Source organism: Vibrio diazotrophicus (genome assembly GCF_038452265.1).
GTDB lineage: Bacteria > Pseudomonadota > Gammaproteobacteria > Enterobacterales > Vibrionaceae > Vibrio > Vibrio diazotrophicus.
The window spans coordinates 1-115343 of record NZ_CP151842.1; the positions used below are offsets into that span (position 1 = coordinate 1).

At 45.3% G+C, this 115343-nt stretch carries 94 protein-coding genes, 9 tRNA genes and 3 rRNA genes (1 of these 106 running past the window's edge); 60 read left to right on the plus strand and 46 right to left on the minus strand.

Translation table 11 applies throughout. The features are described 5' to 3' along the window. From dnaA to gyrB, 4 genes are read left to right on the plus strand one after another with little or no spacing between them, the layout of a single operon-like run. Window positions 1–1404: a chromosomal replication initiator protein DnaA gene (gene dnaA, locus AAGA51_RS00005; protein ID WP_042489512.1), complete on the plus strand. Its 1404-nt coding sequence runs from the start codon at window positions 1–3 to the stop codon at window positions 1402–1404. A 60-nt stretch (window positions 1405–1464) separates the two neighbouring features. After that, window positions 1465–2565, plus strand: a complete 1101-nt coding sequence (gene dnaN / locus AAGA51_RS00010; protein WP_042489509.1) for a DNA polymerase III subunit beta — start codon at window positions 1465–1467, stop codon at window positions 2563–2565. A gap of 20 nt (window positions 2566–2585) precedes the next feature. Further along, a complete protein-coding gene (recF, locus tag AAGA51_RS00015; RefSeq protein ID WP_042489506.1) occupies window positions 2586–3665 on the plus strand; it encodes a DNA replication/repair protein RecF in 1080 nt (359 codons plus the stop codon). Between the two features lie 19 nt (window positions 3666–3684). Continuing rightward, complete coding sequence (gene gyrB, locus AAGA51_RS00020; RefSeq protein WP_042489503.1) at window positions 3685–6102, plus strand: DNA topoisomerase (ATP-hydrolyzing) subunit B; 2418 nt, start codon at window positions 3685–3687, stop codon at window positions 6100–6102. Window positions 6103–6190: 88 nt separating this feature from the next. Here gyrB and AAGA51_RS00025 read toward each other — a convergent pair whose 3' ends face one another. Beyond that, window positions 6191–7768, minus strand: coding sequence for an AMP-binding protein (locus tag AAGA51_RS00025; RefSeq protein WP_042489500.1), 1578 nt, complete (start codon window positions 7766–7768; stop codon window positions 6191–6193). 470 nt (window positions 7769–8238) lie between these two features. Here AAGA51_RS00025 and AAGA51_RS00030 point away from each other — a divergent pair, with 470 nt between their 5' ends. Next, window positions 8239–8673 carry an Hsp20 family protein gene (locus AAGA51_RS00030; RefSeq protein ID WP_042489497.1) on the plus strand — a complete coding sequence of 145 codons (435 nt, stop codon included), beginning with the start codon at window positions 8239–8241 and terminating at the stop codon, window positions 8671–8673. Between the two features lie 40 nt (window positions 8674–8713). Here AAGA51_RS00030 and AAGA51_RS00035 read toward each other — a convergent pair whose 3' ends face one another. The 3 genes from AAGA51_RS00035 to glyQ form a co-directional block, all read right to left on the minus strand. Next, window positions 8714–9964, minus strand: a complete 1251-nt coding sequence (locus tag AAGA51_RS00035) for a valine--pyruvate transaminase (protein WP_042489494.1) — start codon at window positions 9962–9964, stop codon at window positions 8714–8716. Between the two features lie 208 nt (window positions 9965–10172). Continuing rightward, window positions 10173–12239, minus strand: a complete 2067-nt coding sequence (gene glyS / locus AAGA51_RS00040; protein WP_042489491.1) for a glycine--tRNA ligase subunit beta — start codon at window positions 12237–12239, stop codon at window positions 10173–10175. 1 nt (window position 12240) lies between these two features. Then, on the minus strand, window positions 12241–13158 hold the full coding sequence (gene glyQ / locus AAGA51_RS00045; protein ID WP_042489583.1) for a glycine--tRNA ligase subunit alpha: 918 nt from the start codon (window positions 13156–13158) through the stop codon (window positions 12241–12243). 432 nt (window positions 13159–13590) lie between these two features. On the opposite strand from glyQ, the gene AAGA51_RS00050 reads away from it, so the two are divergent. Both AAGA51_RS00050 and AAGA51_RS00055 read left to right on the plus strand, forming a co-directional pair. Further along, a complete protein-coding gene (locus AAGA51_RS00050; protein WP_042489488.1) occupies window positions 13591–14145 on the plus strand; it encodes a TMEM165/GDT1 family protein in 555 nt (184 codons plus the stop codon). A 138-nt stretch (window positions 14146–14283) separates the two neighbouring features. Then, entirely contained in the window at window positions 14284–14544 is a 261-nt protein-coding gene (locus AAGA51_RS00055) for a hypothetical protein (protein ID WP_042489486.1), read from the plus strand. 76 nt (window positions 14545–14620) lie between these two features. On the opposite strand, the gene tusA is transcribed toward AAGA51_RS00055, so the two are convergent. After that, window positions 14621–14884 (minus strand): sulfurtransferase TusA, encoded by a 264-nt coding sequence (gene tusA, locus AAGA51_RS00060; protein ID WP_042489484.1) that lies wholly within the window; start codon window positions 14882–14884, stop codon window positions 14621–14623. A gap of 134 nt (window positions 14885–15018) precedes the next feature. Here tusA and AAGA51_RS00065 point away from each other — a divergent pair, with 134 nt between their 5' ends. Both AAGA51_RS00065 and AAGA51_RS00070 read left to right on the plus strand, forming a co-directional pair. Then, complete coding sequence (locus AAGA51_RS00065) at window positions 15019–15204, plus strand: hypothetical protein (protein WP_042489480.1); 186 nt, start codon at window positions 15019–15021, stop codon at window positions 15202–15204. Window positions 15205–15330: 126 nt separating this feature from the next. Beyond that, window positions 15331–16272, plus strand: a complete 942-nt coding sequence (locus AAGA51_RS00070) for a LysR family transcriptional regulator (RefSeq protein WP_042489476.1) — start codon at window positions 15331–15333, stop codon at window positions 16270–16272. 36 nt (window positions 16273–16308) lie between these two features. Here AAGA51_RS00070 and AAGA51_RS00075 read toward each other — a convergent pair whose 3' ends face one another. Continuing rightward, window positions 16309–17289, minus strand: a complete 981-nt coding sequence (locus tag AAGA51_RS00075; RefSeq protein WP_042489474.1) for an MDR family oxidoreductase — start codon at window positions 17287–17289, stop codon at window positions 16309–16311. Between the two features lie 523 nt (window positions 17290–17812). On the opposite strand from AAGA51_RS00075, the gene katG reads away from it, so the two are divergent. After that, entirely contained in the window at window positions 17813–19990 is a 2178-nt protein-coding gene (gene katG, locus AAGA51_RS00080; RefSeq protein WP_042489470.1) for a catalase/peroxidase HPI, read from the plus strand. A gap of 123 nt (window positions 19991–20113) precedes the next feature. Here katG and ilvA read toward each other — a convergent pair whose 3' ends face one another. From ilvA to ilvG, 4 genes are read right to left on the minus strand one after another with little or no spacing between them, the layout of a single operon-like run. Then, on the minus strand, window positions 20114–21646 hold the full coding sequence (ilvA, locus tag AAGA51_RS00085) for a threonine ammonia-lyase, biosynthetic (protein WP_042489467.1): 1533 nt from the start codon (window positions 21644–21646) through the stop codon (window positions 20114–20116). Window positions 21647–21650: 4 nt separating this feature from the next. Next, window positions 21651–23492: a dihydroxy-acid dehydratase gene (gene ilvD, locus AAGA51_RS00090; protein WP_042489464.1), complete on the minus strand. Its 1842-nt coding sequence runs from the start codon at window positions 23490–23492 to the stop codon at window positions 21651–21653. A gap of 55 nt (window positions 23493–23547) precedes the next feature. Then, entirely contained in the window at window positions 23548–23832 is a 285-nt protein-coding gene (gene ilvM, locus AAGA51_RS00095; protein WP_042489461.1) for an acetolactate synthase 2 small subunit, read from the minus strand. 12 nt (window positions 23833–23844) lie between these two features. Continuing rightward, complete coding sequence (ilvG, locus tag AAGA51_RS00100; protein ID WP_042489459.1) at window positions 23845–25491, minus strand: acetolactate synthase 2 catalytic subunit; 1647 nt, start codon at window positions 25489–25491, stop codon at window positions 23845–23847. 490 nt (window positions 25492–25981) lie between these two features. On the opposite strand from ilvG, the gene AAGA51_RS00105 reads away from it, so the two are divergent. Both AAGA51_RS00105 and AAGA51_RS00110 read left to right on the plus strand, forming a co-directional pair. After that, window positions 25982–27508 (plus strand): YifB family Mg chelatase-like AAA ATPase, encoded by a 1527-nt coding sequence (locus AAGA51_RS00105; protein ID WP_042489456.1) that lies wholly within the window; start codon window positions 25982–25984, stop codon window positions 27506–27508. A gap of 140 nt (window positions 27509–27648) precedes the next feature. Next, window positions 27649–28527: an acyltransferase gene (locus AAGA51_RS00110; protein ID WP_081878772.1), complete on the plus strand. Its 879-nt coding sequence runs from the start codon at window positions 27649–27651 to the stop codon at window positions 28525–28527. A 38-nt stretch (window positions 28528–28565) separates the two neighbouring features. Here the strand turns inward: AAGA51_RS00110 and AAGA51_RS00115 are convergent, their stop codons facing one another. From AAGA51_RS00115 to AAGA51_RS00135, 5 genes are all read right to left on the minus strand, one after another. Then, on the minus strand, window positions 28566–29168 hold the full coding sequence (locus AAGA51_RS00115; RefSeq protein ID WP_042489451.1) for a thiol:disulfide interchange protein DsbA/DsbL: 603 nt from the start codon (window positions 29166–29168) through the stop codon (window positions 28566–28568). Between the two features lie 34 nt (window positions 29169–29202). Next, window positions 29203–30189, minus strand: a complete 987-nt coding sequence (locus AAGA51_RS00120) for a serine/threonine protein kinase (RefSeq protein WP_042489448.1) — start codon at window positions 30187–30189, stop codon at window positions 29203–29205. Window positions 30190–30240: 51 nt separating this feature from the next. Then, complete coding sequence (ccoG, locus tag AAGA51_RS00125) at window positions 30241–31665, minus strand: cytochrome c oxidase accessory protein CcoG (RefSeq protein ID WP_042489445.1); 1425 nt, start codon at window positions 31663–31665, stop codon at window positions 30241–30243. Between the two features lie 266 nt (window positions 31666–31931). Continuing rightward, window positions 31932–32201 (minus strand): YihD family protein, encoded by a 270-nt coding sequence (locus AAGA51_RS00130; protein WP_042489442.1) that lies wholly within the window; start codon window positions 32199–32201, stop codon window positions 31932–31934. Between the two features lie 112 nt (window positions 32202–32313). Beyond that, window positions 32314–32481 (minus strand): hypothetical protein, encoded by a 168-nt coding sequence (locus AAGA51_RS00135; RefSeq protein WP_102955528.1) that lies wholly within the window; start codon window positions 32479–32481, stop codon window positions 32314–32316. Between the two features lie 314 nt (window positions 32482–32795). On the opposite strand from AAGA51_RS00135, the gene AAGA51_RS00140 reads away from it, so the two are divergent. Continuing rightward, window positions 32796–33587, plus strand: coding sequence for a sporulation protein (locus AAGA51_RS00140; RefSeq protein ID WP_042489439.1), 792 nt, complete (start codon window positions 32796–32798; stop codon window positions 33585–33587). Window positions 33588–33677: 90 nt separating this feature from the next. Then, entirely contained in the window at window positions 33678–34322 is a 645-nt protein-coding gene (gene trhA / locus AAGA51_RS00145) for a PAQR family membrane homeostasis protein TrhA (RefSeq protein ID WP_042489437.1), read from the plus strand. Here trhA and AAGA51_RS00150 read toward each other — a convergent pair. The 6 genes from AAGA51_RS00150 to def form a co-directional block, all read right to left on the minus strand. Next, the gene (locus AAGA51_RS00150; protein ID WP_042489434.1) at window positions 34319–34870 is read right to left on the minus strand and encodes a DUF3157 family protein; all 552 of its coding nucleotides are present in this window, start codon (window positions 34868–34870) and stop codon (window positions 34319–34321) included. The genes trhA and AAGA51_RS00150 overlap by 4 nt on opposite strands. Before the next feature lie 2 nt (window positions 34871–34872). Further along, window positions 34873–36318, minus strand: coding sequence for a TrkH family potassium uptake protein (locus AAGA51_RS00155; RefSeq protein WP_042489431.1), 1446 nt, complete (start codon window positions 36316–36318; stop codon window positions 34873–34875). A 15-nt stretch (window positions 36319–36333) separates the two neighbouring features. Then, window positions 36334–37710, minus strand: a complete 1377-nt coding sequence (gene trkA / locus AAGA51_RS00160; protein ID WP_042489427.1) for a Trk system potassium transporter TrkA — start codon at window positions 37708–37710, stop codon at window positions 36334–36336. A gap of 62 nt (window positions 37711–37772) precedes the next feature. Continuing rightward, window positions 37773–39053, minus strand: coding sequence for a 16S rRNA (cytosine(967)-C(5))-methyltransferase RsmB (rsmB, locus tag AAGA51_RS00165; RefSeq protein ID WP_042489424.1), 1281 nt, complete (start codon window positions 39051–39053; stop codon window positions 37773–37775). Between the two features lie 121 nt (window positions 39054–39174). Continuing rightward, window positions 39175–40122 (minus strand): methionyl-tRNA formyltransferase, encoded by a 948-nt coding sequence (gene fmt, locus AAGA51_RS00170; protein WP_042489423.1) that lies wholly within the window; start codon window positions 40120–40122, stop codon window positions 39175–39177. 16 nt (window positions 40123–40138) lie between these two features. Next, on the minus strand, window positions 40139–40651 hold the full coding sequence (gene def / locus AAGA51_RS00175) for a peptide deformylase (RefSeq protein ID WP_042489422.1): 513 nt from the start codon (window positions 40649–40651) through the stop codon (window positions 40139–40141). Window positions 40652–40789: 138 nt separating this feature from the next. Here def and AAGA51_RS00180 point away from each other — a divergent pair, with 138 nt between their 5' ends. The 4 genes from AAGA51_RS00180 to AAGA51_RS00195 are packed head-to-tail and all read left to right on the plus strand — an operon-like array spanning window position 40790 to window position 44073. Continuing rightward, window positions 40790–41887 (plus strand): LysM peptidoglycan-binding domain-containing protein, encoded by a 1098-nt coding sequence (locus AAGA51_RS00180; protein WP_042489421.1) that lies wholly within the window; start codon window positions 40790–40792, stop codon window positions 41885–41887. 12 nt (window positions 41888–41899) lie between these two features. Continuing rightward, window positions 41900–43015 carry a DNA-processing protein DprA gene (gene dprA, locus AAGA51_RS00185; protein WP_042489419.1) on the plus strand — a complete coding sequence of 372 codons (1116 nt, stop codon included), beginning with the start codon at window positions 41900–41902 and terminating at the stop codon, window positions 43013–43015. A gap of 2 nt (window positions 43016–43017) precedes the next feature. Further along, entirely contained in the window at window positions 43018–43494 is a 477-nt protein-coding gene (locus AAGA51_RS00190) for a DUF494 family protein (protein ID WP_042489417.1), read from the plus strand. Window positions 43495–43509: 15 nt separating this feature from the next. Then, window positions 43510–44073, plus strand: coding sequence for a DNA topoisomerase family protein (locus AAGA51_RS00195; RefSeq protein ID WP_042489414.1), 564 nt, complete (start codon window positions 43510–43512; stop codon window positions 44071–44073). A gap of 51 nt (window positions 44074–44124) precedes the next feature. Here AAGA51_RS00195 and AAGA51_RS00200 read toward each other — a convergent pair whose 3' ends face one another. Further along, on the minus strand, window positions 44125–45258 hold the full coding sequence (locus AAGA51_RS00200) for a 5-(carboxyamino)imidazole ribonucleotide synthase (protein ID WP_042489411.1): 1134 nt from the start codon (window positions 45256–45258) through the stop codon (window positions 44125–44127). A gap of 3 nt (window positions 45259–45261) precedes the next feature. Then, window positions 45262–45747 (minus strand): 5-(carboxyamino)imidazole ribonucleotide mutase, encoded by a 486-nt coding sequence (gene purE, locus AAGA51_RS00205; RefSeq protein WP_042489409.1) that lies wholly within the window; start codon window positions 45745–45747, stop codon window positions 45262–45264. Between the two features lie 236 nt (window positions 45748–45983). Here purE and AAGA51_RS00210 point away from each other — a divergent pair, with 236 nt between their 5' ends. From AAGA51_RS00210 to AAGA51_RS00225, 4 genes are all read left to right on the plus strand, one after another. Continuing rightward, a complete protein-coding gene (locus AAGA51_RS00210) occupies window positions 45984–46541 on the plus strand; it encodes an L-threonylcarbamoyladenylate synthase (protein WP_042489406.1) in 558 nt (185 codons plus the stop codon). Between the two features lie 35 nt (window positions 46542–46576). Next, on the plus strand, window positions 46577–47491 hold the full coding sequence (gene hemF / locus AAGA51_RS00215) for an oxygen-dependent coproporphyrinogen oxidase (protein WP_042489403.1): 915 nt from the start codon (window positions 46577–46579) through the stop codon (window positions 47489–47491). A 127-nt stretch (window positions 47492–47618) separates the two neighbouring features. Continuing rightward, window positions 47619–48449, plus strand: a complete 831-nt coding sequence (gene aroE, locus AAGA51_RS00220) for a shikimate dehydrogenase (protein WP_042489400.1) — start codon at window positions 47619–47621, stop codon at window positions 48447–48449. Beyond that, entirely contained in the window at window positions 48449–48715 is a 267-nt protein-coding gene (locus tag AAGA51_RS00225) for a DUF1488 domain-containing protein (RefSeq protein ID WP_042489397.1), read from the plus strand. Before aroE ends, AAGA51_RS00225 begins: the two co-directional genes overlap by 1 nt. On the opposite strand, the gene AAGA51_RS00230 is transcribed toward AAGA51_RS00225, so the two are convergent. Continuing rightward, the gene (locus AAGA51_RS00230) at window positions 48716–49267 is read right to left on the minus strand and encodes a gamma carbonic anhydrase family protein (RefSeq protein ID WP_042489394.1); all 552 of its coding nucleotides are present in this window, start codon (window positions 49265–49267) and stop codon (window positions 48716–48718) included. A 565-nt stretch (window positions 49268–49832) separates the two neighbouring features. Between AAGA51_RS00230 and AAGA51_RS00235 the strand changes: the two genes are divergently transcribed. The 8 genes from AAGA51_RS00235 to nagE all read left to right on the plus strand — a co-directional run bounded on the left by AAGA51_RS00235 (window position 49833) and on the right by nagE (window position 57022). Further along, window positions 49833–51375 (plus strand): 16S ribosomal RNA (locus tag AAGA51_RS00235). Between the two features lie 66 nt (window positions 51376–51441). Beyond that, window positions 51442–51517: transfer RNA gene (locus AAGA51_RS00240), tRNA-Glu, on the plus strand. A gap of 1 nt (window position 51518) precedes the next feature. Continuing rightward, window positions 51519–51594: transfer RNA gene (locus AAGA51_RS00245), tRNA-Lys, on the plus strand. 62 nt (window positions 51595–51656) lie between these two features. Beyond that, a tRNA-Val gene (locus AAGA51_RS00250) sits at window positions 51657–51732 on the plus strand. 355 nt (window positions 51733–52087) lie between these two features. Then, window positions 52088–54977: ribosomal RNA gene (locus AAGA51_RS00255) — 23S ribosomal RNA — on the plus strand. A gap of 89 nt (window positions 54978–55066) precedes the next feature. Continuing rightward, a 5S ribosomal RNA gene (gene rrf, locus AAGA51_RS00260) occupies window positions 55067–55182 on the plus strand. The 16S, 23S and 5S rRNA genes sit together here with 4 tRNA genes alongside, the layout of an rRNA operon. A gap of 107 nt (window positions 55183–55289) precedes the next feature. Then, window positions 55290–55380: transfer RNA gene (locus AAGA51_RS00265), tRNA-Ser, on the plus strand. A gap of 154 nt (window positions 55381–55534) precedes the next feature. Beyond that, on the plus strand, window positions 55535–57022 hold the full coding sequence (gene nagE, locus AAGA51_RS00270; protein WP_042489831.1) for an N-acetylglucosamine-specific PTS transporter subunit IIBC: 1488 nt from the start codon (window positions 55535–55537) through the stop codon (window positions 57020–57022). A gap of 55 nt (window positions 57023–57077) precedes the next feature. Here nagE and AAGA51_RS00275 read toward each other — a convergent pair whose 3' ends face one another. After that, on the minus strand, window positions 57078–58364 hold the full coding sequence (locus AAGA51_RS00275; protein ID WP_042489829.1) for a sensor histidine kinase: 1287 nt from the start codon (window positions 58362–58364) through the stop codon (window positions 57078–57080). Next, entirely contained in the window at window positions 58348–59022 is a 675-nt protein-coding gene (locus tag AAGA51_RS00280; RefSeq protein WP_042489826.1) for a response regulator transcription factor, read from the minus strand. The genes AAGA51_RS00275 and AAGA51_RS00280 overlap by 17 nt, the downstream gene beginning before the upstream one ends. Window positions 59023–59343: 321 nt before the next feature. Here AAGA51_RS00280 and AAGA51_RS00285 point away from each other — a divergent pair, with 321 nt between their 5' ends. Next, window positions 59344–59874, plus strand: a complete 531-nt coding sequence (locus AAGA51_RS00285; RefSeq protein WP_156102088.1) for an outer membrane beta-barrel protein — start codon at window positions 59344–59346, stop codon at window positions 59872–59874. Between the two features lie 30 nt (window positions 59875–59904). Here AAGA51_RS00285 and ilvY read toward each other — a convergent pair whose 3' ends face one another. After that, a complete protein-coding gene (gene ilvY, locus AAGA51_RS00290) occupies window positions 59905–60795 on the minus strand; it encodes an HTH-type transcriptional activator IlvY (protein ID WP_042489822.1) in 891 nt (296 codons plus the stop codon). 137 nt (window positions 60796–60932) lie between these two features. Here ilvY and ilvC point away from each other — a divergent pair, with 137 nt between their 5' ends. After that, entirely contained in the window at window positions 60933–62417 is a 1485-nt protein-coding gene (gene ilvC / locus AAGA51_RS00295) for a ketol-acid reductoisomerase (protein WP_042489820.1), read from the plus strand. Between the two features lie 163 nt (window positions 62418–62580). Here the strand turns inward: ilvC and ubiK are convergent, their stop codons facing one another. The 3 genes from ubiK to AAGA51_RS00310 form a co-directional block, all read right to left on the minus strand. After that, the gene (ubiK, locus tag AAGA51_RS00300) at window positions 62581–62832 is read right to left on the minus strand and encodes a ubiquinone biosynthesis accessory factor UbiK (RefSeq protein ID WP_042489818.1); all 252 of its coding nucleotides are present in this window, start codon (window positions 62830–62832) and stop codon (window positions 62581–62583) included. Between the two features lie 117 nt (window positions 62833–62949). Then, window positions 62950–66057 (minus strand): multidrug efflux RND transporter permease subunit, encoded by a 3108-nt coding sequence (locus tag AAGA51_RS00305; protein ID WP_042489816.1) that lies wholly within the window; start codon window positions 66055–66057, stop codon window positions 62950–62952. An 11-nt stretch (window positions 66058–66068) separates the two neighbouring features. Next, entirely contained in the window at window positions 66069–67175 is a 1107-nt protein-coding gene (locus AAGA51_RS00310; RefSeq protein WP_042489814.1) for an efflux RND transporter periplasmic adaptor subunit, read from the minus strand. Between the two features lie 270 nt (window positions 67176–67445). Between AAGA51_RS00310 and rep the strand changes: the two genes are divergently transcribed. Beyond that, window positions 67446–69461 carry a DNA helicase Rep gene (gene rep, locus AAGA51_RS00315; protein WP_042489812.1) on the plus strand — a complete coding sequence of 672 codons (2016 nt, stop codon included), beginning with the start codon at window positions 67446–67448 and terminating at the stop codon, window positions 69459–69461. An 83-nt stretch (window positions 69462–69544) separates the two neighbouring features. Here rep and AAGA51_RS00320 read toward each other — a convergent pair whose 3' ends face one another. After that, complete coding sequence (locus tag AAGA51_RS00320; RefSeq protein ID WP_042489810.1) at window positions 69545–69946, minus strand: c-type cytochrome; 402 nt, start codon at window positions 69944–69946, stop codon at window positions 69545–69547. Window positions 69947–70263: 317 nt separating this feature from the next. Here AAGA51_RS00320 and AAGA51_RS00325 point away from each other — a divergent pair. From AAGA51_RS00325 to AAGA51_RS00370, 10 genes are all read left to right on the plus strand, one after another. Beyond that, window positions 70264–70340: transfer RNA gene (locus AAGA51_RS00325), tRNA-Arg, on the plus strand. Window positions 70341–70383: 43 nt separating this feature from the next. Continuing rightward, window positions 70384–70459 (plus strand) — tRNA-His (locus tag AAGA51_RS00330). A 55-nt stretch (window positions 70460–70514) separates the two neighbouring features. Next, a tRNA-Pro gene (locus AAGA51_RS00335) sits at window positions 70515–70591 on the plus strand. A 9-nt stretch (window positions 70592–70600) separates the two neighbouring features. Then, window positions 70601–70676: transfer RNA gene (locus tag AAGA51_RS00340), tRNA-His, on the plus strand. 54 nt (window positions 70677–70730) lie between these two features. Further along, window positions 70731–70807, plus strand: a tRNA-Pro gene (locus AAGA51_RS00345). 961 nt (window positions 70808–71768) lie between these two features. Then, window positions 71769–73484, plus strand: coding sequence for a dipeptide ABC transporter ATP-binding protein (locus tag AAGA51_RS00350; RefSeq protein ID WP_042489794.1), 1716 nt, complete (start codon window positions 71769–71771; stop codon window positions 73482–73484). Between the two features lie 94 nt (window positions 73485–73578). Next, on the plus strand, window positions 73579–75138 hold the full coding sequence (locus AAGA51_RS00355) for an ABC transporter substrate-binding protein (protein WP_042489793.1): 1560 nt from the start codon (window positions 73579–73581) through the stop codon (window positions 75136–75138). Window positions 75139–75307: 169 nt separating this feature from the next. Further along, window positions 75308–76285 carry an ABC transporter permease gene (locus tag AAGA51_RS00360; protein ID WP_042489791.1) on the plus strand — a complete coding sequence of 326 codons (978 nt, stop codon included), beginning with the start codon at window positions 75308–75310 and terminating at the stop codon, window positions 76283–76285. Window positions 76286–76287: 2 nt separating this feature from the next. Beyond that, window positions 76288–77226 carry an ABC transporter permease gene (locus tag AAGA51_RS00365; protein ID WP_042489789.1) on the plus strand — a complete coding sequence of 313 codons (939 nt, stop codon included), beginning with the start codon at window positions 76288–76290 and terminating at the stop codon, window positions 77224–77226. A gap of 184 nt (window positions 77227–77410) precedes the next feature. Further along, window positions 77411–78355, plus strand: coding sequence for a sporulation protein (locus tag AAGA51_RS00370; protein WP_052404635.1), 945 nt, complete (start codon window positions 77411–77413; stop codon window positions 78353–78355). Window positions 78356–78428: 73 nt separating this feature from the next. On the opposite strand, the gene AAGA51_RS00375 is transcribed toward AAGA51_RS00370, so the two are convergent. From AAGA51_RS00375 to AAGA51_RS00390, 4 genes are all read right to left on the minus strand, one after another. After that, window positions 78429–81554, minus strand: a complete 3126-nt coding sequence (locus AAGA51_RS00375) for an efflux RND transporter permease subunit (RefSeq protein WP_042489787.1) — start codon at window positions 81552–81554, stop codon at window positions 78429–78431. A 3-nt stretch (window positions 81555–81557) separates the two neighbouring features. Further along, window positions 81558–82709 carry an efflux RND transporter periplasmic adaptor subunit gene (locus AAGA51_RS00380; RefSeq protein ID WP_042489803.1) on the minus strand — a complete coding sequence of 384 codons (1152 nt, stop codon included), beginning with the start codon at window positions 82707–82709 and terminating at the stop codon, window positions 81558–81560. A gap of 504 nt (window positions 82710–83213) precedes the next feature. After that, window positions 83214–84569: a glutathione-disulfide reductase gene (gene gorA, locus AAGA51_RS00385; RefSeq protein ID WP_042489785.1), complete on the minus strand. Its 1356-nt coding sequence runs from the start codon at window positions 84567–84569 to the stop codon at window positions 83214–83216. Window positions 84570–84701: 132 nt separating this feature from the next. Beyond that, entirely contained in the window at window positions 84702–85541 is an 840-nt protein-coding gene (locus tag AAGA51_RS00390; protein ID WP_042489783.1) for a 23S rRNA (adenine(2030)-N(6))-methyltransferase RlmJ, read from the minus strand. Between the two features lie 206 nt (window positions 85542–85747). Between AAGA51_RS00390 and prlC the strand changes: the two genes are divergently transcribed. Together prlC and AAGA51_RS00400 are read left to right on the plus strand one after the other, a co-directional pair. Then, window positions 85748–87790, plus strand: a complete 2043-nt coding sequence (gene prlC, locus AAGA51_RS00395; protein WP_042489781.1) for an oligopeptidase A — start codon at window positions 85748–85750, stop codon at window positions 87788–87790. A gap of 102 nt (window positions 87791–87892) precedes the next feature. Beyond that, entirely contained in the window at window positions 87893–88102 is a 210-nt protein-coding gene (locus AAGA51_RS00400; RefSeq protein WP_042489779.1) for a hypothetical protein, read from the plus strand. On the opposite strand, the gene AAGA51_RS00405 is transcribed toward AAGA51_RS00400, so the two are convergent. The 4 genes from AAGA51_RS00405 to AAGA51_RS00420 all read right to left on the minus strand — a co-directional run bounded on the left by AAGA51_RS00405 (window position 88074) and on the right by AAGA51_RS00420 (window position 90518). Continuing rightward, complete coding sequence (locus tag AAGA51_RS00405) at window positions 88074–88538, minus strand: DoxX family protein (RefSeq protein ID WP_042489777.1); 465 nt, start codon at window positions 88536–88538, stop codon at window positions 88074–88076. The two genes, AAGA51_RS00400 and AAGA51_RS00405, sit on opposite strands and share 29 nt — an antisense overlap. 10 nt (window positions 88539–88548) lie before the next feature. Then, a complete protein-coding gene (locus tag AAGA51_RS00410) occupies window positions 88549–89313 on the minus strand; it encodes a DNA-binding domain-containing protein (protein ID WP_042489775.1) in 765 nt (254 codons plus the stop codon). Beyond that, the gene (locus AAGA51_RS00415; protein ID WP_042489774.1) at window positions 89310–90155 is read right to left on the minus strand and encodes a DUF692 domain-containing protein; all 846 of its coding nucleotides are present in this window, start codon (window positions 90153–90155) and stop codon (window positions 89310–89312) included. The genes AAGA51_RS00410 and AAGA51_RS00415 overlap by 4 nt, the downstream gene beginning before the upstream one ends. 102 nt (window positions 90156–90257) lie before the next feature. Beyond that, complete coding sequence (locus tag AAGA51_RS00420; protein ID WP_042489773.1) at window positions 90258–90518, minus strand: DUF2282 domain-containing protein; 261 nt, start codon at window positions 90516–90518, stop codon at window positions 90258–90260. A gap of 310 nt (window positions 90519–90828) precedes the next feature. Between AAGA51_RS00420 and uvrD the strand changes: the two genes are divergently transcribed. Beyond that, on the plus strand, window positions 90829–93003 hold the full coding sequence (gene uvrD / locus AAGA51_RS00425; RefSeq protein ID WP_042489772.1) for a DNA helicase II: 2175 nt from the start codon (window positions 90829–90831) through the stop codon (window positions 93001–93003). 747 nt (window positions 93004–93750) lie between these two features. Here the strand turns inward: uvrD and AAGA51_RS00430 are convergent. The 3 genes from AAGA51_RS00430 to rarD form a co-directional block, all read right to left on the minus strand. Then, window positions 93751–94410, minus strand: coding sequence for a LysE family translocator (locus AAGA51_RS00430; RefSeq protein WP_042489770.1), 660 nt, complete (start codon window positions 94408–94410; stop codon window positions 93751–93753). An 81-nt stretch (window positions 94411–94491) separates the two neighbouring features. Next, window positions 94492–95286: an AraC family transcriptional regulator gene (locus AAGA51_RS00435; RefSeq protein ID WP_042489768.1), complete on the minus strand. Its 795-nt coding sequence runs from the start codon at window positions 95284–95286 to the stop codon at window positions 94492–94494. A 73-nt stretch (window positions 95287–95359) separates the two neighbouring features. Continuing rightward, on the minus strand, window positions 95360–96277 hold the full coding sequence (gene rarD, locus AAGA51_RS00440) for an EamA family transporter RarD (RefSeq protein ID WP_042489766.1): 918 nt from the start codon (window positions 96275–96277) through the stop codon (window positions 95360–95362). A 314-nt stretch (window positions 96278–96591) separates the two neighbouring features. Here rarD and recQ point away from each other — a divergent pair, with 314 nt between their 5' ends. Together recQ and AAGA51_RS00450 are read left to right on the plus strand one after the other, a co-directional pair. After that, complete coding sequence (recQ, locus tag AAGA51_RS00445) at window positions 96592–98427, plus strand: ATP-dependent DNA helicase RecQ (protein WP_042489764.1); 1836 nt, start codon at window positions 96592–96594, stop codon at window positions 98425–98427. Then, window positions 98417–98734, plus strand: a complete 318-nt coding sequence (locus tag AAGA51_RS00450) for a DUF3630 family protein (RefSeq protein ID WP_174435430.1) — start codon at window positions 98417–98419, stop codon at window positions 98732–98734. Before recQ ends, AAGA51_RS00450 begins: the two co-directional genes overlap by 11 nt. 143 nt (window positions 98735–98877) lie before the next feature. Here the strand turns inward: AAGA51_RS00450 and AAGA51_RS00455 are convergent, their stop codons facing one another. After that, window positions 98878–100707, minus strand: a complete 1830-nt coding sequence (locus AAGA51_RS00455) for an ABC transporter ATP-binding protein (protein WP_042489761.1) — start codon at window positions 100705–100707, stop codon at window positions 98878–98880. A 140-nt stretch (window positions 100708–100847) separates the two neighbouring features. Between AAGA51_RS00455 and AAGA51_RS00460 the strand changes: the two genes are divergently transcribed. From AAGA51_RS00460 to fhuB, 4 genes are all read left to right on the plus strand, one after another. After that, window positions 100848–102944, plus strand: coding sequence for a TonB-dependent siderophore receptor (locus AAGA51_RS00460; RefSeq protein WP_042489801.1), 2097 nt, complete (start codon window positions 100848–100850; stop codon window positions 102942–102944). A 104-nt stretch (window positions 102945–103048) separates the two neighbouring features. Continuing rightward, entirely contained in the window at window positions 103049–103834 is a 786-nt protein-coding gene (locus AAGA51_RS00465) for an ABC transporter ATP-binding protein (RefSeq protein WP_042489759.1), read from the plus strand. Beyond that, on the plus strand, window positions 103825–104757 hold the full coding sequence (locus AAGA51_RS00470; RefSeq protein WP_042489757.1) for an iron-siderophore ABC transporter substrate-binding protein: 933 nt from the start codon (window positions 103825–103827) through the stop codon (window positions 104755–104757). The genes AAGA51_RS00465 and AAGA51_RS00470 overlap by 10 nt, the downstream gene beginning before the upstream one ends. Further along, window positions 104754–106721 (plus strand): Fe(3+)-hydroxamate ABC transporter permease FhuB, encoded by a 1968-nt coding sequence (gene fhuB, locus AAGA51_RS00475; RefSeq protein ID WP_042489755.1) that lies wholly within the window; start codon window positions 104754–104756, stop codon window positions 106719–106721. The genes AAGA51_RS00470 and fhuB overlap by 4 nt, the downstream gene beginning before the upstream one ends. 27 nt (window positions 106722–106748) lie before the next feature. On the opposite strand, the gene AAGA51_RS00480 is transcribed toward fhuB, so the two are convergent. Beyond that, window positions 106749–107015 (minus strand): DUF1145 domain-containing protein, encoded by a 267-nt coding sequence (locus AAGA51_RS00480; RefSeq protein WP_042489753.1) that lies wholly within the window; start codon window positions 107013–107015, stop codon window positions 106749–106751. Then, a complete protein-coding gene (gene rsmD / locus AAGA51_RS00485; protein WP_042489751.1) occupies window positions 107012–107611 on the minus strand; it encodes a 16S rRNA (guanine(966)-N(2))-methyltransferase RsmD in 600 nt (199 codons plus the stop codon). Before rsmD ends, AAGA51_RS00480 begins: the two co-directional genes overlap by 4 nt. A 297-nt stretch (window positions 107612–107908) precedes the next feature. Here rsmD and ftsY point away from each other — a divergent pair, with 297 nt between their 5' ends. The 6 genes from ftsY (at window position 107909) to glpG (ending at window position 113389) form a co-directional block, all read left to right on the plus strand. Further along, the gene (gene ftsY, locus AAGA51_RS00490) at window positions 107909–109078 is read left to right on the plus strand and encodes a signal recognition particle-docking protein FtsY (protein ID WP_042489749.1); all 1170 of its coding nucleotides are present in this window, start codon (window positions 107909–107911) and stop codon (window positions 109076–109078) included. Between the two features lie 79 nt (window positions 109079–109157). Beyond that, window positions 109158–109832, plus strand: a complete 675-nt coding sequence (ftsE, locus tag AAGA51_RS00495; protein ID WP_042489747.1) for a cell division ATP-binding protein FtsE — start codon at window positions 109158–109160, stop codon at window positions 109830–109832. Beyond that, the gene (gene ftsX, locus AAGA51_RS00500; protein ID WP_042489746.1) at window positions 109822–110790 is read left to right on the plus strand and encodes a permease-like cell division protein FtsX; all 969 of its coding nucleotides are present in this window, start codon (window positions 109822–109824) and stop codon (window positions 110788–110790) included. Before ftsE ends, ftsX begins: the two co-directional genes overlap by 11 nt. A gap of 164 nt (window positions 110791–110954) precedes the next feature. Further along, window positions 110955–111812: an RNA polymerase sigma factor RpoH gene (rpoH, locus tag AAGA51_RS00505; RefSeq protein WP_042489743.1), complete on the plus strand. Its 858-nt coding sequence runs from the start codon at window positions 110955–110957 to the stop codon at window positions 111810–111812. Between the two features lie 396 nt (window positions 111813–112208). Then, window positions 112209–112529 carry a thiosulfate sulfurtransferase GlpE gene (gene glpE, locus AAGA51_RS00510; protein ID WP_042489741.1) on the plus strand — a complete coding sequence of 107 codons (321 nt, stop codon included), beginning with the start codon at window positions 112209–112211 and terminating at the stop codon, window positions 112527–112529. 8 nt (window positions 112530–112537) lie between these two features. Further along, complete coding sequence (glpG, locus tag AAGA51_RS00515; RefSeq protein WP_042489739.1) at window positions 112538–113389, plus strand: rhomboid family intramembrane serine protease GlpG; 852 nt, start codon at window positions 112538–112540, stop codon at window positions 113387–113389. A 26-nt stretch (window positions 113390–113415) separates the two neighbouring features. On the opposite strand, the gene AAGA51_RS00520 is transcribed toward glpG, so the two are convergent. After that, window positions 113416–113820 carry a flagellar basal body-associated protein FliL gene (locus tag AAGA51_RS00520; RefSeq protein ID WP_042489737.1) on the minus strand — a complete coding sequence of 135 codons (405 nt, stop codon included), beginning with the start codon at window positions 113818–113820 and terminating at the stop codon, window positions 113416–113418. Between the two features lie 167 nt (window positions 113821–113987). On the opposite strand from AAGA51_RS00520, the gene AAGA51_RS00525 reads away from it, so the two are divergent. Together AAGA51_RS00525 and ubiA are read left to right on the plus strand one after the other, a co-directional pair. Next, window positions 113988–114518 carry a chorismate lyase gene (locus tag AAGA51_RS00525; protein WP_042489735.1) on the plus strand — a complete coding sequence of 177 codons (531 nt, stop codon included), beginning with the start codon at window positions 113988–113990 and terminating at the stop codon, window positions 114516–114518. 13 nt (window positions 114519–114531) lie between these two features. Continuing rightward, window positions 114532–115343: the 5' portion of a 4-hydroxybenzoate octaprenyltransferase gene (gene ubiA, locus AAGA51_RS00530; protein ID WP_042489733.1), read on the plus strand. It continues 43 nt past the right edge of the window; 812 of the gene's 855 nt are visible here — the first part of the coding sequence; its start codon is at window positions 114532–114534; the stop codon falls past the right edge of the window.

The following is a 115343-nucleotide window of genomic DNA, read 5'->3' on the forward strand; positions in this document are numbered from 1 at the left end:
GTGTCATCTTCGCTTTGGTTGCAATGTTTGCAACAGCTTCAAGAAGAATTACCAGCCGCAGAATTCAGCATGTGGGTTCGTCCGCTACAAGCGGAGCTCAATGATAATACTCTCACTTTGTTTGCCCCTAACCGTTTTGTGCTTGATTGGGTTCGCGATAAGTACATCAACAACATTAACTTATTGTTGAGAGAGTATTGCGGCAACGATGTACCAAGCCTGCGTTTTGAAGTGGGTAGTAAACCTGTAGCGGCTGTGAAGCCAGCGCCAAAGCGCTCTGCTGCAGACGTGGCAGCAGAATCATCTGCGCCAGCTCAACTAGCTCAGCGTCGTCCTGTTCATAAAACATGGGATGATGAATCCGTTGAAGCGGATATTACTTATCGTTCTAACGTCAACCCTAAGCATAAGTTCAATAACTTCGTTGAAGGTAAATCGAACCAGTTAGGTTTGGCTGCTGCTCGTCAGGTGGCGGACAATCCGGGTGCTGCGTATAACCCTTTATTCTTATACGGCGGCACGGGCTTAGGTAAAACCCACCTTTTACACGCTGTGGGTAATGCGATTGTCGATAACAAACCGAATGCTAAAGTGGTTTACATGCACTCTGAGCGTTTCGTTCAGGACATGGTTAAAGCACTGCAAAATAACGCGATTGAAGAATTTAAACGTTACTACCGTAGTGTTGATGCGTTATTGATCGATGATATTCAATTCTTTGCCAATAAAGAGCGCTCTCAAGAAGAGTTCTTCCATACTTTCAACGCTTTGTTGGAAGGTAACCAGCAAATCATCTTAACTTCTGACCGTTATCCTAAAGAGATAAATGGCGTAGAAGATCGCCTTAAATCTCGCTTCGGCTGGGGTTTGACGGTGGCGATTGAACCACCAGAGCTAGAAACTCGCGTGGCGATTTTGATGAAGAAAGCGGAAGATCACCAAATTCATCTGCCAGATGAAGTGGCGTTCTTTATTGCGAAACGTCTGCGTTCAAACGTTCGTGAGTTGGAAGGTGCACTTAACCGTGTTATCGCCAATGCGAACTTTACCGGTCGTCCGATTACCATTGATTTTGTTCGTGAAGCGCTGCGTGACTTATTAGCTCTGCAAGAAAAGCTGGTCACCATTGATAATATTCAAAAGACAGTCGCAGAGTACTACAAAATTAAAATGGCGGATTTACTTTCAAAACGCCGTTCACGTTCTGTTGCGCGTCCTCGTCAATTAGCAATGGCGCTAGCGAAAGAACTCACCAACCACAGCTTACCAGAAATTGGTGATGCTTTTGGTGGTCGCGACCATACCACTGTGCTTCACGCATGTCGTAAAATCGAGCAACTGCGCGAAGAGAGCCACGACATAAAAGAAGACTATTCGAATTTGATTCGCACGCTTTCATCATAATTGCGCTATAGTTTGCGCTGATTTTGCGTCGTTAATCCGTCTATCGTTTAAGAGCACACTATGAAATTTACTATCGAACGTAGCCACTTCATTAAACCTCTACAACAAGTTTCCGGCACTTTAGGTGGCCGAGCGTCACTGCCTATATTAGGTAATTTGCTGATTAAAGTTGAAGACAATCAATTGTCGATGACGGCAACGGATTTAGAAGTTGAACTGATCAGCCGAGTGACGTTGGAAGGGGATTTTGAAGCAGGCAGCATTACCGTTCCGGCGCGTAAATTTCTCGATATTTGCCGAGGTCTTCCTGACTCAGCGGTAATCACTGTGCTGTTAGAAGGTGATCGCATTCAAGTTCGTTCTGGGCGAAGCCGATTCTCATTAGCGACTCTGCCAGCGAACGACTTCCCAAATATCGAAGATTGGCAAAGTGAAGTTGAAATTTCACTCACTCAGGCAGAGCTTCGTGGTTTGATAGAGAAAACGCAATTTTCGATGGCAAACCAAGACGTGCGTTACTACCTAAACGGTATGCTGTTTGAAATTGATGGCAGCACGCTTCGTTCAGTGGCAACTGATGGTCACCGTATGGCGGTTTCTCAAACCGAATTAGGTGCAGATTTTGCTCATAAGCAAATCATCCTACCGCGTAAAGGTGTATTGGAATTAGTGAAGCTGCTGGATGCTCCAGAGCAATCTGTGGTACTGCAAATTGGTAGCTCAAATCTGCGTGCAGATGTGAACAATTTTGTTTTCACTTCTAAGCTGGTTGATGGTCGTTTCCCTGATTATCGACGCGTAATGCCGCAAAGTACCAACAAAGTATTGCTTGCTAACTGTGATGAGTTGCGTCAGTGTTTTTCACGCGCTGCGATTTTATCGAATGAAAAATTCCGTGGTGTGCGAGTGAATCTTGATGAAAACGAAATGCGCATTACAGCAAACAACCCAGAACAGGAAGAAGCGGAAGAGGTGTTAGATGTTACCTTCGAAGGAGACGCCATTGAGATCGGCTTCAACGTAAGCTATATCCTCGATGTGTTGAATACCCTTCGTTGTGATAACGTACGTATCTCTATGTCAGATGCTAATGCCAGTGCGCTGGTGGAAAATGCGGAAGATGACAGCGCGATGTACGTCGTGATGCCAATTCGCCTGTAACCAAGAGTTAACTTCGCGCTATGCCGCTAACCCGTCTGGTTATTCAGCAATTTCGTAATATTAGAGCCTGTGATATTTCATTATCATCAGGCTTTAACTTTCTTATTGGTGTCAACGGAAGTGGCAAAACCAGCGTCTTAGAAGCAATTTATCTGCTTGGGCATGGGCGCTCTTTTAAAAGTTCGCTCACGGGTCGAGTGATTCAAAATGAGTGCTCTGAACTGTTTGTTCACGGGCGTTTTTTGACATCGGATCAATTTGAGTTACCGATTGGTATTAATAAGCAGCGCGACGGTTCAACTGAGGTTAAAATAGGCGGTCAATCTGGGCAAAAATTGGCACAGTTGGCACAAGTTTTACCATTGCAGTTGATTCATCCTGAAGGCTTTGATTTATTAACGGATGGACCGAAACAGCGTCGATCATTTATTGATTGGGGTGTGTTTCATTCTGAACCTGCATTCTATGATGCATGGGGAAGATTTAAGCGTTTAAGTAAACAGCGTAATGCATTACTCAAAACAGCAACCAGCTATCGTGAGCTGAGTTATTGGGATCAAGAATTGGCCTTGTTGGCTGAAAATATTGACCAATGGCGCAGAACTTACGTCGAACAAATGAAAGTTGTCGCAGAAGAGTTATGCCGCACGTTTTTACCCGAGTTTGATATTGCGGTAAAGTACTACCGCGGTTGGGATAAAGAGACCCCATACCAGCAGATATTAGAAAAGAACTTCGAACGCGATCAACAGCTTGGCTACACCTTCAGTGGCCCAAATAAAGCTGATTTGAAGATAAAAGTTAACGGTACTCCGGTGGAAGATGTGCTTTCACGGGGGCAACTGAAATTAATGGTGTGTGCACTACGTGTCGCACAGGGCCAACACTTAACTGAGTTGACCGGGAAGCAATGCATCTACTTAATTGATGATTTTGCTTCCGAACTCGATAGCCAGCGTCGTAAGCGTCTTGCAGACTGCTTGAAGGCGACGCAGGCTCAAGTTTTTGTAAGTTCTATTACACAAAGCCAAGTTGCCGACATGGTCGAGCCAAACAGCAAGATGTTTCATGTGGAACATGGCACAATAGAGCAAGGATAATTTAGTCAGAGAGTAACTCATGTCGAATAATTACGATTCATCGAGTATTAAGGTACTAAAGGGTCTGGACGCAGTACGTAAACGTCCAGGTATGTACATCGGGGACACTGATGATGGCACCGGTCTACACCACATGGTTTTTGAGGTGGTGGATAACTCAATAGATGAAGCGTTAGCAGGTCACTGTAAAGACATCATCGTTACTATTCACGAAGATAACTCAGTATCGGTTAGCGATGACGGCCGTGGTATCCCAACTGAACTGCACGAAGAAGAAAATGTTTCTGCGGCAGAAGTTATCATGACAGTACTGCACGCTGGTGGTAAGTTCGATGATAACTCTTACAAAGTATCAGGTGGTCTGCATGGCGTAGGTGTGTCAGTGGTTAACGCACTATCAGAAAAAGTGCTTCTGACTATTTACCGCGGTGGTCACATCCATACTCAAACCTATCGCCATGGTGTGCCTCAAGCGCCACTAAGCGTTGTTGGTGATACTGAAAAAACAGGTACAACGGTTCGTTTCTGGCCAAGTGCTGACACCTTTACCAATATCGAATTCCATTACGATATTCTTGCTAAACGTCTACGTGAGCTTTCATTCCTAAACTCAGGCGTATCAATCAAACTGATTGATGAGCGTGAAGAAGATAAACAAGACCACTTTATGTATGAAGGTGGTATCCAAGCGTTTGTTACTCACCTTAACCGCAACAAAACTCCGATTCATGAGAAAGTGTTCCACTTTAACTCAGAACGTGAAGACGGTATTAGCGTTGAAGTAGCGATGCAGTGGAACGACGGTTTCCAAGAAGGTATTTACTGCTTTACCAACAACATCCCACAGCGTGATGGTGGTACTCACTTAGCCGGTTTCCGTGCAGCGTTAACTCGTACGTTAAACACCTACATGGATAAAGAAGGCTACAGCAAGAAAGCCAAAACAGCGACATCTGGTGACGATGCGCGTGAAGGTTTGACTGCAGTTGTCTCGGTTAAAGTTCCGGATCCAAAATTCTCAAGCCAAACCAAAGACAAACTGGTTTCTTCTGAAGTGAAATCTGCAGTTGAATCTGCAATGGGCGAGAAACTTAACGAGTTCCTAGCTGAGCATCCTTCTGAAGCAAAAATGGTGTGTAGCAAAATTATCGATGCGGCACGTGCACGTGAAGCAGCGCGTAAAGCTCGTGAGATGACTCGTCGTAAAGGCGCGTTGGACCTTGCTGGTCTTCCAGGTAAACTTGCTGACTGTCAGGAAAAAGATCCTGCACTGTCTGAACTGTACATAGTGGAGGGTGACTCTGCTGGCGGTTCAGCTAAGCAGGGACGTAACCGAAAGAACCAAGCAATTCTTCCGCTGAAAGGTAAGATTCTAAACGTTGAAAAAGCACGTTTTGATAAAATGCTTTCTTCTCAGGAAGTGGCAACACTGATTACTGCATTAGGTTGTGGTATCGGTCGCGATGAATACAACCCAGATAAACTGCGCTACCACAACATCATCATCATGACCGATGCGGACGTCGATGGTTCGCACATTCGTACGCTACTGTTGACCTTCTTCTACCGTCAAATGCCTGAGCTTATTGAGCGTGGCTACATCTACATTGCACAGCCACCGCTTTACAAAGTGAAGAAAGGTAAACAAGAGCAATACATCAAAGATGAAGAAGCTATGGAACAATACCAAGTTTCTCTCGCGTTAGATGGCGCAGCACTGCATGTCAATGCGGATGCTCCGGCATTGGCTGGTGCTCCACTTGAGCAGCTTGTACACCAGTACAATGCTGCGGTTAAGCTAGTTGGTCGTATGAGTCGTCGTTACCCATACGCGATGGTTCAGGAATTCATGTATGTGCCTCGATTGACTGCTGAACAATGCCAAGATCAGGCGGCAGTAGATGCTTGGACGGCAGTTTTAGTTGATCAGCTTAACGCAAAAGAGTCTGGTGCGAGCCAATACAGTTACCAAGTAGAACACAATGCAGAGCAAAATGTTTATGCGCCTAAGATTGTCGTTCGTACTCATGGTGTGACTTACGAATACTTGATCAGTGTAGACCTGCTTAACTCAAGAGAGTACAGCAAGCTGGCTGACGCTTCAGAAGCACTACGTGGCTTGATTGAAGAGGGTGCATTTATCAAACGTGGTGAACGTACTCAACCAGTAGATAGCTTTGCTTCTGCGCTTGATTGGTTAATTAAAGAGTCTCGTCGTGGTCTTTCTTTACAACGATACAAAGGTCTTGGTGAGATGAACCCTGATCAGCTTTGGGAAACCACGATGGACCCAGAAACTCGTCGTATGATGCAAGTAACCATTGAAGATGCGGTTGGTGCTGATGAGCTGTTTACTACGCTAATGGGTGACCAAGTTGAACCTCGTCGTGCGTTTATTGAAAACAACGCACTGAAAGTAGCTAACTTAGACGTGTAGTTAGCTTGGACGTATAGTCTGAGTTATTCGAAATAGTAAAAGGCGCACTTTAAAGTGCGCCTTTTTTATGCTTGCCGTATTACTTTAGCTATTGAGCATTACGTAGCTCTCGACGCAGTACTTTGCCAACCGCTGATTTTGGTAGTTGCTCATGGAAAGTAATTCGTTTTGGTACTTTGTAGTTAGTGAGGTGCTGGCGACAGAAGTGGATGACATCACCCTCGTCTAATGGCTCTAGTGTTGCGACATGAGCATGTACTAACTCGCCAGTGTGTTCGTCATGATCGCCGACAACCGCAGCTTCAAAGATGTGCTGGTGGCTACATAGAATATCTTCTACTTCGTTTGGATAAACATTGAAGCCAGAGACGATAATCATATCTTTCAATCGATCCACAATTTGCACTTGGCCGTCAGTTTTAATCAAGCCGACATCACCCGTTTTAAAGAAGCCATTAATAATCGAGTTGTTGGTTTCATCTGGTCGTTGCCAGTAGCCCGGCATGACCTGTGGCCCTTTCACCACCAATTCTCCAACTTCTCCTTGCGCGAGAGGTTGATTATTGATGTCCCAAACTTGGACTTCGGTTTCAAGTAGTGGAATACCGACACAACCAACTTGTTCTTTACCAAATTCGTTAAGGGTAATCACTGGTGACGTTTCAGATAATCCCCAACCTTCCGTGATGGTGCACCCTGTTGTTTGGTACCAGACATGAAACGCTTTGCTGGTCAGCATAGAACCGCCGGAAACCGTGACTTTCAGGTGACTGAAATCGACAGATGAAATCTCTGGATGCTGGCAGAGCCCCATAAACAGCGTATTGATGCCGGATAAGCCAGAGAAGCGAACGTTTTTCAACGTATTAACGAAACCATCCATATCACGTGGATTAGGGATGAGAATATTTTGAACCCCAACGCTGAACAGGCTGATCATATTCACGGTAAACGCGTAGATGTGATAAAGCGGTAGCGGGCAAACAAAGCTGTCTTCACCTTCAATCATCTTCTGTGTGAGACGAATGTTCATCTGAGCTGCATTGGTCATAAGGTTGCTATGTGTCAGGCAAGCTCCTTTAGATACACCTGTTGTGCCACCCGTGTACTGAATAACGGCAATATCATCTGCAATTGCACTGTTTTCGTCGACGACAGGTAGGTGTTTACCTGCGGATATGGCGCTATTAAAGTCGCTATAAGTGCCGCGATCTTGTTCTTGTTGGGTTAGCAGATCTGGTGCGGCAGTAACGATCACATGCTTGATATTCAGCTCAGATTCTATTGCTTGGTATTTTGGTACTAAGTCTTCCAGAATGATCAGTGCTTTTGCGCCGGAATCACTAAACTGATGTTTCATCTCTCTAGAGGTGTAGAGAGGATTGGTATTCACAATAATCAGCCCTGCCCGCAGTGCGGCATAAGCGGCAATAGGGTACTGAGTTAAGTTCGGTAGCTGAATTGCGATTCGGTCACCCGCTTCTAGTCCGCATTCATGGCGCAACCACTGTGATAAGTAGCGTGATTTTTGCTCAATATCCTCATAAGTCAATGTTTGACCTAAACAATGAAACGCAGGCTTATCGCTATAGCGAGAAAATCCATCTTCAAGTAATTGTGCTAGGTTATTGAATTTATTTGTGTAGTGGTAAGCATCTTTAATCATGTTCTATTCATTCCTTTTATGCATGACGGCAGATACGGTGTAGGAGGTCTATCTTGGTTTAGCACCGTCATCAGGCTTATTAGATATGCAATTGTGGGAGAATGATGACTCAATACTCTTTTAACATTGCATTAACAATAAGCGAGTCTAACTGACCCATTTTTTTTGGCTATAGTCCTGAACGGTATATTGTGCGGATTGGCACTAATTTGTGATAGGCATCCAATACTCTTGATACTTTTATCATTTTTTATGCAATCAGATGCCAGACGAGTTGCCTCTATAAAAAACAAAAATTTTTTTAAGGGAGACTTGAAAGAGTAAAAGGTGGCCTTATATCTATTTACGAAGCAGGAAATGCCGCAGCTGGTGGGTTTCCACTGACTCGTCCAAAAGGAGAGTCCGCTTCATTATTTAGCATCTAATCAATGCATCATTTAAAAATATTGCTTCACAGAAGGATACTTATTATGAGAACTGTAGATTTTACTCCTCTATACCGCAACGCAATTGGTTTTGATCGTCTTCTTAATATGATGGAAGCGAACGCAGCAAAAAATAGCCAAGGCGGTTTTCCTCCATACAACATCGAGCAGCAAGAAGAGAACAAGTTCCGCATTACCATGGCGGTGGCTGGATTTGCTGACGAAGAGCTAGATATCACTCAACAAGAAAACACCTTGATTGTTCGTGGTGAGCGTAAACCAACAGAAGAAAAAAAATACGTTTATCAGGGCATTGCCGAGCGTGATTTCGAGCGTAAGTTCCAATTAGCTGACTACGTAAAAGTGATTGGTGCCAATATGGAGAATGGTTTGCTACACATTGATTTGGAACGTGAAATTCCAGAAGTGATGCAACCACGAAAAATAGCCATTAACGGCAAGCACTTACTAGAGAATTAATATGAAAGAGCCCGCGAAAGCGGGCTTTTTTGTGTCTGTTTTATGCTTCCTGATACGCTTTCTTCACTTCTTCAGCGATCACTGCAATGCCTTTTTGCATCGCTTCATCGTCCTGAACGTAGTTCATGCGCAGACATTGATGCGCATGAGCCCAATCTTCCTTCTGACCAATAAAGAAATACTCACCCGGAACAATCAGAACACCGCGATCTTTCAGGCGTTTGTAGAGCTCCATGGTGGTGATTGGCAGTTCATCAAACCATAGCCAAAGGAAAATAGCGCCTTCAGGTTTATGAATACGGAAACGCTTATCATCGATAGCTTGTTGCAGAAGTTCTACTGCACGCTGTGATTTTTGTTTGTAGAAAGGCTTAATCACCTCTTCACTCAGACGCAATAAGTCATTCTTTTCAATGATGCGGTGTGCCAATGCTGGGCCAATACTGCCCGGCGCTAAGCTGATGATGCCGTTCATATTGCTCAGTGCTTCAGTGACTTGTTCATTAGCAATCACGATACCGCAGCGTACGCCCGGTAGACCGAGTTTTGATAAGCTCATGCAGAGAATGGTGTTTTCATTCCAGAATGGTTCTACATCTTCAAAAATGATGTTTGGAAACGGCACACCATAAGCGTTATCGACCAGTAGCGGGATATTGTTCTCACGAGCCAATTGGTCGAGCTTGTGGATCTCTTCCTCTGTTAACACATTACCCGTTGGGTTGGTTGGACGAGAGGCGCAGATAGCGGCAACAGAATCGTCGACTTTTAGCTGCTCAAAATCGACATGGTATTTGAACAGACCGTTATCCAGTAGCTCGATCTCAGGGTGATATGAAACGAAAATATCTTCGTCGATACCCGCATCACCATAACCAATGTATTCCGGTGCTAGAGGCAATAAAATCTTCTTAAAGCTGCCATCTGGTTGTTTACCCGCAAACAGGTTGAACAGGTAGAAAAAGCCACTTTGGCTGCCGTTGGTTAAACTGATGTTCTTTTCTGTAATGTCCCAGCCATAAGTATCACGCAGCAGTTTTGCCAACGCGCTGATAAACACATCTTTACCTTGAGGACCGTCGTAGTTGGTCATTCCAGCCAGTAAAGAGCCATCGGCCAGCATTTCTTCGGTTGTCAGTCGGAAATAATCGAGCATTTCAGGAATGGCGGCAGGATTACCTCCACCAAGCATGATGGCACCCGGTGTGCGTAAACCATCATTCAAATCGTCCATTAATTGGGTTATTCCAGAATATCGATTAAATTTCTCGCCAAAAGTTGAAAACTGCATTACTGACTACCTGGGGTTGTGTTTATTTGAGTATTGCCGGCGGATAGATTCTCAGCCGTTTAGAATAGTTCCTGAACATACCGTAATGCTTTTGTGAGGCAAAGCACTATTTCTTATGATGTAAAAAAAGCGGCGCAACTCGGAGGAGTCAGGCCGCTTTTTCAAGCTTTAGTGGGATAATCTCAGTGTTTTAAACTGAGTTACTCAATTACTTTTGTAGTAATGAGATATCCGCAATTTGCAGGAACAAGTTACGTAGGTTGTTAAGCAGAGTTAAGCGGTTTTTCTTCAATGCTTCATCATCTGCCATTACCATTACGTTATCAAAGAACGCATCTACTGGCTCGCGTAGTGCAGCAAGTTGGCTCAATGCTTGTTGGTAGTTACCCGTTGCAAATGCAGGCTCTAACGCTTCAGTGAGAACTTCAACGTTTTCAGCTAGAGCTTTCTCTGCATCTTCCTGAAGAAGAGACAGTTCGATCTCTGCTGGCAGTTCGCCTTCGAATTTCGCCAGAATGTTACCCACGCGTTTGTTTGCTGCTGCAAGTGATTCTGCTGCATCCAACTCACGGAAGTGAGAAACCGCTTTAACACGTTGGTCAAAGTCTGCTGGTTTAGTTGGGCGACGAGCCAGTACTGCTTGGATGATGTCTACGCTGAAACCTTCATCTTGGTACCATGCACGGAAACGACCTAGCATAAATTCAATCACATCTTGCTCTACGCTTTCGTTGGTTAAACGATCACCGAACAGTGATTTCGCTTTCGCGACTAAGTCTACTAAATCTAGGTTGTAACCGTATTCAACGATGATACGCAGAACACCCAGTGATGCGCGGCGTAGTGCAAATGGGTCACTGCCTTTTGGTGCTTGACCAATACCGAAGATACCTACGATAGTGTCCAACTTATCCGCCATAGCAACCGCTGCTGATACACCGTTGGTAGGTAGGCTGTCGCCAGCGAAACGAGGCATGTATTGCTCGTTAAGTGCTACTGCAACTTCTTCTGCTTCACCGTCGTGGCGCGCGTAGTGCATGCCCATCACACCTTGAGTATCGGTAAATTCGAATACCATTGATGTCATTAGGTCACACTTTGCTAGCAGGCCAGCACGTTTTGATTTCTCAACATCCGCACCGATTTGCTCAGCAATGTAGCCTGCAAGTTCAGTAATACGGTCTGTTTTGTCTTTGATGGTGCCCAGTTTTTGCTGGAAGATTGCCGTTTCTAGCTGAGGAAGGCGATCAACCAGTTTGCTCTTCAGGTCAGTGTTGAAGAAGAACTCTGCATCAGCAAGACGTGGACGAACCACTTTCTCGTTACCTTCAATAACATGACGAGGCTCTTTAGACTCGATGTTAGATACGAAGATAAAGTTAGGCAGCAGTTTCTTATCTGCGTCATACACTGGGAAGTACTTCTGGTCGCCTTTCATGGTGTAAACCAAGGCTTCTGAAGGTACTTTGAGGAATTTTTCTTCAAACTTAGCAGTAAGCACAACAGGCCATTCAACCAGTGAAGTTACTTCTTCTACTAGGTCATCTTCTAGGTCAGCAACACCGCCAACTTCTTGTGCTGCTTTTTGTGCATCAGCAATGATAGTAGCTTTACGTGCATCGTAATCAGCGATGACTTTGCCGCGCTCTTCCAGAATCGCTGGGTATTGAGATGCAGAATCGATAGTAAATTCTGCTTCACCCATGAAACGGTGACCACGGATAGTACGAGAAGAACTCACACCAAGGATTTCACCTTCGATAAGTTCATCACCGAACAGAATGGTTAGCGTTTTAACTGGGCGGATAAATTGAGTTTCTTTATCACCCCAACGCATTGGTTTCGCGATAGGCAGGTTAGCCAGTGCTTTTGCTGCAAGTTCAACAACAACCGCTTTTGCTTCTTGGCCTTTCACTTCTTGTTTGTAAAGCAGCCATTCACCTTGGTCTGTCTTTAGGCGATCTGCTTGTTCAACAGTGATGCCGTTACCACGAGCCCAGCCTTCAGCAGCTTTGGTTGGTTTGCCATCTGCATCAAAAGCAACCGCAATCGCAGGACCACGTTTTTCAACGACTTTATCCGCTTGGCCTTCAGCAAGGTTAGCGACTTTAAGAGCCAAACGACGTGGCGTTGCAAACCACTTGATGCCTTCATGAGCAAGGTCTGCGGCTTTTAATTCAGCTTCAAAGTTTGCAGCAAATGCTTCCGCTAGCGTGCGAAGTTGCTTTGGTGGTAACTCTTCAGTACCGAGTTCAATTAGAAATTCTTTTGCCATCTTATTTGTCCTCACCCTTTTTACACATAGGGAAGCCCAAAGCTTCACGAGATGCGTAGTACGCTTCTGCAACCGATTTAGTTAGGTTACGAATACGTAGGATGTAACGCTGACGCTCTGTTACTGAGATTGCTTTACGCGCATCCAGTAGGTTGAACGCGTGGCCAGCTTTCAAAATACGTTCGTAAGCTGGTAGCGGGAGAGGCTTTTCAAGCTCAAGCAGGTGTTTACACTCTTTTTCACACTGGTCGAAGAAGGTGAATAGGAAATCCACATCTGCGTGTTCGAAGTTGTAAGTTGATTGCTCAACTTCGTTTTGATGGAAAATGTCACCATAGGTTACTTTGCCTAGTGGGCCATCTGTCCATACCAAGTCATACACAGAATCCACGCCCTGAATGTACATCGCCAGACGTTCGATACCGTAAGTGATTTCGCCTGTAACAGGTTTACACTCTAGACCACCAACTTGTTGGAAGTAAGTAAACTGAGTTACTTCCATACCGTTTAGCCAAACTTCCCAGCCAAGACCCCATGCACCTAGCGTTGGGTTTTCCCAGTTATCTTCCACGAAACGGATATCGTGTACTTGTGGGTCAACACCTAGCACTTTCAGAGAACCTAAGTACAGTTCTTGAATGTTGTCTGGTGACGGTTTAATGATCACCTGGAACTGGTAATAGTGCTGAAGACGGTTAGGGTTTTCACCGTAACGACCATCAGTTGGACGGCGTGAAGGTTGAACGTACGCTGTAGCGATTGGCTCTGGACCAAGAGCTCGTAAGCACGTCATTGGGTGAGACGTACCAGCGCCCACTTCCATATCTAATGGCTGAACAATGGTACAGCCTTGTTGGGCCCAATAATCCTGCAGCGCGAGGATCATACCCTGAAAGGTTTTGATATCGTATTTTTGCATAGTCAGGTTCGCGCGATTCTTCTGTCTGAATTGATAAAAAATAACGATCAAGTATACCCAGTTATTCCCTGACAAAGTAGTGCCAATATTGCTTAATTATTAGCTTAAACTTTCTTTTAGGAGAGTTTTTGTCGTTTATTAGTATTTATTCTTTGATAAGAGAAAAGTTAAATGGAAGCCTATGGCGAATTTGGGGTTGAGATTAATAACGATGCTGTATAGAATTTGGCCTGTCTTTGGGGAGTAGCTTATCGGGCGCTGTGGCAAACAGTACCGATTCGTTCGTCAACATAATTGGTGCAAAATCACCATGGCGTCCGAGACTCGAAGCCCTTCGAGTTTAGCAAGACCTTAGACAAACACCGCGAACTTGGGTAGGGCGTGGGGTTTGTCTATGGTTTATATAATAATCCCTACCCTAATGAGTAGGTCGTGAGCGTTTTAGCTATTTCAATTACAACTGTCGCCTTAGCCGAAATTGGTGACAAAACCCAATTACTATCTCTTCTGTTAGCCAGCCGTTACCGTAAACCGGTACCAATCATTGCTGCTATTTTCCTTGCAACCGTTGTGAACCACGCATTAGCTGCTTGGTTAGGTGTTGTAGTTGCCGATTATTTATCTCCGGAAATCCTTAAATGGGTCGTGGTGGTCAGTTTCTTAGCCATGGCTGGCTGGGTGTTGATTCCAGATAAATTGGATGATGACGAGGAAATCTCGAATCGCGGGCCTTTTATTGCAAGTTTTATCGCGTTCTTTGTCGCTGAAATTGGTGACAAAACTCAGATTGCGACTTCTATTCTTGGTGCTCAGTTCGCAGACGCGTTAACCATGGTGGTGTTGGGTACGACAATTGGTATGCTGCTAGCCAACGTTCCGGTTGTTCTGATTGGCAAATTGTCTGCTGACAAACTTCCTTTAGCTATGATTCGAAAAGTCACCGCACTGCTGTTCTTGGCCTTAGCTGCGGGTACAGCCTTCTTATAAGTAACACCAGTCAGTCTGTCATTTTTGGTTGCAAATATTGTTTAAATAACAATCAATAATGCGCGGACTGACATATTTGTGTCACGCTTGTCATGCTAATGTAATAGGCGATGGTTTTCTAAAAAAGAGGGCTCGTTTATGTTGTCACGATACATGGGGATGAGCGTTAAGAGTCAGGCTTATTTGTTTACGTTTGGCTTTGGTTTAACTTTGCTTGGAATGTCGTTAACGGAAATGTGGCTACCAATGGTTGCTGGTGCAATCATTATGGCGGCTTTAAGCGTTGAGTCTTGGATTCGGGTATCCCACATCATTCCACTGCATAACGAAATTAGAGCGTTACAAAAACAGGTCAACAAACTGCAAGCGGAGTTACGCTCTGTAGAAAATCAAGATTAAGCAAAAGGCTGCCACGACATCCATTTATAAAGATGAATGTGTCATGGCAGCCTTTGTTTGTTTCCATTCTCGCTTTTTATTCCAAACCTTTCTTAATCAGGTACTGGTAAGGCAGCTCGTCTGTTTTTGATGACAATAACTGGTGGTCCATAAAGCGACAGAAACTTGGGATATCCCGAGTGGTTGATGGGTCATCCGCTTTTACCAGCAGCACTTCACCATCCTGCATAGTACGAATTGTCTTTCTGACCATCATTACAGGCTCAGGGCAGCGTAATCCTTCAGCTTCCAATACTTGATTGACACTGATGTTATCGGTGATTTCTGGATTGATACTCATAGCAAACCTAACGGATGTCACATTTAGGGCGTTGATAATACTGTTGGGGAAAAATTATTCAATAAACTCTTGGCAAATGAAACAATTTGGTTTAATTTAATTAACAAGTTGGTAACAAGTGAGCTGGAGGTTGTATGTTAACAGCGTTAGATAGACTGACCATCTATTCGGTTCTGTGTTTTATCTCTTTCTGCTCATTAGTTATTAGGACACCTGCTGAACCATCACTCATGCCACTACTTGGCGTGATTGCTTCAATCAGTGGTATCTGGCTTGAGATGCACCTGTGGCAAGGCTCATCTGAAGAACAGAAACATTAATTGTCATACTATGCTCTACGATATTCCGACACTATCCCCAGTTTTCTTGGGCTTCCCCGCTGAAAGGCGGGATTTTTTTTATTTATTGGTTACACTCAGAGTATCGTTATAAACCAGAGTGTTATTGTGGAATTAGAAGATGTTTATCGTCGGGATTTAAACTTACTTATTGCTTTACGAGTTCTGGTCGAAGAGTGCAGTGTCAGTCGAGCTGCTGAACGCCTCAATTTAAGCCAGTCAGCAATGAGCCGAGTGTTAGGGCGGCTGCGTAGTTTATTGGCTGATCCGCTTTTTACCCGTCAAGGTCAAAGTCTTATCCCGACAGAAAGGGCTTTAGCGATTAACTTAGCGCTAGGTGAACCTTTAGAATCTCTGCGTCAGGTACTTTCCCCTTTGGATTTCAATCCAACCTCCTGCGATCACACCTTCACGATTGCAACTACTGATTACGCAATGCAAACCATTTTGCCATTCGCTCTGCCTCGAATTTATAAAGAAGCGCCGAATGTCGCTTTTGAATTTTTGCCTCTTCAACATGAGCGATTGATGGATCAGCTCACTTATGATGGTGCTGATCTCGCTATTTGCCGACCTATTCGTTCGATTGAACCTTTGCGACACGAGATACTAGGAAGAGTAGGGGTTCTATGTTTGCTATCCAAACAACATCCGTTGGCGAACAGCACGATGAGTTTGCAAGATTATCTGCAGTATCCTCATGCAATGATAGCAATCAGTGATGGCGTGAAGGCGCTGATCGATCAGGCTCTTGAAGGTTGCCCTCCTCGTCATATGGTGTTGCGGGCTTATCATTTAGAAGCCGCACTAGCCATCATTGATATGATGCCTCTGATTATGACGGTGCCGGCGGATTTAGCTTATCTGGTTGCTGAGCGGTATGACTTGGTTGTTAAACCTTTGCCATTTCAGTTCACACCTTTTGACTACTCAATGATTTGGCATCCAAGATGCGAACATTCGCCAGCTCAGGAGTGGCTTAGAAGTATAGTGAAAGAAGAGTGTGGAAAGTTGATCGCTAAGCGTGTGGAAGATATGGGATTGGAATAAAAAGATAAGGCTCAGTGAGCCTTATCTTTCAATCTGTTACAGCTTAATCACGACACGACCAGTTACTTGGCCATTGGTAATGTCTTCAGCGTATTGTGCTGCTTTCTCAAGCGTAATCTCTGTGCACGCTTGTTCGAAGTAACTTGCTGGTAATAGTTCAGCCAATTTTTCCCATGCAGCAACACGTTTTTCAAACGGGCAGCTTACTGAATCCACACCTTGCAGACGAACGTTACGCAGAATAAATGGCATTACAGTGGTTGGAAGATCAAAGCCACCAGCAAGTCCACAAGCGGCAACAGCACTGCTGTAATCCATTTGCGCTAAAACTTTTGCTAATACCTTGCTACCAACCGTATCAACAGCACCAGCCCAAACTTGCTTCTCTAGTGGGCGTGCAGGTTCTTCAAACTCACTGCGGTTGATAATTTGGCTAGCACCTAATTTTTCAAGTAACGGACCGTTAGTTTCAACTCGGCCAGTAACTGCGGCAACTTTGTAGCCTAGTTGTACCAGTAGGGTAACAGCAACAGAGCCAACACCACCGCTTGCACCAGTTACCAAAATGGGTCCATGTTCTGGTTTGATTCCTGCGTCGATGAGAGCTTGAACACACAGCATTGCGGTAAAGCCGGCAGTACCAACCATCATGGCTTGTTTTGCCGAAAAACCTTGAGGAAGAGGTACTAACCAGTCTGCTTTAAGACGAGCTTTTTCTGCCATGCCGCCCCAATGATTCTCACCAACACCCCAACCAGTCAGAACAACAGCATCACCTTCTTTATAGCGAGAGTCTTCAGAGCTGATGACTTTGCCCGCGAGATCAATGCCCGGAACCATAGGGAAATTGCGGATTATTTTTCCTTTACCTGTAATGGCAAGACCGTCTTTGTAGTTCAGAGATGAGTAATCAACAGCAACAAGTACATCACCTTCCGGAAGTTGTGATTCATCAAGCTGTTCAATAGTCGCAATAGTTTGTTTTTCTTCTTGGTTTAGAGTTAAAGCCTGAAACATACAGTTTCTCCACAAAGGTTATCGGGTTATTGAGGACAGTCTAGCGCTGAAAGACTAATGAATTAAATGAAACTTTAGCATTAGATCTATGCATTTTAGTCATAGTCTATGTAAATGTTTTTAAACACAGAGTATAGACCAAGCGTTTTATCCCATGAGACAGCGGCATGTTTTGTTTTTACTTTATGCTGACTAAATTTATTTCCTTTTAAATGGTTTAAATACCATTAACAACTATCCTTTATGTTTGGCGTTAATTTCTTCGTTATTTTAACTTTTTGATTTTTAAGTGTTGGTTTGAAGTTCATGACTGATTTTATTTTTGGAGTTGTTTAATAGATTTCTCTTATTGATTAAATCGGTTTAAAGAATGTGATCATATTTCAGGCTACTCATATACTCATTGTTGAAATAACAAAGAGACATAAAACCTATTTCGAAATAGAGAACAATTAGCGTCTAGATAATAGGTTTTGGGTGTAAGAACGACAGACAGAACTTCGCTTTGAAAGGAGCATGCTCAATGGATAAGAAAGATCACAACTCTGCAGGAAAGTGCCCGGTGATGCATGGCGGCATGACATCAACGGGATCTTCGGTAATGGCTTGGTGGCCGAATGCTCTAAACTTGGACATCCTTCATCAACACGATAAGAAAACCAACCCACTTGGTGAAGACTTTAGTTACCGAGAAGAACTTAAAAAGCTTGATGTAGAAGCTTTGAAAAAAGACCTAACAGCATTAATGACAGATAGCCAAGAATGGTGGCCAGCAGACTGGGGTCACTACGGCGGTTTAATGATTCGTATGGCTTGGCACTCAGCAGGTAGCTACCGTACTGCGGATGGTCGCGGTGGAGCTTCTACCGGTAACCAGCGCTTTGCTCCTCTCAACTCATGGCCAGATAACGCGAACTTAGATAAAGCGCGTCGCCTACTATGGCCAATCAAGAAAAAATACGGCAACAAAATCAGCTGGGCTGACTTGATGATTCTTGCAGGTAATATTGCTTATGAATCAATGGGTCTAAAAACCTTTGGTTTTGCGTTCGGCCGTGAAGATATCTGGCACCCAGAAAAAGACATTTACTGGGGTTCTGAAAAAGAGTGGTTAGCGAAGAGTGGTGGCGAAGGTAGCCGTTACTCCGGTGAACGTGACCTAGAAAACCCTCTAGCAGCCGTAATGATGGGCTTAATTTACGTAAACCCAGAAGGTGTCGACGGAAAACCTGACCCACTAAAAACTGCGGCTGACATGCGTGTGACGTTCGCTCGCATGGCAATGAACGATGAAGAAACCGTAGCGCTAACGGCTGGTGGTCATACTGTGGGTAAAGCTCACGGTAACGGCAAAGCTGAAAACCTAGGTCCAGATCCAGAAGGTGCTGACGTTGAAGAGCAAGGTCTGGGCTGGAACAACCATAAATCACGAGGTATCGGTCGCGATACAGTGACAAGTGGTATCGAAGGCGCATGGACAACTCATCCAACACAGTGGGACAACGGCTTCTTCAAGATGCTACTAGAGCACGAGTGGAAACTGACTAAGAGCCCTGCAGGTGCATGGCAATATGAGCCAGTAGACATCGCTGAACAAGACAAACCAGTAGACGTTGAAGACCCATCAATCCGTTACAACCCAATGATGACGGATGCCGACATGGCACTGAAAGTTGACCCAGAATACCGTAAGATTTCTGAGCGTTTCTACCAAGATCCAGCGTACTTTAACGAAGTGTTTGCGCGTGCTTGGTTCAAACTGACGCACCGCGATTTAGGTCCGAAAGCAAACTATGTTGGTCCAGATGTACCTGCAGAAGATTTGATTTGGCAAGACCCTATTCCAGCAGGCGTAACTGGTTACGATGTTGAAGCGGTTAAAGCGAAAATTGCAGCAACTGACCTAACTGTTTCTGATTTGGTTTCAACAGCATGGGATAGTGCGCGTACTTTCCGTAACTCCGATCTACGTGGTGGTGCAAACGGTGCTCGTATTCGCCTTGCTCCACAAAACGCATGGGAAGGTAACGAGCCAGAGCGTCTAGCTCGAGTGCTTGCTGAATTAACTAAGATTGCACAAGAGTTTGGTATCAGCATTGCAGATACGATTGTTCTTGCAGGTAACGTTGGTATCGAGAAAGCGGTTAAAGCAGCCGGTTACGACTTTAAAGTACCATTTGCAGCGGGTCGTGGTGATGCGACAGCAGAACAAACCGATGCCGAATCATTTGATGTACTTGAGCCTGTCGCAGACGGTTTCCGTAACTGGCAGAAGAAACATTACACAGTGACACCTGAAGAAATGTTGCTAGACCGTGCTCAACTGCTTGGTTTGACAGCGCCAGAAATGACAGTGCTTATTGGTGGTATGCGTGTACTAGGTACTAACCACGGTGGCAGCAAACACGGCGTGTTTACAGACCGCGTAGGTACTTTGAGTAACGATTTCTTCGTTAACCTTACCGACATGGCATTTACTTGGAAACCAACGGGTCGTAACTCTTACGACATCTGTGACCGTAAGACTGACGAAGCTAAGTTCACTGCAACTCGTGCTGACCTAGTGTTTGGTTCAAACTCTGTCTTGCGCTCATACGCGGAAGTGTATGCTCAAGATGACAACCAAGAGAAGTTCGTAAAAGACTTCATCGCCGCTTGGACTAAAGTGATGAACGCAGACCGTTTTGATCTGAACAAGTAAGACTTAGAAATCGAAGTGTCATTAAAGCTCCTGCCATTGGTGGGAGCTTTTCTTTTGCGCCAAAGCCAAAACAAGCAGAAAAAGAAAAGCCATCGACTTTCGATGGCTTTCGTACTGAAGTTGCTATTTCGCTAAGAAGAAACGGTAAGACGGGTTGTCGGTTTCATCTTTACAGCGATAGCCCAGCTCAACCAGATGAGCAGAGAAACGTTCTAAATCAGATTGTTCAAGTTCAAAGCCACACAGTACGCGACCATAGTCAGCACCGTGGTTACGGTAGTTGAACAGACTGATGTTCCAGTGAGTACCGAGGGTACTTAAGAACTTAAGCAGTGCGCCCGGATATTCAGGAAATTCGAAGCTGTATAAACGCTCTTTCAATGGTTTCGATGGTTTACCACCAATCATATAGCGGGTGTGCAGTTTCGCCATTTCATCGTCAGAGAGATCCTGAACTGGATAACCAGAGTTATGCAATTCTTTGATGATGGATTGTAGCTCTTCCTGACCACCTACCAGACGAACACCGACAAAGATGTTTGCTAGTTCGTCATCGCTATAACGGTAGTTGAACTCTGTCACTGCACGGTTGCCAATGATTTGGCAGAACTTAAAGAACGCACCTTTCTGCTCTGGAATGGTGACCGCAAGTAAGCCTTCGCGTTTTTCACCCAATTCACAGCGCTCAGAAACATAACGCAGACCGTGGAAATTGGTGTTCGCACCCGATAGCACGGTTGCCAGCTTTTTATCTTTCAGTTGGTTTTTCTCGGCGAATTTTTTCAATCCAGCCAGAGCTAAAGCGCCTGAAGGCTCGGCAATTGCGCGAGTATCTTCAAAGATGTCTTTTACAGCGGCGCAGATTTCATCACTTGATACCGTGATATGACCGTCCAGATATTGCTGACATAAGCGGAAGGTTTCATCACCGATGCGTTTTACTGCCACACCGTCGGCAAACATGCTGACTTGGTCAAGTACTACAGGTTCACCTGCATCCAGAGCAGCTTTTAAACAGGCTGAATCTTCAGGTTCTACCGCAATGACTTTGATTTCCGGCATCAACTGCTTAACCAGTACCGCAACACCCGCTGCTAAACCGCCGCCGCCAACCGGGACAAAAATGTAATCGAGATGGCCGTTTTGTTGCAGCATCTCCATACCGATAGTGCCTTGACCTGCGATGACCAATGGGTGGTCAAAAGGTGGCACAAAGGTATAACCGTTTTCTACCGACAGACGCTCAGCTTCTGCTTTCGCTTCGTCAAAATTGCTGCCGTGAAGAATGACGTTGCCGCCAAAACCGCGAACCGCTTCAACCTTGATATCCGGTGTGGTGCGAGGCATAACTATGGTGGTTTTGATACCAAGTTTAGTCCCTGACAGCGCCATACCTTGAGCATGGTTGCCCGCAGATGCCGCGATAACCCCAGCGGCTTTTTGCTCTTCGGTCAGGTTCGCCACCATGTTGTAAGCACCACGCAATTTAAACGAGTGCACTGGCTGGCGGTCTTCACGCTTGATCTGCACTTGGTTACCGATACGAGCAGTCAGACGAGGCATATCTTGAAGTGGCGTGACATTTGCCACCTCATAGACAGGAGCGCGAAGGACTTGGCGCAGATAATCTGCGCCAGTTTGTTGGGTTAAGGTCATAAAGCTAGCCCTCTAGCTTAGATTTATCTCGCACCGCACCTTTGTCAGCACTGGTTGCCATGCTGGCATAAGCTTTTAGTGCAAAAGAAACTTCACGTTGACGATCAACCGGCTTCCAACCAAGTTTATCTTGTTCAGCACGGCGCTCAGCCAGCTCCTGCTCTGATACTTGTAGAGAAATAGTACGGTTTGGAATGTCGATTGAGATAGTGTCGCCCGCTTTTACTAGACCAATCGTGCCACCATTCGCTGCTTCAGGAGAAACGTGACCAATAGATAGACCAGAAGTACCGCCAGAGAAGCGACCGTCAGTTAATAGTGCACACTCTTTACCTAGACCCATAGATTTTAGGTATGTGGTTGGGTAAAGCATCTCTTGCATGCCCGGACCACCTTTAGGGCCTTCGTAACGGATAACGACCACATCGCCAGATTTCACTTTACCACCAAGAATGCCTTCAACCGCATCTTCTTGGCTTTCAAATACCACTGCTGGGCCTTCGAACTTGAGGATACTTTCATCCACACCTGCAGTTTTAACGATACAGCCGTCCAACGCGATGTTACCGCTAAGTACAGCTAGGCCACCGTCTTGGCTGAAAGCGTATTGTTTCTCACGGATACAACCTTCTTTACGGTCAACGTCCAGCGTGTCCCAACGGCAGTCTTGCGAGAAGGCTTTAGTTGTACGGATACCCGCAGGGCCTGCGCGGAAAAAGTCTTTTACCGCGTCCGAATTGGTTTGCATCACATCGTATTGGCTAAGCTGCTCTTCCATCGTTAAACCTAGCACCGTGTTGGTTTTAGCATGTAGCAAGCCAGCACGGTTGAGTTCGCCCAAAATACCCATTACGCCACCAGCGCGGTGAACGTCTTCCATGTGGTATTTCTGAGTTGATGGCGCCACTTTACACAGATGCGGAATTAAGCGAGACATGCGGTCGATATCGGTCATATCGAAATCCACGTCGCCTTCTTGAGCCGCAGCAAGCAAGTGAAGAACCGTGTTAGTTGAACCACCCATTGCGATATCTAACGCCATTGCGTTTTCGAACGCATCTTTGTTCGCGATATTGCGTGGCAGAGCGGTTACATCATCTTGCTCGTAGTAACGTTTTGTCAGTTCAACGATACGACGGCCTGCATTGAGGAACAGTTCTTTACGATCAGCATGCGTTGCAAGCATAGAACCGTTACCCGGTTGAGAAAGACCGAGAGCTTCTGTCAGACAGTTCATTGAGTTTGCGGTGAACATACCTGAACAAGAACCACAGGTCGGGCATGCAGAGCGTTCTATTTGCTCACTTTGCGCATCAGAGACTTTAGGGTCAGCACCTTGCATCATGGCATCAACAAGGTCTAGCTTGATGATCTGATCAGAAAGCTTGGTTTTACCGGCTTCCATTGGACCACCAGAAACAAATATCACCGGAATATTCAGGCGCATTGACGCCATTAGCATCCCCGGAGTGATTTTGTCACAGTTGGAGATACACACCATAGCGTCTGCACAGTGTGCATTCACCATGTACTCTACTGAGTCTGCGATAAGTTCACGAGATGGCAATGAGTAAAGCATGCCGCCGTGGCCCATTGCGATACCATCATCAACCGCGATGGTGTTGAATTCTTTTGCGATGCCGCCTGCGGCTTCAATTTCTGCGGCAACTAGCTGACCTAAATCTTTTAGGTGAACGTGACCCGGAACGAACTGAGTGAATGAGTTGACGACAGCGATAATCGGTTTACCGAAATCTTCTTCTTTGACGCCAGTGGCACGCCATAGTGCGCGTGCTCCAGCCATATTGCGTCCATGTGTTGTGGTGGCCGAACGGTATTTAGGCATGTTGTGTTTCCTTACCTTATTTCTTTATAAATTAGTGGCTTTAAGAACTAATGCTTTAAGCGCAAATTTGTTGTTGTAAATTGTTATTTGGCAGCTCGTCGTTTCTGATGTTGGTCACATCAACAGTGCGAACATCCCATAATTTTTCAATCTGGTTGGTCAAAGTTGTGATTGGTCTGTCGCTGTCGACAATAATCTCTACACTTGCAACCTTGCTTTCATGGTTTTGAGTTGCCGCTACTTGTCTAATGATAAAACCGCGGTGGCGAATAACACGCAGAACACGCTCAAGTAGTACTGGTTTATCGTCTGCTTTGATGTCTAACAGATATCTTTGCATGGTGAGCCTCTCTTAAGTGTTCTCTAGCATGTCATTGTTGGATGCGCCCGGTGGTACCAGCGGCCATACGTTTTCTTCTTCATCAATTAAGACATGAAGCAGATAAGCGGTTTTGCTTTCAAGCATCTCTTTTAATGCGGGTTCAACTTCTTCTTTCTTAGTGATGGTTTTGCCCGGAATATCGAAGGCTTTTGCCAGCATGACGAAATCTGGGTTGTCATCTAGGATAGTTTCACTGTGGCGACCATCGAAGAATAGTGATTGCCACTGACGAACCATACCCAAGCGTTGGTTGTTCAACAGAACCATCTTCACCGGAATTTTACGGCGTTTCAGAGTGCCAAGTTCTTGGACGTTCATCATGAACGAACCGTCTCCAGAAACCAGAATCGATTGGTCTTCTGGACGAGCGACAGCTGCACCCATCGCCGCAGGTAAACCAAAGCCCATCGTGCCTAGACCCGCTGACGAGATGAAGTTTTGTGGCATACGAGGTTGGATATGCTGTGCAGCCCACATCTGGTGTTGGCCTACGTCGGTAGAAACAATTGAGCTATCCGGCATCATGTCAGACAGTTGCTTCAATAGCAGTGGGGCATAAATAAGATCACCCGGATGGTCATAGCGCCATTTAAAGCCACTACGTAAGCTTTCACTGTGGTGAACCCAAGGAGCAATGTCGTGGCTCAGTTCTAGCTGAGGCAAGATACTGTTGATGTCACCACGCAGCGCAGCATTTGCTTTACGCAGTTTGTTGAATTCCGCTGCATCAATATCAATGTGAATGACTTTCGCGTGCGGAGCAAAAGTATCCAGCTTGCCGGTCACACGGTCATCAAAACGAGCACCGACAACGATCAACAAATCGCTTTCCTGAACGACTAGGTTAGCGGCTTTGGTACCGTGCATACCCAACATACCAAGGTAATGTGGGTCGTGGCGCTCGATGGTTCCCAAACCTTTCAGTGTGCTCACTGAAGGCATTGGGTTCAAACGTAAGAAGTTGCGCACGCAGTCGGTAGCATGAGCCAGTTGAACACCACCGCCGACATACAAAACAGGACGTTTGCTTTCTGTCATAAGCTGCTGAGCTTTGACTAACTGCTGAGGGTCAACTTGAGGAATCGCTGGTGGGGTAAAACTCGGTAGCGAAGTCACTGGTGCTTGACCAAGTTGCACATCTTTAGCGATATCAACGATAACAGGACCTGGGCGGCCAGTTTTGGCAACTTCAAATGCTTCTGCAAGTGTTGGAGCAAGCTCATTAATATCGGTAACGAGGTAGCTGTGCTTGGTACAAGAGAGAGACATACCTATCACATCCATTTCTTGGAAAGCGTCAGTACCAATGTGAGAGCTGGCGACCTGACCTGTGATAGCAACGAGTGGAACGGAATCTAGAAAGGCATCGGCAAGGCCGGTTACAAGGTTAGTGGCTCCAGGGCCTGATGTTGCCATACATACTGCTACGTCTTGAGTTGCTCTGGCCATACCGATGGCAGCCATTGCAGCACCTTGTTCGTGGCGACACAGTATGTGTTCTACTCCGCCATCATACAAAGCATCATAGATGGGCATGATGGCGCCACCCGGATAACCAAAAACGGTCTTGATACCCTGCTGTTTTAAAGCGGCTACGACTAGTTGCGCTCCCGTCATCGTATGCCTCCGTTATTGCGATTTGAATCGCTGTGATTGTTTGTTGTGTTGTGTTTGCACGTCATGTGCGCTCCCATTCTTCCTGACATATCAGATTAGGTATTAATCAGTATGTGCTTTTTATTCTGTCTAAGTATAAAAGTTGTAAAAAAGCCCCCGGACTTTTCAGTGCGGGGGCTTTTTGAATCTTGGCAATTATTTTACGCCTGCAAGTCCCCGCGCGGTCTTAATAATGACCACGATAATCAGGGTAATCAGAGAGTTAAAGCGGGCGTTCAAATTCATTATTTGCTCTAAAAAATCGTTTTAATAGTATGCGCAATTGTTTGCGTCTCTAGTGGTAACACACATCTCCGTTACATGACAAGCAAAAACTCATTCTTTTTTCACATTCTCGTTTTGAACTGCCACGATATATAACAATTGCTACTAGCCGATTGGAGACTCGATTGGCTGCTGAGTGATTGTTAATCAAAGAATAAGGGAAAAAATGGGACTCGCGATTATTCATAGCCGGGCAAGTGTGGGTGTGGAAGCACCTTCAGTGACAGTGGAAGTTCATATTAGTAACGGCATGCCGGGGTTCACTCTGGTGGGGTTACCTGAAACCACCGTAAAGGAATCAAGAGACAGAGTGCGTAGTGCCATTATCAATTCTCAGTTTGTGTTTCCAGCCAAAAAAATCACGGTCAACTTAGCTCCGGCTGATCTGCCCAAGGAAGGAGGAAGGTTCGATTTGCCTATTGCTCTAGGCATCTTGGCTGCTTCGAACCAAATTTCGCAAACCAGTTTGAATAAACACGAATTTATCGGTGAACTTGCTCTGTCGGGTGAGCTTCGTCGCGTAAAGGGAGTGTTACCAGCGGCGTTAGCGGCGTCGAAAAAGAGTCGTTGTTTGGTTGTTCCGCATTGGAATGGCGATCAGGCAGCTCTCGTAGACAGAAAGCTACATAAATCAGCGCAAACTTTACTGGAAGTGTGTGCAGACCTTTGTGGACACAAAACACTGAGCTTGTTTGAGAGTTCAAATATCGCACCAAGCGTACGCACTCAAAGAGACTTGCAAGATATTATCGGTCAACAACAGGGCAAGCGAGCTTTAGAAATTGCAGCGGCGGGTAACCATAATCTGCTGTTTTTGGGGCCACCCGGAACAGGCAAAACCATGCTGGCTTCGCGCTTGTGTGATTTATTGCCGCCAATGAGCGACGTTGAGGCGATGGAAACCGCCTCTGTCGCTTCTCTCACTCAGCAAGAGATTAATATTCACAACTGGAAGCAAAGGCCGTTTCGTTCGCCTCATCACTCCAGCTCGATGGCGGCGTTAGTGGGCGGAGGTTCTATTCCTCGTCCGGGAGAAATTTCTCTCGCTCACAATGGATTGCTGTTTCTCGACGAGATGCCCGAGTTCGAACGAAAAGTCTTAGACTCACTACGTGAACCTTTGGAATCTGGCGAAATCATTATTTCTCGCGTGCAAGGTAAGACTCGTTTTCCTGCCCGCTTTCAGCTGGTGGGGGCATTAAACCCAAGTCCGACGGGGTATCACGAAGGAGAGCAGGCGAGAGTTAATCCGCAGGTGATTTTGCGTTATTTGAGTCGCCTGTCTGGCCCATTGCTCGACAGGTTTGATATGTCGATAGAGATCCCCGCTTTACCGAAAGGCACGCTGTCTAATGGTGGAGACAGGGGAGAGCCTACGGCGATGGTCAAAGAGCGAGTGCTGCAAGCTCGTGAAATAATGTTAGAGCGAAGCGGAAAAGTGAATGCCTTGCTGCAAAGCCGAGAGATAGAGCAAGTTTGCCCTTTAACTAAGCCGGATGCTGAGTTTCTAGAAAATGCACTGCACCGTTTGGGGTTGTCTGTTCGGGCGTATCATCGCATCATCAAAGTCGCGCGTACGATTGCTGATCTACAGGGCGAGTTGCAGATAAATCGTGCTCATCTTGCGGAAGCATTGGGTTATCGTGCGATGGACAGGTTACTCAAACAACTTACTTCTCAGTCGATTAGCTAACAGAAATGGGTGATTGGTCGATGCGTATTAATAAGTTCTGGCTATGAGTACTCTGACCATTGCTGAACGATATTTTAAAAAACGAACAAACTTGTATAATTGGGCGCTTATTTTTTGTTCATTGAATTGAAGGCTCTGCGTTGTCTTATTTTTTGCTCATTATCAATGCATTATTGGTTATCGTTAATACGGCGATAAGCTCTCTGATCATCTGTGCAATTGCTGTCATTAAAGTTCTGTTGCCAACCCCGAAACTGAAAGCGCGAGCCACTCAGATGGCAGATAAAGCGATGTGGATGTGGGCGACGGTGAATGCGGGATTACTTGCTGTTTCAAATCCTGTGCAGTGGGATATTGAAGGGGGAGAAGACCTAAAGAAAGATGGCTGGTACTTGCTGATCAGCAATCATTTGAGCTGGACGGATATTGTTGTGCTGTGCTCGGTATTTAAGGATCGTATACCTATGCCGAAGTTTTTCTTAAAGCATCAGCTCCTGTATGTGCCTTTTGTTGGAATGGGTTGTTGGGCGCTTGATATGCCTTTTATGCGTCGTTATTCCCGTGAATATTTGCTTCGTCATCCGGAAAAACGTGGTCAGGATTTACAAACCACTCGCCGCTCATGCGAGAAGTTTAAGTTCCATCCGACCACAGTGGTTAACTATGTTGAAGGTACTCGTTTTGATACCCACAAGCAGCAAGCGGTACGTTCTTCTTATCAGCACCTTCTGCCGCCGAAATCCGGTGGTATGGCTTATACCTTAGCGGCGATGGGTGAGCAGTTTGAAAACATTATAGATGTCACTCTGGCGTATCCAGACAATTTAGAAAAGCCATTCCGAGACATGTTGATGGGGCGTATGAAAAGAGTTGTCGTGCGTGTTCGAGTATTGCCTGTTGATGAGAATGTTTCTGGCGATTATTTCAATGACAAGCCATATAAACGTCAGTTTCAGCAGTGGTTGGGGGATGTGTGGCAAGACAAAGATAAGATGTTGGAAGAGATTTATAAATCTTAATCAAAAACAAAAGGGAGCTTGAGCTCCCTTTCTTGTGTTTATTTCTTATTGACTAAGAAGTTCACCAACTCGAAGTATTCATCCAATGTTTTGATGCCTTGAGCCTGAACCAAGTAGTGGTTGTTCACGATTACGGAAGGTACACCGCTTAGACCACTTTCTTGGAACTGTTTGTCAAAACGACGAACCATAGAATCTACCGCAAAGCCGTTAAATGCAGCGTCGAACTTGCCGCCATCAATACCTTCATCAGTAAAGATCTGACGAAGCTCTTGATCGTCTTTTGGTGGCTTACGCAAGTTGTGAATACGATTGAACATGACAGGTATCATTTTATCTTCAACGCCTAGTGCAATCATAGTTGCGTAAGCTTTGCTCATTGATTTACCCATGTTACCGCCCATGAAAGATACGTGATTCTTTTGCAGTTTCACGCCTTCTGGCAGTTTGTCTTTTAGTTGGGCAATGATCGGCTCAAACGAATTACAGTGCGGGCAGTAAAAAGAGAAATACTCTACTACGTTAGGTTTTGAAGAAGGGGTTAGGTCGAGCTCTTTGTAGTGCACTCCTTCCTGAAAGTCTGTTGCGTAAGCCGAAAGGCTGAACATCAGGGTTGCAACTAGTGCAAACAATTTTTTCATTACGGACTCCATTTTTCCTTTTATAGGCAATAAATTAACATTGTGGCATCAGTGAGAGCGCAGGCTCGTCTAATGCTGAGATTTGTTCTTTGAATGACAGCACTTGGCTTTCCCAATATTTAGGATCGTTGAACCAAGGAAAGGCGATTGGGAATGCTGGGTCATCCCAACGTTTTGCCAACCAAGCCATGTAGTGCACCATTCGTAGACCACGAAGTGGCTCAATTAGTTTCAATTCCGAGACGTTAAAATCGCAAAACTCTTGGTAGCCTTCAAGCAAAATATCCAGTTGAACGAGCTTATCTTGTCTTTCACCGTTAAGTAGCATCCACAGATCTTGCACGGCAGGGCCATTACGAGCGTCATCGAGATCGACGAACATAGGACCGTCACGCCATAAAATATTACCGGGATGGCAGTCGCCATGGAGGCGGATGTTTGCATGTTTACTTGACCATTGCTGCTCGATTTTCTTGATCAGATAGTCTAGGTCATTAAAGAATACATTCTCTAAATGCATTGGAATGCACTGAGAGTTTTGTAGCAGCTCTCGAGGCTGGTATAGGTATTCTTCCAAGCTCAAAGTTGGTCTATGTTGGAAAGTTTTCTCAGAACCGATTTTATGAATTCGTCCTAAAAAGCGACCCACCCATTCCAATTGTTCTTCGTTATCGACTTCAAATTGACGACCACCGACACTATTGAAAAGTGCAAAGTCATAGCCTTGATAGTGATGAAGGCTAGCACCGTTGATGACCAGTGGTGGGACTAGCGGGATCTCCGCTTCTGCCAATTCGAGTGCAAATTCATGTTCTTCGCGAATTTGGTCGGCTGTCCAGCGTTCTGGACGATAGAACTTTACGACGAAGCGTCGTTTGTCTTCATCCACAAACTGATACACACGGTTTTCATAGCTGTTAAGAGCAAGAAAGCCTGATTCTGCACGAATACCGATGCTCTCTAGTGCGTACCACATGAGATCGGGAGTTAATGCGTCAAAGTGAAACGTTGCTTGAGTCATTGATTAAAAAGGGCTCATTACTGAGCCCTTTTCCTTTGATAATGATGAAGTCTATAGCTTCTTAATAAAGCGGCTTTCAACTTCTATCGTGAATTGGTTGGTATCGTCGCTGAGTATAAACTGAATTGTCGCAACAGGAGAACTTAAGCTATCCGGTTTGACACCTAAACTCATTGGTAGGTTGACCACTTCGCCCGGTTTCACCTGTACTGTTTGTTTACCATACCAAGTCACATCAGTGAGCCCTGAGACATCAAGTTGATAATCTTGGGTCTGTTGTGTTTTGTTGATGACTTTTAGCGTGTAGGTATTTTCTACTTCACCTGCGCTATTGGTTCTAAATAACTGGTTACGATCGCGAATCACGCTTAGACCAGCAGGGTCGACCGCGGCAATTTGAGCGACAAACAGCCCGCACATAACCAGTAACACTGCACCATAGCCAATCAGTTTTGGACGCATAACTTTGGTGTGTTTACCGGATAGACGATGCTCTGTGGTGTAGCTAATCAAACCTTTCTCATAGCCCATACGTTCCATCGTAGTATCACAAGCATCGATACAGGCACCACAGTTGATACACTCATACTGTAAGCCGTCACGAATATCGATACCAGTAGGGCACACCTGAACACACAAGTCGCAGTCAATACAGTCACCCAAACCTAGTGCTTTAGGATCGGCTTTGCGTGAACGAGGTCCACGTTGTTCACCGCGATCGGTGTTGTAGCCAACAATGAAGGTGTCTTTATCAAACATAGCAGATTGGAAACGAGCGTAAGGACACATGTGAATGCACATGATTGAACGCATCCAACCCGCATTACCATAAGTACAGATGGCAAAGAACAGAACCCAGAACACCGGCCAGAAAGTTGCATTTATAGTGAAAAAGTCGATAACTAGGTCGCGAATAGGCACGAAATAGCCAACAAAAGTGAAACCGGTGATTAACGCAATCGCAAACCAAGCAATATGCTTGAGCGTTTTACGCATCGCCAGTTTAGCCGTCATTTTGCCTTCATCTTGCTTACGACGTTTATTGGCGCTGCCTTCGAGCTTTTCTTCAAACCATATGTACATAAAGGTCCATACGGTTTGTGGGCAGAGGTAGCCACACCATACTCGTCCTAAGAATGTGGTCAGGAAGAACAGTCCGAATGCGGCAATCATAAACAGGAGTGCAAGCAAGGTTAAATCTTGCGGATAAAGTGTGGTGCCGAAAAAGTTGAACTGTTGGTTACCCATATCCAATAGAATAGCTTGGCGATCGCCGTAAGAGATCCAAGGTACCAATCCAAAAAGTAATAATAAGAACCAGCCACCATAGCGACGCAGTTTCTGGTAAGTGCCTTTACTTTCTCGAACGTATATCCCTTTGCTCGGGTTGAATCTGTCTCCTTCCTGACCTTTGTGGGTTTTGGGATTAAAGACTTTGGGAGTCACATCTTTAATGTCTATTTTGTCCTGACTCATGGAATATTCCTTTGGGCTTTTTGGTGCCGTTTCAAAATGACGGCACTCTCTGACATTGCTTTCCCCTTCCGCACTCAGTGAGAAGGATGAGTATTGTTTTAATAAGTGGGCGATTATAACGCCATCAACATTTTTATTTCTTTAAGGCAATCAATCTTTAACAACAAAATGTGTATTTCTGGTCAGTTATCAACACAAACTCGTTGCTAAAAAAACGGTGATAACAAAAAAGAGCGACATGAAAGTCGCTCCGTTCGATGAGTTTCTTAATCTTTGATGACACCACGAGCACGAAGCAGTGCGGTTTTAAAATCATCTTCGTAATCTTTCTTCAATCCGGGAATGACTTCATCTTTAGCGCTGTTACGCATTTTAAGGTGATAAATGAGAACATCGTCAGTGAGTTCTTCCAACTGACCTTTGTAACCCGCTTCGCCTGCTAATTTCACGATGAATTGTAGTAAGTTGCATTCAGAATCTTTTTGCCATTCAGGCTCAAGTAACTCCAGCAATTCTTCAATACGGTGACACTTCATAGCTTTCTCCACATTCTTTTAATGGTTTTAAGCTAAAGGTATCAAATGTAGGAAAAAGTAGAAAAGAAAAAAGCGCATATTGCTATTTATAAGCAATCTGCGCTTTTCTATATTAAGCAGCCTGTTCGACTTTTGTCTCTGGCGATGCAGTCAGTGCATTGGTCTCAACAAGAGTTTTTGCAGGTGCGAGCTTTTTCGCAACCGGCGCAGCAACGAAGCCACTACGACGACGCATTGCACTACGGTTTGTGTGCGAAAACCTGACAGTTGTTGGGCGCATTCATTTACCTAACAGTCAGGCATATCCATTGCCGATGTAATGGACCTAGGCAACTATGAGCTGCTCTTCTGGCACCGAGGTGTTTGAAGGATGGCTCCTTCTGGCAATCGCCAATCCACTTAAATTGTCTAGGAATAACGATATAAATAATATCGAAGTTAGATTAGCACCAAGTTTTCAATTGGTCGATAGTTAACCAGTCAATATGTTAAAAAAAATGAATTGATTGTGTGAGAACTGCAATTGAGTTTTTTTATTCATACGTTTTACTATGGAATGCGCTTTACTATGAATAGCGATAGAAGGAGGTGTGTATGTCGTTTCTCAAGAAAACCCTCGCAAGTTTTGGAATAGGTTCCGCAAAGGTGGATTCCGTTCTTCAACAAGAAGTACTTTATCCTGGCCAATCGGTGAAATTTACCGTCCATGTTTATGGCGGTTCGAGTGCGCAGGATATTGATAATATTGAATTAAAACTTTGCTGCCGCTATGTAGAAGAAGTATTCGAAGACAGTTCCAAACAGCAAGGTTCACGTAAGCGTAAAGAACATCGCACTTACGTTCTAGCGGATTGGTCGCTCCCGTATTCATTTACTATTCAGCCTGGCGAGACGCGCGATTTTGATGTTGAGATGGATGTGCCTTGGAACACCCCGGTGACTATTGGCGATGCCAAAGTTTGGTTGGAGACTGGTCTCGATATTGCGATGGCGCTTGATCCGACCGATAAAGATATTTTGACCGTTCGGCCTGATCCTTTGATGGATGGTATTTTTTCTGAGTTGGAAGAACACGGGTTGCGCTTACGCCAAGTTGAGTGTGAAGCTGCAAAAGGCTTTGCACTGCCATTTGTGCAAGAGTTCGAGTTTGTTCCGACCACTGGGCCTTTTCATGGTCGCTGGCGTGAGTTAGAAATTGTGGCTTACCGCGACAAGGACTCTTTGCAAATGTGGTTTGAAATTGATCGCTACCAAAGAGGGGCGACAGGCATGCTGGCGAGTCTTTTGGGTTTAGGAGAACTAAAACGTCAAATGACGATTACTAGCGGTGAATCACCACAAGCTGCTGGGACAAGAGTTCTTGAATATCTGGATTCTCACTCATAGTCGCTTAACTAAAAATTAACATTTCTAGCTTACAGTTGTAAGCTGAATGTGTCATAATCTGCCTACTGTCCTGTTCTATGTGGGTGTGGTATGTCAGTGAGTGAATACAGTGTGAAAGAAGAAATAGCCAATGCGATTAGTCATGGTATTGGCTTGATATTAGGTATTGTTGGCTTGGTTTTATTGCTGGTAAAAGCGGTAAACCATAGTGCAGATGCCCTGACTATTGCCAGCATGAGCGTATATGGTGGCAGCATGATCGCACTGTTTCTTGCTTCGACACTTTACCACGCCGTTCCTCATCAAAGAGCGAAACATTGGTTAAAAATCTTCGACCACTGTGCCATTTACTTATTGATCGCGGGTAGCTATACCCCTTTCCTGCTCGTTGGCTTACGCACTCCGCTTGCTTTTGGTTTGATGATAGTGATCTGGTCGATTGCTCTGTTGGGTATCGTCATGAAAATCGCTTTTGTGTATCGATTTAAGCGTTTTTCCCTGTTCTCGTATCTCGCAATGGGCTGGTTATCTTTGGTGGTTATTTACCAGCTAGCTTTGAATCTGGATGTGGGCGGTTTAACACTACTGGCGGCGGGTGGTGTGGTTTATTCACTGGGTGTGATTTTCTACGTAGCGAAGCGCATCCCATATAACCACGCGATTTGGCATGGCTTTGTACTAGCGGGCTGCGCTTGCCACTTCTTGGCGATCTATCTGTACGTAAATCCGATTTAGCGGGTTTCTAGGTTTGAAACCGTCGCAATAAGCTGATAGCTCTCTGCTTTCGGCACTTCAATTTCTATCACTTTGCCTTCTGCGGCTGTCTTTGGTCGCAGATAGGTGTCCGCCAGACGTTTTATAGATTGCCAAACCGTCGTTTCTTGCTCTGCAAGCTTTTTCCCCTGGCTGTCCAAAAGCTCTATCTTGAGTTGAACATTGATCACCGATAGCGAACTTTGGTTGGTGATAGCGGTTGGTAAAACGACCTTACCATTTTGGTAACTTGCGGTACCAATAACAATATCCACACCAGAGTCAGACAGTTGCAGGCTTGGTTTGCCGCTTTCAAGTACGAGTGTTGTCCCGCGTTGTGAAGAGATAATGGGCGCAGCTACAGCAAGGGCTGTTGCTTGATGAGTATTTTCAGGCTGAACATATTGCCAAGTAAAATCATCATTGAGCTGAACTTTACGTCCATCCTCTAGTTCGATGACTTGGCTAGCTGCTGCATTAGCAGTGATGGCAATTAAAGCGATTGCCACTGAAGTAGGGATACATTTCATGATTAGCGTCTCCAGAACGCTGGGAAGAATAACACCAGTATCGTCAAAATCTCTAAACGCCCCATCAGCATGCCAAAACTTAACACCCATTTTGCCGCATCCGGCAGTGGGGCAAAGTTACCCGTTGGACCAATGACTGTACCCATTCCCGGTCCGACGTTTGCAACTGCGGTTATCGACCCTGAAATACTGGTCACAGGGTCCAGTCCCATCGCGGATAAACAACCAGCAATTAAAATGATGGTGATAGCAAAGGTAAGACCGAAAGCAACCACGGAGCGGACAATATCTTCATTCACAGGGCGTTGGTTATAACGCTGAACGAAAACGCCATTTGGGTGAATCAGCCTCATCATCTGGTTTTTCAGTAAGGCGAAGCAGATTTGGAAACGGAAGATTTTAATACCACCCGCCGTCGAACCTGAACAGGCTCCCACCATCATAATAAAACCAAATAGCGTGGTTGGAAGTGCGCCCCAAGCCGTGAAGTCATCAAGCCCATACCCTGTGGTGGTGACCACGGAAACAATGTTGAACATGGATACGCGCAGAGCGTCCAGTACTGAGTAGCCATTGTTAAGATTGAGCCATGCCGCAACCACTAGACTTGCAACAATGAACAGCAGGAAGAACCCTTGTACCTGTGCATCCTTCAACAGCACCATAGGGCTACGTTTTCTCAACGTAGCCACAAACAGCAGGAATGGCAGTCCACCAAGGAACATAAACAGAGTAGCAATCCAATGAGCACCATTAGAGAAGTGATTCATTGAGCTGTCAGAAGTTGAGTAACCACCAGTGGACAGCGTGGTGAACGCATGGTTAATGGCATCAAATAAGCCCATTCCAGTCAGCATGTAGCCCATAATGCACAGCAGGGTCAGCACTAAGTAGACCGCAACGATGTTCTTCGCGACCGTTTTGGCTCGCGGGCTGCTTTTATCAGACCAGTCAGAAGACTCCGTTTGGAACAGTTTCATACCACCGACGTTGAGCATTGGTAGTACAGCTACCGCCATTACGATAAAGCCTACACCACCAAGCCATTGCAAAATCGAACGCCATAACAGGATGCTTAGCGCCATATCATCAAGCCCACTCAACACGGTTGAACCTGTGGTCGTTAAGCCAGACATGGTTTCGAAGTAGGCATCGGTAAAGCTGATGTGGTTGATGAAGACAAAAGGCAGTGCAGCGAACGCACTGGCAACCGTCCACACTAAACTGGTGATAAGGAACATGTCTCGCACACTGAGACGAAAATCGGATGTCCGGCCTATGGTCAAACAAATGAAAGCCACAATGTGTGTGATGATGACGGCTTGTGCGAAATCGAGGAATCCGCCTGTACCCGTTATGAATGCGACTATGGTTGGCACATACATAAACAGGGCTAGTTTTGAGAGAACTAACCCAACGACAAACAAAATGGGGCGTAAATTCAGCATAGTGACGCCGGCATCCTATAAGAAGAAAGGACTTGGCTGGAACAACGCTTCGACGTCCGGCACGTATTTCTTGTTCACAAGGAACATTACAACGTGATCATCCTGCTCAATAACCGTACGGTCATGGGCAATTAAAACTTCTTCGCCACGTACAATAGCACCAATGGTAGTACCCGGCGGAAGCTTAATATCACCTACTGCACGGCCAACAACTTTTGAGGTCGTTTCATCACCATGAGCGATGGCTTCAATCGCTTCAGCTGCGCCTCTGCGAAGAGAAGATACGTTAACAATATCTGCACGACGAACGTGAGTAAGAAGGGCTGAGATGGTCGCTTGCTGCGGAGAAATCGCCACATCAATTACACCACCCTGAACCAGATCGACGTATGCGCCACGCTGGATCAGTACCATTACCTTTTTCGCACCAAGGCGTTTTGCCAGCATCGCTGACATGATGTTGGTTTCATCTTCGTTGGTTAAGGCAATGAACACATCAACTTGGTCGATGTTCTCTTCAGTGAGCAGTTCTTGGTCTGCGGCGTCGCCACAGAAAACGATACTGTTCTCCAGCTCTTCGGAAAGTTGTTCCGCGCGGCTGTAGTTACGTTCAATCAGCTTAACGCTATAAGTGTGTTCAAGACGTTTTGCTAGGCTTGAGCCTATGTTGCCGCCACCAACAATCATAATTCGGCGATAAGGTTTTTCTAAACGCTGCAACTCACTCATGACAGAGCGAATATGGTTACTTGCTGCGACGAAGAACACTTCGTCATCCGCTTCAATGATGGTTGTGCCTTGAGGGCGGATTGGTCGACCTTGACGGAAGATAGCTGCAACGCGGGTATCAATGTGAGGCATGTGTTCGCGTAGCGCTGATAGCGCATTACCCACCAGTGGACCACCGTAATAGGCTTTTACCGCTACTAGGCTGACTTTCTCGTCTGCAAAGCTAACCACTTGTAGAGCGCCCGGGTATTGAACCAAGCGTTCGATGTAGCTTGTCACCAGTTCTTCAGGTGCGATTAGGTGATCGACGGGTACCGCGCCTGACTGGAACAACGCTTCTTTTTCAGCAAGATATTGAGGTGAACGAATACGGGCAATTCGGTTCGGGGTGTTAAACAGAGTAAAAGCGACTTGGCAGGCTGCCATATTGGTTTCATCGGTATTGGTTACCGCAACCAGCATATCTGCATCTTGTGCGCCTGCTTCTCTCAGTACGTCAGGGTGACTGGCATGGCCATTCACAACGCGTAAATCATATTTATCTTGCAGTTCTCTGAGGCGGTCACCGTTTTTATCGACAACAGTAATATCGTTGTTTTCGCCCACTAAGTTTTCGGCGAGTGTTCCGCCAACTTGCCCTGCACCAAGAATGATGATTTTCATACCTGTTCTCTTATTCTCTACTAATATCAAAGGCAGCCTGAGGCTGCCTTTGATTCAATAACTTACGCGTTTTTAACCATAACAGCGTAGTAGAAGCCATCCATATCTTGCTCACCAGGAAGGATTTGACGACCTGGTTGCTCTGGATCTGAACCAATCAGTTGCGCGTCAGCTGTACGCGCTAAAAAGTCTTTAACCTGCAGGACGTTTTCCTGAGGGGTAATTGAGCATGTTGCGTAAACTAACGTACCACCAGGCTTCAATTGTTGCCACATTACCTGCAATATTTCACGTTGTAGCTCGGCTAATGCATCAATATCATTCGCGCGGCGTAACCATTTGATGTCCGGATGACGACGAATGACACCTGTCGCAGAACATGGAGCATCGAGCAAAATACGATCAAATTGTCCGCCTTGCCACCAATGTTGCGGATAACGTGCATCACCACAAATAACATCGGCCTTCAGATTTAAACGTTCTAGGTTGTCGTGCACTCGATTCAGTCGTGTCGCATCGCTATCAAGTGCAACCACTTCTGTATCTTCGGTATGTTCCAAAATATGCGCAGTTTTACCACCCGGCGCCGCACAACAGTCTAGAATCAGTTCACCTTCTTTTGGTTGAAGGTAATCAATCGCCAATTGTGCTGCTGCATCTTGTACCGATACCCAGCCTTTTTCAAAGCCCGGAAGTAAAGTGACATCACAAGGTGTAGTCAGTTTGATCGCATCTGCTGCTTCTGGGTGAAGAGTGTATTCAATCTCCGCCTCGTCCAGAAGGATTTGGTATTCATCGCGAGTATGATGCTGGCGGTTCACACGCAACCACATTGGAGCTTTGCTGTTGTTCGCTTCTACGATTGCTTCCCATTGCTCTGGGTAGCTCTCTTGCAGCATTTTAAGAATCCAATTTGGGTGACCATATTTACCCGCGTTGTGACTAACTGCGAATTGGTCCAGCTCTTCTTGGTTGCGCAGATAATTACGCAATACAGCGTTAATGAGTCCACTTAGGTTTTCACCACGCAGAGTTTTTGTTCCTTCCACTGTATCAGCAACCGCTGCGTGAGAAGGAATGCGCATGAAACCTAATTGATAAAGCCCGACCAGAATCAGGTGGTGAAAAACGCGCTTTTTACCCTTGAGAGGGTTCTCCATCAGCTCATTGGCAATAGACTCTAAACGAGGGAGATAACGTAGAGCGCCGTAGCAAATCTCTTGCAATAGTGCATGATCTCTCGGGCGAATGGTTTTTTGAGCTGCTGGAAGAGCGTGAGAAAGTGAATGACCTTTGTCGACCACTTGGAAAAGGACGTTAGCAGCTGCTGCGCGAACATTCATGGTGAAACCCTTAAAATTCAATAGGGACATCTCTGCCCCTGTGATTAATGTACTTTGCCCATCCTGTGTAATATCAGGTCTGGGTTATATCTCCACCCATCGATAAGGTGGTTAAAACTGCTTAGCTCAGTTGTGTGCCAACTTCAAACCAGCTTGCACGTGCATTTAGGATGTCTTGCACAGGCAACGCTTTTTTGCCCGGAACTTGAAGCTGTTCTAGCACCAATACACCCTTACCTGTTGCCACATAAATACCAGTTTTGTCGGCTTGTATTATGGTACCAGCTGGTTGGTTTGAGCTTTGATCCACAACACGGCTTTGCCAAACTTTGATGCTGTTTTCTGCAACCTCAAAGTGACTCATTGGCCATGGATTAAATGCACGAACGCATCGTTCGATGTGTGCTGCATCATCACTCCAGTTGATACGAGCTTCTTCTTTGCTCAGTTTCTTGGCGTAATTGGCAAGCTCATCGTCTTGTTTTTCAGCTTTCGCATTGCCGTTCGCAATATCGACTAAACATTCAACCAACGCTTGTGGGCCTAGATCTGCAAGTTTCTCGTACATGGACGCGCTGGTATCCGTTGCTTCGATTGGCAGCGTAGCAATTTTCAGCATATCGCCTGTATCTAAACCGATGTCCATTTGCATGATGGTTACACCTGTTTCTGCATCACCCGCCCAGATAGAACGCTGAATCGGTGCGGCACCACGCCAGCGTGGCAGGATTGAACCATGCACATTAATACAACCCAGTTTTGGTGTATCTAAAACCGCTTGCGGTAATAGTAGGCCGTAAGCAACCACGACCATTAAATCAGCATTTAGATCAGCCAACTCTTGTTTGGCTTCATCTGATTTAAAGTTCTCAGGTTGATAAACAGGAATATCATGCTCAAGCGCTAGAGTTTTTACTGGGCTGGCAGTCAGTTTTTTACCTCGGCCCGCAGGACGGTCCGGCTGAGTATAAACTGCAATAACTTCGTGCTCCGAAGACAACAACGCCGCCAAGTGACGGGCGGCGAAATCCGGAGTACCTGCAAAGACAATACGTAATGATTGGCTCAAGGTAACCTCTCTATTTTTATTGATTCTTATCGTTGAAGCGTTTGATTTTCTCTAGCTTCTCTTTGATGCGCTTACGTTTTAGCGGTGAAAGATAATCAACAAATAGTTTGCCTTCTAAGTGGTCTAATTCGTGTTGTACACAAATCGCCAGAAGGTCATCTGCTTCAAAAGTATATTCTTCACCATCACGGTTAAGAGCTTTAACGGTGACTTCAGCAGCACGTGGCACAAGAGCACGAGCACCAGGGACAGATAAACAGCCCTCTTCAATACCATCTTCGCCGCGCTTCTCAATAATTTCTGGGTTAATCAATACCATTGGCTGATCACGGCTGTCAGAAATATCAATCACCACGATGCGTTGGTGAATGTCGACTTGCGTCGCAGCTAAACCAATACCTTCTTCGTCGTACATGGTTTCAATCATGTTATCTACGATGGTTTGGATCTCTGGTGTGACTTTTTCAACCGGCTTGGCAACGGTGCGAAGACGGTCATCTGGGAATGTTAATACTTGTAATACAGACATATACACTCGAAATATTGAACTAGGCCGAAACAGGATAAAGCTTGTTGGCTCAATTCTAGACATTTTATGAGTCAAATGACAGCATCCTGCGTGATTTATCAAAATCATTCTCATTCATTTAACGCAGGATATAAGGTCATGACTCGATTGAAAGGTTATTTTCTCCTAGTGTTCATTGCGCTAAATAGCTTTTCTTTAAAGGCTTTCGCCCAACAACCTACCCAATTGACGCTTAAGCAAGGCGCGCCGACGACTTACACAGTCGTGAAAGGAGATACCTTGTGGGATATATCGGCCATGTACTTAAACAACCCTTGGCTGTGGCCGCAGTTGTGGGACATCAACTCTGATATTGAAAACCCACATTTAATTTATCCCGGTGATCAGCTCTATTTAGTCTGGAACAACGGTAAGCCTCAGCTGAAGTTCAAACCTAAAGTCACCCTAAGCCCTAAAGTTCGTAAAGTGAAAAAGCAACCGGTGCCGATTGTGGAACAAGGTTTAGTGATGCCTTATTTGCAGTCTGACCGATTGATAAACAAAGAGGTTTTGGCGACCAGCAGTAAAGTAATAGGGGATAGTGAAGGACATCAGTACATCACCCAACAAGATGTGCTCTATTTTACAGGGCATCATACTCAGGCTCAGTGGGGTGTTTATCGTCCAGCCAGTGAATTTGAGCGAGAGAAGGAAGTATTAGTGGCACTGCGCCTAATCGCGACGGGCGAACTTGTCCGATCCGACGAAACGATTTCAACATTGCGTATTAAAGAGCAATCTCAAGAAGTCGTGCAAAACGATATCGTTTTACCCCTAGTCAATATCGAAAGTTTGAAACTGACCACCACATTTTTTCCCCATCCTGCTCCGGAAAGTGCCAATGCCCGTATATTGGGAGCGCTAGAAGGCAGTCAATATTATGCTCAAGGGCAGGTTGTTGTTTTGAACCAAGGTGGTGAAGATGGCTTAAAACAAGGCTGTATGTTCGAAGTTTATAACACCGGTAGCCATGTTTTTGGTTTGAAAGGTCAGTTTAGCTATGAAAAGAAATGGTTTGATAAAGGGATGCCACTGCCAAGTAAGAAAGTCGGCGAGTTGATGGTCATCCGTCCTTATGACAAATTCAGCTTAGCGTTAATTACCCGCAGTCAAACGGCATTCAATCAAGATGTTATGGCCTTGTCTCCGCTCGCGGCTAATGCCGTTCTACCTCAATCTGCTGATAAAGACGATTAAATAGAGTTAGTCATGAATGAAAGGGATTTATCAGCATGGTTGGCGCTAAGTTTTACGCCAAAATTGAGCAAAAAGTCTGTTAAACAGTTATTGAGCCGAGATTCCCTCTCCAACATTTTTAGCTATTCAGCCAGCCAGTGGCAGTCGGTAGGGTTGGCTTCTGATCAGATTCACTATTTGATGCATGATGCTCAGCGAGAGGTGGAAGAATCTCTCGAGTGGTTAAAGGCACAAGCCGGAAGGCATATCATCACGCCATTGTGTGATTCGTATCCTGCTCTTCTGCAACAAATCTCCTCAAAACCAGATGTTCTGTTTGTTGAAGGACAACTGGAAACATTGAATCAACCACAAATCGCTATTGTTGGTAGTCGTAACGCCAGTATTGATAGTCAGAAGATTGCCCATCAGTTTGCAGGGCAGTTAGTGGAACAAGAGTTGGTGATCACCAGTGGTTTAGCCTTGGGAGTTGATGGCTACGCGCATGATGGCGCTTTGAAAGCTGGTGGCAAAACGATCGCTGTTTTAGGTTCTGGGCTAGCGTCTATCTATCCTTCGAGACATAAAAATCTCGCGGCTCGTATTATAGAAAACGGTGCTTTAGTTTCAGAGTTTCGTCCTAACGCGAAACCTCGCCCAACCCATTTTCCTCGGCGCAACCGAATTATCAGTGGTTTATCTATGGGGGTTCTGGTTGTTGAGGCGGCGGAAAAAAGCGGATCTTTGATTACCGCTCGCTATGCAACAGAACAAAACCGAGAGGTTTTTGTGGTACCGGGATCTATTCTTAATCCCAATTGTGTGGGCAGTAATCGCTTAATTCAGCAGGGCGCATGCTTAGTTCAGAATGTACAACACATTGTTAATGAACTTGAATCTATGCTGGATTTCAATCGCTTACAGCCTCAGCAATGTCAGCATACACTTTTTTTACCCTTAAATAGCGAAGATGAATTGCCATTTCCCGAGCTGTTAGCTAACGTAGGAGAAGAAGCTATACCAGTTGATATTCTTGCAAGCAGGACCCATATACCTGTCCAAGAAGTCATGATGCAGCTCTTAGAGCTTGAGCTTTCAGGGCATGTTGTTGCAGTTTCCGGTGGCTATATTCGTAAGGGGAGGGGCTAGCTATGATGATGGATATTCTGATGTATCTGTTTGAAACTTATATCCATAGCGATGCAGAGTTGCAAGTGGATCAAGACGAGCTTGAAGATGAATTGCTTCGAGCAGGGTTTCACCAAAAAGATATCTACAAAGCCCTAAACTGGTTAGAAGAGCTAGCAGCATTGCAACAAACGGATGCACAGTCAGCGATTTCAACCAGTGCGGCGACATCTATGCGTATTTTTACAGCGCAAGAGATGGAGCGTCTAGACCTAGAATCTCGTGGTTTCATCCTATTTTTAGAGCAAATTAAGGTATTAACACCTGAAACTCGCGAAATGGTGATCGATCGAGTGATGGGGCTAGAGACCAATGAATTAGAGTTGGATGACCTGAAGTGGATCATTCTAATGGTGCTGTTCAATGTTCCCGGGAATGAGAACGCTTATACGCTTATGGAAGAGCTCTTGTACAGCAAAGAGCAAGGTATTCTTCATTAAGCTAATAAACGTATTATGAGCGGTAAAATTGATAGCGAGCTATTTTCAGCTCATGAACATGCGCTGAACGAACCTTGTCCGAAGTGTGGCGGAGCGTTACAGCTTCGCCATGGCAAACACGGCCCGTTTCTCGGCTGTACTCAGTATCCTGATTGCGACTACATAAAACCACTGCACCAGAATGACGGACACATAGTGAAAGAACTTGGTGTGCCATGTCCTGAATGTGGGAGTGAGTTGGTATTGCGCCAAGGGCGTTATGGCATGTTTATCGGCTGTAGTGCTTACCCTAAATGTCACCATATCGAATCTCAAGATAATCCTGCAGATGAAACCAAGCCAAGCAAGCTACATGCTTGTCCTGAGTGCGGTAAAGGGCATCTTGCCGAGCGTAAAACGCGTTTTGGTAAAACGTTTTATGCTTGTGATACTTACCCTAAGTGCAAATTTGCCGTTAACTTACCTCCAGTAGCAGGTAAGTGTGAGAAATGTGGTTTCTCATTACTGGTTGAGAAGAAGCTCGCTAGCGGCACTAAGTATCAATGTGCGGATCGCAAGTGTGGGCATATTCAGGAATAGAACCATAAAAAACGGCGCTTTAAGCGCCGTTTTTGTATCTGGAGTTAAATCTTAAGATTTAAATTGTTTCGCAACTTCCTGAACCGCTGGAAATGCTTCTGCATCTAAAACATCCGCCAGTTCACACAGTTTACGAACCAATTCACCGTGGTAATCAGCCGTCACGTTGATGTGACCCATTTTTCTGCCCGGACGCTTTTCTTTTCCGTACCAGTGAATATGGCAACCTTCCATTGCTAGCAGGCTTTCTGGTAACGAGTCTTCGCCAAGAATATTGATCATCGATGTCTCGCGAACCAGTTTGGTACTGCCTAATGGCATGCCACAAACCGCGCGCAGATGATTTTCAAACTGACAGGTTTCCGCACCTTGTTGTGTCCAGTGACCAGAGTTGTGTACGCGAGGTGCAATTTCGTTAACCAGTAGTTTTCCTTGAACATCAAAGAACTCTAGAGCTAAAACGCCAACGTAATCTAAGCTGTTTGCCACAGCGGTAAACATCTCTTTTGCTTGTTCTTGTAGCTCAGGAGCATCAATAGCGGTTGAAAGGCTAAGGACACCATTCACGTGCACGTTTTCAGCTAATGGATAAACGGCAACTTCGCCATTTTTGCCACGAGCACCAACCAGAGAAACTTCACGGTCAAAAGGAACAAATTCTTCTGCAACAATCGCTTGGTTATTAGAAGAAGCAATACACTCTGCCATTTCTGGCCAAATTTTATCTGCATCTTCCTTGTTCTTCAGACGCCATTGACCTTTGCCGTCATAACCACCTAAAGCACTTTTTAGTACCATAGGAACGCCTACATGCGCGATCGCAGTATCGAAATCTTCACGGTTATTAATAACGGTGTACTTTGCATTACGTACGCCAGCGTTATCTAACAGTGCTTTTTCAAGTCGGCGGTCACCGCCAGCTTTAATGGAGTCAGTGCTTGGCAGGAATTTTCCGCTACGTTCACACACTTCAAGCACATCATGAGGAATATGCTCAAACTCAGCGGTAATGACATCAGCCTTTTCAATCGCTTGCTCTAAACCATGACCAATCACAGCTTGAGTTAAAGGATGAACGACATTCTTGCTGTTAACGTCAAACGCAGAAATTTCAATATTAAGTGGTGCGCCAGCCAATGACATCATACGTGCAAGCTGACCTGAACCTAATACCAATACGTGCATCAATTATTCCTCGGCTGGATTTGGATTTGCCAGTACAGATTCTGTTTGAGCCGTGCGGAAAGCTTCCACTTTTGCCATCACTTCTTCATCAAAAGTACCGATGATTTGAGCCGCTAGAAGCCCAGCATTAGCCGCGCCAGCTTCACCAATTGCAAGCGTACCTACCGCAATGCCTTTTGGCATTTGAACAATAGAGTATAGAGAGTCTAAGCCAGAAAGAGCGCGAGACTGAACCGGTACACCAAGAACCGGCAAGCTAGTGAATGCTGCTGTCATTCCCGGTAGGTGGGCAGCACCGCCAGCACCAGCGATAATCACTTTCAGGCCACGTTCTTTCGCGCTGCTTGCGTAGTCTGCTAGGAGTTGTGGAGTGCGATGAGCTGAAACTACTTTCGTTTCATAAGGAACACCGAATTGCTCTAGCATCTCTGCTGCAAGTTTCATGGTTGGCCAATCCGATTTGGAACCCATGATAATACCGACTTTCATCTCAAACTCCTTCAAGCATATTTATTTTGGTGAGCGAACGCCGCGCATTATACGAGGATTTTTACTTCAAGCAAACGATTGCGTTGTTGTAATCAACAAATGTTGGCGCATAAATTACCCTTCGATGTTGATGGAAGGGTGGTTTGAACTTCCGTTCGTTAAGGTATAGGCGAAGTCACCGATAATTTGTACACTGGGCGCAAATAGAAATAAGTCAGCTCAATTAGGTAGTTTTCGTGAATAATTTTGAACAAGCTTTACATGCATTGCAGTCTGGTGAAGTGATTGCTTACCCGACAGAAGGTGTTTTTGGTGTGGGTTGCGATCCAGACAGCCCTGAAGCCATCGAGAAGTTACTGCAACTAAAGCAAAGATCTGTAGAGAAAGGCTTGATTTTAATTGCAGCCTCATACGAACAACTGCTTCCTTATATAGATGAAAGCCAGTTAACCGCAGAACAATTACAACAAATCAAATCAACCTGGCCCGGTCCTGTCACTTGGGTTGTACCTGCGAGCAGTAAAGTATCCAAATGGGTAAGTGGTCAGTTTGATACCATCGCAGTGCGTGTGACCGATCATCCTCTGGTTCAACAACTGTGTAACGCTTACGGTAAACCGCTAACCTCAACCAGTGCAAACTTAACTGGTCAACCTTCGTGTATGACAACGGAAGAGGTTGAAGAGCAGCTTGGCGACAAACTGGTTGCGATTCTGCGTGGCGCAACTGGCGGGCGTAACAAACCAAGTGAAATTCGCGATGCGAAAACCCTACAAGTATTAAGACAGGGCTAACTCACTCTGCGATGGGAATTCGTAAGGAACAAAAGATGTCGACAATTAATAAAGAAGCAGTAAAGCAGTTTTTGCTGTCACTACAAGATCAAATCTGCCAGCAATTAGAGCATGTTGACGGTGGTGCCAAGTTTGTTGAAGATGCGTGGCATCGAGAGCCGGGCGAAAAGTTGGGCGGCGGTGGCCGCTCTCGTGTGATGCGTGATGGTTTGGTGTTTGAACAAGGTGGCGTGAACTTCTCACATGTTACTGGAAAGCAAATGCCAGCCTCAGCAACGGCGCATCGCCCTGAATTGGCGGGACGTAAGTTTGAAGCCATGGGTGTCTCTTTAGTTATGCACCCTAAAAACCCTTATGTTCCAACATCTCACGCCAACGTGCGCTTCTTTATTGCAGAGAAAGAAGGTGAAGAGCCAATTTGGTGGTTTGGTGGTGGTTTCGACTTAACACCTTTCTATCCTTTTGCTGAAGATTGCCAGCAGTGGCATTCAACCGCGAAAGCGTTATGTGAACCGTTTGGTGATGATGTTTATCAGCAGCATAAAGAATGGTGTGACCACTATTTCTATCTTCCTCACCGAGAAGAAACTCGCGGTGTCGGTGGCCTTTTCTTCGATGATCTGAATCATTGGGAGTTCGATAAGTGCTTTGACTATATCAAAGCGGTCGGTGAAGGTTACTGCCAAGCTTATGTGCCGATTGTTGAACGTCGTAAAGCAACCGAGTATGGCGAGAGAGAACGTCAATTCCAGTTGTATCGTCGTGGTCGCTACGTGGAATTTAACTTAGTCTTCGACCGAGGAACGCTTTTTGGCCTGCAGACTGGTGGTCGTACTGAATCAATACTGATGTCTATGCCGCCACTCGCTCGCTGGGAATATAACTACCAGCCGGAAGCTGGCAGCAGCGAAGCTAAACTGAATGAGTTTTTAGTGCCGCGCGAGTGGTGACAGAAATTGCACTGAGTGATAGGGTCGTTAAGTACTGTTAACTGTCCCCTTCCTACTTGAAGCTGCAACTCCAAGTAGGAAGGGTGTAACAGACTCAGCGACCTTTTTTATTGGTAGAGGCAGGGATATGGCTTTTGTAAAAGATCACTATGCGGTGTTTGGTAATCCTATCGGACACAGCAAATCACCGTTCATTCACACATTGTTTGCGCGTCAAACCAATCAAAGCATGGAATATACCGCTGAGTTAGCGCCAGTTGATGGGTTTGTTGCTGCAGCAAAAGCTTTTTTTGCCAACGGTGGCCGTGGTTGTAATGTTACGGTTCCTTTTAAAGAAGACGCCTACAAGTTTGCAGACCGTTTAACTGAGCGAGCACAACTTGCTGGTGCGGTGAATACGTTGAAGAAACTGGATGACGGTGAGATCTTAGGGGATAACACCGACGGTGAAGGTCTGGTACAAGATCTTATGCAATATCAGGTGCCGCTGAAAGGCGCTAAAATTCTACTGATCGGTGCTGGTGGTGCAGCTAAAGGTGCACTGAAACCATTGATTGATAAAGAGCCTGAAAGTATCACCATTACCAATCGAACGTTTGCTAAAGCGGAGTCATTAGCGAACGCCTTCAGCGGTTTAGGAAAAGTGAATGCTTCAGAGATGAGCCAAATCGAGGGCAGCTTTGATCTTATTATCAATTCAACCTCTGCAAGCTTAGATGGAAAGTTACCGGAAATCTCTCCTTCTATATTCAGTGCCCAGAGTGTGGCCTACGATATGATGTATGGCAAAGGCCTAACCATCTTTAACCAGTGGGCGCTGGATAATGGCTGTGGTCATGTCTATGACGGCTTGGGTATGTTAGTTGGGCAAGCAGCCGAGAGCTTTATGTTATGGCGCGGTTTGCGTCCCGGCACAAAACAAATTCATCGTGAATTAAGAAAAAATTTGGAAGGCTAATGAACCAATCGATTCTTTTCCCTGACATGCAAGAGTGGAACAGTGAACTACAAGTCGTAACGTTTCCTGCTCAGCAATCTGGTGCTTTAATTGAATGTATTGTTACGCTCGATGAGCTTGCGAAGATCTCGGGTGCCACTATTAATAGTGAGCAAGAAGCGTTAGCTGCATTTGAGAGGGTTCGATTTGACCTAGAAGAACTGGCTGAGGAACTGATTGAAGACGAAGCCTTCAATCAGCTTGGGCAAATAGAAGTTGTTAGCTAATCAAAGCACAACATCTTTAACATCGTTCAAATAGTCATTTTTCGTCTGCACGTAGTTATCGGCAGATTTTAGTAGGAAAGCTCGTTCTTTATCAGAAAGAGGACGAGCTTGCTTAACAGGGCTTCCGACATATAAGTAGCCACTCTCAAGGACTTTCCCCGGAGGAACCAAGCTTCCTGCCCCAATCATGACATCACTCTCTATTACAACGCCATCCAGAACAATAGCTCCCATACCAACGAGTACGCGATCGCCAATTGTGCATCCGTGTAGCATAACTTTATGACCGACAGTCACATCATTACCTATAATGAGTGGGTAGCCGTTCGGGTTATCGGCATTTTTGTGAGTGACATGCAATACGCTACCATCTTGGATGTTAGAACGTTCACCAATATGTATGTGGTTAACATCGCCGCGAGCAGAGACTAATGGCCAGATACTGGCGTCGTCTCCTAATTGAATATCGCCCACTATTATAGACGTTGAATCGATATAAACTCGGGAACCGATGTTAGGTACGATACCTTTGTAACTACGAACAGGGCTCATGTGGCCTCCTTTTTCTGGCTGACAATGGCATATTAAAAGCCAATTAGTTGCATTTATAGCCCGTTGCGCGCAAAAAACAGTCAAACAAACAAAAAATAGAAAAAAAGCTAAAAAAGCACTTGCCAATGTGAAGCTGATCTCTATAATGCCCCCTCGCTGACACGGACAAGCTTCGAAAGAAACAAAAGGTGTTCAGCAAGGTTGTTTTGTAAGGCTGAAAGCCTACGAAAATAAACTTAAAAAAGTGTTTGACACGAAAGTTTATATCGCTAAAATGACCGCCTCTTCCGAAGTGACCTAAGTCACTAACGTGTAGGGAGAAAGCTCTTTAACAATTTAAACCTATCAATCTGTGTGGGCACTCGTTGATGAAAATCAAAGTTAAGTCTTTGTTCTTGTAACAAAGCAACTTAGGTTTCAATGAACTGAGTGACCAATCAAGACTTCGGTCTTGGCACAGTCAATTCATTACCATTCTGTTGGAATGGTAATAGCTTTAAAATTACGTCTTACTTTCGAGTAAGAGCAGTTTTGAAGTCAGTATTCGTTGAGCCGACAAAATCTTAAATTGAAGAGTTTGATCATGGCTCAGATTGAACGCTGGCGGCAGGCCTAACACATGCAAGTCGAGCGGCAGCACAGAGAAACTTGTTTCTCGGGTGGCGAGCGGCGGACGGGTGAGTAATGCCTGGGAAATTGCCCTGATGTGGGGGATAACCATTGGAAACGATGGCTAATACCGCATAATAGCTTCGGCTCAAAGAGGGGGACCTTCGGGCCTCTCGCGTCAGGATATGCCCAGGTGGGATTAGCTAGTTGGTGAGGTAATGGCTCACCAAGGCGACGATCCCTAGCTGGTCTGAGAGGATGATCAGCCACACTGGAACTGAGACACGGTCCAGACTCCTACGGGAGGCAGCAGTGGGGAATATTGCACAATGGGCGCAAGCCTGATGCAGCCATGCCGCGTGTGTGAAGAAGGCCTTCGGGTTGTAAAGCACTTTCAGTCGTGAGGAAGGTGGTGTTGTTAATAGCAGCATCATTTGACGTTAGCGACAGAAGAAGCACCGGCTAACTCCGTGCCAGCAGCCGCGGTAATACGGAGGGTGCGAGCGTTAATCGGAATTACTGGGCGTAAAGCGCATGCAGGTGGTTTGTTAAGTCAGATGTGAAAGCCCGGGGCTCAACCTCGGAATAGCATTTGAAACTGGCAAGCTAGAGTACTGTAGAGGGGGGTAGAATTTCAGGTGTAGCGGTGAAATGCGTAGAGATCTGAAGGAATACCGGTGGCGAAGGCGGCCCCCTGGACAGATACTGACACTCAGATGCGAAAGCGTGGGGAGCAAACAGGATTAGATACCCTGGTAGTCCACGCCGTAAACGATGTCTACTTGGAGGTTGTGGCCTTGAGCCGTGGCTTTCGGAGCTAACGCGTTAAGTAGACCGCCTGGGGAGTACGGTCGCAAGATTAAAACTCAAATGAATTGACGGGGGCCCGCACAAGCGGTGGAGCATGTGGTTTAATTCGATGCAACGCGAAGAACCTTACCTACTCTTGACATCTACAGAATCCTGCGGAGACGCGGGAGTGCCTTCGGGAACTGTAAGACAGGTGCTGCATGGCTGTCGTCAGCTCGTGTTGTGAAATGTTGGGTTAAGTCCCGCAACGAGCGCAACCCTTATCCTTGTTTGCCAGCGAGTCATGTCGGGAACTCCAGGGAGACTGCCGGTGATAAACCGGAGGAAGGTGGGGACGACGTCAAGTCATCATGGCCCTTACGAGTAGGGCTACACACGTGCTACAATGGCGCATACAGAGGGCAGCGAACTAGCGATAGTAAGCGAATCCCAAAAAGTGCGTCGTAGTCCGGATTGGAGTCTGCAACTCGACTCCATGAAGTCGGAATCGCTAGTAATCGTGAATCAGAATGTCACGGTGAATACGTTCCCGGGCCTTGTACACACCGCCCGTCACACCATGGGAGTGGGCTGCAAAAGAAGCAGGTAGTTTAACCTTCGGGAGGACGCTTGCCACTTTGTGGTTCATGACTGGGGTGAAGTCGTAACAAGGTAGCGCTAGGGGAACCTGGCGCTGGATCACCTCCTTACGTATAGATTCTCTTGATGAGTGTCCACACAGATTGATTAGGTTTAGAAAGTAAGAGTATCTTAGTGTCCCGTTCGTCTAGAGGCCTAGGACACCGCCCTTTCACGGCGGTAACAGGGGTTCGACTCCCCTACGGGATACCATGGGTCGTTAGCTCAGTTGGTAGAGCAGTTGACTTTTAATCAATTGGTCGCAGGTTCGAATCCTGCACGACCCACCATTTCCTTCCACAGGAAACTAGTTTGATTTCACTTTTTAAAGTGAAGACAAGTTAGAAAATGTGGGCGATTAGCTCAGTTGGGAGAGCACCTGCCTTACAAGCAGGGGGTCACTGGTTCGAACCCGGTATCGCCCACCACTCTTTAAGCATTTTTGGATAAAGAATCCAAACCACTTCAATAAAACGTACGTGGTTCGGACTTTTGACGACGAGAATCCTTAAAAAGTGATGAAAATGCACTTTGCTCTTTAACAATTTGGAAAGCTGACAGTTAATAATTTGATTAATTATTAACTATTAAAAGTTCTCAAATCCTAGATGACATAGTCATTTAGGTACCAATACACATTCAAGTGTTCTTGGGAATCTTACTTTTTAAGTAAGTATTCATATTTGAGTCCGGCAAAATCGAAATGTCTCTCGCTCATTCAAATAATGAGAGACAACTAAACCTTGGTTGTTTGCCATACATAAAGACCTCTTGGGGTTGTATGGTTAAGTGACTAAGCGTACACGGTGGATGCCTTGGCAGTCAGAGGCGATGAAGGACGTATTAACTTGCGATAAGCGTAGATAAGGCAGTAAAAGCCACTTGAGTCTACGATTTCCGAATGGGGAAACCCACTCACATAAGTGAGTATCATTAACTGAATACATAGGTTAATGAGGCGAACCGGGAGAACTGAAACATCTAAGTACCCCGAGGAAAAGAAATCAATTGAGATTCCGAAAGTAGCGGCGAGCGAAATTGGATTAGCCCTTAAGCTTTTAATGACACAGGTGAAGGCTCTGGAAAGTGCCGCGATACCGGGTGATAGCCCCGTAACCGACATGTCATTTTGAGTGAAAACGAGTAAGGCGGGACACGTGATATCCTGTTTGAATATGGGGGGACCATCCTCCAAGGCTAAATACTCCTGACTGACCGATAGTGAACCAGTACCGTGAGGGAAAGGCGAAAAGAACCCCTGTGAGGGGAGTGAAATAGAACCTGAAACCGTGTACGTACAAGCAGTAGGAGCCTCTTCGTGGGGTGACTGCGTACCTTTTGTATAATGGGTCAGCGACTTATATTCAGTGGCAAGGTTAACCGTATAGGGGAGCCGTAGGGAAACCGAGTCTTAACTGGGCGTTCAGTCTCTGGATATAGACCCGAAACCGAGTGATCTAGCCATGGGCAGGTTGAAGATTGAGTAACATCAATTGGAGGACCGAACCGACTAATGTTGAAAAATTAGCGGATGACTTGTGGCTAGGGGTGAAAGGCCAATCAAACTCGGAGATAGCTGGTTCTCCCCGAAAGCTATTTAGGTAGCGCCTCGGACGAATACTACTGGGGGTAGAGCACTGTTAAGGCTAGGGGGTCATCCCGACTTACCAACCCTTTGCAAACTCCGAATACCAGTAAGTACTATCCGGGAGACACACGGCGGGTGCTAACGTCCGTCGTGGAGAGGGAAACAACCCAGACCGCCAGCTAAGGTCCCAAATGATTACTAAGTGGGAAACGATGTGGGAAGGCTCAGACAGCTAGGATGTTGGCTTAGAAGCAGCCATCATTTAAAGAAAGCGTAATAGCTCACTAGTCGAGTCGGCCTGCGCGGAAGATGTAACGGGGCTAAGTAATCAACCGAAGCTGCGGCAATGCAATTTATTGTATTGGGTAGGGGAGCGTTCTGTAAGCCGTTGAAGGTGTGTTGTAAAGCATGCTGGAGGTATCAGAAGTGCGAATGCTGACATGAGTAACGATAAAGGGGGTGAAAAACCTCCTCGCCGGAAGACCAAGGGTTCCTGTCCAACGTTAATCGGGGCAGGGTGAGTCGACCCCTAAGGCGAGGCCGAAAGGCGTAGTCGATGGGAAACGGGTTAATATTCCCGTACTTCTTACAATTGCGATGGGGGGACGGAGAAGGCTAGGTGGGCCTGGCGACGGTTGTCCAGGTTCAAGTGCGTAGGCTTGAGAGTTAGGTAAATCCGGCTCTCTTTAAGGCTGAGACACGATGTCGAGCTACTACGGTAGTGAAGTCATTGATGCCATGCTTCCAGGAAAAGCCTCTAAGCTTCAGATTGTAAGGAATCGTACCCCAAACCGACACAGGTGGTCGGGTAGAGAATACCAAGGCGCTTGAGAGAACTCGGGTGAAGGAACTAGGCAAAATGGTACCGTAACTTCGGGAGAAGGTACGCTCTTGACGGTGAAGTCCCTCGCGGATGGAGCTGATGAGAGTCGCAGATACCAGGTGGCTGCAACTGTTTATTAAAAACACAGCACTGTGCAAAATCGTAAGATGACGTATACGGTGTGACGCCTGCCCGGTGCCGGAAGGTTAATTGATGGGGTTAGACTTCGGTCGAAGCTCTTGATCGAAGCCCCGGTAAACGGCGGCCGTAACTATAACGGTCCTAAGGTAGCGAAATTCCTTGTCGGGTAAGTTCCGACCTGCACGAATGGCGTAATGATGGCCACGCTGTCTCCACCCGAGACTCAGTGAAATTGAAATCGCTGTGAAGATGCAGTGTACCCGCGGCTAGACGGAAAGACCCCGTGAACCTTTACTACAGCTTGGCACTGAACATTGAACCTACATGTGTAGGATAGGTGGGAGGCTTTGAAGCGCAGACGCTAGTTTGTGTGGAGCCGTCCTTGAAATACCACCCTTGTATGTTTGATGTTCTAACTCAGACCCGTTATCCGGGTCGAGGACAGTGCCTGGTGGGTAGTTTGACTGGGGCGGTCTCCTCCCAAAGAGTAACGGAGGAGCACGAAGGTGGGCTAAACACGGTTGGACATCGTGTGGTTAGTGCAATGGCATAAGCCCGCTTGACTGCGAGAATGACAATTCGAGCAGGTGCGAAAGCAGGTCATAGTGATCCGGTGGTTCTGAATGGAAGGGCCATCGCTCAACGGATAAAAGGTACTCCGGGGATAACAGGCTGATACCGCCCAAGAGTTCATATCGACGGCGGTGTTTGGCACCTCGATGTCGGCTCATCACATCCTGGGGCTGAAGTCGGTCCCAAGGGTATGGCTGTTCGCCATTTAAAGTGGTACGCGAGCTGGGTTTAGAACGTCGTGAGACAGTTCGGTCCCTATCTGCCGTGGGCGTTGGAGAATTGAAGGGGGCTGCTCCTAGTACGAGAGGACCGGAGTGGACGAACCTCTGGTGTTCGGGTTGTTACGCCAGTAGCATTGCCCGGTAGCTAAGTTCGGAATTGATAACCGCTGAAAGCATCTAAGCGGGAAGCAAGCCCTGAGATGAGTTCTCCCTGGCGCTTTAAGCGTCCTAAAGGGTTGTTCGAGACTAGAACGTTGATAGGCAGGGTGTGTAAGTGCTGTGAGGCATTGAGCTAACCTGTACTAATTGCCCGTGAGGCTTAACCATACAACACCCAAGGGGTTTTGTGGGCTCAAAGCAAGAACAGAATTGAATGTGTAGAGAACATTAACAGCTTTCCGAATTTTAAAATTTTGCTTGGCGACCATAGCGATTTGGACCCACCTGATTCCATGCCGAACTCAGAAGTGAAACGAATTAGCGCCGATGGTAGTGTGGGGTCTCCCCATGTGAGAGTAGGACATCGCCAGGCTTTTATTTTCTTTCACTTTTTTAAAAAGTGAAGATAAAAAGGTAAGGTTGCTTGTAGTAACGAGTAACAAACATCATCAGTGTACTAATCTGACGATGACAATTTGTGGAGAGATGGCTGAGTGGTTGAAAGCACCGGTCTTGAAAACCGGCGTACGTTAATAGCGTACCTAGGGTTCAAATCCCTATCTCTCCGCCACATTGCAAAGCCCGCTAGAAATAGCGGGCTTTTTGCTATCTGTACCTTTCTAAAATCATCGTGAAAAGATTAATAAAACTTAATCTACACACAACCACCGCTTAATCATCCTGCTCGTATCCTCTCTTAACAATTAAACGCAAGAGGATAAAACGTGAACATTTTAGGATACTTACAAAAAATTGGTAAAGCACTGATGGTGCCTATTGCCGTGCTGCCTGCCGGTGGTTTGATGCTTGGCCTTGGCTACGCTTTAGACCCTTCTGGATGGGGGGCGAATAATCCATTAGCTGCTGTGCTGGTTTATGGTGGTAAAGGGATTATGGATAACCAGGCTTGGTTGTTTGCGGTTGGTGTTGCTTATGGATTAGCGAAAGATAATAACGGTGCAGCCGCGCTATCTGGCTTACTTGGCCTGCTAATTGTCGAGATGATTGTCGGAAATACCGCCGTGATTTCTCAGATCACCGGAGTGCCTGTCGCTGATATGAGTTCTTCAGAACTGATTGCGTCCGCGGCTGCTGTTAGTGCGTTTACCGGTATCATGATGGGGATAGTGGCTGCCACTCTTTATAACCGTTTCCACACTATCAAACTGCCTGCTGCATTAGGTTTCTTTGGCGGTAAACGTTTCGTGCCCATAGTGACTTCGCTGGCTTCTATTCTGATCAGTGTTGTGATGGTTTACGTATGGCCTGCAGTTTATGGCTCCTTAGTTAATTTTGGCGTTTCGATTTCTGAAATGGGCGCTGCTGGCGCTGGCATATACGGTTTCTTCAACCGTCTTCTTATTCCCGTTGGTTTACATCACGCCCTGAATCAGGTGTTCATCTTTGACCTTGTCGGTATTAACGACATTTCTAAGTTCTGGTCTGGGACTGGCGAATTAGGCGTCACAGGTATGTACCAAGCGGGCTTCTTCCCATTTATGGGATATGGTTTACCTGCTGCATGTTTGGCTATGTATCACTGTGCTAAGCCTGAGAACAAGAAAAGAGTTGGCGGCATTCTTGGGGCGTCAGCACTGACCGCAATATTAACCGGTGTTACTGAACCTATTGAGTTTGCATTTATGTTTGTGGCGCCAGCGTTATATGTTGTTCATGCTTTGCTTGCCGCGCTATCCCTTTATATCGCCGCGAGTATGCAGTGGTTTGCGGGTTTCACTTTCAGCGGTGGTTTAATCGACTTCATTCTGTCTTTCAATTTGCCTCTCGCAATCAAACCGTACATGTTGATCCTACAAGGGTTTGCCTTCGCGGTTATCTACTACAGTGTGTTCCGATTCGCTATCGTTAAGTTTGATTTGAAAACACCGGGACGCGAAGATGCAGAGGTTGCTGAAGAGAACGAAACAACAACCAATGAGAAAGCTGCTCAGTATCTGAAAGCGTTGGGAGGTCATAGTAATCTTACTTCTATCGATTCATGTATTACGCGCCTTCGCTTAACGTTGAAAGACATTTCCATTGTTGATGAGCGTACGCTTAAAGCCATAGGGGCGATGGGTGTAGTGAAGATAGGTGCGAATAACTTGCAGGTAATTATTGGAACAGAAGCCGAAGAAGTGGCTCACTCGATGAAGCTTATTCCAGAGACACGAGATCTATCGGATGTAGTGGTTCCTAACTTCTCTGCTTAACTGGACATCAAAATAAGACAAAGGCTAAGTAATGACTTAGCCTTTTTTATATCGATTAATTATCAAAGTAGAGCCGTGCACGTAGACCTGGATTGTTGTCACGTAAGAACAGGTGTGCGTTATGCAGATTAACGACCGCATCAACCAGAGATAACCCTAGACCATTGCCTGCTTCAGAACGGCTTTGGTCAGCCCGATACATAGGGCGGCAAACATACATTTTGTCATAGTCAGAAATACCAATGCCAGTATCGGCGATGACAACACCATAGCAGTCAGCAACGATATCAATAGATCCACCGCTTGGAGTGTATTTCACTGCATTTTCCAGCAGGTTAAATACGGCTCTAAACAGCAGAGAGCGATCTCCGGTAACCTCGCAAAGGGTGTCTTGCCTGAAGGTTAAGCGTTGTTGTTTCGCTTCAGCTACTGGGGCTATGAACTCTATGGCGTCTTGAGTTACTTTGCCTAAATCAATGGATTCTTTACTGATGTTGATTTGGCCGCTGTTCAGTTTGGCAATCTCAAGCATGCTATTGAACAGTGACAGGATGAGTTCCAATTCATCATAGCAAGCGGAAATACTCGCTCTTTGAGAGAGCGATAGCTTGTCTTGATCTAGAATGTCTTCGAGACGCAGTTTAAGCCTCGCCATCGGTGTTCTCATATCGTGAGCTAAACCTGTGGTCAGAGATTTAAGGCTAGATTCGTTCTTGGCCATTTGTTCAATCATGAAGTTGAGATGAATGGCTAAAATATCAAATTCATCATCCTGCCGAGAAACCGCTATTTTGACGTTATGCTCTCCGCATAGAACGCGATTCATAGCGTGATTTACTTTTTCCAACCGCTTGAGAATAAGTACAGTTAAAAACAGTGCAGATATAATCATGACGGCAACAGGAAGAATGATCCCAGAGAAGACAATCGGAATGAGGGATTTTCGATATTCTTCAACTGCGGTTTTATTCACACCGATCTCCAGCTTGAGATTATTCCCGACCAGAATGTTATGCCTGTTTCTTTGCAAATCGATTGGGTAGTAAGAGTGTGGCAAGTCGATTTCGTCAGTTTCAATGAGGTTGTAGTAGAAAGGCGTTGTGGCGGATCGCTTGGTTTCTAAAAGTTGTCTTACATCTTCCGTGCTCTGCTGGGCTGCAAAGTTGAACTCCAAAATTTCATCATTAAGTTGTCTGGCGAGTTGTTGGCGGTGGAAATTATCTGAATCTCTGTAGACTTGATGTATCACTATGATGTTGATGAGAGTCACGAGTAAAAACAGACTTACCAATGTTTTAAATACGGATGAACGAGTTAATGCATAGTCATCGACGAAGGACATACCCGACACCTCTCACCGTATGTAACAGCCCTGAACATCCGGCATCTTCCAGCTTGCGGCGTAGGTTCGCTACATGCACATCAATGACGTTGGTTCTAGGATCAAAATGATAGCTCCAGATATTTTCGAACAGACGCATGCGCGATACCACTTGCTCACTATGTTCTACAAAGTATTGAATAAGTTGGAACTCTTTCGGCTGAAGAATGATTTCCTGCTGATTGCAGGTCACTTTGTGTGCTTTGAGATCGACTTGTAAACAGTGGTAATTAAGGACGTGTTGAGTAGTTTGGGGTCTATGTGTGCGGTTGATAATGATGTCGACTCTTGCAATAAGCTCTGCCAATGCAAACGGTTTAATCAAGTAGTCGTCGCTACCCGCTTGCAAACCATCGACGCGGTCATTGACGCTATCCATTGCACTTAATATCAGTATAGGAAGCTGCTCTTCAGCGGCTTTAATCGCGGCCAGCACTTTCATTCCATCAAGGTAGGGCAACATTCTGTCTAGGATGATCAGTTGGTATTCAGAACTTAGCGCCATCATCAGCCCTTTCTTACCATCTTCTGCTTGGTCAACAACATAGCCGTGTTCCGTTAGCCCTTTACTGACAAACTCTCGGGTTGTGCTGTCATCTTCAATGATGAGTATTTTCATAGGATGTCCTTTTTGATTGGTACTTTACTGGTGAAAGCAAGTAGGAAGGGAATGAAAAAAGTAGGCTCGCGTGACTAATGCGAGCCAATACGATTTAGGGGGTAAATCGTTAAACATTGCAGCTTTTGTATATAGGTTGTCGGGCAGATTGTATGTGAACCTATATTGAGCAGACCTTTTGGAAAGATTAAAGATAGTTAATGATGTACTCAGCTAAAAACTGAAATGTTCACGTCTAAATTGCCGTATTAACTTAATGTGCACAGTGAAACAGATAAGCATGCACAGGGTTTTGATGGCATTTAGAGATTGAGGTTTCCTTTGAATAAGTATTTGGCGTTATTGCTCATCGCATTGAGTAGTTCAGCAATGGCATTCAATGATGATGAAGATTTCAGTAAGTTATTCTTTGAAGTTGGATACAGCTGGGTTGAGCCATTGTATGTTGATGGGGATTTTGATCTCGATACAGAAATCTCAAGCGTGTTTAGCCTTGGATATAAAGTCGATGACGCAAGTTGGCTTATGTTAAGCCATCAAGATGTGCTTTCTTATACTTCAATCAGCTATAAACGCAGCATTACAAAGTGGGCTTTTGATGAGCAGCGTTTTGTTCCCTACTTCAGTGTCGGGCTTGGTATGGGGAGTGATGAAGTCGGAGATGTCGACATCAATGTCTTTGGTGTAACGGGCAACTTCGGTGTGGATTACCGAGTCAACTCTTATGTAGAGCTGACCGCTTCTGTTTCGTTAACCGACCAAAGTTTTGAAATGGATAGTAGTACAGAATCAATTTCAACTTACGGCATTTCAAACAGTGTTAACTTCGGTGTGCGAATTTACCCGTTTTAATATCGGCAGCTCTACGTTTAGAGCATGCCTTTACTGAGAAATAAATGTCCCTTCAGCCAGTTCCCATAATGCTCTCACTAATGGATTATCCAACTGTGAGCGTCGGCAACAAACCCCGAGTTGAAAGGGTTTAATCGGAGAGTAGGACAGGCGTTGAATACTGTCTCGCACAGGGCTGTTGTTAATGACAACGTCGGGTGCGATTCCTACACCACAGCCGAGCGCTACCATACTGACGATCGCTTCATGACCAGCAATCTGTGCATAGATGCTCGGTTTGATTTTCATTTTCTTAAACCAAGTATTGGCACGATCGCGGGCGGTTCCTGATTCGGGAACAATAAAAGGAATCTGGCTCCAGTCAGGTTTTTCTTTATGCAGCTCTTCAACCCAACTGCTAATTCCTATCGGCGCAATCACTGAAAGTGGTATTTCACTGATGGTAGTGAACTCAACTTTAGACGGTAAGCTCTCAGGCATGGCGGAAATTGCGATATCTGCCTCATCATTTAAAATCTTATCGATTGCCTGAGCAGGATCTCCGGTAAGCAACTTAAATTCGATGAATGGATGTTTAAGCCTGAATGAACTCAGTAGCTGCGGAAGATGGCTGTAGCTTGCGGTTACTGAACAAAAGAGGCGAATTTCACCTTTGAGTTCATGATCTTGTGCGTTGATTTGAGACTGAAATTGTGTCCAGTCGTGAACCATTTTTATGGCAACTGGTAATAACTTTTCCCCCGCTGGAGTCAGCTCTACACTACGGTTATCGCGAATAAACAGCGGGTGACCAATCTCATCTTCCAACTTCTGTATTTGACGGCTCAAAGCGGAAGGGCTGACATGCATGGATGTGGCCGACTTGCTGAAATTCTTGCTGTCGCAGATATTGAGAAACAATTTGATGGTTTTGATATTCATGAACTTTTCCACGTTGCATTTATTGCAATGACTAATTGTGAATATATCACTTTCAGCAATTAAATGTCTGCTTTAGTATGAACTCATTCGGTGCAGAGCCACCGACCCTACGGAAAGATAATTACAGGAGCACCACAATGGCTAACTATTTCAATACCCTAAATCTACGTGAACAATTGGACCAACTAGGTCGCTGTCGTTTCATGGATCGTGAAGAGTTCGCGACAGAAGCGGATTACCTGAAAGGTAAGAAAGTGGTTATCGTAGGTTGTGGTGCTCAAGGTCTTAACCAAGGCCTGAACATGCGTGATTCAGGTCTAGATGTTTCTTACGCACTTCGCCAGGCAGCAATTGACGAAAAGCGTCAGTCTTACAAAAATGCAAAAGACAACGGTTTCAACGTAGGCAGCTACGAAGATCTTATTCCTCAAGCAGACCTAGTAGTAAACCTAACTCCTGACAAACAACACACAAACGTTGTTGAAACAGTAATGCCTCTAATGAAAGAAGGCGCTGCACTAGGTTACTCACACGGCTTCAACATCGTTGAAGAAGGTATGCAAATTCGTAAAGACATTACTGTTGTAATGGTTGCGCCTAAGTGTCCGGGTACAGAAGTACGTGAAGAATACAAACGTGGTTTCGGTGTTCCTACCCTGATCGCAGTTCACCCAGAAAACGACCCTAAAGGTGAAGGTTGGGATATCGCTAAAGCTTGGGCTGCAGCAACTGGTGGTCACCGTGCAGGCTGTCTAGAGTCTTCATTCGTAGCAGAAGTAAAATCTGACCTAATGGGTGAGCAAACTATCCTATGTGGTATGTTGCAAGCGGGTTCTATCGTTTGTTACGAGAAAATGGTTGCTGAAGGTATCGATGCAGGCTACGCAGGTCGTCTACTTCAATACGGTTGGGAAACCATTACAGAAGCATTGAAGTTCGGTGGCATCACTCACATGATGGATCGTCTGACTAACCCTGCGAAAATCAAAGCATTCGAGCTTTCTGAAGAGCTAAAAGAGCTAATGCGTCCACTGTACAACAAACACATGGATGACATTATCTCTGGTCACTTCTCTAGCACTATGATGGCTGACTGGGCAAATGACGATGCGAACCTTCTTGGCTGGCGTGCAGAGACTGCAGAAACTGCATTCGAAAACTACCCAGAATCAAGCGTTAAGATCAGTGAGCAAGAGTTCTTTGACAACGGCATTCTAATGATTGCAATGGTTCGTGCTGGGGTTGAATTGGCATTCGAAGCAATGACTGCATCAGGCATTATCGATGAGTCTGCTTACTACGAATCACTACATGAGCTTCCACTGATTGCAAACACGGTTGCGCGTAAACGTCTATACGAAATGAACGTGGTTATCTCTGATACTGCGGAATACGGTAACTACCTATTCGCTAACGTTGCAACGCCTCTACTACGTGAGAAGTTCATGCCAAACGTAGGTACTGACGTAATCGGTAAAGGCCTAGGCGAAACGTCTAACCAAGTAGATAACGCGAAACTAATCGAAGTGAACAGCATCATCCGTAACCACCCAGTGGAATACATCGGTGAAGAGCTACGTGGCTACATGAAAGACATGAAGCGCATCGCGGTAGGTGACTAATAGCAAATCATTGCCAGCCAAACACTAAAAATTCAAAGGCTGGTATGGCGTTAGCGCAATAAATATAAAAGCAAACACAACAAGAACAAAAAGGGCTGAGTCGTGAGATTCAGCCCTTTTACTATTTTTCGAATTCTATTTATCGAATTACCGACGAATGGAATTATTTATCAGCCAGTTTGCTTTCCAGCTCTGCTAGCTTTTGTTCCATCTCCGTCAGCTTCTGGCGAGTGCGAAGCAGCACTTGAGTTTGTACATCAAACTCTTCACGGCTTACTACATCCAGTTTGTTAAGCTGGCCCTGAATTACTTGGCGAACTTTTTGTTCCACATCCGCACCCAGCTCTTTGACCGGTTGAGGCATTGATTCGTGAATTTGCTTAGCAATTTGCTCGAGTTTCTTTGGGTCAAACATCGGGTTTCTCTCCTATCTTTCTGGTGAACATTCTATTCAATTCGCACCAGAAAGTCGTTAATTGCTGCAATAAAAAAGGCCACAGATGTGACCTTTTGTGATTATGAGAACATGAAGTTATTCATGACTCGCCTGCTGCTCTTTGTCAAAACGTGCCAGAGCTTCGAGTTCTTTCGCTTCGACAAACACTGGTAGTGGTTTGTGTTTTTCTGCTAGGTAGCTGTAGATCACAGGTAATACAAACAGTGTGAATAGCGTACCAATAGAAAGACCAGCAACGATAACTACACCGATACTGAAGCGTTGAGCTGCACCTGCACCTGTTGCGTACATCAGTGGGATCAAGCCTGCAATCATCGCAGCGGTTGTCATCAGAATAGGACGAAGACGAACTTTCGCCGCTTCAGTAACCGCTTCAATACGAGATTTCTTATTATGCAGTTGCTCTTCTTTTGCCACTTCACAAATCAGAATACCGTGTTTGGTGATCAGACCAACCAGAGTAATCAAACCTACCTGAGAGTAGATATTCATGGTTGAAGCACCCCAAGCCAACGTAATCAGCGCACCACAAATTGCCAGCGGTACTGATACCATGATGACCAGTGGATCTTTTAATGATTCAAACTGAATAGCGAGAACCAGGAAGATGATAGCCAGTGCTAAACCGAATGTGGCGTAAAGCGCATTACCTTCGGTAACATACTGGCGAGCCTCGCCCATATAGTCATGGTTGTATCCGCTAGGAAGCTTCGTTTCTGCAACATTTTCAAACCAGTTAATTGCGTCACCCATTGCCGTACCTGGTGATGGCACTGCGCCAATAGTGGCGGAGTTTAACTGGTTGAAGTGTGGCAGTGAACGAGGTTCTGCGACTACATCAATACTGATTAAGCTGCCGAGTGGTACTGCTTTTCCATCAACAGCGCGAACAAAGTAATTCTCCATTGACTCAGGGTTTAGACGATATTTGCGTTCCACTTGCGGGATCACTTCATAAGAACGGCCATCGAGGTCAATTCGGTTTACGTAACCGTCTGCCATCATGGTTCCCAGAGTGATACCAATATCTTGCATAGTCACGCCGTAAGCACCGGCTTTATCTTTATCAATGTTGATCTTCATCGTTGCTGAGTCGTAGTTCAGATCCAAATCTGAATAAACAAACAGTGGACTTGATTTAACGTCAGTCAGTATTTCAGTAGCGATGGTAAACAGACTTTCGAAGCTGCTTGGTGTTGTTAAAACAAACTGGATCGGCAGACCAGAACCAGCACCAGGTAATTCAGGCATTTGGAATGCAGTCACAGCCATACCCGGAATGTTTTGGATTAATGAGCCCACGCGGTTGGTCACTTCAGCTTGGCTTGCTTCTCGCTCACTCCAAGGCACCATAGATGCGATACCAAACGCTTGGTTTGAGTTTGGAACCCCCGTAAATACCTGAGCAAATTGAACTTCTTTTTGCTCTGACAGAATCTTGTTCACGTCATTCATTGTGTTTTGCAGGTAGTCCAAGTTCGCATTTGAAGGTCCGGTACCCATCAGTACCACAACACCTTTATCTTCAGACGGTGCAAGTTCACTTGGGATAAACTTAAACAGCATTGGTAAGCTTGCAAACACGATGAAAGCAAACGCAATGATAACTGGACGACGTTGCATTACAGCATCCAGCATTTGAGCGTATCTCTCCGTCATACCGTCTAGGATATGGTGAACCTTTTTCTCAAACATGCTTGGCTCTTCATTTGCCTTCAGCATTTTTGAACACATCATTGGCGACAGTGTTAAGGCGACTACACCTGAAACAAACACTGCCCCCGCAAGTGTCAAAGCAAACTCTTTAAACAGAGAACCGGTGATCCCACCCATCATGGCGATCGGAGCGTATACCGCGCCTAGGGTTAACGTCATTGCGATAACAGGCACTGCGATTTCTCGTGTACCAATAATCGCAGCACGGAATGGTGTCTCGCCAAGTTTGATGTGACGGTCAACGTTTTCCAATACAACAATCGCATCATCTACAACCAGACCGATGGCCAGTACCATTGCCAGCAAGGTCATCAGGTTCCATGAGAAGCCCATTGATTGCATTACCATCGCAACACCGATCAGTGACAGCGGGATCGTTACAATTGGAATCAGTACCGCACGGAATGAGCCAAGGAACAATGTAATGACGATCAATACAATCAAGGCCGCTTCTAAGATGGTTTTAATTACCTCTTGAATCGACTCGTTAATCGCGATGGTAGAGTCATACATCACATTCATTTCAATGTTGCTAGGCAAGTTACTCTTTAGCTGAGGTAAAAGGTCGAGTACATCGGCAGCAATGTTAATTGGGTTCGCGCTTGGTGCTGCGTTAATTGCAGCAACAACCGCTTCGCGTCCATTAGCACTTGCACGATAAACATCATGACTTTTTTCCAAAGAGACTTTAGCCACATCGCTCAAACGGATGACAGAACCTTCGCCCGTTTTAACAACCAGGTTTTTAAGTTCATCGACATTCGATACTTGTGTATCTGCACTACCGTTATAAAGGACGAACTCACCCGTTGCTTGACCGGTTGCCGATTGGTAGTTATTGGCATTCAATACACCCATAACATCGCTAGCGGTTAGGTTAAGTGCCGCCATTTTTGCTGGATCAAGCCAAACGCGTAGCGCGTACTTCATACCGCCATATAAGTCGACTTTGGATACGCCGTTTACGGTAAATAGCTGCGGGTTGATTACACGTTCCAGATAGTCAGTGATCTGACTGGACGCCAATTCGTCACTGGTGAAACCGATATACAGAACAGCAGTCGTTGAACCTGTCGACATGGTGACTGACGGGTCTTCTGCTTCTTTCGGTAGCTGCGAACGCACAGAGTTTGTTTTCGCTAAGATATCCGATAGAGCAGCATTCGGGTCAGTATTAAGTTTCATCATTACCGTAATGGTGGATTTACCTAGTACGGATGACGATGTCATATAGTCAATGTTGTCGGCCTGAGCGATGGCTTGCTCCAAAGGCTGGGTAATAAAGCCTTGGATTAAGTCCGCACTTGCCCCGTAGTAACTAGTTGAAACCGTTACTACTGTATTCGTCATTTCCGGATATTCACTGACCTGCATTTTGAACATTGCTTGCAGACCAAGCAGTGCAATCAAAAAGCTGATGGATATCGCGAGAACTGGACGTTTTATAAAAACATCAGTAAAGCGCATGAGTCCTCCAATTACAGCATCGGTGTTTGAGCTGGTGGAGTAGTCGCACTGCTTTCTACTACACGAACTTTTGAGTTGTTGCTTAGACGAACTTGACCTGACGTGATCACCACATCACCAATCTCTAAGCCATCAAGGACATGAGCATCTGCACCTTTACGCTCGCCAACTTTTACCACACGTTGCTCTACGCGATCAGCACCATCGACCTTTTTCATCACATAGACACTATCGCCATAGAGAGTAAAGGTTATCGCTGTTTGAGGAACGATCACTTGGTCAACTAACTTAGGCAAAATAATGTTAGCGCGAGCAAACATACCGCTACGAAGAAGACCATCGTTGTTTGGGATATCCGCTTGAACTTGAATCAGGCCACTTTGCACGCTGACAGCAGGTTCAATAGCTGTAATTGAGCCAGTAAAAGATTTTTCCGGATATGAATCGACAAAAATATCGACCTCTTGTCCTAGAGAAATTCGGGAAATGTCGGTCTGTGAAACGGTAAAGCGTAAACGCATAATGCTGGTATCCTCAAGGCGCACAATGTCTGTGCCCGGTTGAAGATATTGGCCTAAGTAAACATTACGAATACCGACTACACCAGCAAACGGTGCTTTGATTTCACGACGTGCAATCGCTGCTTTGAGGCTTTCAATATCCGCAGACAGAGACAAGTAGCTTGCTTCTGCATCATCGTAAGACTCTTTTGAAATCGAGCCTTTGGTATACAAGCCTTTGTAGCGCTTATATTTTGCTTCAGCCGCAGGAAGGCGTGCCTGAGTACTTTTCAGGTTGGCGATTTCCACTTGTGAATCTAGCAATACCAATGGTTGATCTGTCGAGACTTGAGCGCCTGATTCAAACATTATCTTGTCGATCACACCGCTGGTCTCAGTGGTTAAGGTAACACCTTGGTTTGGTTCAATAAAACCGATAGCTTCAATCACTGGCGTCCAGTCATTAGCTGTTACTTCTGTGACGGTAACAGGAAACTCTGGTTCAGGACGGTTTGCCATGTACTCGGCGATTTTCTGTTGCTTGAATAAATTGAAACCAATCACGCTGCCAAAAAGTAGCACAGCAATCAGTAACATAAAAAAGGTCCACTTTTTCATTCGGCTCAGAGCTCCAAGTTCGTGTCGGATTAATATTCAGTTGCTTTTAAATCAATCCATTAAACACGTTTGCTAACGAGTAAACCCGAGAAGACGGTTCTGCTCGGGAAAGGTAAATTCATAATGTGGCGGTATTATGCGCAACGAAGTATTCGTTTTGCAATACACTTGTACAATAAAATGACAAATAGTTACACTTTTAACTTAGTTGGAATTGATCGCTTATGCAGACTATCATAAGCGGCCTTTATTTATCGACTCGAGAACACTATGAAGCTGAACCCTAGACAAGACGAAGCCGTAAAGTATGTATCTGGCCCATGCTTGGTTTTAGCAGGTGCGGGTTCAGGTAAAACACGTGTAATCACTAATAAAATAGCCTATTTAGTTCAGCAATGTGGTTATAAAGCGCGCAATATTGCAGCGGTGACCTTTACTAATAAAGCGGCGCGTGAAATGAAAGAGCGTGTCGGGCAGACTTTAGGACGCCAAGAATCCAGAGGTTTGATGGTTTCAACCTTCCATACCTTAGGTTTGAATATCATTCGTCGTGAGTTTAAGCACCTCGGTTTAAAAGCGGGTTTCTCTCTGTTTGACGACCAAGATCAGCTAGCGTTGCTAAAAGAGTTAACGGAAAAGCAGCTCGATGGTGACAAAGACTTGCTGCGCCAGTTGATGAGTACCATCTCCAATTGGAAAAATGACATGATCACGCCTGAGCATGCCAAAGCAAGTGCTCAAGGCGAACAGATGCAGCTGTTTGCTTTCTGTTTTGAAATGTATCAAACCCAGATGCGCGCTTATAACGCATTGGATTTTGATGATTTGATTCTCATGCCTGTGCTGCTATTGCGTGGCAATGAAGAAGTTCGCCAGCGCTGGCAAAATCGTATTCGCTATCTGCTGGTTGATGAATACCAAGATACCAACTCCAGTCAGTATGAACTGGTCAAACTGCTGGTGGGTGAACGCGCCCGTCTCACCGTCGTTGGCGACGATGATCAGTCCATCTATTCATGGCGTGGGGCGAAACCACAGAACTTGGTGTTGCTTGGTCAAGATTTTCCTAACTTAAAACTGATTAAGTTGGAGCAGAACTACCGCTCAACCAGCCGTATTCTTCGCGCAGCTAACATCCTGATTGCCAACAACCCGCACGTGTATGAAAAATCGCTGTTCTCTGAGATCCCTGATGGGGAAAAACTCAAAGTCATTTTAGCGAAAAATGATGAACATGAAGCTGAACGTGTAACCGCAGAAATCATTGCTCATAAGTTTCTTAATAGAACCGAATACAGAGATTATTCAATTCTGTATCGCGGGAACCATCAGTCACGATTGATAGAAAAGTATCTGACGCAAAACCGGGTTCCGTACAAAATATCCGGAGGCACATCGTTTTTCGCTCGTGCTGAAATCAAAGACATCATGGCTTATCTGCGAGTGTTGGTGAATCCAGATGATGACAATGCGTTCTTACGCATCGTCAATACACCTCGCAGAGAGATAGGCCCTGTCACACTGGAAAAGCTGGGCAGCTATGCCAATATGCGAGGAAAAAGCTTGTTTGAAGCGAGCTTTGAACTGGGTTTAGAACAGCATTTATCGGGAAGAGGTCTGGAGAACTTACAGCGTTTTACTCACTGGTTGGTCGCGATCGCTGATAATGCGGAACGTGGTAATACGGTTGAAGCAGTACGTTCACTGGTTCGCGATATCAACTACGAAGACTGGTTGTATGAAACCTCATCAAGCCCTAAAGCAGCAGAGATGCGTATGAAGAACGTCTCTGATCTTTACTCTTGGATAGTTGCTGACTTAGAAGGTGATAATCCAGATAAAGAAGAGAAAACACTCAAAGAGGTGGTTCAGCGATTGACCCTACGTGACATGATGGAACGCGGCGAAGACAGTGATGACAGTGATGCTGTTCAGCTAATGACTTTGCATGCGTCTAAAGGTCTTGAGTTTCCATACGTTTACTTGCTAGGTGCTGAGGAAGGTATTCTGCCCCATCAAACCAGCATTGATGAAGACAATGTAGAGGAAGAGCGTCGCTTAATGTACGTAGGTATTACACGTGCGCAGCGGGAACTGACTTTTATTATGTGTAAAGAGCGCCGCCAGTTCGGTGAACTGATAAAGCCGACACAAAGCCGCTTCTTAGATGAACTTCCGTTTGATGATGTGGAATGGGAAAGCCAGAAAAAACCGCAAACAGCAGAAGAGCGTATGGCGAAAGGGCAGGCGCACATTGCCAACTTGCGTGCGATGTTCAAAAAATAGCGTGCTCGATAGAGACTGAAATAAAAAGGGCTTGGTATAAACCAAGCCCTTTTTACATAGAAAGCGTTTGATATAGAAAGAGATTACAAACCTTCAATCATGTGCTCGATTGCTGCAACGATTTCATCGTCAGAACAGTCCATACATGTACCTTTAGGTGGCATCATGTTTAAACCGTTAATCGCATGGGTTTTCAATACATCGATGCCTTGAGCAATACGAGGTGCCCATTGGTCAGCGTTACCTTTAATTGGCGCACCGCTTACTCCAGAGGCGTGACAAGCGATACAGAAAGTACCGTAGACTTTCGCACCATCACGAGGGCCTGCAGGTTCTGCAGAAACAGGTTCACTACCAGCTAGGTAAACATCACCAACGGGTTTAATACGTTCAGCAATAGCATCATAATCAGCTTGGCTAGTTGCTAGGGCTGCAGTAGAAAAAGTTAGAGCAGCGAACAATACGCTAAAGAGTGATCGAGACATATCCTATAAACTCACTTTACATTCCGAAGGTAAGTGCTGCTTACCTATTTATATTTAGAGTAGGGGTGATTTTAAGCAACATAGTTTGTGTGTTAAGTTAACTTTGCTGTTAAATCAATGTAAACAGTGAGTGATTATATCCCGATAAGTTGTTGCAATAAACAACAAGTTGCGATCTTCAAGGTCTTAGTCACATCCTTATTGTGGTAATAGCTACAAGGATGTGACGAAAAAGCCATCAAACGGCAAAAAAAGTTGAAAAAATACTAGACGACATAGTGTGAACTACGTATTATTCCACTCCGCCGATAGGGCATGCGCCCGTAGCTCAGCTGGATAGAGCGTTGGCCTCCGGAGCCAAAGGTCGAAGGTTCGAATCCTTTCGGGCGCGCCATCCGGATGCTTACGGGATTGTAAGCGAATTGGCAAATACAGTGGTGGCCATAGCTCAGTTGGTAGAGTCCCGGATTGTGATTCCGGTTGTCGCGAGTTCAAGCCTCGTTGGCCACCCCATTATTCTGGTAACTTCGGTTCCCTTTCTTGATGAATTTCGAGATAAAACACTCGTCGGTGAATAGCGCAGCTTGGTAGCGCATCTGGTTTGGGACCAGAGGGTCGGGGGTTCGAATCCCTCTTCACCGACCACTAATTTTGGTGGCCATAGCTCAGTTGGTAGAGTCCCGGATTGTGATTCCGGTTGTCGCGAGTTCAAGCCTCGTTGGCCACCCCATTATTCTGGTAACTTCGGTTCCCTTTCTTGTGAAATTCAAGATAAAACATAAGTCGGTGAATAGCGCAGCTTGGTAGCGCATCTGGTTTGGGACCAGAGGGTCGGGGGTTCGAATCCCTCTTCACCGACCACTATAACGAAGCCTCAGTCGAAAGACTGGGGCTTTTTTACATCCAGATTTTGGGTTTTCGAACAGAGCGGGGTTCGCCTGATGTTCGGAATCTGGCTCTTCACCGGCTGTTATATAAAGTCTCGTCAGAAATGACGGGGCTTTTTGCATTCATGGTTTAGGTCTTCGAACAGAGTGGGGTTCGCCTGATGTTCAGGATCTGGCTTTTCACCGGCCACTATAATGAAGCCTCAGTCGAAAGACTGGGGCTTTTGTCGTCTTGAAGCGGAATGACGGTGAGATGGATGTTTTAATGATGTTTTTGTAATTTTATTTGCTAAACACTGGGATGGGTTTCAAATTCTAAAGGGCCATTCCTTGCGCTGGGTAAAAATCATCTAAAGTATAAGTGCGTGTATTTTGTACGAAAATGGGGGTTAGAATTTAAAAGTGACTAAATTTGCAATTTATGTGAATGAAATCGTCCGGAATAAACATCTGCACTTGTGATCTATGTTTCGATTTAATGACTGCTGTTTAATTTTAATTTGGTCATTAGTTTTTTCTTTCACTGTAATTTCTGATTTTGTTTCTATTTTGTTAACAAAATAACGTTGCTTAAATTTGATTTATTATTCACTGTGTTGATTTTAGATTGTATGGTTATTCTGTTGCTTTACAGTGTTTAAGGCTAAGTTGGTCAGTGTGATTTTACGTGCTAGATAAATGGTCAAACCATTGTTATGTGCAATTGTGGTGCATACAAATTCGATAATAGTGCTTTGAATTCGTTTTTTATCGACTTTTTATCCTATCTTTGTTGCTTTTCTGTGAAATATTTGCCAAATTGATGGGCTTGTAAATTGTCAGAATTTTGTACTGACAAGAATGGATTCACTTGTCTTCATATTACTCGTATTTTTCATCGGTGTATGAGGCGCAGACAGGGCAGAAAACTGCCGAGCAGTAGAGGTCTGGTGTAAATGTCACTTTTAGAAGTAAAAAACCTTCGTATTGAATATCCTTCGCGTCACGGTGTGCATGCGGCAGTAAAATCACTTTCGTTCAACATTGAGCGTGGTGAGATCGTCGGTGTGGTTGGCGAATCTGGTGCGGGTAAGTCTACCGTTGGTAATGCTGTTATTGATTTGCTTAGCCCTCCAGGCACGATTGCTGGTGGTGAAGTTTTCCTAGATGGTGAAAAAATTTCCGGTTTATCACCTGAGAAAATGCGCAAAGTGCGTGGTTCTAAAATTGGCTTTATTTTCCAAGACCCAATGACGTCTTTGAACCCGCTATTTACTGTTGAACATCAACTAACAGAAACTATTCATGCCAATATGAAGGTTTCCGATGAAGAAGCATATCGACGTGCGCTCTCTTTAATGAAACAAGTGGGTATTCCTCAGCCTGAAAACCGTCTTAAGCAATACCCTCACCAGTTTTCTGGTGGTATGCGTCAGCGTGTGGTTATTGCTATCGCTCTTGCTGGTGAGCCTGATCTGATTATTGCGGATGAACCAACAACGGCGCTGGATGTTTCTATTCAGGATCAAATCCTAAGTCTTATTCGTGATTTATGTATCAAGAACAACGTAGGTTGTATGTTGGTAACGCACGATATGGGTGTTGTGTCTAACGTTACTGACCGCGTCGCGGTTATGTATCGTGGTGATCTGGTTGAATTTGGGCCAACAGCGAAAGTGCTGGGTGACCCTGACCACAAATATACGCGCAGCCTGATTTCAGCTGTACCTCGCTCTGACAAGAAACTCGACCGTTTCCCGCTAGTGACTTATATCGAACAAGCGGAAGAGACAAAATCGATTGATATTAAAAACCACTGGTTAGGCAAGAGTCAGGACGACAGAGCGTACACAGGTCCGTTGCTTAAAGTAGAAAACGTTAACTTACGTTTTGTGACTAAAGATTCTTTATTCGAAAGCCGCCGTGAATACGTGCAAGCTTCAAACGATGTGAGTTTTGAAGTGTTTGAAGGCGAAACTTTTGGTCTGGTTGGCGAATCGGGTTCAGGTAAATCGACTATTGCGCGTGTTATCGCTGGTCTTTACCAGCCAAATGATGGTCGCGTGACATTTGAAGGTATTGATTTAACGGCTCTGAAATCTGAAAAAGAGCGTCGCCCAATGCGTCGTCAAATGCAGATGGTATTCCAGAACCCTTATACGTCGATGAACCCACGTATGAAGATTTTCGATATCGTTGCGGAGCCTATTCGTTTCCATAAGCTAACCAGCGGTGAAGCTGAAACGCGTCAAATCGTGAACGATTTATTAGAGCACGTAGGCCTTGGAAAAATGGCTGGCGTGAAATATCCGCACGAATTTTCAGGTGGTCAACGCCAACGTATTTCTATCGCTCGTGCGTTAGCAACGCGCCCGCGCTTATTGATTTGTGATGAACCAACATCCGCTCTGGATGTGTCTGTACAGGCTCAGATTTTGAACCTTCTCAAAGATCTTCAAGATGAACTGAACCTAACCATGCTGTTTATCAGTCACGATTTACCTGTGATTCGCCAGATGTGTGATCGCGTAGGTGTGATGAAAATGGGGACCTTACTGGAAGTTGCGCCAACGGAGCAGCTTTTCAACTCTCCTCAGCACGAGTACAGTAAACAACTGATTTCTTTGATGCCTGAATTCACAGGATTAAGAGAAGAAGTAGAAACGGCCTAAAGCCGTAACCATTACCAAACGTTCTTGTTTGGCATTTTAAGCAGAAGCAAATACAACAACTAGGGATTTGGATTCCCGCATAAGGAGTTATGCAATGAAAACCATGAAAAGCAAATTAGCATTAGCTTTAATGGCCGCTGGTTTAAGCTTTGCAGCTAGCGCAGCAGACATCAAAGTAGCGTACGACGCAGACCCAGTGTCTCTTGATCCACATGAGCAACTTTCAGGTGGTACGCTTCAGATGTCTCATATGGTATTTGATCCACTAGTTCGTTACACACAAGATTTGGATTTTGAAGCTCGCCTAGCGGAAAAATGGGAGCGTATTGACGACAAAACAGTACGTTTCCATCTACGCAAGGGTGTGAAGTTCCATTCTGGTAACGAACTAACGGCTGACGATGTAGTTTGGACATTCGACCGTCTACAAGCTTCTCCAGATTTCAAAGCGATTTTCGAACCGTTTGAAAAAATCGTTAAAGTAGATGATTACACATTTGACCTAGTGTCAAAAGGTGCATACCCGCTTGTTCTTCAAACCGCAACTTACATCTTCCCAATGGACAGCAAGTTCTACTCTGGTACTGGTGAAGACGGTAAAGACAAAGCTGAAATCGTGAAACACGGAAACTCTTTTGCTTCTACTCACGTATCAGGTACTGGTCCTTTCATCGTTACTTCTCGTGAACAAGGCGTAAAAGTTGAGTTTGAACGTTTTGACGGTTACTGGGACAAAGCGTCTAAAGGTAACGTAGACAAACTAACTCTAGTGCCAATCAAAGAAGATGCGACTCGTGTTGCTGCGCTGCTTTCTGGCGACGTAGATATGATTGCTCCTGTAGCGCCTAACGATCACAAACGTGTTGAAGAAGCGAAAGGCGTTGACCTAATCACTCTTCCTGGTACTCGTATCATCACGTTCCAAATGAACCAATCTAGCAACGAAGCGTTGAAAGATGTTCGTGTTCGTCAAGCTATCGTTCATGCGATTAACAACGAAGGTATCGTTGATAAGATCATGAAAGGCTTCGCAACAGCTGCTGGTCAACAAAGCCCTAAAGGCTACGCAGGTTACAACCCTGAGCTGGTTCCACGCTTTGACCTGAAAAAAGCAAAAGAGCTAATGAAAGAAGCCGGTTACGACAAAGGCTTCACGCTTACTATGATCGCTCCAAACAACCGTTATGTGAACGATGCAAAAGTAGCTCAAGCTGTTTCAGCAATGCTGTCTAAGATCGGTATCAAAGTTGATCTTAAGACTATGCCTAAAGCGCAATACTGGCCAGAGTTCGACCTATGTTCAGCGGATATGTTGATGATCGGTTGGCACGCAGATACAGAGGATTCAGCGAACTTCACTGAGTTTCTGACTATGACTCGTAACGAAGAGACAGGTAAAGGCCAATACAACTGTGGTCACTACTCTAACCCAGCAGTGGATAAGTTAGTAGAAGACGCTAACCTTGAAACAGATCCAGCTAAACGTGCAGCAATGCTACAGAAAATAGAAGCGACTCTGTACAACGATGCAGCGTTCGTTCCTCTACACTGGCAAAACCTTGCTTGGGGTGCGAAGTCTAACGTACACGCGAAAGAAATCGTGAACGCAATGGACTTCCCTTACTTCGGCGACCTAGTGGTTGACGAGAAGTAAGATTGAGCATTAACAAGTAACACCACGCCTTCGGTGTTTGACATCGAAGGCGTGTTTTAACACTTAGACAGTTTATTTTTTCAGTCGGATAAAGTGTCGTTTTTTAGGCTGAGTATTTTCGCACCTCGTGTGTGTTCCGAATTTTGCATGGAAAGTTAAGGGGCAAGGAATGTTTACGTTTCTGGTCAAGCGCCTGTTTCAGGCACTGATAGTGATGTTTGTGATCAGTTTAGTGGCGTTTGCCATCCAAGATAACTTGGGTGACCCGCTACGTGAGCTTGTCGGCCAATCTGTTTCAGAAGCTGAGCGCCAAGCGCTGCGCGATGAACTTGGTCTGAACGATCCCTTCATTACCAAATATTCTCGCTTTGTTACTGCTGCGGTGCAGGGTGACTTAGGCACATCTTATTTCTTTAAACGCCCAGCTATTGAAGTCATTCTTGATAAATTAGTGGCTACTCTAGAGCTCGTCTTTGGCGCGTCATTAATCATTATTGTTTGCTCTATTCCAATTGGTGTTTATACGGCAATAAAACCAAAAAGTCTGTTTACGAAAGTCGTGATGGCCGGTAGTAGCATCGGTATCTCTATTCCGGTGTTCTTAACAGCGATTATGCTGATGTATATCTTCTCAATTGAATTGGGCTGGCTACCATCTTATGGACGTGGTGAAACCTACAATCTGTTGGGCTGGGAATCAGGCTACTTTACGGTTGATGGTTTACTGCACCTGATTCTGCCTTGTATCTCACTGGCTTCCATCATGTTGCCACTGTTTATTCGCTTGGTTCGTTCTGAAATGCTCGAAGTTCTTAGCTCTGAATACATTAAGTTTGCCACGGCAAAAGGTTTACCGCTTAAGAAAATCTACTACCAACATGCGCTGAAAAACACAATGTTGCCAGTGCTCACGGTAGGTGGTGTTCAGATTGGTACTATGGTGGCGTATACCATTTTGACAGAGACAGTATTCCAGTGGCCGGGTACAGGCTTCCTATTCCTTGAAGCGATTAACCGTGTAGATACACCTTTGATTACTGCTTACGTTATTTTCGTTGGCCTAATCTTCGTTGTAACCAACACAGTGGTTGATTTGTTGTACGGATTGATTAACCCAACCGTAGACTTAACAGGAAAAGGAGCATAATCATGAGCGAATTTGCAGCAGCTCCTTCACGCTGGGAGCGTTTTAAACAGTCAGATTTTCTGTACTACTTCTTACGTGACAAAGTGGCAATGTTCAGCTTTGCCATCTGTATGATTTTCTTGGTGCTTTCAGTAGCTGCGCCGCTTATTGCACCGACAGACCCATACGACATGTCATCAATTGACATTATGGACGCCGAGCTTCCACCATCTTGGATGGATGGCGGTGATGAGCGTTTCCTACTGGGTACTGATGAGCAAGGGCGCGATATTTTATCGACCATGCTTTACGGCTCACGTCTTTCACTGACGATCGGTTTCCTAGCGGTAGCGCTACAGCTGTTCTTGGGCATTATCATTGGTCTATCTTCTGGTTACTTTGGTGGTCGTATTGATAGCTACTTAATGCGTTTTGCCGATGTTCAGTTGTCGTTCTCGACCATGATGGTGGCGATCATTGTATCGGCAATCTTCAAAGCGAGTTTCGGTAGCGAGTTCTATAGCGAATACGCAGTGTTAATGCTGGTGGTGATTATCGGTGTGGCTGAATGGCCTCAGTATGCGCGAACTATTCGTGCATCTGTATTAGCTGAGAAGAAGAAAGAGTATGTGGAAGCGGCTCGTGTCATGGGCTTTAAAGCGCCTCGTATCATGTTCCGTCACATTCTGCCTAACTGTTTGTCTCCAATTCTGGTTATCTCAACGGTACAGGTGGCAAACGCTATCATGTCAGAAGCGGCACTTTCATTCCTTGGCTTAGGTTTGCCTGTTGACCAACCATCATTGGGTGCCCTGATCAGTATCGGTTTCAACTATATTTTCTCAGGCTCTTGGTGGATCACTGCCTTCCCGGGTGTGCTGCTTGTAACCTTAGTATTGGTGATTAACCTGCTCGGTGACTGGCTGCGTGACGTATTTAACCCGAAAATCTATAAAGGGTGATCCTCGTCGATTGATTTTGTTGACATAATCTACCTAAACTAGAGCCGTAAGTGATTACGGCTCTTTTTTTGCTTATCTTTTCTTGCAATAACTGAAAATTTTTACTCACAACCATAAATAGTCAGATAGATACAAGCTCAGGTAGAGTATTGACAGTAACCATAGTCACCTGAACGGAGAGCGTATGGATATTAAAGGGGCCGCAATGCCGAAACTTTCTCACCTTCTTTTGATTGGATTGCCTTTTTGTTTTGCTTCTCAAATACTTTTGGCCGCTGAGCCTGATCAGTTTTTGTGTGGTGGAACTCAAGCTTCAACCAACGAGCTTCCTCAGTTAAACAGCAACTGCCCAATTGGTAAGGGACTGTGGGGGAATTCTGCACCGAAAGGAAAAGACTCTCTATTTTGGATTCAGTGTGGCTTGCTGAATGAATCAATGCCGTTAAGCCGCGCTAAAGTGCTTTATAAGCACATCTCAACAGATGTATGGATGAAGCCAGAAGGTAAAACGTTACGCTGCCTGATAGGCCCTTACGACGACTATGCGATAGCCAAAAAAGAGCTCGCTGGGGTTAGAAGCGAGAAACTTTACAAAGAAGCATTCATTCGCGAAGTGCGCAAAGGCGAGCAAGATGCTCCGGTTGTTACTGAGAAAAAACCAGCATCCAAATCCCAAAGTACTGCTAAGAAAGTAGTCGCCGCGAAACCTAAGCCAGTTGTTAAACCAGCGCCAAAAGCAAAACCCGCAGTAACGCCATCCGCAACTAAAGCCGTGCCAAAGGCGACTAAAGACATGCCTAGTATCACTATTCGACGTGAAGCAACACTGAGTGGCCTTCATTACGTAGTTCCTTACGTGATGGATGAAAAGGAGCAGTTCTATATGGAGCATGATTTGGCGTGGAATCGCCTAAATTATGCTGATGCGGAGAAACGTTGCCAGCAACAAAAAATGCGCTTAGCCACAGAAGCCGAATGGAAGCAGTTGCTTGATTCTAAAGTGATGGAAAAAGATAAGTGGCCAGTTTATTTGCCTTATTGGGGTGAGAGCAGTAAAGGTTTCTTTACCACGGGTAAGGTCAATACTTTAAAAGGTACCTCTCTTCTCAATGTGCTTTGCGTAAAGTAATCCAAAGTTTACTTATTTAAGAGAATAAAAAACCCAGTGAATGCCACTGGGTTTTTTTCATTGCTAGATAAGATTATGCATCTTCTGGGATCTTATGCGGTTGTGTGCGGAACAGCTTCATCACAATCACAAAGAACACAGGAACGAAGAAGATGGCCAGTACCGTTGCGGCGAACATACCACCCACAACACCCCAACCAATTGCGTTACGGCTAGCGGCACCCGCACCAGTACTCAGTGCTAGTGGAAGTACACCCAAGATAAAGGCAAATGACGTCATCATAATTGGGCGTAGACGCATACGACACGCTTCTACCGTCGCACTGATAAGGTCTTTTCCATCGTCGTAGAGTGCTTTCGCAAATTCTACAATCAAGATGGCGTTCTTCGCTGACAGACCGATAGTCGTTAACAGACCCACTTGGAAGTAGATGTCATTAGAGAGCGACTTCACTGTTGCCGCTGCAATAGCACCAAATACCCCTAGTGGAACAATCAGGATGACAGAGAACGGCACACTCCAGCTTTCGTATAGAGCTGCAAGGCTCAAGAATACGATCAAAATAGACAGCGCATAAAGTAGCGGAGCCTGTGAACCAGTTTGTACTTCTTGGTAAGAAGCACCTGTCCACTGTAGGCCAATACCCTGAGGCAGTTGAGCCACAATGTTGGTGATCGCCTGCATTGCATCACCAGTACTCTTACCCGCTGCTGCCGAACCTTGAATGTTAACCGCAGGAACACCGTTATAACGCTCTAGACGAGGTGAACCGTAAGTCCAGTCAGTTGTCGCAAACGCATCAAACGGAACCATTTCACCTAGGTTATTTTTTACATGCCATAGGCGCAGATCTTCAGGGTTCATACGGTACTCAGCATCTGCTTGTACGTATACCTTCTTAACGCGACCGTTATCGATAAAGTCGTTAACGTAGCTTGAACCTAGCGCCGTTGACAGCGTGCTGTTGATATCCGAAACAGACAGACCCATTGCCATCGCTTTTTCGTAGTCGATGTTAATACGGAACTGTGGCGTATCTTCCATACCGTTTGGACGAACACCTGTCAGGTTAGGGTTTTGCGAAGCCATACCCAACAGCTGGTTACGAGCCTGAATTAACTTATCGTGACCTAAGTTCGCATTATCGGTGAGGTAAGCATCAAAACCCGTTGCGTTACCTAAGCCCATAATTGCAGGAAGGTTAAAGGTATAGATGTTCGCTTCTTTCACTTGAGAGAATGCTCCCCAAGCTCTGCCAATAATCGCGTTGACTGACATCGCTGGATTTGTACGTTCATCCCAATCTTTGAGTCGAACAAACGCCATACCCATGTTCTGACCTTGACCTGCGAAGCTAAAGCCTGAAACAGTGAACACCGACTGAACGGAGTCTGATTCGTTTTCCAAAAAGTGTTTTTCAACTTTATCCATCACGTTCAGCGTTTGCTCTTGCGTTGAACCTGCTGGTAACTGAATGATAGATAGGAAAATACCTTGGTCTTCTTCAGGAACGAAAGAGGTTGGTAGACGAGTCCACAACGTACCTAACACACCAACAATAATGACGTACATAGCAAGGTAGCGAATGCGCTGGTTTACACCTTTACTCACGACGTTCTTATAGCCGTTCGTACCACGGTCAAACGCTTTGTTAAACCAAGCTAGCGGACCACGGCGAACATGGTGTTCACCTTTGTGCATCGGTTTTAGCAACGTCGCACATAGAGCCGGTGTCAGAACCATTGCCACTAATACCGACAGCACCATAGACGATACGATAGTCAGAGAGAACTGGCGATAAATCGCACCCGCAGCACCACCGAAGAACGCCATAGGGATGAATACCGCACTTAGTACCATCGCGATACCGACTAGTGCGCCAGTAATCTGCCCCATCGATTTTCGGGTTGCTTCACGCGGAGGGAGACCGTCTTCCGCCATTACCCGCTCAACGTTCTCGACCACAACGATGGCATCGTCAACCAACAGGCCTATCGCCAGCACCAGACCGAACATAGTTAGGGTGTTGATTGAGAAGCCAAACGCCGCCATAACACCGAAAGTACCTAACAGAACAACAGGAACCGCGATGGTTGGAATTAACGTTGCACGGAAGTTCTGCAAGAACAGATACATCACGAGGAATACCAGTACGACCGCTTCAATCAGCGTATGCACTACTTCTTCGATAGAGATCTGAACAAATGGCGTTGTATCGTATGGATAAATAACTTCAATGTTGTCTGGGAAGGTTGGCGACATCTCGTTAATACGAGCTTTCACTAACTTAGAGGTATCCAGCGCATTGGCACCAGTAGCCAGCTTAATCGCAATACCCGCAGCGTATTTACCGTTGTATAGAGCAACTGCTTGGTAACTCTCGGCACCTAATTCAACACGAGCCACATCTTTCAAGCGAATTTGCGCACCATCGGTGTCTACTCGCAAAAGGATGTTTTCAAACTCAGACACCGTTCTCATACGGCTTTGTGCCGTAATCGTAGCATTCAGACGTTGGCCTTTGACTGACGGTGTTGCACCTAACTGACCAACAGAAACCTGAGTGTTCTGCGCGCTGACCGCAGATTTCACTTGAGCAGGCGTCAGGCTGTATTTATTCAGTTTGTTTGGATCTAACCAGATACGCATTGCGTTCTGAGCACCGAACACCTGAACTTCACCGACACCCTGAACACGACTTAGTGGGTCTTTAATGTTAGAAATCATGTAGTCTGAAAGGTCAGTGTTGTCCATGCTTCCGTCTGTTGAGACAAAGCCGACAACCATCAAGAATGAACTAGATGATTTTGAAACGGTGATACCTTGTTGTGTTACTTCATTTGGTAGTGTTGCTTCGGCAAGTGCAAGTTTGTTCTGCACCTGTACCTGAGCAATATCCGCATCAGTACCACTTTCAAAAGTAAGCGTAATGCTGAATGCACCGGATGAACTACTTTGAGACGACATATAAATCAGGTTATCAATCCCGTTCATATTCTGTTCTATCGTCTGTGTCACACTGTTTTCAACGGTATCAGCCGAAGCACCTGGATAGGTACCTGACACAATAACCGTTGGTGGTGCGATATCCGGATACTGAGATACCGGCAGTGTCATGATCGATAACACACCAGCAAGCATGATGATTATTGCAATCACCCAAGCAAAGATTGGGCGATCTATAAAAAATCGAGCCATATCTTATTGTTCCTTAGATGATTCCATCAGTTGCGGATTTACCGTGCTGCCAGGGCGTACTTTTTGTAGGCCTGCCACAATAACGGTTTCACCAGCTTCTAAGCCTGAATCAATCAACCATTGTGAATTCACAGTATGACTTGCTACGACTGGACGGCTTTCAACCACATTTTCTGCATTTACAACCAATACAGAAGCTTCACCACGTGCATTACGGCTTAGCGCTGTTTGCGGAACAAGAATAGCTTCAGAACGAGCTTCAACCGGCAGTTGAGCGCGAACATAAAGACCCGGAAGTAGGAACTGATCTGGGTTTGGCAGTGTTGCACGAACGTTGACTGTGCCTGTGTTTTCATTCACAGAAACTTCAGCAAACTGTAGCGTTGCTTTTTGTTCAATTGGCGTACCGTCATCAAGGAACAACTTAATGCCTTTCAGTTCGTCTTTTTCTTTACCAGTGCTTTGGCGCAGTTTCAAAAGCTCATTACTTGGCTGAGAAAGGTCAACATAAAGTGGGTCAAGTTGTTGAATCGTTGCCATTACATCAGTTTGGTTAGCGGTTACTAACGCACCTTCAGTAACGTGTGAACGACCGATACGACCTGAAATCGGCGCTTTAATATGCGTGTAATCAAGGTCAATCTGCGCAGAGTTAACATTCGCTTGCGCCGCTTTCACAGATGCCAAAGCTTCTTTGTAAGTGGCTTGTGCATCTTCATAAGCTTGTTGGCTCACAGCATTCTTTTTCACCAGCTCGCTGTAGCGTTTTGCCTGAAGCTCTGTACGGCTAAGGGTTGCTTCCGCTTTCGCTAAATTAGCTTGCATGCTTGCCAATGAAGCTTGGTAAGTTGAAGCGTCAAGTTCAAACAGAACATCGCCTTTTGCAACTAAGCTACCTTCAACGAACTTACGTGCAGTGACAATACCACGAACCTGAGGACGAACTTCTGCGATTCGGAAAGCATTAGTACGACCAGGAAGAGTGCTTGTTACCTCAACTGGCTGGGTTGTGACTTTGATGACATCTACTGCGACAGCAGGTGCAGCACCGCTGTTGACCGCCGCTGGTTTGGCGTCTGGTTGACAACCGGCAAGCACAATTGCAGCAGCAATCGTGGTCAACCACGTTTTTGACAAGGATCTACCTTGGCCCATTTTGATCTCTCCTTTACCACTAGAACTCATCCTGCACGCTTCCTTATTTATGTTTTAAAGGTAATTGATGGGCAGAACGTGAATTGGAACTCGAATTTACTTATATAAATATTGATAGTGTAAATAACCAACAGTTAATAATTGGTTAAGACATCAGTCTGATACACATTCTAAGAATGACTTTGTCATTTATTGCACAGTTGGACAAGACCTTGCACGCATTTCATCATTAAAATTTATGAAAAAGGTTGAACTATGCGCTTGATGAGTATTTGAACAATAAATACGAAAAGAGATGATCGTATTGGTGAAGACGGCAGCAACCAGTGTTGTGGGCTCGGTCCCCGTTGTTCTTAACAGCGCCTCAAAATCGAAGTGATATCTCTGAATCGGCGCAGGTTTACTCGAAATGAATCGCCTTAAAACTGTTGAAGCATATCGCTGTTTAGTGACGATATAAAAAAGCCCCGCAATTTTGCAGGGCTTCGTTCTAGCAAGTGATTACTAACGCATAGTAACGAATTCTTCCGAACCCGTTGGGTGGATAGCAACGACGGAGTCGAAGTCTGCTTTGGTTGCGCCCATCTTCATAGCGACGCCGAAGCCTTGGATCATTTCATCGACGGCGAAACCAATGCCGTGTAGACCAACAACCGTTTCTTCTTCACCTGCACAAACCAACTTCATCTTACATGGTTGACGGTGCGCAGTGACGGCTGTGTACATAGCGGTAAAGCTTGAAGTGTACACTTTCACGTTCTCTTCGCCGTATTTAGCAATCGCTTCTGGCTGAGTTAGGCCGATAGTGCCGATTGGTGGATGGCTGAATACCACAGTTGGGACTAGGTTATAGTCCATTTTCGCGTTTGTTTTGCGATTGAACAGACGCTCAGACAATTGGCGACCCGCTTTAACCGCAACTGGAGTCAGTTCAATACCACCTTCCATGATGTCACCGACACAGTAGATGCCAGCCACGTTAGTGTTCTGGTACTCATCAACTTTGATGTAGCCTTGCTCGTTGGTTGCAACGCCAGTTGCTGCTAGATTGATAGTATCTGTTGCTGGGTGGCGACCGATAGCCCAAATCAAGGTATCAACGTTTTGGCTTTCACCATTTTCTAGGTGAAGAGTCAGGCTGCCGTCGGCTTCTTTTACCACTTCTTTTGGCACGCTGTGCGTATGTAGCGTTGGGCCTTCAGTGTTCATCACTTCAACCAATGTTTCGATGATCATCGGGTCAAAGCTACGTAGCGGAGATTCTTTACGGCAGAACAGGTGAGTTTCTGTGCCAAGTGCGTTGAGAACACCAGCAATTTCAACAGCGATGTAACCAGCACCAATCACGGCAACACGTTTTGGTTGTTCAGCCAGATCAAAGAAACCATTGGAGTCGATACCGTACTCAGCACCCGGAATGTTAGGAATGGTAGGGCGACCACCGACAGCAATCAGAATATTGTCTGCTGTGTAGTGCTCACCATTAACTTCTACGGTTTTCGCATCGATGAACTTAGCAAAGCCACGAATCACTTCTACTTTGTTGTTACCAAGAACACGGTCATAAGATTGGTGAATACGGCCAATATAAGCTTGGCGGCTTTCAACCATTTTCGCCCAGTTGAAGCTTTTTACGTCGACGTCAAAGCCGTAATCAGGCGCGTATAAGTTCATTGCTTCAGCAACCTGTGCACCGTGCCACATGACTTTCTTCGGCACACAACCTACGTTGACACACGTACCGCCAAGATCTTTCGCTTCAATCAGCGCGACTTTTGCGCCGTACATAGCTGCACGGTTTGCTGAAGCGATACCGCCGCTACCGCCACCGATACAGATGTAATCAAAATGCGTTGCCATTACTTTCTCCATTTTTCTCTGATAGCTCGCCAGTAAGATTAAGCAGGGAGCCATTTCATTTATTAGGGCATAGCTAAATAGTTGGGGTAAACCGTGAGATCACAAGTTACCCCTTGGAAAAACTTGAGCAAGTTATTCCGGAACAATCCATTCCACTTTGTAGTGACCTGTCGCTGGCGCAATTGCTTGCTTTAAAAACGGCAGGATTTCTTTCATTTGGCTTTCAAGCTTCCATGGCGGGTTGATAACAATCATGCCCGATGCTGTCATGCCGCGCTCGTTGGTATCAGGAGAGACTCCCAGCTCGATTTGCAAAATTTTAGTGATACCTAAATTTTCCAGACCTTCAATCATATCTTCAATATCACAGCGGTTAACCACTGGATACCAAATCGCATAGATGCCCGTTGCCCAGCGCTTGTAGCTTTGTGCAATGGCATTCACCACGTCTCGGTACTCTTTAGCCAGTTCGTAAGGTGGGTCGATCAGCACCAGACCACGACGCTCTTGCGGTGGCAAGCTTGCTTTCAGGCGTTGAAAACCGTCTTCTTTGTAAATCGACACTTGGCGATCACGATCGAATTCCTGTTCCAACAGTGGGTAATCACTCGGGTGTAACTCGGTTAATACCATGCGGTCTTGCGGGCGCAGGTGAGCACGTGCCACGCGAGGCGAACCTGGGTAGTAACGCAGTTCATCGCCTTGGTTAAGGACTTTGATAGCATCAAGGTAGCTTTGAATGTCTTCTGGCACATTATCTTGTTGCCAAATACGCGCAATACCTTGTTTGTATTCACCCGTTTTTTCCGACCACTCATGAGTTAAGTCGTAGCGGCCCACACCGGAGTGAGTATCGTGATAAACAAATGGTTTATCTTTTTGCTGTAGTGCATTGAGGATTAAGCTTTGTACGATGTGTTTCACTACATCTGCGTGGTTTCCTGCATGGAAACTGTGTCGATAACTTAACAAGTGTCGCTCTCTAACTTATGGCTGAATATGGAAAAACGAATGCGGCTAATTATACACCCAAAATTGTATGTTGAGGTGGGTCTAGACACATTTCGAATTGTATTGAATTGACGCTACTCTTGAAAATTCACCTTCCTACCTATATTTATTAACCTAACAGACGAGGATATTTCATCCTCACTATTTTTCATAAAAAGGAACGTTTTATGTCTAATCCACTTCTTAGCTTTACGGATTTGCCTCCGTTTTCAGAGATTAAGCCGGAGCACGTAAAGCCAGCGGTTGAACAGGCAATAGAAGATTGCCGTGCAAAGATTGAACAGGTACTTGAAGGTAATACACAACCAACTTGGGAAAATGTTATTGCACCTATCGAAGAAGTGGATGATCGCTTGAGTCGTTTATGGTCACCAGTGAGCCATATGAACTCAGTGATGAACAGTGACGAATTGCGTGAAGCTTATGAAAGCTGTCTGCCAATCCTGTCTGAATACGGCACTTGGGTTGGTCAGCACAAAGGGTTGTTTGAAGCGTATAAAGCAATCAAGAACAGTGAGGCTTTTGCGACGCTGAGTCAGGCGCAGAAGAAGACGATTAAAGATGCACTACGTGACTTTGAATTGTCTGGTATCGGTTTACCTAAAGCAGAACAAAAGCGTTATGGCGAAATCAGCAAGCGCATGTCTGAGCTGGGTTCTAAGTTCTCGAATAATGTACTTGATGCCACCATGGGTTGGACTAAGCACATTACCGATAAAAACGAACTGGCAGGCATGCCGGAATCAGCGCTGGCGGCGGCTCAAGCCGCGGCAGAAGGCAAAGGTCTTGAAGGTTACTTGTTAACTTTGGATATCCCTTCTTACCTACCTGTAATGACTTACTGTGATAACCAAGCGCTGCGCAAAGAACTTTACGAAGCTTACGTAACGCGTGCTTCTGACCGTGGTCCGAATGCGGGCAAATGGGACAACACCGAGAACATCGCTGAGTTGCTGAAACTGCGTTATGAAGTGGCTCGTATGCTGGGTTTCAACACTTACAGCGAAAAATCTCTGGCAACCAAAATGGCAGAAACGCCAGATCAGGTTCTGAGCTTCTTGAACAATCTAGCCACGAAAGTGAAACCACAAGGTGAACGCGAAGTTCAGGAACTGCGTGAATTTGCTGAGCAAGAGTTTGGTGTGACTTCGTTTGAACTGTGGGATATCGCTTACTACAGCGAAAAGCAAAAACAGAAACTGTTTAAGATTTCTGATGAAGAGCTGCGTCCTTACTTCCCAGAAAACAAAGTGGTTTCTGGCTTGTTTGAAGTACTGAATCGCGTATTCGGTATGAAAGTACAAGAGCGCGAAGGTGTAGATACTTGGCATGAGTCGGTGCGTTTCTTCGATATTTTTGATAGCAATGATGTGCTGCGTGGCAGCTTCTATCTTGACCTTTACGCTCGTGAACATAAACGAGGTGGGGCGTGGATGGACGAGTGTCGCGTTCGTCGTATCAATGCCAATGGTGAGCTACAAACGCCTGTGGCCTATTTGACGTGTAACTTCAACCGCCCAGTGGGTGATAAGCCAGCACTGTTTACTCATGATGAAGTGGTGACTCTGTTCCACGAAACGGGCCACGGTATCCACCATATGTTGACTCAGGTAGATGTTAGCTCTGTTTCAGGTATCAACGGTGTGCCTTGGGATGCGGTTGAACTACCAAGTCAGTTCCTAGAAAACTGGTGCTGGGAAGAAGAGGCACTGGCATTTATTTCTGGTCACTACGAAACAGGCGAACCTTTACCGAAAGAGATGCTCGACAACATGTTGGCAGCGAAAAACTTCCAGTCAGGTATGTTTATTTTGCGTCAGCTTGAATTCGGACTGTTCGATTTCACTCTGCATACCACTTATGACCCAGAAGTGGGCCCTCAAGTGCTGGAAACATTAGCAGAAGTGAAGAAGAAAGTAGCAGTATTGCCAAGTCTTGAGTGGAACCGTTTCTCACACAGCTTCAGCCACATTTTTGCTGGTGGCTACAGTGCGGGTTACTACAGCTACCTATGGGCAGAAGTGTTATCGGCAGATGCGTTCTCTCGCTTTGAAGAGGAAGGTATCTTCAATGCGGAAACGGGTGCAAGTTTCTTAAATAACATTCTTGAAATGGGCGGTAGTGAAGAGCCTATGGAGTTGTTCAAGCGCTTCCGTGGTCGTGAGCCACAAATCGACGCCTTGCTACGTCACTCAGGTATTGCTGCTTAAGTTCTACTGATTTGAGTTATTCAGTTCAATAATTAACATAACCCTGCTTTATCAAGCAGGGTTATTTGTTAGAGTGGTTTTGGTATTGAAAAGGAGAGAATAATGACGCGCCGTAACCTACTAATTTGTTCTTTAACTGCCACATTTTCCCTTCTGGGATGCGCTGAAATGAAGCAAGCGGGTAAAGAAATTGGTCACGCGACACGAGACGCAACAACCGCAGTGGGACATGCAACCAGAGATACCACCAAAGCGATTGGCCATGCGTCACGAGATGCCGTAATCAGTATTCATGACGAGCTGTCACAATAAGGTTTTTCCGTTGTATCCATCGATCAATGGATAACGCTCCAGGTCCCCACACAATCACGGTTAACATCATCATTCCCCATAGTTGATGATCATAGAATCCTCTCTCCCACAACAGTGGGTATGAGATAACGGCTACGGCATTCACAGCGAAAAGTGTGAGAGCACTGATCCTGCCAAACAGTCCTAAAACAAGAAATATCGGAATAACCAATTCCGCTGCAGTTGCGAGATAAGCGGCTAATTTCCATGAGATAAAAGGAACTTGGTACTCCAACTCAAACAGGAATAGAGTGCTATTCCACGTGGCTATTTTCGTCAGTCCTGAATTAAAAAACACCCAACTTACCCAGATGCGGCAGATCAGCAATACGACAGGTGGCAGCTGTGATGCAAACCATTCAATAGATTGGTTGAGGCGAGCAATGACGGATATCATACAGAGACTCCTAGTGAGGGGGTGCCAATGAGAAACCAGCAACGATATTGAGTGCGATCAGTGACGGCAATTCGGCCAGTGCTTCGTGTTTGATTCTACCTAGTGGCATTTCGCTGCTGAGATTCAACAGCAATTGGTATTCTTGGTTGTTTAACTCTTTCGTCCAAGGTTGACCATATTCATCACAAGCTATGACTCCTGATTGAGCGTTATTCAGAATCAGGTTGTCGAAATTTTGTTGGCTAAACGCTCTTTGGAGATCGAATAAGGCGAAATCGGATGTAAACGGGAAGACCCAATAATCAAGATGAAGAAATACGTTGGGGTGCTGTTGTTCAGAAAGAGTATGAATGGCTTCCAGTGGTTGAAGTGACCGCTTTTCTCTCTGCCCAAACGTTTGTTGAGCTTTATCTAACGTCCATTCAAAACGCGCTAAATCGCTTGCATACGGCGCGGCGTCGGTGACTTGCTCAAACTGGCTGATCACATCATCAAAATGGTTTCCATAATGACTGACATTACCTTCTGTGGGCGGTGAGCGAAGAATGTATTCACGAGATAGTGCGTTAAAGCATTCATCTCCTAATACCTCTCTAAGCATTGGGTAGGTAGCTTGCATGACTTCCGTTAAACTCATGACAAAATTATTGCGGTAGATTTGGAGTCTCTCTTCAGCGCTAAATCGTCCACCGATGATATCGCACGCCTCTCCCTGTGCTTGATAACGCAAGCCCTCTGCAAAGGTTGCCTGTAGCTCTGCTAATCCAAAGCTCATGATGCTTTCCTTTTCATCGAGTCGAGCCTTGTGAGTATCTCGCTAGCTTTGTTTGCTTCCGCTAGCAGAACTTCAACATCTGGAATGTCTAAATCCCATTCAATCAAAGTTCTTCGGCTGCCGTGTTTCTCACACCAGAGTTGGTAGAGTTGCCACACTTCAGCAGATACCGGTTTGCTGTGGGTATCTATCCATATTTCCCCTTCGGCAAGTGTGTTAATCGAAAAGCCAGCAAGGTGAATTTCGTCAACCGCATGCGCAGGAATAGAATCAATATAGGTTTGGCTGCTAAAACCATGATTGAAAGCAGAAACATGTACATTATTCAAATCGAGCAACAAACGGCATTCGGTGCGTTGTTGTGCTTGTACCAGAAATTCCCACTCTGTAATGGTGGAGTGGTTAAACTGCAAATAGCTGGAAGGATTTTCAATCAGAATCGGGCGCTTTATGGCGTCCTGCACCGTAAGCACATTACGACAAAACACCTCCAACGCTTCTTCGGTGTATGGCAAAGGCAGTAAGTCATTGAAATAGTGACCGCCATTTTCACTCCAGCTTAAATGATCGGAAACGAAAAGCGGCTGAACTTCGTCGATCAATGCCTTAAGTTGTTGTAAATGAGTGGTGTTGATGCCTTGTACTGAACCCAATGAAAGACCTATGCCATGACAGCTAATCTGATGATTATTACGAATGCTACGCAGCTGATTACGGGCAACCGAGTGGGGAGAAAAATAGTTTTCGCTGTGAATTTCTAACCAACTCACTTGTGGTGGTTGCTCTACAAAATAGTTGATATGGGGAGACCGCAAGCCTACACCTACTTGGTTATGCCGCATGAAACCTCCGTTAGACTTGTTGTGAGTTTGCTAAGCAGTGAAGGAAAGAAAAGTGGTGCGCTTGTTGAGCTTAGTGCACCACTTATCTGTGGTTTTAAAACATTAAGAAGACATAGTGCTTCCGCCAGAAAGTTTGCCGCATAAGCCTTTAGGTACCACAACGAAAGCATCTTTCTGACCATCTTTTTTCGATGTCCCAGCGCATGAACTCATTTTCGTAGCACAGTCGTTTTGGCCTGCTTTCGCCACGCCGTAGCATTTTTCTTCTTCAGCCGCGAGGGCTGAGGTAGACGTTAATAGAGAACCACCTACTGCAAGTAAGCTTGTTACTGCCGCTGCTACTGCCAAATTTGATTTTTTCATCATCACTTCCTCATGAATTGTTCTTACCTGATTTCGCAAGTTAACAACTTGTTAATTGTTGAGCTTGCTTATTAGAAAAGAGAGGAAGGATTAAGAAAAACTTTCAATTAATGGAATAAAAAATCGACTAATTAAGAGTGAAAACACGCTAAGCGAATGAATTTTTTAGCAATCTATGAGCAAAAAAACTTCAATTATTTTTACTTGAGTCAGAAATCTCTGCAAAGAAAATGGCTTGTTTAACGAGCATCTCGGTCGAATTTAGGGTTATAATCGTCGTCATTATGTATAAATAACCAGTAGCCTAGCCATGATGGATCCTTCTCTTTTACTCGACGGTTTAAACGACAAACAACGCGAAGCAGTTGCTGCGCCACTTGAAAACCTATTAGTGTTGGCAGGTGCGGGCAGTGGTAAAACGCGGGTTCTCGTACACCGTATCGCTTGGTTATTATCGGTAGAGCAAGCGTCACCGTTCTCAATTATGTCGGTAACCTTTACCAATAAAGCTGCTGCGGAAATGCGTGGTCGTATTGAAGAGCTGATGATGGGCAGTTCATCTGGCATGTGGAATGGTACGTTTCACGGTATTTGCCATCGTATTTTGCGGGCGCACTATCTGGATGCGAAGCTACAAGAAGATTTTCAAATCATTGACTCTGAAGACCAAATGCGTTTGTTGCGCCGTCTGATAAAAGCGCAAAACTTGGATGAGAAGCAATGGCAAGCGCGTCAGGTATCGTGGTGGATTAACGGCAAAAAAGACGAAGGTTTACGTCCAGCACATATTGATTCGTACCGTGATCCTATCACTCAGACTTATGTACAGATTTACACGGCCTATCAAGATGCGTGTGATCGCGCTGGATTGGTCGACTTTGCTGAGATCTTGCTGCGAACGTTAGAGTTATTGCGTGATAACAAGCATATTCGCGAACATTATCAAGCTCGCTTTAAACATATTTTGGTCGACGAATTTCAAGATACCAACAATATTCAATACGCTTGGCTGCGTCTGATGACGGGCAAAGATACTCACGTAATGATCGTCGGTGATGATGACCAGTCTATTTATGGTTGGCGTGGCGCGAAGGTTGAGAACATCGAAAAATTCACGCAGGAATTTCCGAGTGTGAATACCATTCGTCTGGAACAAAACTACCGTTCGACTAAAACTATCCTTGAAGCATCAAACACCTTGATTGCCAATAACAGCGAGCGTATGGGTAAAGAGCTTTGGACAGATGGTGTCGAAGGTGAGCCTATCTCTGTTTATTCCGCCTATAACGAGCTGGATGAAGCGCGATTTGTGGTCGGTAAAATTAAAGCGTGGCATGAAGATGGTGGTGCTCTGGAAGATACCGCGATTTTGTATCGTAACAACGCCCAGTCACGTGTGTTGGAAGAAGCATTAATTCAGGCGGGTTTGGCATATCGAATCTACGGCGGTATGCGATTTTTCGAACGTCAGGAAATCAAAGACGCTCTGAGCTACCTGCGCTTAATGGCTAATCGCAATGATGATTCCGCATTTGAACGTGTGGTGAATACACCCACTCGTGGCTTAGGCGATAAAACCTTGGATACCATTCGTTTTGCCGCTCGTGACCGTGGCTGCACCTTATGGGATGCTAGTGTTCTGTTGTTAGAAGAGAAAGTGTTAACAGGGCGCGCGGCGTCAGCCCTTGGCCGCTTTGTTGAGCTGGTTAATGCACTAGAAGATGATAGTGCTGAAATGTCTTTGCACCAGCAAACTGACCATGTGATTAAAACCTCGGGTCTGTTTGAAATGTACCAGCAAGAGAAAGGCGAAAAGTCCAAGGCGCGTATTGAGAACTTGGAGGAGCTGGTAACGGCCACTCGTCAGTTCGAAAAGCCTGAAGAAGCAGAAGAGATGACGTTGCTGACGGCATTCTTAACCCATGCGGCACTGGAATCTGGTGAAGGTCAGGCGGATGAGTTTGATGATGCTGTCCAACTGATGACTCTGCACAGTGCTAAAGGTCTGGAATTCCCTATGGTATTTATGGTCGGCGTTGAAGAGGGCATGTTCCCTAGCCAGATGTCAGCAGAAGAAGCGGGGCGTTTAGAAGAAGAACGCCGCTTGTGTTATGTGGGCATGACCCGCGCAATGCAAAAGCTCTACATCACTTATGCGGAAATGCGCCGTTTGTACGGACAAGACAAGTATCACAAACCTTCGCGCTTTATTCGTGAACTGCCGGAGAAATGTTTGGATGAAGTGCGAATGAAAGCGCAGGTGAGTCGTCCAGCAAGCAGTGGTCGTTTCAGCCAGACGGTGGTAAAAGAGAACTTCAATGAGACTGGCTTTACGCTCGGTTCTCGCGTTCGCCACCCTAAGTTTGGTGAAGGTACGATCATCAACTTCGAGGGCAGCGGTCCGCAAAGTCGCGTTCAGGTTGCGTTTAACGGTGAAGGTATCAAATGGCTGGTCACTGCATACGCTAAGCTGGAACGCATGTAATTGTTGTGGATGTATAGAGATAAGAACCTAGCCTCAGTGCTAGGTTTTTTTATATCGTCGATTCAGTTGTAAGCAGAAAAAGAAAAACCCCGAGGGCGCGAGCCCTTCGGGGTTATAGTCTTACTTGCAGCAATCCAGCTACTAATAGGTGCTCCCTGCATCTATTCCTTGATAAGTGTGCTGTATTCCTTCAGCGCAATCCTTTCATCGCCATCCTAGCGGTGTCCATAATCTTCCTGATCTGCTAACAATCCTCGTTAGCTCACATCACTTGTTCCCTGAGCGGTGTCCCTGACATCATCCTGATGTTAAGTCCTTTCCTCATCCAGAGGTGTCCATTGCCATTCCCTTGTCGCTACCATCCTAGTAACGAATGAGTCCGTTCAATGTCCATTTTGCTTTCCATGCCGATTATTCATCCTGAACAACCGTAACTTCATCCTGAAGCTCACTATCCTTAGCGATCCATTCCGTGTCAGCATCCTTCCGACAGAGTTAATATTACCGACTAGGAGGCATTCAGCAACGCAAAGAAATCGTTTGCATGCTGATATTTTTTGCCTAAAAAGTAACTTGTTTATAAAAATCATTTACTTAATTATTTCAGGCATCTTTTTTCTAGCGTAGAAAGAGATATTTCCCTATCTGTTTGTGAGAGATCTCGCACAAGATTATGGGGTGATCCGCTATTGTTTGTGTTGGGTTGATTTGCACTTTAAGTGAATTTAAATTCATTTTAACGGTATTTTAGTGAATGAAACTGGTCAGTGACTGCCAAAGAATCGTGAGACCAATTAGAGAAAAAATCACTCCACACAGTAAATCAATATAGCGACTTGCTTGGTTTAGCTTTGTTTGTAGGCGTTCAGTGGAAAGCATCCACGCAAGGCAAGCAAACCAAGTCAGCGATAATCCCCATAAAATTAGCAGCGCAAAACCTTTGCCCGTCACTGACATACTTGCCGGAACCAGCGTCGACATTAAGCTCACAAAGAAAACCAGAGCTTTCGGGTTCAGGATATTTGTCATGAACCCACGGGAAAAGGCCTGTTTCTTATTGCTCAGTAACAGCGTATTTTTATCTGCGGGTGCGATCTCTGCTGCTGAGTTCCAGTTAGCGATAGTGGCTTTCAGCGCTCCAAAGCCTAGGTAAAGTAAATAACTGCCTCCGCATAGCTGCAGTAAAGCAAACAAGACGGGCTGTTGGTGAACCAAATAGCTGATACCGGTAATGCTAAGAAGCGAATGCAGCAGTATGCCGAAAGAGAGTCCAAGCGCGATGTAAATACCAGTTTGACGGCCATAACGAGTGGCATTTTGCACCACTAAGGCGACATCTGGACCCGGACTCATCAGTGCGACGAAATGCACTCCGGCTAGAGTGATAAGGATGCTGGCTTCATTCATATAAAAACTCCTACTTTGAATGAAGAGATTGTGCCTTGAGCTATCTAAGTTGGCTTGTAAATTTTTGACAGTGTGAAACGTTTAATTTACTGCAGATGGAGAAATACCGTAGCAGTGTTTAAAAGCTTTGGTGAAATGTGCTTGGTCGTAGAAGCCCACCTGCATAGCGACTTCAGTACCAGACAAGCCACTTTTCACCAACTTCATCCCCTGTTCTATACGTAAACGAGTGAGCCAGGCGTATGGAGTCATGTTCATGCGCGCTTTGAAGTGGCGTTGAAACTGAGTCGGGCTGAGTGAACAAAGGTTCGCGAGCTGTTCTAAGCGTACAGGTTGATCAAGATGTGCAAGAAGATACTCTTTCAGCGTAGCCAGTGATTGTTTTCCAAGTGGGATGGCTGCCTTTTGTTTTAAAGCACCATAACGTTCAACCAATCCACCCAAACCCTCATAAGGAAGGCAATCAAGCGCTAGTTGGCTCAAGTTCGGTTGCATCAGCTTTTGATGTAATTGAGCAAGAGGGGCAAACAGATTTGGATCGCTAATGATGAGCTGTTTAAAACTCAACATATCACTTGGTTGCGTGAACTCTAGGTTGTCAGTAAACCAGGTTGGGTCAATAGAAAAGACGCGTACCTGATAGCCCGTATCTAAGATAGAACTGCCATCGTGGAGTTCATCTGGCGGCATAACAATAATGTCACCGTAACCGACATTGTGTTGTGTACCTTGATGAGAAAATTTTTGCTGTCCGCTGGTCATTAACCCAATGTGAAAATCTAAGTGATAGTGGCGATCGAAAGCGAACTGATGGTAATCAGCTTCGATCAAACTTATCCCTTGATGTTGAGTTGATGAGTAGAGGATTTTGTCCATATTAAGCTTGGCGAAATAAACAGCAATTCGCCAAGCTTAACCAGTCGCTATAGGAATGTCTTGTAAAAAACGATCACTTAGCTGCAACAATCGTTGCTGGGCGTTTTCTGCCTTGCGTCAAACCGTCATAGCTGAACACCACTAACGCACCCCAGATGAAGGTGAAAGTGATGGCTTTATCGGTCGAGAACGCTTCTCCGTAAATCAGCACGGCCAACAAGAACATCAAACTTGGACCTATGTACTGGAAAAATCCCAAGGTCGACAGTTTGAGTTTTGTCGCTGCACCCGTAAAACAGAGTAAAGGTAATGTAGTGACGATACCGGCACTGATCAGCAGTATATTAAGGTTCAATTCGTTGTTGGCCATTGAGCTGGTGGCTGAGTCGGCAAACCAAGCCAGATAAATCAAAGCGGCTGGTATTAGCACTAAGGTTTCAATAAATAGACCTGTCTGGCCGTTAACACTCACTTTTTTACGCAATAAGCCATAAAAGGCAAAACTGATGGCTAGCGCAAATGCGACCACAGGTACGGAGCCGAACACAACAATTTGAATCGCGACGCCAATCGCTGCCAGCGCTACAGCAAACCACTGAAGCTTACGTAATCGTTCACCGAGAAACAGCATGCCAAATACAACGTTGATCAGAGGGTTAATGTAATAGCCCAAGCTTGCGTCCAACATGTGGTTTGCATTGATTGCCCAGATGAAAATCAGCCAGTTGGCACCGATGAGTAGAGCGGTAGCAATCAGATATAACATCTTAGATTTTGACTGGAAAATGCTGACAACGTTACGCCATTGGTGACTAAAATGGATGATTATCGCTAAAAAGAAAAACGACCAAATAACGCGATGGCTTAGGATTTCCAGAGCAGGAACGAAAGTAATGGTTTTAAAATATATCGGTGCAATACCCCACATTGTGTAGGCACCGATAGCCAGTAATACGCCTTTTTTAGCGTTTGTTTGCTCTTCTGGAGTCATTGTTTATTCTCGATTGAGAGTTGTTCGATACCTAGTTATAAATGGCAGCATTTACCGAGGTATTACAGAATGTTTCGAAAGGAGTTTGCAGTATATACACAAAATACCCGACTGTGCAGCTAAGGAATTATCGGCAAGTGATATTTAACACTCATCTGGGAGAACCTCTGATTTGTCGAACTTTTCTTACAGCGACCTCGAGTTCACCATTCTCTTATACATTTAGCGGTTTTATTCACCGTTAAACGTCTCTACAATATCGGGCTAATTTGATGTTTACGCATCATTGGATTTACCCATTACTGAGAGCTTGCATGACCGCCACTTTAATTGCTGAACATTCAGAGTCACCGTTGACTGCGACAGAAGTCTTGCGTGATGTATTCGGCTATCAAACTTTCAGAGACGGTCAACAAGAAGTCATAGATACCGCAATTCAAGGTAATGACAGCCTTGTGATTATGCCGACCGGCGGTGGTAAATCACTCTGTTACCAAATTCCAGCCTTGGTTCGTTCTGGTGTCACTGTGGTGATTTCGCCACTGATTTCGCTGATGAAAGACCAGGTCGACCAACTAAAAGCTAACGGGGTGTCTGCGGAGTGTGTCAATTCGACGCAAACCCGTGAAGAGCTAGTCAGTGTTTATAACCGTATGCATGCGGGACTGGTTAAGCTGATTTATGTTTCTCCCGAGCGAGTACTCACTAACGAGTTTATCGAGCGTTTGCATAATATTCCGCTGACGATGATCGCGGTGGATGAAGCGCACTGCATTTCTCAGTGGGGACATGATTTCCGTCCTGAATATGCCTTGCTGGGGCAACTAAAGCAGTTGTTCCCTCATGTGCCAATTATGGCGCTGACCGCGACCGCCGATGACGCCACTCGTAGCGATATTCTGCATCGCCTAAACCTGACTGAGCCTCATATCTATCTGGGCAGTTTTGACCGTCCAAATATTCGCTATACCTTGGTTGAAAAACACAAACCGGTTTCTCAAATTATTCGCTACTTGGGCACGCAAAAAGGGCAGTGCGGAATCATCTACTGCGGTAGCCGTAAAAAAGTGGAAATGCTGACTGAGAAGTTGTGCAACAACCACATTCGCGCGGCCAGTTACCATGCTGGGTTAGAGGTTGATGAACGTGCCTACGTGCAAGAAGCCTTTCAGCGAGATGATATTCAGATTGTTGTCGCTACAGTGGCGTTTGGTATGGGGATTAACAAACCGAACGTACGTTTTGTGGTTCACTTTGATATTCCAAGAAATATAGAGTCTTACTATCAGGAAACGGGTCGAGCCGGTCGTGATGGTTTACCAGCAGAAGCGATGATGCTTTACGATCCTGCGGATATTTCTTGGCTTCGCCGTATGTTGGACGAGAAAGACGAAGGACCGCAAAAGCAGGTTGAAACCCATAAGCTGACAGCGATGAGTAACTTTGCTGAAGCGCAGACATGTCGTCGTCAGGTTCTTCTTAATTATTTTGGTGAGTATCGTGAAAAGCCTTGCGGCAACTGCGATATCTGCCTTGATCCGCCAAAGCACTTTGACGCTACAGATGAAGCGCGCAAAGCACTGTCGTGTGTTTATCGTATTAATCAAAACTTCGGTATTGGTTATGCGGTTGAAGTGCTGCGTGGCATGCAAAATATTCGCGTGCGCGAAAATGGCCACGATAAAATTTCCACCTATGGCATTGGTCGTGACCATAGCCATGATTACTGGGTGAGTATTTTCCGCCAGTTAATTCACAAAGGCATGCTGTGCCAAAACATCACTCGAAATTCGACCCTTCAACTTACTGAAGAAGCTCGTCCGCTTCTGCGTGGTGATATGACGTTAGAGCTGGCGGTTCCTCGTCTCGACACCGCTGTTCGCGCGGCTAAATCCGATAAGCTTTCGAGCAAGAATTACGACAAGAAACTGTTTGCCAAGTTACGTAAACTGCGTAAATCCATTGCGGATGAAGACGGTTTGCCACCTTACGTGGTGTTCAGTGACGCAACCTTAATTGATATGGCGGAGATTCTGCCAACCTCTTACGGTGAAATGTTGGCAGTCAACGGTGTTGGTCAGCGAAAGTTGGAAAAATACGCCGACCCATTCTTAGATTTGATTCAGGAGCATTTAACCCATCATGGCTGAGTTCGGTTTAAAGGAATATCTGGCACAAGAAGGTCGACTGATTGTTCAAACTCAGGCGTTTGAGTTTGATAGTTTTCCTGCCATGGGTGAGTGTTTACTTACCTTGCTGTCTGCAACAGCAGTCGAGAAGCAACAGGATGCCGATCTGCATTCATGGCTGATTGATTTTGAAGGTTGTCGACTGATGCTGCGCGCTGAGCACTACAGTGAATGTGTGTGGCTAGAAGCAATGGGTGAAGGCCAGAGCCGAGAAGAACTGGATTTTATTGCCGGCTTGTTAGCTCGCGGAGTTTCCTGTTCTCGATAAATAACCTGTTGATGGTAGCGAACGGGTAGCAAACGCAAACACGCATAAATCCATCCTTGGAGCTCTTATTTGCCGTCCATGGCAAATAAGGTTTGCTTATTGATACTCGTTCACTTTAATGCGCAGTCTAAAATCAGTGAGAATTATTCCTCGCCAATAAACCCACCCGTTTGGTGTGTCCACAACTGAGCGTATACACCATTTTGAGCAAGTAGCTCCTGATGTGAGCCTTGCTCGATGATTTGACCTTTATCCATCACGATCAGGCGATCCATGGCTGCAATGGTTGATAGTCGGTGCGCGATGGCAATAACCGTTTTGCCTTCCATTAGCACTTCAAGGTTCTCTTGAATCGCAGATTCCACTTCTGAGTCCAATGCGGATGTTGCTTCATCCATAATCAGTATCGGTGCGTTTTTCAGTAGTACACGCGCAATGGCAATACGCTGACGCTGACCACCAGAGAGCTTCACGCCTCGCTCACCCACTTCCACGTCGTAACCCGTGCGACCTTGTTCATCTTTCAAATCAATAATGAAATCATGAGCATGTGCCTGTTTGGCTGCGCAGATAAGAGCCTCTTCATCGGCGTTTGGATCGCCATAAAGAATATTTTCACGAATCGAACGGTGCAGAAGTGAAGTATCTTGCGTGATCATACCGATTTGTTGACGCAGAGACTCCTGTGTCACCGCCGCTATGTTCTGCCCATCAATAGAAATTGTGCCGGACTGAACATCGTAAAAGCGCAATAGCAAGTTAACCAAACTCGATTTACCGGCACCTGAACGACCAACAATCCCGACTTTCTCACCCGGTTTTAAATCAAGATTCAAAGATTGGAAAACGGGTTTATCTTCGCTGTAATGGAAATCGACCTGGTTAAATTCGACTTTGCCTTGTGTCACTGTTAGTTCTGGCGCATTGGCAGCGTCTTTGATTTCAACATCGCTGGAGATGGTGTTCATGCCATCGACAACCGTACCAATGTTTTCAAACAACGCACTTACTTCCCACATGATCCACTTAGACATACCCTGAACGCGCAACGCGATACTAATCGCGACCGCAATCACACCCACGGTAACCGCGTTATCCAACCAAAGGTTGATGGATAGAGCTGCAATGGAAAACAGCAACAAGTAGTTAATAGCATCCACGCTAAATAGCAGGCACGTCACCATGCGCATCTGTTTATAAACGGTTTTCAAAAACAGCTTCATGCTGCTTTCGGCATAATCCATTTCACGTTGCGAATGGGAAAATAGCTTTACTGTCGTGATATTGGTGTAGCTATCGACGATGCGGCCTGTCATGACGGAGCGAGCATCCGCTTGTTCGGTGGCAACTTGCTTCATTTTTGGAATGAAGTAGAGCTGAATGAGGATGTAGGTAATTAACCAAATCAAAATTGGCAGCATCAGCACCATATCGGACTCGCCCATCATCCAAATCATCGAAACAAAATAGACCGAGATGTACACCAGTACGTCGACCATCTTCATTACGGTTTCACGCACAGAAAGAGCACTTTGCATCACTTTAGTGGCAACACGCCCTGAGAAATCTTTCTGAAAGAAGCCCACGCTTTGTTTGAGCATGTAGCGGTGCACTAACCAGCGAATCGACATCGGATAATTGCCGAGCAATGTTTGATGCATGATGTTGGAGTGCAGAAATGCCAGCAACGGCATCACTAATGCGACAAGAATCGCCATCGACCAGAGGCGGCCGCTTTGGTCTGCCCAAAAAGTCTCTGGTTTTTGGCTGCTGAGAATATCAACCAACTCACCCATATAACGCAGAAGCGTCACTTCAGCGATAGCAACACAGGCACTGAGTAGCGACATGATCAGTAATGGTTTTTCAAAACCACGAGTGTAATGACGGCAAAAAGCAAACAAGGTTTTTGGCGGCTTTTGAGGTTCTTCTCTTGGAAATGCCTCGGTAAGTTTTTCAAACCATTGGAACATGTTTTATTTGACCTATATTAATGAAATTGAGATTGCTTCGTATTTGCACTTCCAATTATGGTATTTATCAGTAAAATGCCGTACGCATAATAATGATAATCAAAACTATTCTCAAATTTTTACAGCAGGGGGTTCCAATCATGGTAACGACACGCCCAACTAGACTCGGACAAGCAATCCGCACCGCGCTCTGTTTTAGCTTGGTGCCATTCTCACTTCTTACTAGCCAAAGCGTATTGGCAGAAGAGGTTGTTCAAAAAGATTCTCTAGCAGTAGAAACCATTGTGGTTACTGCTTCTGCACTGAAAGTTGACACGCCAGCGCAAGAGACGCCGAAGTCAGTATCTATTATTGACCGCACAGATCTTGAACAGCATGACGTTCAAAAATTGGATGAAGCTTTACGTTACACTCCAGGGTTTACATCACCTTATGGTGCGGACAATGATGCTGAATGGATGTTTGTTCGAGGATTTGAGCCAAGCGTTTATCTTGATGGAAACCGACTTTATAAAGAGGGTTTCTTCGCTTGGGTTGTTGAGCCGTTTGGTCTAGAGCGCGTTGAATTAGTAAAAGGACCTTCTTCGGTGCTTTACGGTGAGACGATGCCGGGTGGCGTGATTAACGTCGTTCAGAAAAAGCCAACAGATGCACCTCAAGGAAAAGTAACATTTTCAGTCGGTAACAAGGATTACCAACAATTAGGTGTAGATGTTTCAGATTGGGCAAATGAAGATGGCTCTCAACGTTATCGTTTGGTTGCGATGGTTAACCAAAAAGATGGTGAAAAAGATCGTACTGAGAATCAACGAGTATATATAGCACCTAGTTATTCTATCGATTTCTCGGAGGAAACATCTTTAACTTTGTTGATGACCTTCTTACAAGATGACGGCATTCCAGTTAATAACTTTCTACCTAGTGAAGGTGTTTTGACTGCATTACCAAATGGAGAAAAGTTCTCAACTAGCGCTAACTACGGCTTACCAGATAGTGATGGTTTTGAAAAAACGCAAGTTTCTTTGGGCTATCAGCTATCTCATCAATTGAATGACGTTTGGGCTTTAAATCAAAACTTTAATTATTCATATGTAGATCTATATCTTCGTAGTACTTCAGTCTGGAATAATTATGATGGTGACGCATACACTTTGGGTCGTTATACCAATTTTAATGATGGCGATTCACAAAGTTTCACTATTGATAACAACGCTCTTGCTGAGTGGCAAAGTGATAGTTTTGAACATCGTTTTCTAACTGGTTTCGATCTTCAACATCATGAAAATAGTTGGCTAGGAAACAGTGCAATCGGCAGTTCTGCGGGCAATGTAAATATCCTTAATCCGACATATGTAACGCCAGATATCTCTGCTGACTTATATGACAATGAAATCACTAAGCAACAACTTGGCCTATATGCGCAATATCAGACCAAATGGGATCAAAAGTGGATTTTCAACTTAGGCGGTAGATACGATTCTGTCAATCTTGAAAGTACTGCTACGAATAAAGATGAAATGGATGATGGGCAGCTTTCGTTGAGCGGCGGGTTGATGTACTTGTCGGATAACGGGTTTTCTCCATATGTTAGTTATTCTGAGTCATTTTATGCAGTTAGCAGTATTGATGCGACAACTAAGAAACTGTTTAAGCCAATTGAAAGTGCTCAACGTGAAGTGGGTGTGAAATATATGCCTACTTGGCTAGATGGGTATTTCAATGTTGCTTGGTTTGATATTGAGCAAGACAACGCAACTGTTAGTGCTTTAGTTGACGGTGTGCTAACAACGTCTCAAAAAGGGTCTCAGCAGAACACTAAAGGTGTCGAAGTTGAAGCTAAAATTGCGATGACAGAGAATCTAATTGTGAATGCAAATTATACATACCTAGACTCTCACTCAGGAGAAGGCTCTGACCGTTCTCGTGATTCATTGATCCCTCGTCATCTAGCTTCAGGTTGGGTAACGTATGATTTCTCAGGCCTAGGTATTGAAGGATTAACAGTTGGTTCTGGTGTTCGCTATACAGGAACTAGTGTTGATTCTCCTAAAAATGAAACAATCCCTGCATATCTCTTATGGGATGCGATGGCAACATATGCGATTAATAAGAAATGGGATATGCAGTTCAACGTGAGTAATCTAACGAATGAAGAGTATGTTGCAGGATGTGATTGGGGTACTTGTTACTACGGTGAATCTCGTCGCATGACAGCAACAGTCAACTACAACTGGTAATCCTTTTAAACTCACTCTCTTAAGGGAGTGAGTTTTTTTGTTTGTTTTATTCCTGCTTCTGCAGGATTTGTTGTTTGAGAATTCCCAGAATAAGGGAGAGAGAGATGTATCATTTACAAGGTGTTGAAATGGTACGAGGTGGGCGAACCATCTTGTCTGTGGATTCACTGAACATACCCACCAATGAGTTAACGGTTGTGCTCGGACACAATGGTTCAGGCAAGTCGACTTTAGTCAGCCTTTTGTCTGGTCAGCAAGTGCCGGATAAAGGTTTCGTTGAGTTAAATGGACAATCTCTCTCATCTTTAGCCGCAAAAGAGTTAGCTAAATCCGTCGCGTTTCTTCCACAAAAATTGCCTACCTCTGCGGGCTTAACGGTTCGTGAGTTGGTTCGTTTAGGACGTTTTCCTTGGCGGGGTGCACTTGGGCGCTGGAAAGCCGAAGATGAAACCATTATTGATGAGTCGATTGCCAAAACAGGAGTGACGGATTTCGCTCATACGCTTGCTGACGAACTGTCTGGAGGTGAGCGTCAAAGAGCTTGGGTTGCGATGTTACTGGCGCAGCAATCGCCGGTTTTGATCCTTGATGAACCCACTTCGGCGCTAGACGTACATCATCAATATCAATTGATGGCTCTATTGGCTGAATTAAATCAAACACAAGGTTGTGGAATTATAGTGATTCTTCATGACCTGAACTTGGCTCTGCGTTATGCCACTCATATTGTGGCGCTAAAACAAGGGCGAATAGCTTTTGAAGGTGCGGCGGAATTACTGCTTGATGAGCAGCGACTATCAGAGCTTTATCATTCTCCCATCAGATTGATTGAACACCCGCAGCCTGCTGCCGAATCTAAAACTAATAAGGTCGCCATCGTATGTGCTTAAAAACCCTAAAAAAGGCATCTCAAAGCCTAGTTGTACTCTTCAGTTTATTGCTTTGTGGTCAGGCCGTGGCTGACATTCATATTCAAGACAGCCGTGGTGAACAAGTCTTTTCCCAATCACCGCAACGTGTCGTTGTGCTGAATTGGGACTTGCTAGAACAGGTATTGGAGCTTGATATCACGCCCGTCGGTGCGCCAAATTTGCCTTCATATACTGAGTGGGTTGCTCAGCCTGCAATCCCTGTTGGCGTTGAAGATATCGGCACTCGCTCCGAGCCTAATCTCGATAAAATTTCAGCGTTAAAACCGGATGTGATTATTGCTGCTTCTCCACAGAAGGATCTGATTCCGACTCTTGAACGTATTGCTCCGGTTGTTTATCTGTCGAACTATGGTCAGCAAGACCAGTCAGCTCAAGTGGCTATTGAGCAATTCAAAACATTGGCGGTGTTATTTGGTAAGCAAGAATTAGCACAGCAAAAGCTAGATACAATGAATGAGCGATTTAAGCAATTAAGCACATCGTTACATCAGGCATTCGGCGAAGAACTGCCATCGGTTGTCGCAATGCGTTTTGCCAGTAATACGTCTGTGTTCTTGTATGGTGACAACTCTGGCACTCAATACGTAATTGAACAGTTAGGCCTAAAAGCGGCGTTGCCTCAGCCTGCCACACCTTGGGGTATCGTTCAAAAACGCTTGAATGAATTACAGAACGTGAAAGATGGGTATGTGCTCTATATCTTGCCATTCCCAGAACAAGAGAAGCTCAATAAATCCATGTTGTGGAAAGCGATGCCTTTTGTCCGTAGCGGTAAGGTGAATGCGGTTCGTACCGTATGGAGTTACGGCGGAGCCATGTCACTGCTTTACACGGCTGAAGCATTGAGCGAGAGCTTGCTTGAGGTTGCGCCAAAGTCATGAGGTTTGTTCATTTAAACCTGCTTGGCTTATTCGTGTTGCTGGCGGCAGCGTTCAGTTTGCAGATCGGTAATGAACTCAGTTTGTCGATGCAGTGGAGCCTCGCAACCTTAGCCACTGAAGCGCAAGAGTTTGCGGACTTCAACTTTTTCTATGCTCAATTGCCAAGGGCGGCTATCACTATTCTCGTCGGTGCGATGTTAGGTCTGGTTGGCAGCTTAATGCAGCAACTGACTCAGAACACGCTGACTTCACCACTGACTTTGGGCACATCTTCCGGTGCTTGGCTTGCATTAATCGTCGTTAATATCTGGTTTTCAGACTTAATTGCCGATTACAGTGCGCTTGCAGCAATGGTCGGTGCGTTGTGTGCATTTGGTGTAATCGTATTAATTACGGGCGTTAACAATATGACCGGCTTGCCTTTAGTGGTGTCCGGCATGGTAGTGAATATCCTTCTTGGTTCTATTGCCACCGCGATCATTTTGCTTAATGAACAGTTCGCACAAAACGTATTTATGTGGGGGGCTGGTGATTTAGCGCAGAATGGTTGGGAATGGCTAGAGTGGCTGCTTCCGCGTTTAGCTATCTCAATTCCGTTACTTATCGTAGCGCCCAGAATTCTGACTTTGATGAGATTAGGTCATCAAGGCGCTGCAGCTCGTGGTCTCGCGGTTATTCCTACCTTCTTGTTATTGATGATGGCGGGCATCTGGTTGGTTTCAGCATCTATTACTGCGGTAGGGGTGATTGGCTTTATCGGTTTATTAACGCCAAACATTGCTCGCGCGATGGGGGCAAGAACGCCAAAGATGGAGCTTTATTCGAGCATGTTGCTTGGTGCTTTGCTGTTGCTGTGTACCGACATGCTTTCTATGTGGTTAAGCTTATGGACGGCGGAAGTAGTACCGAGTGGTATCACGACTGCTGCGATTGGTGCTCCTGCGTTAATCTGGTTTAGCCGTCGTCAGTTAAAAGCACAAGACACGCTGTCTATCAACTTTCCTCATCATCGTAGCAATGTGAGTACCGTCAGTGTTTCGCTTCTTGTTTTTGCTTTTGTTGTGGCGATAGCGCTACACAGTTTTTTGCAAGTGAGCGAGAACAGTTGGAGTTGGATTGTCCCAAGTGAATACCAATGGCAACTGCGTTGGCCTCGTGCGTTAACGGCTTTATTTGCTGGTATTGGTCTGGCGATTGCGGGAACGATTCTGCAACGTTTGATTTATAACCCGTTGGCAAGCCCAGACATTCTTGGTGTCTCTTCCGGTGCTACATTTGCTTTAGTGTTTGCCAGTTTTTTTCTTGGTCAATCAATGTTGAACACCAACTGGGTAACGGCATTGTTGGGCAGTGTGATTGTGTTGATTGCTCTGTTGGTGTTGGGTAAGCGCCACCAGTACGCGCCTTCTAGTTTAATTCTGACAGGTATTGCGATTACTGCATTGCTCGAAGCTTTGGTGCAGTTCTGTCTTTCAAAAGGCACGGCGGGCAGTTATCAAATCTTACTATGGCTAGCTGGCTCGACGTATCGAGTCTCTTCCTCACAAAGTCTCTACTTGGCTATCGGCGTTGTCGGATTGTCCTGCTTTGCTTTGCTGACGTCTCGATGGCTAACTTTGATCTCTATTGGACGCAGTTTTGCCGGTGCGCGAGGCTTAAGCCCGCAAACGGCCAGTTTAGTTCTGCTGATTGTTGTGGCTCTATTATGTGCCTTGGTGACAGCAACCATGGGGCCTGTCTCTTTCGTTGGTTTAATCGCGCCACATATGGCAATGATGCTGGGAGCGCAGAAAGCAAAGCAGCAACTCTTGATGGCAAGCTTGGTGGGTGGGTCGTTAATGCTATGGGCGGACTGGCTAGGGCAAGTGATGTTGTATCCAATGCAGATTGCGGCGGGAACTATCGTCGCCATTCTCGGCGGAAGTTATTTCTTGTTGCTGTTAGTTTTCAGCAGAACGAAATAAAAAGAAAAGAGCCCGTTCGGGCTCTTGTTACATCATATGTTTGCGACGAATATCGAGTAGGGCGAAGATGCCGAAAATCAGTATCGACCATTTTTCCCAACTGCTGGTTTTTACTTTGTCACCAAATGCGCCAACAAAAATCAGCATTTGTAGACCATGCATCATGAACAGGAAGGCGGTCATGATGTAAAGCGCGATAGCCGCTTTACCGGGAAATGGCATAACAATGTTGAGCAGCAGTACAAGCCAGACAAATGCAATCGCAGCTTTCGCTAATACTAATAGAGCTTTCATTCTGTAGTCCTTTCAAACAGTCGGTAACACACTTGGCCAGCACTTTTTTCTCGGTATAGCTGCCAGCTTTCTGGTAATTCAGGTAACGATAATTCTTTTTCGGTTTCTATGTAAATCATCGCGTTATCAGCAAGCCACCCATTCTGCTCCAGCAGTTGCAGCGTTTCATCTAACAAGCCTTTACGAAACGGCGGGTCGATGAACACCACATCAAAAGGGGAGCCACTCTGCTTTAAGTACGCGAGAGAGTCAGTATTAATCGCTTCAATATTGGTTGCTTTCAATGTGGCGATGTTCGTTTTCAATTGATTGAATGCCTGAGCGTTCATCTCCAGCATTGTGACACTTTCAGCCTGACGCGATGCACACTCAAAACCTAAACCGCCCGATCCTGCGAACAGGTCAAGGCATTTGGCATTTGGTACATCTTGAGCAATCCAGTTAAATAGGGTTTCTTTGACTCTATCTGTGGTTGGGCGTAAGCCTTCTGCATCGTGAACGGGTAGTTTTCTTCCGCGCCATAAGCCGCTGATAATTCGAACTTGCCCACTTGGAGCACGATTTTGTGATGGGTTTTGTTGGCGACGTCTTACCATAGATTTTTTGACCGCTAATTAAGTGTTATTATACCCCAGTAACCTCAAGATGCTTGTTCTGAACTCGTCGATGAAGCTCTGAATCCTGCATTGTGAGGTCACTTGGGTATATAGCCAACCTTTCAGTAATAATAGTTTTGCTGAAGATAAGCATTCATAAATATGGCAAAGTTTACCAAGTGAAGAAGAAAGTTATCACTGCTTTGTCATTTTTCTTTTCTTTTTAGGGATAATTCTTTAAGAAAAGAGTCATAGTTTAGAAAAATAATCAGACAAGAAAATCTAGGATATCCTCAGATGACGGAAAAAAAGAAGCGTGGCTTACTGTCATGGCTTGGCTTTGGTGATGAAGAACCAAGCCAAACAAAAGCAACCGAAGAACAAGTAGAACAAACTGAATCAGAACAAACGGTTGAAGAGCCGGTCGAGGAAGTCGAGACTGAAAAAGCAGAAGCAGAAGCAGAAGCAGAAGCAGAAGCAGAAGCAGAAGTTATTGAAGAACCTCAAGCGCAAGAGCCTCGAATCCAAGAACAGGAAAAGCCAACAGAGAGCTTCTTTGCTCGTCTGAAACGTAGCTTAAGCCGCACGAAAGCTAACATCGGTGCCGGTTTTTTTGGTTTATTCAAAGGCAAAAAAATCGATAGTGATCTGTTTGAAGAACTAGAAGAACAGCTATTGATTGCGGATGTGGGTATGGATACCACACTGAAAATCATCGAAAACCTGACAGAAAAAGCATCTCGCCAGCAACTAAAAGATGGCGAAGCGCTGTACGATCTGTTGAAAGGTGAATTGGCAGAAATTCTGTCGACCGTTGAACAGCCTTTGGTTGTTGATACCGCAAAAACACCGTACGTGATTTTAATGGTTGGTGTAAACGGTGTAGGTAAAACCACAACAATCGGTAAACTGGCTAAGCAGTTCCAGTCACAAGGTAAGAAAGTGATGCTGGCTGCGGGTGACACATTCCGAGCAGCGGCTGTTGAACAGTTACAAGTATGGGGTGAGCGCAATAATGTTCCAGTTATTGCTCAACATACCGGTGCAGACAGTGCGTCCGTGATTTACGATGCGATTGAAGCTGCGAAAGCGCGTGGTGTGGATGTGGTTATCGCTGATACCGCAGGTCGTTTACAAAACAAATCCAACCTGATGGAAGAGCTGCGTAAAATCGTTCGCGTAATGAAGAAAATCGACGATTCAGCGCCGCATGAAATCATGCTGACGTTGGATGCGGGTACTGGTCAAAATGCGATTAGCCAAGCGAAACTGTTTAGCGATGTTGCACCAATCACAGGTATTACTCTGACCAAACTGGATGGTACTGCAAAAGGTGGTGTAATTTTCGCGATTGCGGATCAGTTCCAAATTCCAATTCGCTTTATCGGTGTTGGTGAAGGCATTGAAGATCTGCGTCCATTCGAAACGCAAGAGTTCATCGACGCGCTGTTTAGTCGCGATGAGTAATAATCCCAAGTACAACGAACAGTAACATACCCTAGAGAGATGCCCGTTTGGGTATCTCGCTGCAAAAAAGGAATGATGCGTGATCAAGTTTCAACAGGTGAGCAAGGTATATCGAGGCGGGCGACAAGCTCTGCAGAAAGTCGATTTTCATTTACGTCGTGGTGAGATGACCTTTCTGGGTGGACATTCTGGCGCGGGTAAGAGTACTTTGCTTAAGCTCATTTGCGCTATTGAGCGACCTACTGACGGCAAAATCAGTTTTAACGGCCATGACGTCACCCGTATTCCAAACAAAGATATTCCTTTTTTGCGTCGTAATATCGGTATTGTTTTCCAAGATCACCGCCTTTTGATGGACAGAACCGTGTTTGACAACGTTGCGTTGCCGATGCGAATTGAGTCTATCTCTGAAAACGATATCAAGCGCCGAGTTTCGGCAGCGTTAGATAAAACCGGTTTGTTGGATAAAGCTCGTTGTTTACCGAGCCAGTTATCGGGTGGTGAGCAGCAACGTGTTGGTATTGCTCGAGCTGTGGTGAACCGTCCTACTCTATTATTAGCCGATGAACCTACGGGTAACTTGGACCCAGAACTATCGACTCGTATCCTGCATCTGTTTGAAGAGTTTAACCGCGCTGGAGTGACCATTTTACTGGCAACTCACGATCATAACTTAGTGAATTCTCGCCCTCAGTATCGCCACTTAGAGTTAAATCAGGGCTTTTTAAGTGAGGTTGAAGATTATGGCCGTTAATCCTAAAAACAAGAAAACGACCAAAGCTCGTGATGCAAAAAGAGTGAAAACCGATAGCTTTTTGACTATTCATATCAAACAAGCCAAAGCGTCTTTTTCCAGCCTGTGGCAACGCCCTATGGGTAATATTCTCACATTGGCTGTTATCTCTATGGCACTGACCCTACCAGCGTGTATGTATTTGCTGAGCAAGAATATTGCGTCTGTGGCAGACAACGTAGCGAGCCCTTCTCAAATCAGTGTTTACATAAAAGAAGATACGCCTGAGCCAAGAATCATGGTGTTGAAAGACGAAATCGAAAGCCGTGCTGAAGTGGAGAAAGTCGATTATATCTCTCCACAACAAGGTCTTGAGGATTTGAGTCAGCATTCAGGTTTCGACCAAGCTATCAGCCTGCTTGATGAATATTCACTGCCGGGTGTGCTGATTGTTTCTCCAAATGTCGAAACGGACCAGGAAATAAAGGCGATTGCTGATTCCATCCGTGGTCAGGAAGGGGTAACAGACGTACGTTTAGACGAAGACTGGTTAGCTCGATTGGATGCTATTCGTAATTTAGCGACGATTGTGGTTATCAGCTTGTCATTATTAATGCTGGCTTCTGTGTTTTTGATTATCGGCAACACACTCCGTTTTAACGTTCAGGCCAATAAAGAAGAAATTCAGACTATGAAGCTGATTGGTGCGACCGATAGCTTTATTCTGCGTCCTTATTTATACGTCGGTATGTGGTTTGGTGTTTTGGGAGCTATATCGGCTTGGCTACTAACAGCCTTTATCACCATAGTGCTGAATGGGGCGGTGGAAGATTTAGCTAAGTTGTACGATAGCCAGTTTCGGTTAATCGGTTTAAATTGGGATGAATCTTTACTACTGCTTATGCTGGGAACGGCCTTAGGCTGTATCGCGGCGAAAAGCGCAGCCCAACGCCACTTAAAAGAAATTGAACCTGTGTAGCGAATCCTTGTCTTTATTAGGTGAAAACAATATTTGAGTGGCTAGTTGACTTGTCACTAACATTTGTTTATGCATAATAACCAATCGGTCTTGAATACTGTTCATTTTGGGTTCAAGATTGTTAGATTAAATTGGCTCCAGATCAGAGATTGATGAGGAATTGAATGACTAAGTCAACATATCAATTAGCGCTTGTTTCGCAAGATAGCTTAGATAGTTATATCCGCACAGCGAACAGTTATCCTATGCTGACCGCAGAGGAAGAGCGTGAGCTTGCTGAGAAGTTGCATTATGAAGGTGATATTGAAGCGGCTAAAGGCTTGATTCTGTCACACCTTCGTTTCGTTGTTCACGTTGCTCGTGGTTATTCTGGCTACGGCTTGCCATTAGCGGATCTTGTTCAGGAAGGTAACATTGGTCTGATGAAAGCGGTAAAACGCTTTAACCCTGAAGTGGGTGTAAGACTGGTATCTTTCGCGGTTCACTGGATCAAAGCTGAAATCCACGAGTACGTATTACGTAACTGGCGTATCGTGAAGATTGCGACGACAAAAGCGCAACGTAAACTTTTCTTCAATCTACGTAAGTCGAAAAAGCGTTTAGGTTGGTTTAACAACGGTGAAGTTGAAACTGTTGCTCGTGAACTGGGTGTAGAGCCTTCAGAAGTTCGTGAAATGGAATCTCGCTTAGCGGCACAAGATGCAACGTTTGAGTTTTCTGCTGATGATGATGACAACAGCAACTCTTATGCGGCGCCAATGTTATATCTGGAAGACAAGCATTCAGATTTAGCCGACAACCTAGAAGAGCAGAACTGGGAAAAACATACGACAAAACGTCTGAGTCTTGCTTTAGCAACTCTTGATGAGCGTAGTCAACATATCGTGCGTTCGCGTTGGTTGGATGATCAAAAATCAACCCTTCAGGAACTGGCCGATATGTATGAAGTATCTGCTGAGCGTATTCGTCAGTTAGAAAAGAATGCGATGAAGAAATTAAAAGAAGCGGTAGGCGAGTTGTAATTCCCCTAACCATTCTGTAAATACCAAAAAACCGAGGTCTGTTGATCTCGGTTTTTTTATGCCGGATCGAAAAGGCCTTTAAACTGAACATGGGAAACTGTGGATAAGTCTGTGGTAAATTTATTTACTGACTGTCATCAAGTAGGGTAAATAAAGGTATGAACGCTGTTTTTTATTTGGGGATACTTTTAGATCTACACACAGAAAGAGCAGGATCATCACTAGATGTTGTGGATCGATCTTGAGAAAAACACTTTATCACCGCAATCCACAGGATTATCCACAGTTGATGAACAAATGATCGCTGGTGGATAACCTTACTCAGCCCATGTACTTGTCATTCTCTGGATAGGTTACAATGGCGCTGAAAAAATATTACTAAAGTGAGAGTAAATCATGGACCAATTTCAGCACATTGATGTAGCGGGCGCTCAAACCCTCATCGAACAGAATAATGCCAAGCTAGTGGATATCAGAGATCCCCAGTCGTTTGCTGTTGCACATGCAAAAACGGCATTCCATTTAACCAATGACAGCATCGTTTCATTCATGGAAGAGGCTGAATTTGATCAGCCGGTTTTGGTTATGTGCTATCACGGAATTAGTAGCCAGGGTGCAGCCCAATACTTGGTTAACCAAGGCTTTGAACAGGTGTATAGTGTGGATGGTGGTTTTGAAGCTTGGCATCGTGCCAACTTACCTGTCGAAGCGAGTTAGAAAAACAGATGATTAGATTGATCACTTTAAATAACCCTCGAATGGCGCAAGCATTTATCGATTACATGGCGTCACGGCAGATAGAGATAAGAATGACGTCAGAGGGAAGTGGTCAATTTGCCTTGTGGTTGATGGAAGATGAACATCAACTGGAAGTGGAACACGAAATAGAGCTGTTCCTCGCCAATCCCAATGACGGTAAGTATCAGGCTGCGTCTTGGGATATGGCAGAAAGTCGTAAACCTCAATTCCGATATCACTCGCCCAGTATGATGGCAATGCTCAAAGCCAAAGCGGGTCCATTAACGCTATCCATCATGACGGTCTGTGTTGCTATCTTTGCTTTACAGCAAATAGGCATGTCGGACGCTGTGTTCTCCGCATTACATTTCCCAGCAGAAAGCGGCCAGCAATGGCAGTTGTGGCGTTGGGTAAGTCATGCGCTCCTGCATTTTTCCGTCTTACACATAGTGTTTAACTTGCTATGGTGGTGGCAATTTGGCGGAGATATCGAAAAACGCTTGGGTAGCTTTAAGTTATTGCAGATTTTTTTAGTCTCTTCTGCTTTTTCCGGTGCAGGACAGTATTGGGTAGAAGGCGCTAATTTTGGTGGCCTATCGGGTGTGGTTTACGCTTTAGTCGGTTATTTATGGATGCTAGGCTGGCGAGCACCTCAGATGGGGCTAGGCATTCAGAAGCCACTGGTTGTGTTTATGCTGGTTTGGTTAGTGCTTGGTTTTGTGCAGCCCTTTATGGCGATTGCCAACAGCGCTCACTTAGCCGGCTTGGTAGTTGGTGTCCTACTAGGGCTCAATGATGCGAATCGATACTCTCTGAAGAAACAAAAAAACGGCTCATAAGCCGTTTTTTTCTAAGGGATAATTCACTACTGGTATAGATATTTTGTGAACAACAGGTCGGCGATGATAGTACGTCCTGTTTCTGGCAGCAGTGTATTATTCAGCTGTTCTACTAGGGTTTTACGAAGATCTTCACGGCCAGCTAATGACTTAATCACATCTTCGTTTTGTTTGCCCAATAGCTCGACAACCGCATCTCTAATTAGAGGCTGGTGCTTTTCTATTAGTGGTAAATCGGCGCTGTTGCTCACCATGACATCAATACGCACTTGGATATACCCCAACTTTTTACCCTTGGTGTAGAAATTTGTGGTCACATCCGGCTCAAGAGTGAAATAAGCCAGTTTTGGTGCTTCTTCATCAGCAATAACCAAACTGGAAAACAAAAGGCCAAATGCGAGTATTATCGGAGATAGGTATTTTCTAAGCATATGTCTATTAATTCTTTTCTCTGTTCAAGATACTCGAACCGCCCGAGTCTTGTTACAATAGAGCATCTTTTTGTAAATAAAAATACTCTATTAGGTTTCATGTCCTTGGTTTGAGACCATGAGCGGACTTTCTTTCGAGACTACTGCTCGCTGTATTGAATATTAGTATGAATCAATCAATTTCGCTGTACCTGACTGCTTTAAGCCAAGTGAACTGGTTATCGCCAGACGAATTCACATTTCCAGATCCTAATGCAAAAGCTTGGTTGCTAGAGCAGGGGTCACTTTCCCGTCGATTATCGGACAACTGTCAACAACTGACGGTTGAGTTGCTACACAACCAGTGGGTGGAATCTTCGTTTCTGGACAAGAGCGAATCTGAACTGTTGCCAACAGAACCGTGTCTTTTGCGAAAAGTCATTCTACAAGGAGATGGTAAGCCTTGGATAGTCGGAAGAACATTGATTCCAAAATCATCAGTTCAGGATCAATCGCATAATCTTGAACTCCAAGGTGAAATACCACTTGGACTGACAGTATTCAGTGCTGATAATGTTAAGCGCGATGAGTTGTTGGTGGGGTGGGCTGAAACACCAGATGGCTTGCTTTTAGCGCGACGTTCACGTTTATGGATGAACAATAAACCTATGTTAGTGGCTGAATTATTTCTGAGTGATTCCCCTGCTTATTTTTTCTAAGGAGCAAGTATAAATGAGCGCTGTAAAGGCAAAGGCGTATTGGCAGCTAATGCGAATGGATCGTCCTATTGGTTCATTGCTGCTTCTGTGGCCTACCATCTGGGCACTTATTTTATCGGCTCAAGGTTTTCCAGACATCAAGGTTCTTATCGTATTCGTCTTAGGTGTCTTTATGATGCGTTCGGCTGGATGTGTGATCAATGATTTCGCCGATCGAAAAGTCGATGGGCATGTAAAGCGCACGTCTCAGCGTCCTTTACCATCAGGAAAAGTGTCAGCAAAAGAGGCGGTGATTTTGTTCCTCGCGTTATCTATTGCGTCGTTTCTGTTGGTATTGACCATGAATCCGCTGACAGTTCAGCTTTCCTTCGCGGGTTTAGTGCTTGCCTTCATCTATCCCTTTATGAAGCGATTTACTCACTTGCCTCAGCTGTTTCTGGGTTTAGCCTTCAGTTGGTCTATTCCTATGGCATGGGCTGCACAGGCTAATGAACTGCCGTTAATTGTCTGGTTTGTTTTTGCGATTAATGTGGTGTGGACCGTTGCTTACGACACCCAATATGCCATGGTCGATAGAGATGATGATTTGGTCATTGGCATAAAGTCGACAGCCATTCTCTTTGGCCGGTATGACAAAATGATCATCGGTGGCTTACAGCTTCTGACGATTGCGATGCTGATTATGCTAGGCAATTATTATCAGTTGGGTGCGAGCTACTATTGGGGCTTGCTAGTGGCTGGCGGATTGTTCGTTTATCAGCAGCATTTGATCCGTCATCGAGAAAGACAGCCTTGTTTTCAGGCATTCTTAAACAACAACTATGT

Bases quoted from the DNA above. Each gene is read 5' to 3' on its own strand.
- dnaN (WP_042489509.1), top strand. From the start codon at position 1,465: ATGAAATTTACTATCGAACGTAGCCACTTCATTAAACCTCTACAACAA.
- recF (WP_042489506.1), top strand. From the start codon at position 2,586: ATGCCGCTAACCCGTCTGGTTATTCAGCAATTTCGTAATATTAGAGCC.
- gyrB (WP_042489503.1), top strand. From the start codon at position 3,685: ATGTCGAATAATTACGATTCATCGAGTATTAAGGTACTAAAGGGTCTG.
- AAGA51_RS00025 (WP_042489500.1), bottom strand. From the start codon at position 7,768: ATGATTAAAGATGCTTACCACTACACAAATAAATTCAATAACCTAGCA.
- AAGA51_RS00030 (WP_042489497.1), top strand. From the start codon at position 8,239: ATGAGAACTGTAGATTTTACTCCTCTATACCGCAACGCAATTGGTTTT.
- AAGA51_RS00035 (WP_042489494.1), bottom strand. From the start codon at position 9,964: ATGCAGTTTTCAACTTTTGGCGAGAAATTTAATCGATATTCTGGAATA.
- glyS (WP_042489491.1), bottom strand. From the start codon at position 12,239: ATGGCAAAAGAATTTCTAATTGAACTCGGTACTGAAGAGTTACCACCA.
- glyQ (WP_042489583.1), bottom strand. From the start codon at position 13,158: ATGCAAAAATACGATATCAAAACCTTTCAGGGTATGATCCTCGCGCTG.
- AAGA51_RS00055 (WP_042489486.1), top strand. From the start codon at position 14,284: ATGTTGTCACGATACATGGGGATGAGCGTTAAGAGTCAGGCTTATTTG.
- tusA (WP_042489484.1), bottom strand. From the start codon at position 14,884: ATGAGTATCAATCCAGAAATCACCGATAACATCAGTGTCAATCAAGTA.
- AAGA51_RS00065 (WP_042489480.1), top strand. From the start codon at position 15,019: ATGTTAACAGCGTTAGATAGACTGACCATCTATTCGGTTCTGTGTTTT.
- AAGA51_RS00075 (WP_042489474.1), bottom strand. From the start codon at position 17,289: ATGTTTCAGGCTTTAACTCTAAACCAAGAAGAAAAACAAACTATTGCG.
- katG (WP_042489470.1), top strand. From the start codon at position 17,813: ATGGATAAGAAAGATCACAACTCTGCAGGAAAGTGCCCGGTGATGCAT.
- ilvA (WP_042489467.1), bottom strand. From the start codon at position 21,646: ATGACCTTAACCCAACAAACTGGCGCAGATTATCTGCGCCAAGTCCTT.
- ilvD (WP_042489464.1), bottom strand. From the start codon at position 23,492: ATGCCTAAATACCGTTCGGCCACCACAACACATGGACGCAATATGGCT.
- ilvM (WP_042489461.1), bottom strand. From the start codon at position 23,832: ATGCAAAGATATCTGTTAGACATCAAAGCAGACGATAAACCAGTACTA.
- ilvG (WP_042489459.1), bottom strand. From the start codon at position 25,491: ATGACGGGAGCGCAACTAGTCGTAGCCGCTTTAAAACAGCAGGGTATC.
- AAGA51_RS00105 (WP_042489456.1), top strand. From the start codon at position 25,982: ATGGGACTCGCGATTATTCATAGCCGGGCAAGTGTGGGTGTGGAAGCA.
- AAGA51_RS00115 (WP_042489451.1), bottom strand. From the start codon at position 29,168: ATGAAAAAATTGTTTGCACTAGTTGCAACCCTGATGTTCAGCCTTTCG.
- AAGA51_RS00120 (WP_042489448.1), bottom strand. From the start codon at position 30,189: ATGACTCAAGCAACGTTTCACTTTGACGCATTAACTCCCGATCTCATG.
- ccoG (WP_042489445.1), bottom strand. From the start codon at position 31,665: ATGAGTCAGGACAAAATAGACATTAAAGATGTGACTCCCAAAGTCTTT.
- AAGA51_RS00130 (WP_042489442.1), bottom strand. From the start codon at position 32,201: ATGAAGTGTCACCGTATTGAAGAATTGCTGGAGTTACTTGAGCCTGAA.
- AAGA51_RS00135 (WP_102955528.1), bottom strand. From the start codon at position 32,481: ATGCGCCCAACAACTGTCAGGTTTTCGCACACAAACCGTAGTGCAATG.
- AAGA51_RS00140 (WP_042489439.1), top strand. From the start codon at position 32,796: ATGTCGTTTCTCAAGAAAACCCTCGCAAGTTTTGGAATAGGTTCCGCA.
- trhA (WP_042489437.1), top strand. From the start codon at position 33,678: ATGTCAGTGAGTGAATACAGTGTGAAAGAAGAAATAGCCAATGCGATT.
- AAGA51_RS00150 (WP_042489434.1), bottom strand. From the start codon at position 34,870: ATGAAATGTATCCCTACTTCAGTGGCAATCGCTTTAATTGCCATCACT.
- AAGA51_RS00155 (WP_042489431.1), bottom strand. From the start codon at position 36,318: ATGCTGAATTTACGCCCCATTTTGTTTGTCGTTGGGTTAGTTCTCTCA.
- trkA (WP_042489427.1), bottom strand. From the start codon at position 37,710: ATGAAAATCATCATTCTTGGTGCAGGGCAAGTTGGCGGAACACTCGCC.
- rsmB (WP_042489424.1), bottom strand. From the start codon at position 39,053: ATGAATGTTCGCGCAGCAGCTGCTAACGTCCTTTTCCAAGTGGTCGAC.
- def (WP_042489422.1), bottom strand. From the start codon at position 40,651: ATGTCTGTATTACAAGTATTAACATTCCCAGATGACCGTCTTCGCACC.
- AAGA51_RS00180 (WP_042489421.1), top strand. From the start codon at position 40,790: ATGACTCGATTGAAAGGTTATTTTCTCCTAGTGTTCATTGCGCTAAAT.
- dprA (WP_042489419.1), top strand. From the start codon at position 41,900: ATGAATGAAAGGGATTTATCAGCATGGTTGGCGCTAAGTTTTACGCCA.
- AAGA51_RS00190 (WP_042489417.1), top strand. From the start codon at position 43,018: ATGATGATGGATATTCTGATGTATCTGTTTGAAACTTATATCCATAGC.
- AAGA51_RS00195 (WP_042489414.1), top strand. From the start codon at position 43,510: ATGAGCGGTAAAATTGATAGCGAGCTATTTTCAGCTCATGAACATGCG.
- AAGA51_RS00200 (WP_042489411.1), bottom strand. From the start codon at position 45,258: ATGCACGTATTGGTATTAGGTTCAGGTCAGCTTGCACGTATGATGTCA.
- purE (WP_042489409.1), bottom strand. From the start codon at position 45,747: ATGAAAGTCGGTATTATCATGGGTTCCAAATCGGATTGGCCAACCATG.
- hemF (WP_042489403.1), top strand. From the start codon at position 46,577: ATGTCGACAATTAATAAAGAAGCAGTAAAGCAGTTTTTGCTGTCACTA.
- aroE (WP_042489400.1), top strand. From the start codon at position 47,619: ATGGCTTTTGTAAAAGATCACTATGCGGTGTTTGGTAATCCTATCGGA.
- AAGA51_RS00225 (WP_042489397.1), top strand. From the start codon at position 48,449: ATGAACCAATCGATTCTTTTCCCTGACATGCAAGAGTGGAACAGTGAA.
- AAGA51_RS00230 (WP_042489394.1), bottom strand. From the start codon at position 49,267: ATGAGCCCTGTTCGTAGTTACAAAGGTATCGTACCTAACATCGGTTCC.
- AAGA51_RS00275 (WP_042489829.1), bottom strand. From the start codon at position 58,364: ATGTCCTTCGTCGATGACTATGCATTAACTCGTTCATCCGTATTTAAA.
- AAGA51_RS00280 (WP_042489826.1), bottom strand. From the start codon at position 59,022: ATGAAAATACTCATCATTGAAGATGACAGCACAACCCGAGAGTTTGTC.
- ilvY (WP_042489822.1), bottom strand. From the start codon at position 60,795: ATGAATATCAAAACCATCAAATTGTTTCTCAATATCTGCGACAGCAAG.
- ilvC (WP_042489820.1), top strand. From the start codon at position 60,933: ATGGCTAACTATTTCAATACCCTAAATCTACGTGAACAATTGGACCAA.
- ubiK (WP_042489818.1), bottom strand. From the start codon at position 62,832: ATGTTTGACCCAAAGAAACTCGAGCAAATTGCTAAGCAAATTCACGAA.
- AAGA51_RS00305 (WP_042489816.1), bottom strand. From the start codon at position 66,057: ATGCGCTTTACTGATGTTTTTATAAAACGTCCAGTTCTCGCGATATCC.
- AAGA51_RS00310 (WP_042489814.1), bottom strand. From the start codon at position 67,175: ATGAAAAAGTGGACCTTTTTTATGTTACTGATTGCTGTGCTACTTTTT.
- rep (WP_042489812.1), top strand. From the start codon at position 67,446: ATGAAGCTGAACCCTAGACAAGACGAAGCCGTAAAGTATGTATCTGGC.
- AAGA51_RS00320 (WP_042489810.1), bottom strand. From the start codon at position 69,946: ATGTCTCGATCACTCTTTAGCGTATTGTTCGCTGCTCTAACTTTTTCT.
- AAGA51_RS00350 (WP_042489794.1), top strand. From the start codon at position 71,769: ATGTCACTTTTAGAAGTAAAAAACCTTCGTATTGAATATCCTTCGCGT.
- AAGA51_RS00355 (WP_042489793.1), top strand. From the start codon at position 73,579: ATGAAAACCATGAAAAGCAAATTAGCATTAGCTTTAATGGCCGCTGGT.
- AAGA51_RS00360 (WP_042489791.1), top strand. From the start codon at position 75,308: ATGTTTACGTTTCTGGTCAAGCGCCTGTTTCAGGCACTGATAGTGATG.
- AAGA51_RS00365 (WP_042489789.1), top strand. From the start codon at position 76,288: ATGAGCGAATTTGCAGCAGCTCCTTCACGCTGGGAGCGTTTTAAACAG.
- AAGA51_RS00370 (WP_052404635.1), top strand. From the start codon at position 77,411: ATGGATATTAAAGGGGCCGCAATGCCGAAACTTTCTCACCTTCTTTTG.
- AAGA51_RS00375 (WP_042489787.1), bottom strand. From the start codon at position 81,554: ATGGCTCGATTTTTTATAGATCGCCCAATCTTTGCTTGGGTGATTGCA.
- AAGA51_RS00380 (WP_042489803.1), bottom strand. From the start codon at position 82,709: ATGGGCCAAGGTAGATCCTTGTCAAAAACGTGGTTGACCACGATTGCT.
- gorA (WP_042489785.1), bottom strand. From the start codon at position 84,569: ATGGCAACGCATTTTGATTACATCTGTATCGGTGGCGGTAGCGGCGGT.
- prlC (WP_042489781.1), top strand. From the start codon at position 85,748: ATGTCTAATCCACTTCTTAGCTTTACGGATTTGCCTCCGTTTTCAGAG.
- AAGA51_RS00400 (WP_042489779.1), top strand. From the start codon at position 87,893: ATGACGCGCCGTAACCTACTAATTTGTTCTTTAACTGCCACATTTTCC.
- AAGA51_RS00405 (WP_042489777.1), bottom strand. From the start codon at position 88,538: ATGATATCCGTCATTGCTCGCCTCAACCAATCTATTGAATGGTTTGCA.
- AAGA51_RS00410 (WP_042489775.1), bottom strand. From the start codon at position 89,313: ATGAGCTTTGGATTAGCAGAGCTACAGGCAACCTTTGCAGAGGGCTTG.
- AAGA51_RS00415 (WP_042489774.1), bottom strand. From the start codon at position 90,155: ATGCGGCATAACCAAGTAGGTGTAGGCTTGCGGTCTCCCCATATCAAC.
- AAGA51_RS00420 (WP_042489773.1), bottom strand. From the start codon at position 90,518: ATGAAAAAATCAAATTTGGCAGTAGCAGCGGCAGTAACAAGCTTACTT.
- uvrD (WP_042489772.1), top strand. From the start codon at position 90,829: ATGATGGATCCTTCTCTTTTACTCGACGGTTTAAACGACAAACAACGC.
- AAGA51_RS00430 (WP_042489770.1), bottom strand. From the start codon at position 94,410: ATGAATGAAGCCAGCATCCTTATCACTCTAGCCGGAGTGCATTTCGTC.
- AAGA51_RS00435 (WP_042489768.1), bottom strand. From the start codon at position 95,286: ATGGACAAAATCCTCTACTCATCAACTCAACATCAAGGGATAAGTTTG.
- rarD (WP_042489766.1), bottom strand. From the start codon at position 96,277: ATGACTCCAGAAGAGCAAACAAACGCTAAAAAAGGCGTATTACTGGCT.
- recQ (WP_042489764.1), top strand. From the start codon at position 96,592: ATGACCGCCACTTTAATTGCTGAACATTCAGAGTCACCGTTGACTGCG.
- AAGA51_RS00455 (WP_042489761.1), bottom strand. From the start codon at position 100,707: ATGTTCCAATGGTTTGAAAAACTTACCGAGGCATTTCCAAGAGAAGAA.
- AAGA51_RS00460 (WP_042489801.1), top strand. From the start codon at position 100,848: ATGGTAACGACACGCCCAACTAGACTCGGACAAGCAATCCGCACCGCG.
- AAGA51_RS00465 (WP_042489759.1), top strand. From the start codon at position 103,049: ATGTATCATTTACAAGGTGTTGAAATGGTACGAGGTGGGCGAACCATC.
- AAGA51_RS00470 (WP_042489757.1), top strand. From the start codon at position 103,825: ATGTGCTTAAAAACCCTAAAAAAGGCATCTCAAAGCCTAGTTGTACTC.
- fhuB (WP_042489755.1), top strand. From the start codon at position 104,754: ATGAGGTTTGTTCATTTAAACCTGCTTGGCTTATTCGTGTTGCTGGCG.
- AAGA51_RS00480 (WP_042489753.1), bottom strand. From the start codon at position 107,015: ATGAAAGCTCTATTAGTATTAGCGAAAGCTGCGATTGCATTTGTCTGG.
- rsmD (WP_042489751.1), bottom strand. From the start codon at position 107,611: ATGGTAAGACGTCGCCAACAAAACCCATCACAAAATCGTGCTCCAAGT.
- ftsY (WP_042489749.1), top strand. From the start codon at position 107,909: ATGACGGAAAAAAAGAAGCGTGGCTTACTGTCATGGCTTGGCTTTGGT.
- ftsX (WP_042489746.1), top strand. From the start codon at position 109,822: ATGGCCGTTAATCCTAAAAACAAGAAAACGACCAAAGCTCGTGATGCA.
- rpoH (WP_042489743.1), top strand. From the start codon at position 110,955: ATGACTAAGTCAACATATCAATTAGCGCTTGTTTCGCAAGATAGCTTA.
- glpE (WP_042489741.1), top strand. From the start codon at position 112,209: ATGGACCAATTTCAGCACATTGATGTAGCGGGCGCTCAAACCCTCATC.
- glpG (WP_042489739.1), top strand. From the start codon at position 112,538: ATGATTAGATTGATCACTTTAAATAACCCTCGAATGGCGCAAGCATTT.
- AAGA51_RS00520 (WP_042489737.1), bottom strand. From the start codon at position 113,820: ATGCTTAGAAAATACCTATCTCCGATAATACTCGCATTTGGCCTTTTG.
- AAGA51_RS00525 (WP_042489735.1), top strand. From the start codon at position 113,988: ATGAATCAATCAATTTCGCTGTACCTGACTGCTTTAAGCCAAGTGAAC.